This window comes from Deltaproteobacteria bacterium (assembly GCA_016709225.1).
Taxonomy (GTDB): domain Bacteria; phylum Myxococcota_A; class Polyangia; order Nannocystales; family Nannocystaceae; genus Xiheibacterium; species Xiheibacterium phototrophicum.
Genome location: JADJEE010000012.1, coordinates 2581938 through 2697280 on the forward strand (window position 1 = coordinate 2581938; position 115343 = coordinate 2697280).

A 115343-nucleotide genomic window follows, 5' to 3' on the forward strand; every position below is an offset into this window, starting at 1 on the left:
GCGCCGCCGTTCGAGATCATGACCGGCGCGTCGGGGGTCTACTTCGCGGGCTCGAGGGTCGCGCGCTTCGGCATGGACATCACGTTCCACTGCAACCCCGTCTCGCCGATGGGGGCGTTCGCGATCGGCATGGGTGTCGCCGGTGTGATTGCCGGCGCGGCCGGTGCCGCCGCGCAGGCCTCCGCCGGCAACACCGGCGCCGCGATTGCCCAAGGCATCCAGGCCGGCCTCGATGCCGCTGCGATGGCCGTGTCGGCGCTGCGCGGCAAGGATCCCGCCGGCCCGCCCGGCGTCGGCATGTTGATCGGCCCGCCGATGGGCAACGTGGTGGCCGGAGGCCCGCCGATCCCCAACATCGGTGCGCTCGCGCAGGGCAAGATCTACAGCGCACTCGGCCGCGCACTGCGATCGATGCGCGGCCGCCTGCGCCGTCGCTCGCCGCCACCCGACGCGAACGGTCGCTGCGCCGAGGGTGGCGAGCCGGTGCACGTGGTCAGCGGTGCCAACTACAACACGCACCTCGACTTCGCGTCGTTGCTCGGCGGCTTCCGCTGGACCCGCTACACCTCGAGTGCGGACAACGCCGAGCGCGGCGTGCTCGGCTTCGGCTGGCGGCACGTGTTCGAGTCGCGGCTGTCGATCCGGTTGCACCGCGTCACGTTCGTGGGCTACCAGGGCGAGCGCATCGTCTTTCCGCTGCTGCCGCAGACGTCGCGAGCGCGCGACGGCGGCGAGGTCGCGATGCACGGCTATCGCCTGCGACGGCTGTCGGACCTGCGCTTCAGCGTCACGCACCGCCGCTTGGGCACGCTGGAGTTCGAGCGCGACGCGCCTGGCAGCGGCACCGCGCGAATGGTCGCCGTGCGCGGCGGCGAGGCCGAGGTCACCATCGAGTACGACGAGGCCCGTCGACTGCAGCGCATCGTCGAGCGTCGCGGCAGCGAGCTCGCGACCTACGGTGCGCGCTACGACGCTGCCGGTCAGCTCGCGGAGATCTGGGGCGGCCGCTACGGTGAGCCGCAGACGCGACTGGTGCGCTACCACGTCGACGCCAAGGGCGACCTCGTGCGCGCCGAAGATGCCGCAGCCGTCGCCGACGAGTACGTCTACGACGGGGTGCATCGCATGGTGCGGTCGACCGATCGCATCGGCTACGGCTTCGTGTGGTCCTACGACCACGAGGGCCGCTGCAGCGAGACCCAAGGCCACGACGGCCTGTGGTACGCGCGCTTCGAGTACCTGCCCGCCGCGCAGAAGACCGTGATGACGATCCACGACGGGTCGGCGTACACGTTCCACTACGACGAAGACGGCGTGATCACCAAGGTGATCGGCCCCTGTGGCAGCGAGAAGCAGCGGCTGCGCGGCGAGGACGGCCGCGTGCTGGCCGAGATCGACGCCGCCGGGCAGCGCATCGAGTTCGTCTACGACGGCAGCGGTGGCCTGGTCGCGCGGCGCAACCGCTTCGGCCACCAGTTCCCGCCGAGCCTCGACGCGTCGGGTGTGCCGGCGATGGTGCAGCGCGTGCTGCCCAAGGACACCCGCGGGTTCTACTTCGGGGTCGCGATCGCGGCGGGCCCGACCGACCCGGTGGTCGAACGCCGCCGCGATCGTCGCGGCAACGTCGTGTACGAGCGCGAGGCTTCGGGCGCAGAGCGCCGCTGGAGCTTCGACGCCTGCGGCAACGAGATCTCGCGCACCGATCGCGACGGCCGTACCTTCCGCACCAAGGTCGTGCGCTGGGGTCTGACCGGCGCCCGGCTCGATCCGCTGGGCAACGCCGTGCGCTACGAGCACACGCCGCACCAGAAGATCGCCAGCGTGCTCGACGGCGGCGGATCCGAGTCGCGCTACGTCTACGACAGCCACGATCGCGTGGTCGAGGTCCACCGCCACGGCCGCGTGCACACCCGCTACCAGTGGGACCTCGCTCACCGCATGGTCGAGTCGAGCGATGGCGATGGCAACTGGCTGGTGCGCGTGACGCCACACGCCAACGGGCTCACCGGCCGCGTCGATCGCAGCGACGGCAGCTTCGCCGAGTTCGACTACGACCGTCAGGGCCGCGCGACGAAGGCCGACAGCGCCGACCACCTGGTGGATCGCACGTTCACGCCGTTCGACGAGCTCGAGCGTGAGACCTGCGATGGGCGCACGGTGGCCCACGCCTACGGTTGGCGGGGCGAGTACGACACCATCGTCGCCGAGCGCTTCATCAGCGCACGACATCGTCACGGCAACAAGCTGGTGCTCGTCGATCCGTCGGGTCGTCGCCGCACGATCACGCACGAAGCCGACGGCTCGCTGCAGATCGACCACGGCAACGGCACCCTCGAGAGCCAGCAGTACGACGCCAAGGGCCGGATGCTCCACCGCGCAGTGTGGCGTGCAACCACCGGTACCGAGCGCATCTGGTGGGGCGTGCGTCACCAATACACGGCCGAGGGCGATCTGGTCGGCAGCTTCGACACCGTGCGCGGCAGCAGCCGATACACCCTCGACGAGGCGCATCGCTTGATCGCCGCCGAGCAACCCGACGGCACGCTCGGGTACCGCTACGACGCCGCCCACAACCTCGTCGAGCTGCCATCGACGGGCACGCTGCGGCTCGACAGCGGCAATCGCCTGCGCGTCGCTGCGACCGAGCAGTTCGAATACGACGCGCGCGGGCGGCTGTCGGCGCGCATCGGCACCGCGGGCATGCGCATCGACTACCACTACGACGCCGAGGATCAGCTCGTGCGCGTCGACGACGGTGCTGGCGAGCCGTGGACGGCGACCTACGACGGCCTTGGTCGTCGTGTCACCTTCGGTCGCGGCGACCGGCGCACGCGGCTGTGGTGGGACGGCGATCGCATCGCGGCGCGCGAAGGCGCCGACGGCGAGCTGCGGGTGTTCGTCTACGCCGATCGCCAATCGCTGGTGCCGCTCGGCTTCGTCGACTACGACAGCGTCGACGCGTCGCCGGACTCGGGTCGATCGTACGCGGTGTTCTCCGACCAGGTCGGCCTGCCGCAGCACATCGAGGACGAACGCGGCACCGTGGTGTGGTGGGCCGACGGCGCCACGCCCTACGGCGAGGTGTTCGTCCGCCCCGGCAACGCGATCGAGTACGGGCTGCGCTTCCCGGGCCACGTCTACGACCCCGATCTGCGCCTGCACTACAACCGCTTCCGCGACTACGACCCGCGCCTGGGTCGCTACCTGCAGCCCGATCCACTCGGTATCCGCGGCGGCATCAACCTCTACGCGTATCCGGCCAACCCGCTGGTCGCGGTCGACGTGCTGGGCCTGACGACCCACGATCATCCCGAGAACGGGCCGCACCACGGCGAAGATGGCGAGGGGCGGCCGAAGTCGGAGGATCCGAACGAGCATCCCAACGGCGACCCGCCGATGTCGCGCGACGAGGCCTTCGATCGCGCGATCGATGCCGCCGACGCACATCGCAAGGAGGTCATGGACCAGTACAACCGCGGCGAGCTGCCGGGCTTCAACCCCAGCGAAGAAAAGGCGCCCGCCTGTGTGGCAGCGGTCGTCGATCGCCGGCGGCCCGATGTCGATCCGTTCGTCGCGCACAATCAGCCGCGCGACGCCGTCGCCAACCCCGACGACTTCCATCCGATCCTGCGCGACCGCATCCGCGATCAGCAGCAGCGACGCGCCGACGGTCAAGACCACTTCTCGGAGCCGGGTACGCATGCCGAGGTGCTGGCGCTCGACCAGGCGCTCAAGTCACGCGAGGCCGCTGGCATGCCGGTGACCGAGGCCGACCTCGGCGACTTCGTGCAGCTGCCGATGTGGAGCCGCGAGGAGGGCGCTGGGCCGCACATGCGACCGGGCGCGGAGGCACCGTGTTGCGGTCACTGCAATCCGATCACCCGCGGCACGGACAACATGAGTGGCAACGCGCCCCGCATGGAGCGGGTCTCGGTCAACCCCGAGAAGTGGCGACGCGTGCCGAGCTAGAAGGCTTGTGATGGCGCTTTCCCAACGAGCGAGAGACTGGCTGGCGACGCTCAGCCGCGAGACCCCGATGCCGACCGCCGAGGTCGAGCGACGCATCATCGATGCCGGCGGCACACCGCACCCGGTGTGGCTCGCGTTCCAGGACGAGTACGGTGGCTACTTCGAGGAGGTCGGACCCGGCGACTTCGCGATCTGGGGGCTGGCGCGCGCGGCTACGGCCGAGCCGCCGCCGAGCTGGCGCGAACCAAACCAGGTCACGCTGGTCGCGGCGACCAAGTGGCTGCCCGAGGCGATCGTCTGCGCCGAGGTGCATCCGGTGCACGACTATCACCTGTACGCCGACGGCCGCTTCGCCGGTATCGGCGGCACGGTCGACTCGTTCGCGATGAAGCTCGAGCGCGAGGGCCTCATGCGCGAGTTCTACGGCCGTGGCAAGGTGGAGCGGACCCTCATCACGCGCGAGTCGGGAAAGCCCGAGCACCAGCAGCTGCTCGCCGCGATGCAGTACGCACTGGTACCCGAGGCTTCGAACGCGCGGCGGCAGTTCTTCCTCGAGCCGCGGCGCCTGCTCGACCATTGCCCGCACCTGACGCAGCTCGTGCTGTACGAGGTCGATCCCACCGCAGGGCCACCGGTCTGACGGCGCGAGCGGGGGGCGCCCCGCCGTTTCGGTGCGCCGCGGGCAACGGATTGTCGCTGCCGGTGGGCCTGGCGTCCGGCACCGACCTCGCGCAGGATGCGGCCCACATGAAGTCGTCGTTCATCGCGCTCACCCTGTTTGCGTCGCTCGGCCTCTCGGCCTGCAAGAGCGAGCTCGACAACAAGCCCAAGGCGGAGGTCAAGGAGGCGAAGAAGGACGCGAAGCCAGACGCGAAACCAGACGCGAAACCAGACGCGAAGGGCGACGCGAAGGGCGAAGACCCGGACGCGAAGGCGCTCGCGCACGCGTCGACCATTGCGAAGCTCGACAAGGCCGCCAGCAAGGTCCGCTTCGTCGGCGCGAAGGTGACCGATGACCACGAAGGCACGTTCGCCGACTTCGACGGTGCGCTCACGCTCGCCGACGACGGCAAGCCCAGCAAGCTCGAGCTCACCGTCAAGGTCGGCTCACTGCAGACCGAGCCGCCCGACCTCCACAAGCACCTGCTGAGCGCGGACTTCTTCGACGCCGAGAAGTTCCCCGAGAGCACCTTCGTGTCGTCGTCGATCAAGGAGGCTGCGGGCGAAGCTGGCAGCACCCACGAGATCACCGGCGACCTCACGCTGCACGGCAAGACCAACACCATCACCTTCCCCGCCAAGGTCGAGATCACCGATGCGTCGGCGACCGGCAACGCGGAGTTCAAGATCGATCGCAAGCTGTGGGGCATCGAGTACCCCGGCATGAAGGACGACCTGATCAAGGACGAGGTGTTGCTCTCGCTGCAGCTGAGCTTCCCCCGCAAGTGATCGCGACGGCCGAGCGCGCGCCGGGTTCGAACCCGGTCGCGCGTGACGGCAGTCCGATCTAGCTGCGGGGCTTGGGCTCGCCGAGCTCGTCGGCGGGCCGCAGGAGGTTGATCGGCAGCACGAGGTAGCGCCGCCCGGCGGCGTTGGCCGCCGGCAGACGCCCGCCGTCGATGTTCACCTGCACGCTCTGGAACAGCAGCTTGGGTGCGGCTAGCTTGGCGTCGCGTTCGTTGCGGGCGCGGACGAACTCCTCGCGTCCGGTCTTGGCCGACAGCTGTGGGTTGTGATCGCGGCTGGCGGCGACCGTGGTCTCCCAGCGGACCTCGCGACCGTCGGGCGGGTAGTCGTGACCGGGGAACACGCGCAGTGCATCGCCCAGCGCGTAGAGCTTCTGCACCGAGTCGTACATCGCCGCGGCGCTGCCCCCGGGGAAGTCGCAGCGGCCGGTGCCGTAGTCGTCCATGAACAGCAGGTCGCCCGTGAACAATGCGTCGTCGATCTTGTAGGTCACGCAGGCGGGGGTGTGGCCCGGGGTTGCGATGACCTCGATCGCCAGACTGCCGGCCTGGATCACCTCGCCGTCGCGGAAGGTGCGATCGAACTGGCTGCCGTCGGTCGCGAGCTGCTCGAGCGCGAACAGATCCTTGAAGGTCGATTGCACCTTCGTGATGTCGCCGCCGATGCCGACCTTCGCCTCGCAGCGTCGGCGCAACAGCGGGCCACCCGAGAGGTGGTCGGCGTGGGCGTGGGTCTCGAGCGACCAGTGCACGCGCAGCTGGTTCTTCTTCACGAAGTCGACCAGCTGATCGAGGGACTCGGTGAACGTGTACGAACCGACGCTCTCGTAGTCGAGCACGGGATCGATCACCACGGCGTCGTGCGTCTTGGGGTCGAAGACGACGTAGGTGAGCGTGGAGCTGCGGGCGTCGAAGAACGCTTGGACTTGCATGGCGGAACTCCTGTCGAGGACGAGGGGACACCAGAGCAACCGCCGTGCCACGACCCCGCGCTGAAACATCCCATCGATCGACTGGGGCCGTGACGGCGCACACGGCCGGGGAATCGCGGCTGTTGCACGTTTCGTTGCGTCGGCGTTGCCCCGTGTTTCAAGGGCGCTTCAGGGGCGCTGCGGGGCACCGCCGCGGCAGCGATCCCGGCTTGGCACGCACGATGCTCTACCGCCGTCGCATGTTGGTGCTCGGCCTCGTGCTCGCGGTTGCGATCGGTATCGCCCTGGGCCTGTTGGGGGGTGGCGGCTCGATCCTCACCGTGCCGATCCTGCGCTACGTCATGGACATCGAGGCCCATGCGGCGATCGCCGGCTCGCTGTTCGTGGTGGCGGTGACCAGCGCGTTCGCCCTCATCGGTCACGCCCGTGCCGGGCGCGTGCGCTGGCGAACCGGCCTGTTGTTCGGCGCCGCCGGCATGGTCGGCGCGTACGAGGCCGGCAAGGTCGCGCACTACATCCCGGCGCCGGTGCTGCTGCTGGGCTTTGCGCTGATGATGGTCGCGACCGCGGTGGCGATGCTCCGTGGGCGCAAGCAGGTGAGCGCTGCGGTTGGTCGCGACCTACCGGTGGTGAAGGTGCTGCTCGAGGGCCTCGTGGTCGGCGCGGTGACAGGCCTGGTGGGGGCCGGTGGCGGATTCCTCGTGGTGCCCGCGCTGGCGGTGCTCGGCGGCCTACCGATGCCGGTCGCGATCGGCACTTCGCTGCTCGTGATCGCGATGAAGTCGAGCGCGGGCCTCTACGGCTACATGGCCACCACGGCGATCCCGTGGACGCCCGTGTTGTTGGTGACCGCAGCAGCGCTGGTCGGCAGTGTGCTCGGGGTCCGCATTGCCGGGCGCATCGAGGAGAGGCGCCTGCGCGCCGGGTTCGGGTGGTTCGTGCTCGTCATGGCCGTGTTCGTGCTGTGGCAGGAACTGCCCAAGGTGCTGTGATCGAGACTCCGGCGAAGGTGGTAGAACCGAGCGCAGTGGCGCCACGCAAGCCCCGTGAGGTCGATCTCGAGGCGTTGCTCGACGCCGCGCTGGCAACCGCGGCCGGGCCCGCGATCGTACTCGACGCGAGCCTGCGCGTGCGCATGGCGACTGCGTCCGCGGCGACGCTGCTGGGCACCGAGATCCCCCGTGGCATCGCGGCGCCGGCGTTGTTGTGCGGCGACAAGCCCGAGCGTCCGGTGGCCGAGGCGCTCGCCGCCGGCCGACCGGTGCATGCCCTGGTGCCGCGCATCGGCGGCAGCGACGAGGCACTCGTCCGCATCCGCTCGGTGCCGCTCGGCGACGGGCGTCCGATCGGTTGGCTGCTGATGCTGCAGGACGCGGGCGAGATCGGTGGCGATCGAGCGGTCGAGTTCCACGGCATGTGGACCCGCGATGCCGCGATGAAGCAGATGTTCCGGGTGATCGAGCGCGTCGCCGCGAGCGACACCACCGTGCTCGTGCGCGGCGAGACCGGTACCGGCAAGGAGCTGGTCGCGAAGGCGATCCACGCGATGTCCGAGCGCGCGCGCGGCCCACTGCGCGCGATCAACTGCGCCGCGCTGCCGGCCAACCTGCTCGAGAGCGAGCTGTTCGGCCACGCCAAGGGTGCGTTCACCGGAGCGCTCCGCGACACGCCGGGGCACGTCGTGCTCGCCGATGGCGGCACGCTGTTCCTCGACGAGGTCGCCGAGCTGCCGCTCGAGCTGCAGGCCAAGCTGCTGCGCATGCTCGAGACCCACACGGTGATCCCGGTCGGCGCACGCGAACCGATCTCGGTCGACGTGCGCGTCATCTCGGCGACCCACCGCGCGCTGCGCAAGGAGGTCGAGGCCGGGCGCTTCCGGGCCGACCTCATGTACCGCCTGCGCGTGATCCCGGTGTTCCTGCCGCCGCTGCGCGAGCGTCGGGGCGACGTCGAGCTGCTCGTGCAGCGCTTGGTCGACGAGGGCAATCGTCGCGGCCGCCGACGCATCGATCGCATCGCGCCCGCGGCCATGGCCGCGCTCGAGCACTACGACTGGCCCGGCAACGTCCGCGAGCTCCGCAACGTGATGGAGTATGTGTTCGCGATCGGTGACGGCACCGAGCTGGTGCCGAGCGATCTTCCCCCCGAGCTGCTCGAGCCCGAGCGTGGCGAGCTCGCGACGGTGGTCGCATCGCCGGTGGTGCGGCCGCAGGGCGCTGCGCCCGAGCTCACGCCGGAGGCGCGCCGCATCAACGCCGCGCTGAGTCGCACCGGGGGCAATCGCGAGCAAGCCGCGAAGCTGTTGGGGCTCTCCCGCGTGACGCTGTGGCGCCGCATCAAGGCCCTCGGGCTCGAGTCGTAGCCGGTTGGGGTGAGCGTGCTGAACGCTCGGGTGCCACGGCCCCCACGCTGACGCTCGCTGACGCGCAGATCCACGCGCTTGCGCGTGGCACCACCGCTGCAGACTGGCCGATGGCGCGCAGCTACGCTGCGAGCCTCAGGTGACGATGCGAGCCAAGACTCTCGTGGTGGTGGCCCTGGCAGCGTGGGGTCAGATGGCCTGCGGCGGTGCGGGTGGCGGCGGTACGGCGACGGAATCGACGGGCTCGAGCACGGGAGCGACGGCGACCGGCGCCGACGATCTCGGCACCTCGTCAGCGACCGCGGGCGCAACGAGCGAAGCGACGTCGATCGGCGAATCGACATCGATGCCGGCGACCAGTGCGGACTCGTCGAGCACGGGTACCCCGCTCGATGAGCCGGTCGATGGGCTCATCGATGCCATGCCGGCCAACTCGTGGCTGTTGCTGCCGGCCAGTGCGATGGTCGACGCATGCCCCGAGCCGCTCGATCACTACCGCTGCGAGACCGTCATGTCTGCGTGGTCCGGCGCAACCTACGATCATGGTCGCGACCGCATGTTGGTGTTCGGCGGCGGTCACTCCGACTCCTACTACAACAACATCTTCGCCTTCGATCTCGGCCCCATGACCTGGACGCGACTGACGGAGCTCCCTGCGGGCGCCGACGGCCACACCCCGACACCGGCCATGATGGACGGTCGCGCCGAGTCCTGCGGCTACTATCCGTCCGTCGCCGCGCTCACCATCGCTCCCGAGGACATGAACGGTGACTACATCGATGCCAACCTCTGTCACCGCGCGGACATCCTCGCGCAGCTCGACACGCAGCAGCCGCGCTCGTCGCATACCTATGGCAAACCGGTGTACCTACCGACGCAGGACGCGTTCTTCTACCTCGGTGGCGGCTACTTCCCCGGCGCGCAGACGTCGAGCCCGTGGGGATTTCGCTTCGATTTCGCGACCGGCACCTGGTCGGAGTCGGCGGTGCGGCCCGGGTTCATGGGCCGTGGCATGGCCGCCATCGATGCCGCGGGCGACGCCTGGTACGCGACCGACGACGGCGGGCCATTCGTCCGCTATCGCGCCGCCGACGATGCCTGGGACACCTACGGCTCGCTCAACTACGACGTTCGTGGCGTCGGCGACATCGACCGCACTCGCAATCGTTTCTGGCTGCTGCTCGACAACGGCGATCCGACGCTGGTTCGCGGCTTCGAGCTCGACGACATCGCGCACCTGATGAGCAGCGATCCCTATGTCGACGTCGCGACCACCGGCGACGCGCCGACGCCGGGCAACCGGGTGGGCTTCGTCTACGCCGACGGCCTCGATCGGTTCGCGGCCTGGAACGGTGGCGCCGACGTGTATCTGCTCGATCCGTCGACGCAGGTGTGGACGCACCAGACTGGCGGGGGTGACCTGCCGCCGCCGCCGCTGACCAACGGCACCTACGGTCGCTGGCGCTACAGCACCACCCGCGGCGTGTTCGTGCTCGCCAACGACGTCGACAGCGGGGTCTACCTGTACAAGCCGTGACGCGTGCAGGCGGGCGGTGAACGAGCGCCACGTTGCAGCGCTGCTTCATCGTGTTTCAACGGCGTGCGCGCACCGGTGCCGGCGGCCCGCTTCGCCGGCGAAACGCGACTCGGCACGGCTGCTGCACTGAGGGTCCCACGCGAGGGGCAGCACACGGCTTTCCCCCTCGGGAGCGAATCACGTCATGTCACTGTCCACCCAAGGTGCAACGCAGCGCGACCATCTTCATCCCCACGAGCTCGAGCCCTGGCTCTCGCGCGCGCGGGTGATCGACGTGCGCGAGCCGTCCGAGTGGTCCGGCGATCTCGGCCACCTGCCCGAGGCCGAGCTGGTGCCGCTGGCGTCGCTGGCCCACGCCGCGCGGGCGTGGGATCGCAGCGAGACGCTGATCATGGTCTGTCGCTCGGGCGGTCGCTCGGGGGCGGCCCAGCGTCAGCTGCGATCGATGGGCTTCACGGCGGTCATCAACCTGCTGGGGGGCATGCTCGCGGTGAACGACGCGGGCCTGCGGGTGCAGCGGTAGACGGGCGCGCGAGCGCCCAGCCGCTCCAGACCGGGGTCGCGAGTGATCAACCCCGGTCACGCGACAGTCTTCCGGGTCGCGTGCCCATGACCTCGCCCGAACCCATCCTCTGGTCGACGCCGAAGTTCCTCGCCATCGCACTCGTGGTCGAGTTCGTCGCGGTGTTCGTGACCAACGGCCTCTTCAACATGGTGCTGGGCTGGAACGTGCCGTCGTACGCGCTCGGGGTGGTGCCCTCGCTGTTGTTGGTGGCTCTGTTGCCCCGATGGCGCGTCTTCCACGACCGCCTCGCGCGGCGAGGCGGCGGGTCGAACGACCGAGCGCCGCGGTGACGATCGCCGCCGCCGGGCGTCAGAGGAAGGTCTGGTTGGTCTTCATCGTCCAACCCGCCCAGGTCGAGCCGGTGTTGCTGGTTTGAGTGCCCCAGACGCGGAAGTCGAGGCCGAAGGCGAGGGTGAGCACGCTCGCGCCGTCGTTGCTGCACGCCAACCCTGGTGCCGACGAGGACAGGCCGCCGGCGATCGCCTGCCAGTGTGGCTTCCAGGTCGCACCGCCGTCGGTGCTGACGTTGCGCCACTGCGCGCTGTCGGTGCCGCGACCGATGAGGTGCACGACCTTGCCGTTGCTCGAGGCACACGCAGCGAGCGATGAGGTGAAGATGCCCTTGCCGATCGGCTGCCAGTGCGGCTTCCAGGTCTTGCCACCATCGGTCGAGACGTTCCGCCAGCAACGCATGTCGTTGCCGCGACCGAAGACGTGCACGGTCTTGCCGTCGGCGGAGGCAGCAGCGGCGGGTGCCGAGGTGAAGACGCCCTCGCCGATGGGCGACCAATCGACCCAGGTCTTGCCACCATCGCTCGAACGCGTGCGCCACATCTTGTGATCGTTGCCGATGCCGAACAGCCGCAGCTCCTCGCCGGTGCTGTCGATCGTGACCGCGGGGCCGGTGAGGAAGACCCCCGCGCCAATCGGCGTCGAGCCCTGCCAGCTGGTGCCTGCGTCCTTCGAGGTCAGGAACCACATCCGATTGTCGAGGCCGCGTCCGACGACCACCAGGTGCTTGCCATCGCTGGAGCTCGCGGCGGCGATGCCCGAGTTCATCGCCACCGCGCCGAAGTCACCGAGCGACCCCCAGGTCTTGCCGCCGTCCTTCGAGCGCTTGCGGTGCACCTTGCCTTCGTGGGAGCGCGCGAACAGCCACGTCACGCCGCCGCCCTGGGCCACCGCTGGCATCGGGTGCACGCCCTCGATGGGGTTGGGACTGCCGGCGCCGAACAGCGCGTCCCAGTTGCTGTCCATCGATCGCGTGACCTCGAGCATCTTGCCGACCGCCGGGCCCGCGAAGGCCGAGTTGGTGTTGCTCATCGCGGCGGAGCCCATCTTGCGCGGCAGGATCACCGACAACGCGGCGTACGCGGTCCCGATGTCGCCGGTGTGCCAGATCTCGGCCTGCTCCGATCCGGGGTTGGTCGAGGCCCAGCCGCCACGCACGGTGCTCGAGGCTGTCGACACCCGATAGGCCTGCATCGTCCTGCGCGTGGCCTTGGTGAACACCTTGGGATCATCGCGCAGCTGCTCGCGGATGAACTTGCCCATGTCACCCGCCGACATGCACACGGCACCGACCGAGGCACGGCAGTGGAAGTTGAACGCCGGCTTGTGCGTGCGGGGATCGGGCGACATCGTCATCGTCTCCGGGTCCCAACTGTGCTGCCAGGGGCCGTCGAGCGCGCCCGTGCAGGTGACGCCAGTGGCAGCGTGATCCATGCCGAGCGGTGCGAAGAGGTGCTCGCGAAGCAGTTCCTCGTAGGTCTTCGCGGTCTTGTGCTCGAACATCGACGACGCGATGATGCCGCCGCCGCTGTACTCGAAGCCGGTGTTCGGCGGCGCGTACTTCGGAGCGTCCAGCACCGCGTTCTTGACGTAGAGCCGCCGCCGCGCGCGGAGCTTGTTGTTCGTCATGTCGGCCGCGGTGTACTTTTCCCAGTCGTCGACGTTGTCGGCGGCCGGCGTGTACGGCATGCCGGAGGTGTGTGCGATGAGCTGTTCGATCGTCACCGTCTTGTAGAGCACCTGCGACGCCGGATTGTCCCAGATGCTGGCGTAGACGTCGGAGATCTTGCTCGTCCACCCGAGGCCGCCCACGCCGTCTTGGATCAGCTTGCCGATCAGGTTGCCCGTGAAGACCTTGCTGACAGAGCCGAGGTTGAACTTGTCATTCGGTTGCACGACGTTTGCGTCGCCTGCAGCGCCCAGCTTGCGCACGCCCTGCTGTCCGCTGACGATCGCATCACCGCCATCACGCACGAGCACCGCGGCGAGTGCTGGCACGCCGCACTCGCCGATGGTCTCGCGGAGCTTCTGCTCGAGGTACTTACGGGCTTTGACGGTGGGCGAGATGTTCGGCAAGGCCGGACCACTGCCCGGCGGAAGATGGACCGGTGCACCGTGGGCTTCCCCCGAGTGACCGAGCAGCGCAAGGGCGGGGAGTCCCGCAGTGACGACGAGCATCGATCGACGCGTGATACGTGGCATTCGAGACATCCTCCGCACGAGCCCGTGGCATCGAGCTGTTCGGTGGACGGGGTCGCGCCAAGACGTGACAGGCGCACCCGGTCGATTTCCGAGCGACACCGCGCCGGCACCAGGGCGTGGGCCTGGCCACGTGGCCCGCGAACCCGCCGTCGTCGACGACGGTGCTCGCCCGCAGCGTCGAGGCCTCAGCCAGCGCGGAAGCTGGCGATCGCGGACTCGATCTCCGCGTCGGTCAGCAGGCGATCGGTGCGCTTGGCGAGCTCGAAGATGTGCGTGACGAGGCCCTTGTCGGGCTCGATGCCCCGCTGCTGCAGCCAGAACACCACGTTGGACTCGCCGGACATGAAGCCGATCTCGATCGACTGCTGCTTGCCGAACCAGCCCGCGGGTACGCCGGAGTAGATGCGGTCGGCGAGCTCGACGTCGCCCTTCTTGATGGCCTTGATGACGGCGGCCGCGTGCACGCCGGTGGCGGTGCGAAAGGCGTCGTCGCCGACCAGCGGGTACTGCCCCGGGATGGTGACGCCGAGCGCGTCGGCGACCTTGCGGCACCACGGCACCAGGTTGGTGAGGTCGCGATCGCCGAGCTCGCCCATGAGCTTCAAGTTCATGAGGGTCTGATCGAGCGCGGCGTTGCCGACCCGCTCGCCGACCCCGAGCGCGGTGCCGTGCACACGATCGGCACCGGCTGCGATCGCCCGCAGGTTGTTGATCACGCCGAGCCCGCGATCGTTGTGGCCGTGCCAGTCGATGCCGACGTCGCGCGTGCCCATCGACTCGAGCACCAGCCGCGTGAAGCCGACCAGGTCGGTGACGCCCTCGGGCGTGACGTGGCCGACGGTGTCGCACAGGCACAGCCGCGCGACGCCGTGGTCGACCGCCGCGCGGAACAACCGATCGAGCGTCGACGGTGGCGTGCGGGTGGTGTCCTCGGTGACGAAGGTCATCGGCAGACCACGGGCCTGGCACAGCTTCGCGGCCATGATCGTGCGCTCGAGCAGCAGCTCGACGGTCCAGTTCTCGGCGTACAGGCGGATCGGGCTCGAGCCCAGGAACGCGTACACCGTGATGGACTTGCCGGTCTTCTGCGCGATGTCGGCGATCGCGTTGATGTCGTTCTCGTGGGTCCGCGCCGCGCAGGCGTACTCGATGCCGAGCTTCTCGCGCTCGGCGAACTCGACCAGCGCGGTGACATCGGCCACCGCGCGGGGGCCCGCCCCCGGCAAACCCAGATCGACCGCGTCGATGCCCAGGCTCGCGGTCAGGCGCAGGATCTCGCGCTTGTCCTCGATGCTGGGGTCGCGCACGCTCGGTGACTGGATGCCGTCGCGCAGGGTCTCGTCGAAGAACGAGAGATTGCGCGACGACAACGGCGACAGCGGTGACACGCGGTTGCGCGTGTTCCAGTCGTAGACGAGCGTGGATGCGGCGGGTTCGCTGGGGGAGGTGCTCATGGGATCACACGCTCTCGATCACGACCGCGATGCCCTGACCGCCACCGATGCAGGCCGAGCCCACGCCGTAGCGACCCTTGCGGCGACGCAGCTCGTGCACGAGGTGCGCGGTGATGCGGGCGCCCGAGGCCGCCAGCGGATGGCCGAGTGCGATCGCGCCGCCGTCGACGTTGGTGCGCTCGCGGTCGAGGCCGAGCTCCTTCTCGCACGCGAGGTACTGCGGCGCGAAGGCCTCGTTGATCTCGAACAGATCGACGTCCTTCTGCGCGACGCCGGCGCGCTCGAGCGCGCCGCGGATCGCCGGCACCGGGCCGATGCCCATGATGGTCGGATCGACGCCGGTGGTGTGCCACTGGACCACGCGGGCCAGCGGCGTGAGGCCGTGCTTCTTGATCGCGTCTTCGGTCGCCAGCACCAGCGCGGCCGCACCATCGCAGATGCCCGACGCATTGCCGGCCGAGACCACGCCGTCCTTCTTGAAGACCGGCGGCAGCTTGGCCATGCCCTCGAGCGTGGCCTCGGGGCGCGGGTGCTCGTCGGCCTCGAACGACTCGGGGCCCTTGCGACCCTTGATCTCGACCGCAGCAAGTTCGGCGGCGAAGCGACCGGCCGCGTGTGCAGCGGCCCAGGTCTGCTGGCTGCGCAGGCCGTACTCGTCGCACTGCTGCCGTGTGAGGCCGTGCTTCTCCGCGAGGTTCTCGGCGGTGACCGCCATCGCGCAGCCGGCGTAGGGATCGAAGAGCGACGACCACAACGTGTCCTCGAGCTTCGGGTCGGTGCCGAACTTGGTGCCCCAGCGCAGGTTGCGGGCGGCGTACGGCGCCTGGCTCATGTTCTCGGTGCCACCGACGAGCACGATCTCCGCGTCACCGGCGAGCATCTCGTGTGCGCCGCTGACGATGGCCTGGAAGCCCGAGCCGCACAGGCGATTGACGGTCAGCGCCGGCACCGGCACCGGCACGCCGGCCTTGAGGCCGATGTGGCGCGCCATGTAGAGCGCGTCGGCGGAGGTCTGCGAGACGTTGCCGAACACCACGTGGTCGATGGCATCCGCGGGCACGTTGCCAGCGGCGAGCGCAGCCTTGGCCGCGACGACGCCGAGATCGATCGCGGAGACGTCCTTGAGCTTGCCCCCGAAGGTGCCGAAGGGCGTGCGCTTGGCGGAGACGATGAAGATCGGGCGTGAGAGCGTCTTTGCAGGCATGTCGATTCCCTTGGGGAGCGTGGCAAGCGTAGTGCACGACGCCCACGCAGACCCGCTGCAGTCGTGCCGCATCGGCGTGCTGCAACGCGTTGACTTTCCTCACTGCCTCGCCGTGCGTGCGACGAGGCAGCGATGGCGATGCGATCGCGACGACCGCATCGCGCGCTCGCAGCGAGGACTAAAGTGCTGCGGGTGACGTCGAGGTCGCGCGCGTGCGCGTGGGTGGTCGCGACCGCAGCGGCGTCGTGCGCGATGCAGTCGCACGCGCGCGCCAGCGGGCCGGCGCCGGTCGTGCGTCGCTCCGAGCTGCAGCCGCCCGAGCAGGACGCCGACGGCGTGGTGCCCGAGACCCCTCGCAGCGCGCGTGCCCGGTCGCAGACGCCAGCGTTGCATCGCTACCTGACGCGCGAGCTGTCACCGTCGGCGCGCTTCCTCGACCACGGTGTGATTGCGCTGTCGCTGGCCGGCGGCTACCCCCACCGCTATCGGCTCGGCGCCGCGATCGGTCTGCTCGATCACCTCAGCCTCGGCGCCACCGCCCACTGGCTGCCGGGGCAATCGCGGCCGCATGTCTCGGCCCAGGTCGCGCTGGCGTTCTATCGCTGGCGTCACGTCGAGCTCGGCGCGATCTACGATCGCATCGCCTATCCGCCGCCCGAGCGCGATCAGGATCCCAAGACCCCGTCGTACCAGCGCGACGCACACGTGGTCGCCGCCGCGATCGCGTTCTCGCAGCAGTGGGTGTCGGCCGGCGTCGAGGTCGGCATCGCCTACGGTCGCGAGCACGACCCCGGTCGCGAGGACAGCGACGACTCGAGCAACCCCAAGCTCTGGCGCCTGCGACCCGGCGGCGGTGTGTTCGTTCGCGCGGGCACGCGGCGCTGGGGCTTCGTCGCCACCGCGCGGGCACCGTTCTGGATGGCCGAGCTGGCGTTCGATCTGCGCTTCGGCGCGTTCGAGGTGCGCAGCCGCGGCGGGTGGCGCCCCCGCGGCATCGTGCGGGCCGGCGACCGTCGCGTGCCGCTGCGCAGCGGGCCGTAGCCGTCGTCGCTCGCGGCCGCCCGCTCGCACCCGACCGCAATCGGTCAGTCCTCGGGCGTGACCATGCGGTCGTCGCCGACCTCGGACATCGACGGATCGCGGATGAACGCGTTGCTCGACACCCGCACGATGCGGCCGTACTTGCTCAGCATCGCGAGATCGATCGTGTCGGCGTCGGCGACCACCGAGACGATCGGGAAGCGTACGTCCTGACGCGCGTAGTACTGCGTGACGTCGTCGGCATCCAGGCTCGGTAGCGCCAGCCACTGCGCGACGCGGGGATCGGAGGCGTCGTTGCCCCACGCACGCACGCGCTCGGGCACGTAGCGCTCGGGCACGCGCTCGCTGCGGAAGTCGAGCTCGAGGTTGCGGCGGAGCATCGCGAAGTCGTCGGCGTTGGGGCGCGCGCGCACGGCCGCTAGCGCTCCATCGAGCGCCTGCGCGAGGTGATCGGCCGCGCAGCGGTAGCCGAGCCCGATCGCGAGCGGCGACTCCATCGACCACCGCACGCGATACGACGCGTACTCTGGCTCGAGCGCGGGGTCGGTCCGATCGGTCCGCAGCCACGCGATCTGCTCGTGCATGTGGGCCGCCAGGACGTCGTGGCGCGTGCTCGCCGTCCACGGCAGCGCGACGCGGATGCTGACGTCGGTGCGGTGGGGATCGTCGAACAGGAACACCGTCGGCTCGGTGAGCTCGCGGAAGCGCGGCCCCGTGATGGTGCCGCCGCGCCGACCCAGCGCCGGCGGCAGCGCGGCGCGGAACCCCGCGGGATCGGGCCCGACGTAGAGAATGTCGGGGTCGCGCTGCCGCAGCTCGTGCAACGCCCGTGGTAGCTCGCGCTCGCCGCGATGACGCAGGGCGGTGTCGTCGGGCAGCTGCGCGTCGATGCCGTGCTCACCCCGTAGCGCGTGGACGTGGAACATCAGCGCGCGCGCGACCTCGTCGGCCCGCAGATCACCGCGGCGCTGCAGCGTCCAGTCGAGGTGGCTGCGCACGTCGGCCGCGGATGACTCGCGCTCGTACAGCCACTCGCGCAGCACCGGCATCGCGGCCGCGAAGGTGTCGGCGCTGCCGACCACGTCGACGTAGGTCGCGTCGGTGCTGCACTCGACGTCGGGCTCGATGCTGCTGATCGGCATCGCCGACAGGTGCGCGACCATGGCGTCGCAGGCCCACGGATCCTCGCGCGTGCCGACCGGGAACACCCAAGAGGCGCGGAACAGGGGCCCGTCGGCGCGCGTGGTGATGACGCGGCCCTTGCCGTGCGGCGAGCTCTCGAAGTGCGAGCCCTCGACCAGGAATCGCGGCTCCATCGGGGTCGCAGGTGCGTCGATGAGCGACTGCGCGAACGGGCTGTGCTTGCCCAAGGCGGGCTCGTGCGGCAGCGACGGCAGTGCGGGTGGTTCGACGCGCCAGACCTTGCCGGGGTTGCGGTGCACGACGACGTAGCCCTGCGCGAGCAGCCGCTTGGCGGCGGCCACCAGGCGCTCGCGCGCGGGCATCGGGCCCGCGAGCTGCTCGGCCACGTCGTGCCACGGTCGGTGCTGCACGAACGATTCCGAGATCACGTGCACCAGCGCCTGCGTGCTGCGGGCCCAGTGGTTGCGCACGAGCGACGCGCGGGCCATGGCGCGCTCCCATCGCGGCTCCGAGATGGTGTCGTTGGCGATCGCTTGCAGCCCCTCGATCGCGACCCGCTCGGCTTCCTCGGTGGTCTGGCGGGGTCCGGGGAACACACCGATGTTGAACTGCCCGGCGTTGCCGAGGATCGTGCCGCCCCCGAGATCGGCATCGTCGAAGCGCGCGCCGAGCAGGCCGCCGGGCCCCGGCAATGCCTGATCGAGCGCGAGCAGATCGGCGTACTCGGGTGAGCCGTACGGCGGTGCAGCCCAGCCCAGGTGCGCCAGCGGTGGCCCGGCGTCTTCGACCTTGATCACCGTGCGCGGCTGCTGCAGCGGTCGCAACACCGGCGGCGACGCGCGGATCGGAGCCGGCTCCCACGCGCCGAAGTACTGCTCGATCACGGGCAGCGCTTCGTTCGGCGTGATGTCACCGACCAGCACGATCGCGGTGTTGTTGGGGCGATAGTAGTCGGCGTAGAACTGCCGCACCTCGGCCAGCGGGGCCTGGGCGACCTTGGCGATCTCGGCCTCGGGATCCTCGAGCACGCCGGTCGCGGCCGCGATCGCGCGATCGAGCTCGAGGTACGCCCGCGAGCCCTCGGTGCGCCAGCCCAGGAACTCGAGCTGCTCGGAGCAGGCGCCGAGAAAGTTGCGGAAGTTGGGGTGCTGCAGGGTCTCGGCCGCCAGCGCGGCCCACGACGCAAAGCGAGCGCGCGGCACCTGGATCGAGATCTCGGTGCCACCCCCGAGCGTGGTGGTGGGATCGCGACTGCCCAGGGCCATCGACGCGCCCATGTACTCGTCGCCGCCGACCAGCCCCGTGCTCGAGGCCTCGGCGGCCGCGACCGCGCGCAACATCGCGTCGCGTCCGCGTACGTCCTCGACGCGCGGCAGCTTCTCCAGCAGGGTGTGCTGCAGCACCAGCTGAGGCAGCTCGATCGCGGGGTCGAGCACGCCGAGGCGGGGGCCGCCGTGCAGCACCGCCTGCAGCGTGAGCGCGGCGATGCCCCGCTGCTGCGGCCCCTCCTCGGGTGCGCCGGCGCGCACGATCAACGCGGTCGAGACGAACGGCTCGAGCGGGCGGTGCACGACGTAGACGGTCAAGCCGTTGCGCAAGCGGTGCAGCGTGACGCCGGTGGGATCGCCCGGCAGCGGCTCGGCCACGACCGGCGGCAGATCGGAGGCTGCGACGATCTCCGCCCACGCGTCGGGCCCGGCGGCTGGGCTGGGCGTGCTGGTGTCGTCGATTGCGAGCTCGGCCGGCGCCGCGTTCTGCCGCCCGTGCAGCGACGCGTAGCCGCCCGCGCTCGCGACCGCGAGCAGGGCCGCGCTCGCGACCAGCCACCGCGCCGAGCTCCGACCGGGGCGGGTCGCAGCGTCGCGCAGCGCGGTCAGCAGCTCGCGCATCGAATCGAAGCGCTGATCGGGCTCGCGCTCGAGCCCGCGCAGCAGCGTGCGCTCGACGCCCGTCGGCACTTCGCGTCGTCGCGGCAGCGCCTGCGCGGCGGTCTTGCGACGCAGGTTCTCGGTCAGCTCCGTATAGGTCGAGCCCGCGAACGGACGACAGCCGTAGAGCGCCTCGAACAGCGCCACGCAGAACGAGAACTGATCGCTGCGGGCGTCGGGCTCGGCACGCTCGAGCTGCTCCGGGGCCATGTACGCCGGCGTGCCGACGACCGTGCCGGTGCGCGTGATGTCGACGTCCAGCAACGCGCTTGCGGACGACGAGGGCGACGGCATGTCGCGCGTGGTGCCGAGCAGATCGGTGACCGCACGTGCGAGCCCGAAGTCGAGCACGCGCGGCCGGCCGTCGCGGCCCACGAGCACGTTGTCGGGCTTGAAGTCGCGGTGCACGATGCCCTCGGCGTGGGCGGCCACCAGGCCCTCGCCGGCGCGCAGATACATCTCGAGCACTTCGCGCCACGATCGCTTGCCCGAGGCCCGCCACGCCCGCAGGGTCTCGCCGCGCACGAGCTCCATCGCCATGAACACCTGGTCGCGCTCCTGGCCGACCTCGTAGACGTGCACGACGTTGGGGTGCGACAGCCGTGCGGTGGCCTGGGCCTCGCGGAGCAATCGCTGGCGACCGACCGAGCCGGGCATGAGATCCGCTCGCAGGATCTTGATCGCAACCGGCCGATCGAGCTCGTCGTCGTGCGCCGAGTAGACCAGGCCCATGCCGCCGGTGCCGATGCGCTCGATGATGCGATAGCGGCCGACCGCCACCGGCTCCTCGCTCCAACCGAGCAGGTTGCGTCGCGCCCGCGCCAGCAGCACCCGCGACTCGAGTCCGTCGGCGGCCGTGACCTCGACGATCGCCGGGGCATCGGGATCGAACGCGTCCTCGTCGCCGGGCGCCCCGGGATCGTCGGGCTCGGCGCGCCCGCCCAGCTCGGGGAGCGCGACGGTGTCGAGATCGTGGGGCTCGGTCGTCATGCCTGCACCGGGGGCGGGCCGACGCCTTGGCGAATGCCGGCGCCGCTGCGAGCCGATCCCACCCCGTAGTCCCATCAGTTTCCCACAGCCGGGCGGGGTTCCCGGGGCCCGTGCACAGCGGTCCGAAACGTCGTCCCTGCGCCGGTCTGCGCCGGCATCAGCGACAGAGATCGCCGCGGTCGGTCAGACCCGCGCCGTCGATCGTGAACAGCTTGGGCACCGCGGTCGCGGCGGGCGAGGCCGGCGTCGCGGCGGGCGCAGCCGGAGTCGCGGCGGGTTCGCTCGGCGCGGGTGTCTCCGTGGGGGTCGCCGGCGCCTCGTTCTCCCAGCCACCATCGTCGTCGCCCCAGTCGTCACCACCCGCGGTCGCATCGCCGCCGTCGGTGTCGTGGCCGCCCTCGGTCGCGCCACCTTGGGTGGGATCGACACCGCCGCCGCTGCCCTGCGCGAACGCGGGCGCGAGATCGCGGGTCTTGTAGCTGATGACCACGGTGTTCGACTTGCGACCAGCCGGTGCGGTGATGCGAGTGCGGGCGGGCAACACCACGTCGCCGTGGCGCTCGAGCTCCTCGTGGGCGAGCGTCCACAGCAACGGACCGCGCGAACCATCGGCGCCGCGTCGCCACAGCTTGCCACCGACGAAGCGCCACGCGTCGCCCTGCGGTACGAAGTTCAGCTGCTCCACGAAGCGATCGTTGGCGACGACGAGCGCCTCGAAGCCGCCTTCGGCGTCCCAGCGCTGCTCGAGCGTGGTGCGGGGCTCGGCGATCACCGGCGCACCGCCGAGCACCAGCGCGGTCAGATCGTCGCCGTCCAGTGCGACACCCAGCAGGGCCTCGATCGCGCACGCCGACGGCGGCCCGTGGTAGAAGCCGCTCGGGAACGCATCGAGCTTGTAGCGCAGCGCGTAGCCCTGCTCGGTGAACGACAGCGTCACCAGCTCGTTGCCCGAGACCTGCACGCTGCCGCGGAAGCGGGCCGGCGCCTGGGCCACGAACGCGAGGTTGCCCCGCATCACGCGATTGGCCACGACCTTGGCCTCGGGCACCGCGATGGCCTCGAGCTGTCGCGCGGTGCTGGCCAGCAGCAGCGCCTGCGCGGGCGCTTGGCCGGGCGCATAGGGGGCTCGGATGTTGCGATGCCCGCACGAGGCCATCACGAGCACGGCGAGTGCCACGAGCGCGTGTCGCAGCGACGATGGATTCGAGCGGGCAGGGCGACGCACGGGCGGCAACACTACCACTGCCCGAGGCGCCGGCTTCGTCGCCGACGTCGTGCCCGCCGCTTTGCGCGGGCCCTCGCCCCCGGTCGACACGACGTGCACGGCGCGACCCTAGTGCGCGCGCGAGCGATCGCTCGCACGCGCCGGGCCGTGGACGTGCGCACGCACGCCGACCGGGGGCGCTGCGGCAGTGCGTCAAGTTTCCTCGGTCGAAGGGGTCGCGATCCGCAGGGTCGTCTCGCCGTCGACGATGATGTACGGGCGGATGCGATCGTAGGTCTTGCGACCGATGCCCTTGACGCGCATGAGCTGGCTGGCGTGGGAGACCGCCTTCTTCTTCACGAACTCGACGATGCGCGCGGCGGTGGTGGGGCCGATGCCGGGCAACAGCTCGAGCTGCTCGATGCTGGCGGTGTTGACGTTGACCTCGCCCTCGAGCGGCGGTGCGAGCAACGCCGCGGGCACCGGCGTGGGCGCGGCCGCTGCGGTGATCGGCAGACCCAGGCACAGCAGCAGCACGGCGCGTCGGAGGGTGCGGTGGTGGAGACGGTGGATGGCGTTCATGCGGCCGCGCATCAGCACGCGCCGCGCCGCACGAGCACGATCGCCGTGATCTGCGTGTGATCTCGGGCCCGCACGTCACGCCACGCACGGGCGTGGCTCCGGCCATGCGCGGCCATCGGCGGCCGATCGGGCCGCGCATGGCCGAAATGGGCCACAAGACCGGTCGCGCCCCTGGGCATCCGTTGTATCCTCCGCCGGTCCATGTCGCGTCTCGCGCCCGCGGTGCTCGCCCTGCTCGTCCTTGCCGGCTGCAAGGCCAAGATCGGCGATCCCTGCCAGGTCAGCACCAACTGCAGCCTGACCGGCACGCGCATCTGCGATCTGTCCCACCGCATCGACGGCAACGGCAACCCCACGCCCAGCGGCAGCGGCGAGTGCACCGTCGAGTCGTGCGGTGTCGACAACTGCCCGAAGGAAGCCGAGTGCGTGAAGGTCTACGGCAGCGACTTCCTCACGGTCGCCTGCGATCCCGAACGTGAGGATCGCGTGGTCGCGCGACCGCAGTCGTGCGGCGTCGACGAGTGCCCCGACGCCGACACCGACGGTCCCGAGCTGCCCGAGTGCCTGACCGACGACGACGGGCAGTGTGTGTTCGCGCCGCTCGACGAGTGCAACCCCAACGAGGTGTGCCTGCCCGAGGGTCTGTGCGCCGACGAGATCACCGCGCGCACCAGCTGCCGCCGTCGCTGCAAGAAGGACGGCGACTGTCGCAGTGGCTACGAGTGCGTCAGCACCGGCGCCCGCGGCATCTACCCCGCGCCGGATCCCGACCATCCGGGCGACCCCCGCGACGTGAAGATCTGCGTGCCCAAGAGCTTCTGACGTGGCCGCGGACCTCGACGAGCTCCTCGCGAGCGTGCGCGCGCTGCTGCAGGAGCACTCGCAGGAGCCCGAGGCACGGCCCGAGGGCGAGGGCAACTTTCGCTGCGTCGACTGTCAGGGCTGCAACGACTGTCGCTTCTGCAACGGCTGTACGCGCTGCCTCGACTGCACCTACTGCGACGCGTGCGTCGGCTGCACCGGGTGCACGCAGAGCCGCGGCTGCAACGATTGCCAGGGCACCTCGCACAGCCAGTACGCGCGAGCATGCGATCAGTGCTCGTACGTGACGTTGTGCGTGGGCTGTGAGAGCTGCGTGCACTGCTTCGGCTGTGTTGCCATGAGCGGCGCCGAGTTCTGCATCGCCAACGTCAAGTACAGTCGGCGCGAGTACCAGACCAAGGTCGCCGAGCTGCGCGTCGAGCTCGATCGACGCATGGCCGCGGGTTGGCGACCCGAGTGGCTGACCGATGGGGCCGACGACGACGCAGATGACGACGCGTCTGCACCCGAGCACGACGCGCCGCCGGACGACGCGAACCTCGACGACGACGATGACGCGCCCGAGCGCGCCGCTGCTCCGGTGGCCCAGCCGCGATCGGAGCCCGTGCGATCGGAGCCCGTGCGATCGGAGCCCGTGCGATCGGAGCCCGTGCGATCGGAGCCGCGCGCCGCAGGGCCCTCGGTCACGCGCCCGTCCCGGCCGATGCGTGCCGAGGCGCCGGCGGGCCCCACGACCACGGCCAAGCCACCGAGCGTGGTCGCGGCCCGACGACCGCGACGGGGATGATCCACACGCGGTCGACCGCGTCGCGGATCTTGCAGCCCGGACCTGGGCCCGGACCTGCGGTGTGAATCCGTGGTAACGCAGGGCCCATGGAGAGGCTGGCGATCCTCGGTTGCGGCACCATGGGCGAGGCGATCCTCGGCGGCCTGCTGCACGAAGGTGTGTTCACGCGCGAGCACGTGACCGCGACGGTGCGCCGGGCCGAGGCCGCCGCGCGCCTGCACCAGGCCCACGGCATCGGCACCACGCTCGACAACGTGGCGGCCTGCGCCGGCGCCGACGTGGTGCTGGTGAGCGTCAAGCCGCAGTTCATGGCCGAGCTGCTCGACGACGATCGCATGCGTGCGGCGCTCGACAACAAGCTGTTGGTGAGCATCGCAGCTGGCGTGCGACTGCCGAGCATCGACGCCTGGCTGCCCACGACCAAGCTCATCCGCGCGATGCCCAACACGCCGTGCCTGATCAGTCGCGGGATGACGGTGCTCGCCGCGGGCCCGCGCGCCGGCGCCGACGAGCTCGAGCTCGCGCGGCGCATGTTCGCTGCGGTCGGCCGCGTGATCGAGCTCGAGGACAAGCACATGGACGCCGTCACCAGCCTGAACGGCAGCGGCCCCGCGTTCGCGTACGTCATGCTCGAGGCGATGGCCGACGGCGGCGTGATGATGGGCCTGCGCCGCGACGTCGCACTCGAGATCGCGGCGTCGGTGTTCCTCGGCGCGGCGTCGATGGTGCTCGACACCAAGCTGCACCCCGCCGCGCTCAAGGATCAGGTCACCACGCCGGCCGGCAGCACCATCGCGGGGCTGCTGACGATGGAGGACGGACGCATCCGCTCGGTGCTCGCGCGCACGATCCAAGAGGCGACCAAGGTCGCCGCGTCGCTCGGGGCCCCGAAGGGCTCTGCCACCTGAGGTCGTCGCACCCGATCGGCGTCTGCGTGCGCCACTGAACGACGGCGCAGCGCCCGAGGACCGCACGAAACTTGCGAGCCTGCGCGCGCGCACGGGATCATGGGCCGGTCTTGATTCGACTGGTGCGCAGCTTGATCGCGATCGCCGCGATCGGAGCGCTCGTGTGGTGCTCGTTCCACGTGCCCATCGGGCGCCGGACGTTCTCGGAGCACGTCGATCGCATCGGCGCCACGCCCGAGGCCAAGGAGCTCATCGACTCCACGCGCCACGCGGTCACGCCGGCCCTCGAGGACGCCACCGATCGCATGCTCGGCGAGTACGTCGAGGCCGCGACCGCGCCGGTCGATCCGCGCCATGCCCGGCCACCACAGCCGGCCGGTGCGATCACACCGGCGCGCACGGCTGCCGGGCCGCCGCCCCGCGGTCGCCTGCCGTCGCAGTGATATGCTGCGCGCCGGTGTCATGGGTGGCCCTCATCGTGGCGCGGCTGGTGCTCGCGCATGCGACGAGCGAGCCGTCGTCACCGCCCGAGGACCCGCCCACGACCGCCGGTGCGGAGGCGGGCGCCGCGACGGTGGTCCCGAGCGAGGCTGCCGCGCCCGAGGGCCCCACCGACCTCGCCCGCATCCGCGGCCGCATCATGACGCTCGGCGAGCGCTCGCCCGTCTCCGGCGCGCGCATCATCCCCCGCGACGGCCGCGAGCCGGCGACGAGCGGCGACGATGGCTCGTTCACCTTGCCGCTGGGTGCGGGCCAGCACCGCTTGATCATCCGCGCGGCAGGCTACGAGGACTTCGAGGTGACGGTCGAACTCTCGCGCAACCAGGAGCGCGAGTTCGAGTACCGCATGATTCCGACCATCGACGACAAGCGCTATCGCACGATCGTGCGACAGCGCCGCGAGATCGCACTCTCCGCCACGACGCTGCGCGAAGAGGAGATCCGCGCGGTCGCGGGCACCGGCGGCGATCCGCTCCGCGTCGTCAATAGCCTGCCGGGTGTCTCGCAGCTGTCGGGCCTGCTGCCGTACGTGGTCGTGCGCGGCGCGGCGCCGGGCAACACCGGCTACTACCTCGATGGCGCGCGCGTGCCAGTGCTGTTCCACCTCGCGCTGGGGCCGTCGATCTTGCATCCGTACTTCATCGATGCGGTCGACTTCTATCCCTCGGGGGCGCCGGCGCGACTGGGGCGATTCATCAGCGGCATCGTCGAGGCGCGCACCCGGCCGTCGCGGCGCGATCGCGTGCATGGCGACGTCGAGGTGCGGCTCACCGACGCCGGCGGCTTGCTCGAGATCCCGGTCAACCGCGGCTGGCTACCCAACTGCCACGCCAAGCGGCGGCTGGCGTGCAAGCGCGGCCCGGGCAAGGGCGCGCTCACGCTCGCGGGCCGCTACAGCTACACGGGCGCGCTGCTCACCGTGGTGCAGTCGGCGGCGCGCATCCAGTTCTGGGACTACCAGGCGCGCTTCGATCACCGGATCGCGCCCAACGCCGACTTCATCGCGTTCGCCTACGGCAGCTACGACGACGTCGGACAGAAGGCCACCGTCGACCAGAACGGCGTGCGGCAGCCGAAGCGGTCGTTCGTGCGCTACTACTTCCATCGGCTCGACTTCCGCGTGCGCCAGCGGCTGCGCAACGAGGGCAGCGCCACGTATGCCGTGGTGTTCGGGCTCGATCAATCGGGCTTCACTGCCGGCGACACCACGTCGAACAGCTACCGCACCAACGAGTGGCGCATCGCGCCGCGCATCGACGTGCGGGTGCCGATCAACGATCGCGTCGCCATCGGTGTCGGTCTCGATCAGGAGTTCCAGATCTTCCGGCTCGCCAATCAGATCGTCGACACCGATCAGATCAACCTCGAGGACATCTCGCTGCTGTTCAGCGAGCGGACGGTGTCGGCGACCGCGGGCTACATCGAGGCGCTGATCTCCAAGGGCGGCTTCGAGATGCGGCCGGGGCTCCGCCTCGACACGTATCTGCAGGTCGGCAACAGCCCGTACCTACCGAATGCCCGCGGGGTCACGCACGCGGTCGGTGTCGATCCGCGCATCACCTTTCGCGAGAAGGTCGCAAAGCGCTGGACGTTGCGGCAGGCGGTCGGGATGTACCACCAGCCACCGACCTTCCCGATCCCGGTGCCGGCGATCGAGTCGTTCGGCTTCGAGCGCGGCCTGCAGCGCAACGTGCAGGCCTCGTTCGGCTACGAGGTCGAGCTGCTGCCATCGCGCCTGAGCCTGGTGCAGGAGGCCTACGGTGGCTACCTCAGCAACCTGCAGGACTACGACCTCGGCGCGGCCTCCTCGGGTGCGTCGGTCGCAGAGCTCGAGGACATCATCACCAGCGTCGACGGCTGGGCCTACGGGCTCGAGACCATGCTGCGGCTCTCACCCGAGCTGCGCATGTTCGGCTGGGCCGCGTACACGCTCTCGCGCTCCGATCGCGACTATCACGTCGGTGGTCGCGCGCCGTCGAGCTGGGATCAGCGGCACATCGTCAACCTCGTGCTCGGCTATCGCATCAGCCACAAGTGGAACGTCGGCGGTCGCGTGCACTACCACACCGGTCGACCATGGACCGCGCCGGTCGGCAATCAGACCAGCGAAGAAGCGGCCACGCAGAACCGCAACAACGCCCGCATGGCGCCGTTCTTCCAGCTCGACCTGCGGGTCGAACGCAGCTGGCGCTACCCCAGCTGGCAGCTCGACGTCTTCCTCGACATCAACAACGCGACCTACTCCTTCGACACCATCGCGTGCACCGACGGCCGCAGCAACCCGCTGCCGGGGGGCTTTCGCATCGCGCAGCTGGCCTTGGCCGCGCAGACCGACCCCAGTCGCGGCGTCGCGAAGTGTACCGCCCAGGGCCTGCGCTACACGCTGCCGACGTTGGGCGTGCGCGGCCGATTCTGACGCGCGCCCTCGCCTCGCGTTCGCGCGAGCGGAGCGTCAGCGCAGGCCGGCGCCGCGCTGCGTGAGCTCCCACGCCACGAAGGTGCGAAAGCCCGCCAGCTGCATGCCGCCGGTGCCCTCGGCCATGCGCGTGACCGCGGCGGTGAGCTGCGCGTCGGAGAGCCGCTGCTGCCACTGCGGATCGTCGACGCTGAAGACCGCGGCGGCCGCGGGATCCGAGCCGGCACCACCATGCTCGTGGCACGGCGCGCACTGTTGGTGCAGCAGGGTGCCGGCGTCGTCGCGCAACGCGGCGACCTCGTCGTCGCCCAGCGCCGCGATCTGCTGCAGCGCCTGCTCCTGCTGCGACTGCAGTCGTACCAGCCCGAGCGCGAGCACGACCGCGGCGGCGATGGCGGTCATGCCGATCCAGAATCCGGTTTGGAATCCGGTTTGGGTTCCGGTCTGCAAGCGACCGGCGTTGCGACGCGCACGCTCCCGTCGGGCCTCGACCAGGCGTCGGGCCTCGACCTCGGTGGCGCGGTCGACCTCGTCGTCGCCCTCGAGCCAGCGCGACAGCACGCCGTCGGCGAAATCGTCGGGCACGTCGGGCTCGGCCCACGCGCGCAGGTGCTCGCGCTCGTCCGCGCGCAGCTCGTCGTCGTTCAACATTCGCCCTCCTCGCCGAGCACCTCACGCAAGCGCGCGCGTGCCCGAGACAGTCGCGATTTCACGGTGCCGATGTCGATGCCGAGCGCCTCGGCGATGTCGGCGTAGTCGAAGCCATGCAGCTCGCGCAGCAGGAATGCCGCACGAAACGGTGGCGAGAGCGATTCGACGGCCGCCTGCACGCCCTGGCCGACGATCTCGGCGTCGCGGGCGAGGTCGGCATCGGCCGGCCATGCGTCGATGGTGTCGGAGCTGATGGCACCGGGCCGGCGGCGCAGCTCGTTGAGCGCCAGGCGCGTCGCGATCGTCAGCAGCCAGGTCGAGAACTTCGCTCGGCCATCCGAGGTGTAGCGGGGCAGTGCTCGGAAGGCGCGCAAGAAGGTCTCCTGCGCGAGGTCCTCGACGATCTGCGTGCGGCCGCTGGGCAGCAGCACGCCGCGGATCTGCGAGAACACGGCCCGCTCATAGCGACGCACGAGCGCGCGGGCGGCCGATCGATCACCTGCGCACGCGGCCGCGACGGTCGCCGACTCGTCGCGGGGCCACGGGGCCGCAGGTCCGGATCCAGGGTTCGCCATCCGCGGGTGCATCTCACACCCTGGCCGGGGGTGTTGTTCCAGCAACCCACGAGAACGTCGCTGGGGCCCAAGAGGACCACGAATGGCGGCCCATCGGCCACGCAGCGCGAGGGCCGCCCAGCGCCCGTACGAGCGCTCGGCGGCGCGTCAGAACTCTTCGTCCTCGGCCGGCGGCTGCGCGTCCGCCCCCTCGCCCGGCAGCGTCAGGAAGTCGTCCGGCAGCAACCACAAGAGCGGGTCGAACTCCGGCTCGGCCGGGGGCAGCACGGCGGCGGGGTTCTCGGACCACGGCTGTAGCGGCCATGTCGAGGGATCGAACTCGGCGGGGGCCTGTTGCTGCGTGATCAGCTCCTGGGCGCGGAGCTGCTGGGCCTCCTCGAAGGTCGGCAGCTCGACCTCGGTGTCCGGCAGCGCATCTTCGGTGCGGGCGCGCTTGATGGTCTGGAAGAACTCCGCGAGCGCTTCGCGGATCGTCGGCGACTCGCCGAGCTCGGGGCTCACGTCGCCACCCCAGCTGGTGCGCACCTGCACGCGGAGGATCGAAGGATCTTCGATCTGCGACGGGAGCTCGCGGCATGCCTCTTCGAACTGCCGCTCGAGATCGCTGAAGTCGGGCTCGAGCGGCGGGATGCCGACGTGTGGCGCGAAGCGTCGCACGGGGATCTGCACGAAGCCCTGCGACGGCGAGGTCACGTCGGGCGCGGCGAATCCCGAGACACCGCTGGCGCTGCCGTACTGGGCGCACAGCAACACCTCGAGGCTGTCCTGCTCACCGTGACCTTGCTTGTACGGGCCAGCCCCCGATGGCTCGGGCGCGAGCCGCTTGCGGGGATGGGATCGCGCCGCGCCGCCGTCGCCCGAAGGACCTTCGTCGTCGTCGTCGAGGCCACCGCCGGTGGGCGGCGGGCTGCCACCCGACGGCGACGGCGACAGCGTTGGCGCCGGCGCGGCCATGCGCTGCTCGAGCTCCATCACGAACTGCTCGAGCCGATGCTGCAGCCACATGAACGTCAACGGTGCCGACGCGGGCATCGCCGCGAGGTGGGTACCGAGATCGAACTGTCCCGCAGCATGGTTGGGCAGCGGATTCGAAGCGGCGTAGTCGTAGGGAAACACGACCTTGTCGAACTGCCCCGAGAGCGCGAGCTGGAGGATCTGTGCGAGGTCCTCTTCGATCCACTGCTTGTTCGCGTCGATCTCCGCATCCGAGAACGCAAAGCCGACCTGCCCGCTCGGCAGCTTGCAGGTGCGCAGGCCCACCGCGTTGGACTGACCGCGGATCACCGCTTGGCCGCCCATGCCGTAGCGCGCGCCGTTGTCACCGAAGACGAACAACCACCGCTGCACGCCCCACTGTGCAAAACGCCCGGGGTTCCACAGGAGCGCAGGATCCGAGGTGTCCCACAACACCACCGCGCGCGAGGTATCGAAGGGAAGCGACGGCGACGGGGCTTGTGAGAGCGGGGCCGGCTGCTGGGCGTCGGGCGATGGTGGCTCGAGCTGCGAGGCCGGCAGCGCGCCGCCGATGCCGACGAGTGCCTGCCAATGGAACTGGTTCTCGCAGTAGAGATTGACGAAGTCGAGCGGGTCACCACCCCACTGCACGTCGGTCTCCCAGGCAGCGGCGCCGGTCTGCACGAAGATGTGATAGCTCTGCCCGAACATGTGCGAGATGGCACTCAACAGAATGAGGTCGCCCCACGCATCGGGCTTGGCCATCTCGCGCAGGTACGTGTTCCAGTTGGTGCCAGCATAGGCGGCAACCCCGGGGAAGCCGGCGGCGTGCCACTGCAGGAGTTGATCGAGCGCGGTGCCCATCCCTTGCGGCGTCACGATCTCGCCTGCGATCATGGCGCGCAGGTGTGCGATGGCCTTGAGCCGCAGTCCGAGCGCACTGTGCCGTGAGACCCCGAGGTGGTGGAGCTGGCACAGGCTGTAGAGCAGGCAGGCACCGCCGCCGGGATTGTCGACCGCTTGCAATTCGTACGCGCCGAACAACGCACGTGCGGTGGGCTGCGCGGTGATCTCGGGTGGCGGCGCCGGTCGGAACACGCGCGAGCCCTGCAGCTCCATGTCGAGCAGGATCTTCCGCAGCGCCCCCGCCGACAGCGTCGAGGCGGCCTCCGGCAGTGGCGTGGTCTGTTCGTCGCTCGCGAGATCGGGCTGCGCCCGCAGGATCTCCTCGCCGAGGCGGGTCTCGTCGATGCCCTCTCCGATCTGCCGCAGACGCCCGAGGATCTCGGCGAACACGTCGCTTCCGCCCGAGTGTGCCAGCTGCTCGCGGAACGCCTCGAACAGCGGCGTGAAATCGGGTTGCGGCTCGGTGGGGCCCGTGAGCACGAAGTCGGCGAGCACGCCGTCGTGGTCGCTGAGCTCGTGCGCATCGTCGAGCAATTGCTGTGCCTGGGCGCGTGGCGTTGCGGAAGGGGGCGTGTGACGCAAGCTCGCGCCGAGATCGTCGTCGAGCTGATACGAGATGCTCACCAGCGGTGACGGGGGGTGGTAGACCGGCGTCTGCGGTGGCGAGAGATCGGGCGCCCGCGGCTCGCGATGCGGCAGGATCGCGCGCGTGGGGCTCACGATCTGCTGCTGACCGTGGATCAGCCTCGACCCGCGCCAGCCGAGCGTCGAGATCGCGACCAGCTTGTCGTAGGCGGCGTTGTGAAAGAAGAACCGCTTGCCGCCGCCGAGATCGACGAGCTTCGATCGCACCAGGCTGGTGCCGTCGCGGACGATGAGCTGCGGGTCGACGATCAGGCTCGGATCGCCCGTGAGCTCGGCGAGCCACGTGCGGCGCGTGGGCGCGGTGCCGTGCCAGTGCTCGACCGGCTGATCGAGCAGGGGCACGCGTGTGTCGACGTTGGTGTCCGACATGAAGATCGCCAGCCGCTTGCCCGACCGCATCGCCGCGGCATCGCGGGCGAAGCGGGGGAAATCGGTCGCACGGATCTCCGCATTGCCGGCCGACGGCGCCGGTGCGTGCCACGCGACGAACTCGACGTCGACACCCAGCGAGCGCTCGCGCAACGGCACCACGATCGGCGCACGCTTCGAGTACGACGGCAGGAAGTAGGGACGTGCATGGAAGGCGCGACCGTCCGGCAGGGCGTCGCCGGGGCCGTAGAACACGCGCCGGTTGTAGAAGATCCCGTAGGCCTCGTCGGCGGTGAAGAAGCGCGCGCAGAACTGCATCACCGGGCCACGCTCGGTCTTCTTCGCCGCGGCGTACTCGGTGACCTCCTTGCTCAGCAGGCGCAGGATCGGCAGCGGTGGCCACACGCCGTAGTCGAACTGGTCGGGTTCCTCGTCGGAGGCCTGGGCGCAGACCTGCTCGGCGATCTCGAGGAACTCGAGCAGGCCGGGGTAGCTGCCGCTGGCGCGCATCTCTTCGACCTGCGCTTGGTAGCGCTGCATCGCCTGCTCGTAGCGAGCCATGCGGATCTCGTACGCGCTGTTGAGCATCGCCCGCGCGAGCGCTTCGTCGTCGAACTCGTGCCAGTTCGAGGCCTGTCCGACGACGGCGCCGACCCGCGCGACCACCTCGCGGAGGATCTCTCGCACGACGCGGTGCAAGAACGTGGCGCGCACGCGCAGCGCCTGCTGGTCGCGCGTTGCGGCCTGCACGGCCTTCAGCACCGCTGCGATGGCCCGCCACACCTGCGCGTCCGCGTCGTCGGCAGGACACGGACTCGAGAGCAGCGTGGTCGCCCAGCTGTCGATCGCGGCGAGTCGCGGACTCAACCACGCCAGGTACGGCAGCATGATCGCCGGTGGCTTGGAGGTGAGGCCCTTCACCGCCGGCTGCGCGAGCACATGGGCGCGGAAGCTGGTGGGCGGTGCGTCCGCGCACTTCTTGAGCAGCTCGCGGATGTCGTCGGCCGGCAGCCGCGGCCACGGCGACGTGCGCGTGTCCCAGAGCGGCACGGTGCTCCAGTCGGCGACGCCGAGCCGCGCCACGGCCACCGCGTCGTCGCGCAGGGCGAGCACGCGAGCGCCGAGGCCGAAGCTCGGGTTCGTCATCACGTCGTGGTGCGCCGCGACCAATGCCGTGGCGAGCGTGCCGACGGGATCCCCTTCGAGGGCGGTGGTCTCGGCCGCCTTGTCCTTTTCGCCGATCTCCTTTGGGTCGACCTCGGGCTCGTCGTCGTGGGCGAGCGATGCCACCGCCGGCTCCCACGCGATGGTGGTGACGAGTGCGTAGACGAAGCTCGACAGCGTGCGAGCAAAATCCTCGCGCGGCGCACCTTGGCCTCGGAACAGCGGCCCGAAGCGCGTCGTGAACGGCTCGTGGCGGGTCGGCGTGGGTGCCATCGGTGGCTCCGGCCTCGCCGGCTGCTTGCCCGATTTCTTGAGCTCGAGCAGCGCGACCACATCGGCACGGCACTGCCAGATGATCCGCGCGATCGCCTGCTTCACCTCGGGCGGACGCTTGGGTCCGCGGCTGGGCCCGCCGCCCAGGTCTTGGATGTTCCACAACAACGCCCGCAGCGTGGGGTTCTCCGGCGGCGAGACCACCGACTCGCCTAGCCCCACGTGCAGATCGACGACCTGCAGCGAAGGTGACGGCGGCGGGCTCGGCTGCGCGCCGCCGCCGGTGTCGTCGTCGTCGCTCTCGCTCTCGCTCTCGCTACCGTTGGGATGCGGTGCCATCGGTCAGCTCCCGTGCCAGTCCACCAGGGCGTCTGCACTGGTCGCGTCGAGCTCACCGGGCTGCTGCTCGAGCCCCTCGCGCTGGAACGTGGCGAGCACGTCACCCTCGCGCCACAGCGGGTTGTGGCCCTCGCGAAAGCCCAGGTTCCACAGTCGCGCCGCGGCGCCGCTCGGATCGTCGGCGGGGCGCAGTCGACCGACGTTGAGCTCGAACCGCCAACGTCGACCGCCGCCGCGTGGCTCGATCGTCAACAGGCCGCGCGTGACATCGGGGAGCACCGGTGCGTGCAGGCGCCCGGCGCGATCGGTGCGCCCCACCTGGGTCGCGATCGGACGCGACGAGCCTTCGAACGACAAGGCGTACGAGCAGCCCGCCCACGGTCGCGCCTGCGCATCGACGACGCGCAGCGTCATGACCACGGGCAATCCGATGCGGTGCACGACCACCAGGTGTCCCGCCGGCGCGTCGAGCCAGCGCAGCGTTCTGCGCGGCACCTCGAGCTGCATGCCGGGGGTCAGCGCGAACTTCGAGTGGTGCGCACCGAAGCGGGCGGCGTTGTGATCCCACAGCGTCTGCGGCAGCAGCCCGTGGAGATATCCGAGCTTCATCAAGCATTGTCCGGGGGTGACCTTGATCATGTGCGGCGGGGCATCGCGGGGCGTGAACGCCGACCACGACGGCGCGATCGTGCTGACCGCCGCGCTCGCCGACAGCGGCAGCTTGGCCACGAGTTCCCACGCGGCCGCGTCGAGCTCGGCCAGCGTCACGCGGGTCTGTTCACCGGGCGGGACGCCCTCGAAGCGGCAGCGCCCGCGTGCATCCGTGACGTCGCTCTGCAGCCCCTTCGACGGGCTCTCGAGCACCACCGCGAGCCCCGCGAGCGGTCGATCGTCGTCACCGCAGACGATGACCTCGATGGCTTCGAGGGGCTCGCCACCAGCGCAGGGCTGTACGACACTCGATTCGCTCGGCACGTCGTCTCCTCTCGATCCTCGGGTCGTGCGTTCGCGGCTACTATATCAGCGGTGACGCACGACGCAGACGGTCGCGAACCCCTCGTGATCCGTGCCCCACAGATCGTGGCGCTGCTCGAGGCGCGCGATCCAACGCTCGCCGAGTTCGCTGCGCAACTCGCACGCCGCCATCCCGACGGCCTGCACGGTCGAGCGCCCCGGCAGTACGAAGAGGCCCTGCGGACGCTCGCGTCGCGGATGGTCCAACGCTACGGCGTGCTCGACTCCGGCCACCTGCTGCGCCTGTTCGCGATCGCACAGCAGCGCGGATGGGACTTCGACCACGGCGATGCCGGGGCGTGGGTGCGGCAGATCTTGCTCGATCCACGCACGCCGCGCGCGGGCCGTCGCATCGAGCGGCTCGAGGCGGAGCTGCGCGAGCGCGACGCGATCGAGGCCCGCAATCGGGCGATCGATGCGGCGTTGTCCGGTCGGATGCCGCGACGCGGCAGCTGATCAACCGCCCAAGCGAGGTCGCGTCAGCGTGAGCCCGCAGCTGCTGCCCAGCGATGGCGCGGACGGGCCGTACCCCCAGCACGACAGCCCGCCCGCGCCATCGATCTTGCAGCCGAAGTTGGCGACGTACGCGGCGTCGCTCGGGCTCCCGGCGGGCGGCAGGTACGGCGCGCCGGTGTCGAACGGCGCGCCCCAGCAGACCGACTGCGCGCCCGCAAAGCCGCAGGTTCCGACGGCACCCACCACCAGTCGATCGAACTCGATCGTCGTCGCGCGATAGAAGCCGGGCACCACCTCCGCCCAGTCGAAGTCGTTCTGCGCATCGTACAGCTGGCCGTCATCGTTGCTGCCCCAGCAGTAGATGTGGCCATGATCGGTGAGCGCGCAGCTGTGCTGGTCGCCGACCTCGACATCGACGAACTCCTCGTTGGGCAGCAACCAAGCCTCATCGATGATGGCGTGTCCGAAGCTCTGATCGTCGTCGTCGGCGCCCCAGCAGGCGATGCGACCGTCGACCATCAGGCCGCACGAGTGCCACGCGCCGGCGCTGACGTCGACCCAGACATAGTCGTCGTCGAAGGGCGCGGCTGGAGGCGATGACTGACCGCTCGAGTTGTCGCCCCAACACGCGATGCTCCCGTAGCCGGTCGTTGCACAGGTGTGAAACCAGCCAGCGTCGATCTCCGCCGGGCTGTAGCCGGGGTTGAGCGATGCGGTGGCGAACTGGGGCGGTGGCGTTCGCTGTCCGCTCGAGTTGTCGCCCCAACACGCGACCACGCGGCTGCTCATGATCGAGCAGGTGTGCAGCAGCCCCGTGGTGATCGACGTGTAGCGCGGCGGTGGCGTGAGTTGGCCGCGCGGGATGATCCGACTGGTCGCCTGCCCGAAACCATTGTCGCCCCAGCACAGCGCGTCGCCACAGCTGGTGGTCGCACACGCGTGCGTGTAGTGGACGTCGACGTCGAGCGCAGTCGGGGCCGCAGCTGCGTCACGGCTGAGCAACGCGGACGCGAACGGGAGCAAGAGCAGCGAAGCGCGACGTGGGTGATACATGAAGGGCCTCCTGGTCCCATCCGAGCAAGCGGCATGCCCACTGTCGCGACGCGCTGTTGCGTGCGCGCCCGGCCGAGCGCAGCCCGCCTGTCACCGGGGACAGCACATGGGATGCGGGCGGCCGTACGCAGCGCGATCGTGACGTGGACCACGCGAGTGCGCGTCGATGCGAGATCGGCGGTGACACCAATCGACCCCATGGTGTTTCCATGGGCAATGCCCAACGCTCCCGCAGGCGTCCCATCACCGGGACGCGCACTCGCGGCGCTGCTCTGCGCCGCTTCGCTCGCGTGTCAGCACGACGACGGCCACGCCCACGCCGACAGCACCTCGGGCGAGGGCGGCACGAGCAGCGACTCGACCGGATCGATCACGACGGCCTCGACCACCGCGGCCGCCGACTCGAGCAGCGAGGGCGGTAGCGGCCAAACCGACACGTCGTCCGGGGGATCGACCGGCGGATCGAGCACCACCGGCGACACCAACGTGCTCGACGATGCGTCGATCGAGCGCATCCGTGCGGCCGTAGCGGACTCGCTCGGCGACGGCTACGCGACCGGCTACAGCGTCGCGGTCTGGCGCGACGGCGAGGTCATCTACGCCGAGGGCTTCGGAACCAAGGACGCCGCGAGCAATCCGGTGACCACCGACACCGTGTTCCAGATCGGCTCCGACACCAAGAAGATGACCGCGATCGCCCTGTTGCGCGAGGTCGATGCGGGCACGATCGAGCTCGACACCACGGTCGGTGATCTGCTCCCGGGCGTCACGCTGGCGGCGTCGCCCGGCGCCCTCGAGTCGCTGACGGTGCACCAGCTGCTCTCGCATCAGACGGGCCTGTTCGACTACACGCCGTGGAGCGACGCGCCCGACGATGCCGAGCTGCAGGCGCGCGTGGCCGGAGCGTTCGCTGCCGGCGAGTACGCGATGATGCCGGCCGGGATCGCGTGGAGCTACAGCAACCCCAACTTCTCGCTCGCCGGCGCCCTCGTCGAGGTGCTCGGCGATCGCCCGTGGGCGGAGGTCGTCATCGATGACATCGCGACGCCGCTGGGCATGGCGCACACCTACGCCCGCCGCGACGACATGCTCGCGCACGAGACCGATGTCGCGAGCGGCTTCGGGCCGATCCTCGACGCCGATTTCGACACCTTCGATCTGATCGAGATCTACGGCACCGGGGTGTCATCGATCGGTTGGACCACGCCCGAGAACCACGTCGACAACGCATTCACGCGCCCAGCCGGCCTGGTGTGGTCGACCGCGAGCGACATGGCGACGCTGGCCGGCTTCTTCGTGAACGGCGATGACACGGTCTTGTCGGATGCCCTGCGCGAGACCATGTCGACCGGCCAGGTCGGCATGGCCGTCAATGTCGCGCCCGACGAGGTCGGCTACGGCTATGGGCTGATGGCGGCGGGCGGCTTCAGCGGTCCGCAGGGCTATCGTGCGACGCCGCTGCTGCAGCACGGCGGCAACACCCTCGACATGAGCTCGGCGTTCCTGGTGTTGCCCGAGCAGGGCGTCGGGGTCTCGATCCTCTCGAACGGCGCGGGCGAGAGCATGGATCTCGTCGCCGCGGTCGCGCTCGAGGAGGCTGCGGCCGATCGTCTGCCCGAGCCGAGCACGCCGCCGCAGCTGCTCGACCCGCCGGCCGCCGATCTCACCGGCTACGCGGGGGCGTTCAGCGATCTCGCGCTCGGTGACGCCACCATCACCTGGTCGGGCACGGATCTCGAGATCGACGTGCCGTCGTTCGCGATGTTGGGCGCGAGCGTCGATCCGGTGTTGATGCCGATCTATCGCGACGTCTTCTTCATGACGGTCGAGGGCACGCAGTTCGATCTCTCGTTCTACCCGGCGCCCGATGGCACGCCGAACGCCTACGCGGTGAACCGCAGCTTCGTGTTCGGGCGCGCGGCCATGGGCGCGCCGCGACCACCGATGGCGGCACTGCGCCCGCGCGACGGCCTGCAACGGGTGTCCCCGCTGTGGGCGCCCACGCCGTTGCGACTGCGCGAGCTGTGGTGACGTCGCTTCACCTCCGGCGGTGCGGCCACGGGGGTTGGACGCCCCCGGCCGGCACTGCGCTGCGACCTCGGTGCCACGGCCAACGCATCGCCGCGGCACGCGGGCGAGCGCGGCACGGCCGCTGGCGCGTGCCTTGCTGTTGCGCGTCGGTCTCCCATGAACCGAGTGGTCCCACGAACCTTCGCCCACGGGACAGGAACTGTCCTCACTGCAGCGCTGCTTGCGGCTTGTCATGCGCCGGAGAACTCGTGCACCAACGGCGATTGCGAGGCGAGCTCCAGCTCGACCGGTCACGGTGGCAGTGCGGGCACTTCGATGGACGGCAGCGGCGGGAGCACGTCGAACACGCAAGGTACGAGCATGGGCGGTTCCACGGGTGACGATGGCGGCGGCTCGCAGAGCACCAGCGCTGCGGACAGCGCGACCGACGACGACGGCGGGCCCACGCTCGATCTCGGGGGCACCTCCACGGGCCGCGGCTTCTACATGACCGACTTCCCGCTGGCGGAAGACCCGATCAGCGAGGGCGGCGCGTGGACGGCGATCTCGTCGCCGTGGCTGCGCATCCGCACCGGCGACGGTCTCGCGCAGGCCGATGCCTACGTCAGCGGCTACAACGACAACTACGCGCACCTGCAGGGCTTCGGCCCCGACGTCGAGATCACCGCGACGGTCTACGTCGCCGGCCCGCCGCCCTACGGCGAGATCCTCCTGCTCGCGCGCATGGCCGACACCGCCACCGAGAACCGCGGCTACGAATATCTCTACGACGCCGACGGCAGCGTGCAGCTGATGCGCTGGAACGGCGGGTTCGGCGACTTCACACCGATGGGCGGCGAGAGCTTCAACCCCGGGCCATTGCAGGACTTCGATCAGCTGCGGCTGCGCGTGCAGGGCAACACCATCACCGCCTCGCATCGCCGGCCGCCGGACGACTGGGTCGAGGTGGGCCAGAGCGTCGACGACACCTGGGCCGATGGCGAGCCGGGCATGGGCTTCTTCGTGCGCGACGAGGGTCAGACCATCGAGGGCATCGGCCTGCGCGACTACATGGTCGAGGAGATCTGAGCGCCCACGACGACACGATCGACGCGCCGCGGCGCCCGAGTGGTCGCAGCGAAGCCCGCTATGCGCAGTCAGAGTGGGCGGCGTGGGCGACGAACCACGCGATCAACGGTTCTACGACCGTCTCCACCGCACTCGAACCATGGCCGCCCTCGGGCGCGAGCAGCTCGTGTTTGTCGGGCGACTCGGCGATGGCCAGCAGTTCGGCGTAGCTTGCGGGGTCCACGAGCACGTCGTGGGCGCCGTGGACCAGCAACAGCGGCGCTCGCGAGGCCGCGAGGTTGCGAGGGCAGCGCTTCATCACGCGCCGCTGCGCCCACAGGTAGCGCAGACTGAAGTAGCGCACCACCAAGGGGTCCCGCTGCATCGCCAGCGCCTCTGCACGATCGGGTGCGAACGCGATCCGCTGCGGCGCGCGGTTCATGTCGACGCTGAGCGCCGAGCGACGGAAGATCGCGTTGCCGGCGAACACGACGTAGTCGCGGAAGCTCGGGCCCATGCCTTCGGCGTACCGCAGCTTCCACGCCGGGTTGACCAGCACGAGCCCCGCGAGCGTCGGTGGTGCGGCTGCGGCGAGCTCGAGGGCCGTGGCTGCACCTGCGCTGTGGCCGAGCAGGAACACCCGTGCGAACCGTGCACCGAGCAGCGCGAGGAAGCGCTCGTCGTCGTCGCGCAGCAGCGCGGGATCGTCGAGATCCCCGCGCGTGCCGTCGGAGAAACCGCTGCCGCGTGGGTGCATCACGGCGGTCGCGAAGCCTGCGGTGCGCAGTGCAGCGCATAGTCGCGGGTAGGGCGGTTCGGCGCGCACTTCGGGGCCGAGCACGAACCAAACCACGCCGCGCGTGCCGGGGCCTTCGATCGCCGTGTACAGCCGCACGTCGCGCGCGCCCTGTAGGAACACCGACGCCGTCGGAGCGGGCAACGGCGGCGTCATCCTGTGCGGCTGGGGGCGCGGCATGCCTACGACCATGGCGGCTCGTCCGGGTGATGACGCGCGCCACTTCTGCAGCCCACCGATCGCCCGGTCGCCTGACGATCGTGGCGGGCCGCTTGCGAAGCATGCAAGGGGTGACGCGCGTGACCCTCGAGATCGGGTCAAAGATCGGCCAAAGGCGCGTCCGCAGCCCGAATCGTCGGCGCGTGGCCCTGCTACCCTCGCGGTATGAGGCGTGGATCCCTGGTGCTGTGCTTGGTGGCGTGCGGGCCCACCGTCGGCGACGGAGACGGCGGCGTCGCCGATGACGGCAGCAGTAGCGGTGCGGCCCAGACCACCGGCAGCTCGACCGCCGACGCCGGCGACGGTGCCGAGGCGACCTCGGCGATGGGCACGACCGACACCGGCGTGGATGCGACCGGTTCGTCGTCGGGCGACGAGCTCGAGGACCTGCCGCCGGAGGCGGTCGGTGGTTGGCTCTGCACAGGCTGGGAGGATCCGCTGTTCGTGAACGTGATGATCGACGCCGAGATGATCTGGTCGGGCAGTCTGTACGCGCCCGAGATCTCGAGCACCGATGATCCGCTGGGGTGGACCAACTGCGCCGAGCTCTACCAGCACGGCGAGGTGTTTCCGTCGCAGTCGTACTGGGCCGGCGAGCTACCGTATCCCGAGAGCGCGATGCCGGTGCCGTTCGAGCTCCAGTTCGACTACGTGCCGAGCGACGACACCGCGACGGGTGTGTTCTTTCCCGGCGAGCCGCCCGAGGTGAAGGTGCTGTCGTGCATGCGCTGGCTGCCGGATTGAAGTCGCACGCCTACGCGCGGCGCCGCAGCTCGCGGACGCCACGGCCGGTCTTGCGTCGCAGCAACACCCGCAGCGTCAGGCCGTCGCGATAGCCCACCTCCGCGGCGATCTCGTCGAGGCTGGCGTCGCTGGTGCGCAGGCGGTGCAACGCATGGGCGACGCGTAACTCCTGCACGTAGCCGACCGGGGTCTTGCCGAGCGTGCGACGGATCCGTCGCGCGAGCGTACGCGTGCTGGTCCCGATCGCACGCGCCGAGGCCTGTGCATCGAACGGGTGCGCGAGCCGTCGGCGCACCCACTGTTCGAAGCGCGCGACGAGTTCGTCGCTGTGCGAGAGATGATCGGGGATCGCGTACAACGCCTGGGTAGGGCGCGCTTCGACCAGCAGGTAGCGCGAGACCACGTCGGCGAGGCTCGGGCTCACCCCGCGCACGAGCCACAGCGCGAGATCGAGATGTGCGAGCGCGGCCCCTGCGGTGACGATCGCGCCCGACTCGACGAGCATGTGTGACTCGTCGAGCTCGACCGCCGGGAAGCGAGCGCGAAACGTCGGCGCGAGCCACCACGTCGTCGTCGCGCGATGGCCATCCAGCAGCGCCGATGCAGCGAGCACGAAGGTGCCCGTGCATGCCGCGGTGATCCGTGCACCCTGACGCGCGCGCAGCCGCAACCACGCGGTGGCCTCGCGCACGTCGCGTCGCGCGAGCGCAGCCTCGAGGGTCTCCGGCGTCTTGCAACCGAGCGCCGGCACGACCACGACGTCGCAGCGCGAGCGTGGGCTCACCGGCTGGGTCGAGAACCGGAACCCTTGCTGCGTTCGAACCGTCCGCCGCATGCCGATGGTCCGCACGTCGAACGGCGCCGGGCCAGGCGCGGCGAGCTCGTTGGCGATCGCCAAGGTGTCGAGCACGGCCCCGAGTCCCAGGTCGAAGGCCCCGTCCAGGGTCAACACGTCGATCCGCACGATGGCGAGAATGATACCATCATTGTCGATTCTGCCATTGGTCCGGATGACCACGGCGCCGTAGGCTGCCCGGGCGGTCGCGACGATCGCAAGAAAGCGAGAGCTGCCATGGTGAACGTAGGTCTACTGGTGACGTTGAAGGCTCGACCGGGCAAGGAAGCCGACGTGGAGGCGTTCCTGAGGCAGGGCCTCGCGCTGGCGGGTGACGAGCCCAAGACGGTGGTGTGGTTTGCGATCCGGCTCGCGCCCGACACGTTCGGTGTGTTCGACGCGTTCGGCGACGAGAGCGGGCGCGCGGAGCATCTGGCCGGGCCGATCGCGCAGGCGCTGATGGCCAACGCGGAGGTGCTGCTCGCGGAGCCACCACGCATCGAGCGGCTCGACGTGCTGGGCGCCAAGCTTCCGACGTGAAGCGCGGCGTCGATCGCGAGCGAACGCGTCGCTGCGATCAGCGGCCCTTGGCCGGTGTGCGTGGCAGCTTCGGGGCCGGCTTGGTGGGGGTCGTCGATCCCCGCGGTGGGTTCTTCGGGCGCAGCGTGGGCAGCTTGCCGTTCTTCGGCGCCGGGAGCTTGCCGCCACCCGGGAGCTTGCCGCCGCCCGGCAGCTTGCTGACCGGGACGATCTTCTCGGTGGTCTCGCCGACCGAGTACACCACGCAGCGTCGGTCCGAGTCGGGGCATCGGAAGCGCACGTGCATGTGGATCGTGTGACCAGGCTCGTGGCTGATGAACGCGAAGTACTCGTCGGCCGCGGCTGCGCCAACATCGGCCTCGGCCGCGGCGCGTAGCCAGCCCTGCTGCGAGCGGTTCAAGAAGATCGCCACCACCTCGCCGCCGTCGATGAGTGTCTTGACCAGGAACCAGTTGCGCGCACCATCGAAGCCGCTGCGCGCGTCGTCGAGGATGAGGCGGATGTCGATGTCGCGGCCGGCTTGGTGCGACTGATGACCATAGATCGGCCCGCCGCGGCGGGCCGAGATCTCACCGAGCTGGATCGGCGCGCGGCCCGGGAACTTCGCTGCGGAAGCATCGAGCGCGGCGAGCACGGCGACGATCGTCTCGCCGGTGCCGAACGCCCGCGTGCGATCCGGGGCCAGCAACCAGCTGCGGCCCTCCGGGAACGGCACCGCACCGATCAAGCGGCCGTCGTTGGGCGGGCCGACCGACTCACTCCCCGAGATCGAGCCCCGGTGCACGATCACCTTGGTGCCGGTGGGGATGGCCTCGGTGGTCGACAGCGCGGGGTTCAACGCCACGAGCGAGTCGCGGGGCAACGACCACGCACGCACGAGCTCGTCGAGGGTCGAGGGCGTCGCGACCGTCCATGCGATCGCCTCGAGCGAGCGCGGTGGCTCGGGTGTGCCGAGCTCGACCGCGGGCGATGGTGACGTCGGTGGTGCGGCCTCGATCGCGTCGGTTGTCGGCGTCGCTGCGGCGGGATCGACGACGGGCTCGCTCGCGGTCTCCGAGGTCTCCGCGGCCTCGGCCTCGGGCTCGGTCGAGGACCCGCCGTTGCGGACCGAGTGGAGTACGAACGCGACACCACCGGCCACCACGGCGATGAAGAGCGCGGCGGCGATCCACGTGCCGGCCATCCCGCCCCCGCTGGGGGGCCGATGCGGCGGCGGTACGCGGGATGGCGGCCCGCCCGAGCCCCACGCCCACCCCGACGATGCAGAGTTCGAATTCGCACGCGCCATGTCGATGTTCGCGACGAGCGTAGCTTGGACGTCGTCGTTCGACCGGAAACGCGTCCGACATTACAGAGCAATTTTTAAGTATTGCGAATCACCTCAAATCATGGCTGTGATCGCAGCCCGATGTTCGCCAGACGCCGCAAGCCACCCGCCCCCGAGATGAAGGCCCTGGCCGAGCCGATGCCGGCGGCGCCGCCCGAGCCCGAGGCGGCGCCCGAGCCTGTGCCGGAGCCCTGCGCCAACGTCATCAGCGACGACGCGCGCATCAACGGCTCGATCCTCGCGGTGCGCGACCTCGAGATCGCGGGCATCGTGCGCGGCGACATCGAGTGCCACGGTCGGGTGGAGATCCGCGAGGGCGGCGAGGTCCACGGCCACGTCATCGCGCGAGAGCTCGTGATCGCAGGCCTCGTCGAGGGCGATGTCGACGTCGCGGGACGCCTCGGCATCGCCAGCACGGGCCGCCTGCACGGCGACGCATCCGCCCGCACGGTCGCGATCGACGAGGGCGCCGAGGTCACGGGCTCGTGCTCGATGGGGCTCCGCGCTGCGGCGGGGCGGAGCGCCGAGCCGGAGGCGCTGTTCCTACGCAAGATCATGGACGACGACGATGACCCCGTGATGATCGGACGCACCGCGATCGGTGCCTAGCCCCAGCGGCGCGCCACGGCATCACGAAGAACGGCCGCGAGGCTCCCACCCCGCGGCCGTCGCCACCGCGCACGCGCGGCTCAGCCGGCGGGCTTGTCGGCCTTCGCTGGGGTCGCGGCGGGCTTGGTGGTGACCGCCTTGTCGCCCGCCACCGCGGCCTTGCCCGGCTTCGCACCGCCGGTGCCCTGGCCCTCGGGCATGAGCAGGCCTTCGAAGTGCGAGCGGTCGTCGAGGTACTTCTTCGCGGCCTTCTGCACGTTCTCGCTGGTCACGCGCGCGATGCTCTTCTCGAGCTCGTTGATCTTGCGCGGGTCGGTGCCGTAGCGGAAGTGCTCGGACAGCTGCGCCGACCAGAATCGGTTCTCGCGCAGAGAGGTCTCGAGCGTGCGGCGTCGCTTCTCGCGGATCTTCTCGAGGTAGTCCTCGCCGATGCCGTCCTTCTTCAGCGAGGCGACGATGTCGAACACCGCCTGCTGCAGCTTGCCGGCGTTCTCCGGCGCGCAGCCGAAGCCGATGTTGTACGAGTACTCCGGCTTCGGACGCCGGTTGATGCGGCCGTTGCTGAACGCACCGTAGACCCCCGACATGTCCTCGCGCAGGACCTCGCGCAGGCGGATGTCGAGCACGTCGGCGAGGATCTCGATGTCGTCCTCGGCGTCGGGCGTCCAGCGGGTGGCGCCGTGGTACTCGAGCATCACGAAGCTCTTGGGATCGACGCCCTTGTCGATCTCGAACTTCTTCACGCCGCTCGGGTGGCGTGCACCGACGTCCTTCCACCTCTCCTTGCGCTTCTTGGTCGGCAGGCTCGCGAGGTAGGTCTTCACCAGCGGCTCGAGCGTGGCCGGGTCGACGTTGCCGGTGAACAGGAACGTGAAGTCACCGAGGTCGGCGAAGCGGCTCTTGTAGATCTCGAGGGCCGCGTCGTGGTCGACGCGATCGAGCGACTCGAGCGTGGTCGGCATGTGCCGCGGGTGGTTGTTCCAGCGGAACGCCGTGAACTGCTCGAAGAACACCTGCATGGGGTTCAGGTCGCGGTTCTTCACGAACTCCGCGGTGCTGGCCTTCCACGAGGTGAACGCATCCGGGTCCTTGCGCGGCGCGGTGGCCGTGAGGTGGACCAGCTGCAGCAGGGTCTCGAGATCCTGCGGCGATGCGTTGCCACGCATGCCCTCCTCGAGCTCGCCGATGAAGGGGTTCACGTTCACGACCTTGCCTGCCAGCAGGTTGCGGATCGTGACGTTGTCGAGCTCGCCGAGCCCAGAGCGCGAGACGATCGCGGCCGCGTTGGTGGCCGAGTCGTACTGCTTGTTGCTCACCAGCGAGGTGCCACCGGGGCTCATGGCCTCGAACAACACCTCGTCCTTCTTGAAGTCGGTCGGCTTCACGACCACCTTTGCGCCGTTGCCGAGCGTCCACACCGTGACGCCGATCTCCGCGATGGTCTCGGTCTTGGTGATGGTGCCCGGCGTGGGCTTGGTCTTCATCAGCTCGCCCGTTGCCCGGTCCTCGTAGGCAGCGACCTTCTTGCCCACGACCGCATCGGCGACCGCGAGTAGCTCCTTGTCGGTCGGCATCTTGTCGCGCGCGGCACCGCTGGCCATCAGCACGCGATCCTTCTGCGCGGTCCAGTAGGCGGCGCGCTCGTTGACCTCGGCGAGCGTGATACCCGGCACCATCGCCTTGGCGAGCTCGTACTGCTTGGTGCGGCTCGGCATGGCCTCGTTCTCGAGGAAGTGGAACACGGTCTCGAACGCATACGAGCGGCCGTCGACGGTGTCCTTCTCGGTCACGTTGCGCTCGAGTCGACGCAGCGTGCGGGCGCGCTCGCGCTCGAACTCGCTGGCGAGGAAGCCGTGCTGCTTCACGCGCTCGACCTCGACCACGAGGGTCTGCAGCGCGTCCTCGACGTGGCCGGCCTTGGCCCCGGCGGTGAGGTTGAAGGTGTCGACCGCACGGCCCATCGAGCTGGTGTTCGAGAACGCGAACACGAACGGCGCGTCGGCGCGCTGGCGGATCTCGTCGAGGCGCGCCCGCAGCATGCCGTGGAACAGGTCGTCGACGAGGTGCGCGCGGTAGTCCTTCTCGGTGTCGTAGGGCGTCAGCTTGCCCTTGAACGCGAGCGTCACGGTGGTGAAGTTCGCCTCCGGGTCGGTGATCACCGCCGCGCGGGTCTTGTCGAGCAACGGCACCGCCACCGCCGGGCGCGGGCGCTCCTTGCTGGGGTTGGTGAGCTTGCCGAAGCGCGACTCGATTTCCTTCTTCATCGCGGCGGGGTCGACGTCGCCGACCACCACGACCGCCATGAGATCCGGGCGGTACCAGTCCTTGTAGAAGCGCTGCAGCGTGGCCACCGGCGCCTTCTCGAGGATCTCCTTCTCACCGATGGGCTTGCGATCGGCGTACTTGCTGCCCTCGAGGTAGACCGGCCACTGCTTGTCGAAGATGCGCTGGCCGGCGCCGCGGCCCAGTCGCCACTCCTCGATGACCACGCCGCGCTCCTTGTCGACCTCCTTGGCGTCGAACGACAGCGCGCTCGACCAGTCCTCGAGGATGTCGAGGCCCTTGGCCACGAGCTTGGGATCGTCGGTCGGGACCTTGAGCTGGTACACGGTCTCGTCGAACGACGTGAAGGCGTTCAAGTCGGCGCCGAAGTCCATGCCGGCCTTCTCGAGGAAGTCGATCAGCGTGTTCTTCTCGAAGCGCTTGGTGCCGTTGAAGGCCATGTGCTCGACGAAGTGCGCGAGGCCCTTCTGGTCGTCGTCTTCGAGCACGCTGCCGGCGTTGACCGCCAGCCACAGATAGACCCGCTTCTCGGGCTTGCCGTGCTTGCGGATGTAGTAGCGCAGGCCGTTGGCGAGCTCGCCGGTCACGAGGTCGGGGTCGGTCGGCAGGGCCGGTGAGTCGTCGTGCGCGACCGGCTTGCCGTCCGAGGTCGTGACGGTCTGCCCATCCGGTGTGGTGGTGCCGACCTCGGCATGCTTCACACAACCGAACAACAACAACGCGAGGGGAATCGAGATCGTGACACGCATGGGCTTCGTCCGCGCGCCAGACTACGCGCTTTCGCCCGCGAGGACCGCCGGGGACGCGCCGCCTGGCGCACGCACCGGGCGTGAGTTGTCCGCGCTGGGCGGGCGTGCCCGAAACCCACCACGCGTCCACGCGAGCGCCACGCCGGCCGATCGGCCGCTGCCTTGCGGGGGTGCGCGCGCGCGTCTATGCTGCGAACTGCGCTGCCTCCGGCCGCGCGAGGGCAGTCGCACAGGCAATGGCAAAGCACGACGACGACGGCGGTCAGGGACTTTCCGTGGTCAAGGGCGCCTTGATCGGTCTGGGCGCGATCGCGGCGGTTTCACTGGCACTCAAGCTGTTCTGGCCGATGCTCTTCGTCGCGATGGTGGCGGGTGCCGGATACGTTGGCTACCGCGCGTTCGGGAAGACCAAGGAGCTGCAGGCCGGCAAGGACCGCAAGGCGCTGTCCTCGTCGGACTTCGATCGACGGATGCGCGAGCTCGAAGCCGCCGATCGCGAGCTCGACGCCGAGATCCGCAAGCACCGGTGAGCTGCGCATGGCGAACGTGCGGCAGTGGCTCGCGTTCCTGGGTCTGACGGCGGCCAGCGGTTGCTTCGACCCCGAGACCCACGCGCGCGGGCAGGGCGAGACCTCCTCGGGCGATGCGTCGACCACCACCGACGGTGGGCACGAGGGCACCGCCTCGCCCTCGACGTCGACCACACCCTCCACGACCGGTGTCGAGCCCACCGACACCGCGCAGGACAGCAGCAGCGATGGCGGCTGCAGCGGGGTCGACTGCCCGTGCCTCGACGACGCGACCTGCGATCGCGGCCTGGTCTGTCGCGAGGCCGCGTGCGCCGAGGTCGTGTGCGGCGACATGCTGGTCGAGGGCCAGGAGCAGTGCGACGACGGAGCGCGCGTCGATGGTGACGGCTGCGACGCAGACTGCAGCCTGACCGAGCTGATCTGGATCGACACCTCCTATCGCAACACCTGCGTCGGCATCGAGGGCGGCCGCGTGCGTTGTTGGGGGCAGGGCGCGCTGGGGCAGAACGGCTACGCCACCACCGACACGGTCGGCGACGACGAGTACCCCGCGGCGCAGGCCGACCTCATGCTGCCGGGCGCGGCGATCGCAGGCTCGCTGGGCGATTCGCACGCGTGCACGCTGCTCGAGCCAGTGGGCATCCGCTGCTGGGGGGGCAACGGCGGCGCGCAGCTCGGGCTCGGCAACCTCGACGGTGTCGGCGACGACGAATACCCGTCGATGCCGACGCCGATGGCGTTCGACAGCGACCCCGTGCAGATCGCCGCCGGCGGTGCGCACACGTGCGTGCGACTGCAGAGCGGTGACGTGCACTGTTGGGGCTCCGGCTTCGGCGGCGCGCTGGGCTACGGCAATGGCAACACCATCGGCGACGACGAGACCGGTGACAGCACCGAAGCGGTGATGCTCGGCGCAGCGACGGTCTGGGTCAGCACGGGCGTCTCGCACACCTGCGCGGTGCTCGACGACGGTGACGTGCGGTGCTGGGGCGGCAACGGCGGCGGGCAATGTGGCTTCGGCGTGCTCGACACGATCGGCGACGACGAGCAGCCGGTCGCCGTCGCGGCGCTTTCGTTCGACGAAGACGCGCTCGAGGTCTCGGCCGGCTACGCCCTCACGTGCGCACGGTTCGACGGCGGCGACGTGCGGTGCTGGGGCGGCAACGCCAGCGGCGAGCTCGGGCAGGGCAACCTCGTGGTGGTCGGCGACGACGAACCCGCGACCGATCTCCCGCCGATCCTGCTCGGCGCTGCGGCGACCCACGTGAGCGTCGGTGACAACCACGCGTGCGCGCAGCTCGAGGGTGGCGTGGTGCGGTGCTGGGGTGCGAACTACGACGGCCAGCTCGGCCTCGCGAACACCATGAACGTCGGCGATGACGAGGTGCCCTCGACGGTCGCGGCGGTCGACCTCGGCACCGCGAGCGTGACGGCGCTCGATGCCGGGGGCAACCACACCTGCGCGATCCTCGAGCGACATCGCCTCAAGTGCTGGGGTCGCAACGCCGACGGCCAGCTCGGCCTCGGGCACATCGACAACATCGGGGACGACGAGACCCCTGCGATGGCGCCGGATGTGCCAGTGCTGGTCGCGCCCCGCTGACCGGGCGTACGCCGCCCCGAAAACCTGAGCGGCCACCCCGCACACGGGTCTCGATCCCGCCGCGGCGCCCACCCTGCGGGAGGCCTCCGGCGGGCCCAGCCGCGCTCCAAACGCGAGTTTACAAATCTGAGCGATCGCTCAGATTTGAGTCCCATGCAGGTCACCGTCGCCAGCACGCAGCGCGAGCCCCCCCGAATGAACCGTCGACATCCGCTCGGGGTCTGGTCGCAGCTGCGCGAGGATCCGCTGCGGTTCCTGACCGACGCCGGCCATCGTCACGGTGACGTCGTGGCGTTCCGCGTGGGTCCGGTGCAGGCGATGTTGTTGCGTCACCCCGACGCGATCAAGCACGTGTTGGTCGACAACAATCACAACTACGACAAGCGCACGCGTGGCTACGACGTGCTGCGTCAGTTCCTCGGCAATGGTCTGCTGACGAGCGACGGCGACTTCTGGCGTCGCCAGCGTCGCATCGCCCAGCCCGCGTTCCATCGTCGTCGCATCGCGGGCTTCGCCGAGACCATGATCACCGACACGCTCGAGATGCTCGAGCACTGGCAGGACGCCGCCACGCTCGGTCGCTCGATCGACATGGCCCACGAGATGATGGCGCTGACCCTGCGCATCGTCGGCAAGACCCTGCTGTCGACCGACGTGGCCGATCGCGCCGACCAGGTCGGCAACGCGGTCACGGTGCTGAACGAGTGGGCCGACCGCGCGCTCGACAGCCTGCTGCCGATCGGCTTCCCCACGCTCGCGACCATGCGGGCACGCGAGTCGTCACGACGGCTCGATCGCGTGATCAACGACATCATCGCGCGACGACGCGCCGGAGAGCAGGCCGAGGATCTGTTGGGCATGTTGATGGAGGCGCGCGACGCCGAGACCGGCGAGGGCATGACCGACCGGCAGCTGCGCGACGAGGTCACCACGATGTTCCTCGCCGGCCACGAGACCACCGCCAATGCGCTCGCGTGGACCTTCTACGTGCTGTCGACCCACCCCGAGGTCGAGCGTCGCGTGCGGACCGAGCTCGACGAGGTGCTGGGTGGCCGGCCGCCGACGCTCGACGATCTGCCGTCGTTGCCGTTCCTCCTGCAGGTGTTGAAGGAGTCGATGCGGCTGTATCCCCCGGCCTGGATCATCGATCGACACGCGATCGGCGAGGACGAGGTGCTCGGCTACCGCGTTCGCAAGGACACGCTCGTGCTCATCTCGCCCTATGTGACGCACCGGCACCCCGCCTTCTGGCCCAACCCCGAGGGCTTCGACCCCGAGCGGTTCACGGCCGAGCGGGAGGAGGCGCGACCCCGCTACGCCTACTTCCCGTTCGGCGGCGGTCCCCGTCAGTGCATCGGCAACGGCTTCGCGATGATGGAGGCGCAGCTCATCGTGGCCTGCGTGCTCCAGCGATTCCGGCCGTGGTTGGTGCCGGGACACCCGGTGCGCCCAGAGCCGCTCATCACGCTGCGGCCACGCTTCGGCCTGCGGATGGGTCTGCAGGCGGTGCGGGGGCGCGCGCCCACGGGCGACCGGTGACGGGGCTGCGTCGAGAACGCGCACGCGAGCTCCCGGCCGGCGCGTTTCGGCGCCGGTAGAAAATCTCGAGATCGGGCGTCATGCAGAAGGCCGATGCGAGAAAGACCATGCAGCCTCGAAGTATGCGTCGGGTAGTTTCCTGCTTGGCTTGGGGGTTGGCGTGCGCGTGCGCAGTGCCCGGGTGCTTTCGGCCGGACGACGCGCTGCGCGGTCAGCCGTGCACCTCGGACCGCTCGTGTGGTGGGCTCGCTTGCGAGTTCGGCGTGTGCGGCGGACCGACCCGCTGCACCGCGGGCGCCGGGGTCGGGGACTACTGCTTCGTGCTGCAGGAGGCCAGCTTCGACGCGGGTCCGGCCCCCGCGACGCTGACGGTCGCGCTGGTCGACGGCGATGCCCGACCCGATCTCGTGATCGGCGGAGCGGACGGCTCGCTCACGCTGCTGCGCAACGACGGCGCTGGCGGCTTCGCGGCGCCGCGAACGTCGAGCTCGCTCGGCGCCGAGGTCCGCGACCTCACCGTGGGTCGCGTCGACGGCAGCGGCTGGGCGGACATCGTCGCGACGACCTCGACCGGCGGCGTGTGGCTGGTGCGAACCGGCCCGGGCGACGACGGTGCCGGGGTGTTCGAGGTGCCGGTGTCGATCGCCGAGGGCCTCGACGAGCCCCTGCGTCCGCAGATCGGCGCGTTCGTCGACGACCCCGCCGGCCGGGCCGATGTCGCCGTGCTCGTGCGCGGTGGCATCGACGTGCGCGAGCAGGTCGACCCGCAGACCTTCTCGAAGCCGAACCAGGACACCTTCGTGGCGAGGCCGACCGACATCCGCGCGTTCGGCCAGACCATGGACATCGTCTACGTCGGCTCCCACGACGCCGCCGAGCTCGAGACCCTCGCGCGCAATCCCAACGGCGCGTTCACGCCACGCATGCCGATCCCGACCGGCGCGCCCGCGCAGCGCTTCCTGATCGAAGACCTCACCGACGACAAGTACGCCGACGTGCTGGCGGCCGGCAGCGACGGGGCGCTGTGGTTGTCGCGCGGCAAGAGCATCCAGCTCGACAAGGCCGCCAAGCCGGTCGCGGTCTACGACCTCGGGTGGTCGCCGTCGTTGCTCGCCTCGGGCGCGCTGGACGACGACGTCGATCGCGAGATCATCGTCGCTGGTGGGCCGCGGGCCGACCTCGCGGACATCTACCTGTTCGACAACGACGGCGACGGAGGGCTCGTCTACGGCGGTGCGCTCGGGCTCGGCGACGCGATCGCCTCGGCGTCGGCGGATCTCGACGGCGACGGCGTGACCGAGCTCGTCGCCATCGACGGTGCCGACGCGCGCGTCCGCGTCGCGCGGCGCACGGTCGCGCCGCCGACCCACGGGGGCGAGACCACCGGCAGCGTCGAGACCACCGGCGTCGTGAGCACCACGCAGGGTGCCACCTCGTCGCAGGAGTCGACCGCGGGCACCCTGCCGCCGCCGCCGACCACCGGCGTCGACACCGAAGGCCAGGAGTGCTGGTTCTTGCTGGCCGAGCGCTGCCTGTTGCCGGCGTCGGTGCTCGCAGGTCTGCCGGTCGGCGGCGAGCTGCTCGTTGAAGATCTCTCGGGCGACGGCGCCGCCGATCTCGTCGTCGCGCTCGAGGGCGGGTTCGTCGGCTACAACGGCATCCCGGCCGCGTTCCCGCTCTCGTTCGATGCGATGTCGTCCTTCGGTGACGCGGTGATGACCGGTGTTCCCGCGGCGCTGGCCATCCGCTACGGCAGCGAGATCCAGGAGGGCGCTCCCGAGGGCCCCTCCTCGAACCGCCTGCTCATCGGCCACGCCGGCGGCGTGCTGCAGTGGCAGGACGGCAGCGTGACCTCGCGGGCGGCCGCCGGCGTCACCGCGTTGACCACCGGCTACCTCTACTACGGGCTCGATGCGTTCGCCTCGATGCCGGTGGCGTACCTCGACGACGCGGGCTTGAGCGTCGTCGACGAACTCGGGCAGGGCGTCGCCGACACCGTCGCGCTCGAAGGTCGTGCGCTCGCGTACGCGTACGAATCCACCACGACCCTGTTCGTCGCCACCGACCAGGGCGTGCAGCGCTTCGCGATCGAAGGCCCCGGCAGCGGTCTCGAACCGCTCGAGTCGCTGAACGTTGGGGTGCCCATCGTCGACCTCGCCGCGGATCCATGGTCGGGCATCCTCGCGTACACCGACGGCACGACGTTGTTCGCCTCGCTCTACGGGCAGGAGCTGCCCGTATTCGGCGGGTTCACCGGCGGCAGCGAGATCCTGTTCGGCGACATCGACGGTGATTTCCTCCGCGAGGTGTTCGTCCGCACAGAGCAGGGTGGCGGCGTCTCCGTCATCTACGTCTTTCGACTCGACGAGAACCTGGAGGCGCTGAACCTCAGCGATCAGCTGATCGTCGCGAGCGATTGGCAGGTGGTGCTGGTGCCGGCGCAGCAGTACGAGCCCGGTCGCCCCGACGACCTCTTGGTGTATCTGCCCGACCCCGAGGCGCCGGGTTTTGCGGTCGTCGTATCGATGGTGGCGATCTGAGGCCGATGATGCTCACGACCGTACTCAGCCTCGCGTTGATCTTCGCCCCCGTCGCCCCCGTCGAGGGCGTCGACACTCCCGTGGAGGATCCGATGACCTCCGCGCAGGCGCTCTACCAGGCGGGCGTGGCCAGCTACGAGACCTTCGACTACCAGGAGGCGATCGAGAAGTGGACGGATGCATACGCGCTGCTGCCGCAGACCCCGGAGACCGCGGCGACGCGGAACTCGTTGGTCTACAACATCGCGCGCGCGCAGGAGAAGGCGTTCGCACAGGATCACGACGTCGCGCGGCTGCGGCGGGCGATCGCATTGCTCGAGCGCTACCATGCGGACGCCGAGGCCTCCGGTGTCGCGGACGCCACCGAGCTCGCCGATGTCCGTACGCGGATCGCCGAGCTCGAGGCGGCGGTCGACGCGGCGCAGGCCGAGCGCGAACCGGTCCGGCCCCCACCGACGCCGGGCGCCGACGGCGAGCGATCGCGACGGGGGCGAGCTTCGATTGCGACCGGCTCCGTGCTGATGGTGCTCGGCGTGGGCGCGGTGGTCGGTGGTGTGGTCGCGGGCACGCGGATGTCGAGTTCGGCGCGCCGCACACTGCCTGGCCTCGATCAGCTTGGCGACGAGCAAGCCCGCGCCGACGCCTTGGCGAGGGGGCACCGCGGTGACGTCGTCACGATCGCGAGCGCCGTCGCCGGCGGAGTCGTCGCCCTGAGCGGCACCGTGTTGTTGGCGATCGGCGCCAAGCGACGCGGTCGTCCTTCGAGCCGAAGTGCCTTCACCCCGATGCCCGCCACCCGCGGCGCCGCCTTGACTTGGACGCTTGCCTTCTAGAGGAACCCATGAGCATCGCCACCGAGAACGTTCGCAAGCTACCCAAGCAGGCCCGCGCTCAGGCCACCGTCGAGGCGATTCTCACCGCCACCGCCGAGGTACTCACGGAGCACGGCTATGAGGGCGCGACGACCAATGCCATCGCGCGGCGGGCCGGTGTGAGCATCGGCTCGCTGTACCAGTACTTCCCGCACAAGGAGGCGCTGGTCACCGCGTTGTGTGACCGTCACATGCAGGAGATGACGGCGCTCGTGGTCGGCGAGGTCGCTGCGCTGCGCGGGCTGCCGCTGGCCCACGCGATTCGAGCGCTGATCCGCACGCTGCTGCGCGCACACAACGTCGCGCCGCGACTGCATCGTGTGCTCATCGAGCAGGTGCCGCGCATCGCCGGGTTCGATCGCATCGCGCAGGTCGATCGGATGATCGTCGAGCTCATCCGCCGCGAACTCGAGCGTCGCGACGAGGCGTTGCGCCCCGCGGATCTCGAGCTCGCCGGCTTCATCCTCGTGCACAGCGTGCAGGCAATCACCCACGCCGCGATCCTCGATCGCCCAGACGCGCTCGACGACGATGCGCTGTGCGAGGAGACCGCGGCGTTGGTGCTGCGCTACCTGCTGGCCGATCCGCAGCCGCAGCCGGTCTAGCGGCAGTCGGACGACTACGCCAGCGTGGTGTGCAGCATCTCTGCGAACGCCTGGCAGGCATCGACGGTGGTGAAGACGCCGACCACGTGGTGATGATCGACGACCACGGCCGAGCCGTACTTGTGCCGGGCCATCTCCTTCACGACCTCGTCGAGCGGAGCGTCGGGTGGCACCCGGTAGACGTCTTCGGTCATCGCCTCGGAGACGAGTACCTTGGCCGGGTCGACGTCCTTCAGCGTCTCCACGAGGTGGAGATCGCCGTCGGAGAGCACGCCGACCAGGGTCTCGGCGCGCAGCACCGGGAGGTGCCGGATCCGGAACTTGCGCATCACCTCGTGGGCGTGGGCCATCGTCTGGTCGGCGCCGATCGTATGCGGCGACGTGGTCATGAACTTGCGAACCTCGGGGATGGCGCGGTGCTTGGACATCGGAGTGGGCCCCACGAGTGCAGCGGTCATGCCACACCAGAACTGCCGCAATGGCCGCCCTACGACGCGACGGAGCGCGCAGGAGCGCGCAGGGTTTTCCGCGCTTCGCAGCTTCTGCGCGTCCGCGGCGCGTCGACTTCACGGCCGCTTTACCGGCTCGCGTCGACCGATCGGAGTCACTCGCTCGTCGATGTGCATGGAGCCGGCGTGCTCCGGAGGAGCGAAGCAGAACCCATGCGCATCGATGTCGAGACCTTCCTGACGCTGACCGTGCTGATGGGCACTGGCGTTGCGGTCGGCGTCGGTGTGATGACCGCCCGCGTGAACGTCGACGATGTGTCGGCGGCCGCGAGCGACGAGCCGGCCGCGGCGCCGACCGACGATGCCCCCGTCGACGAAGCGTCGCCGCCCGCCGTGGTGACGCCGGCGCCCACGGTGACGCCGGTGGTGCCGGCGGGCCCTCCCCTCGAGCCGCCGATCATCCCGGATCCCGAGTACGACAGCCCCGACGGCGCCCACGCGGTGCCGGGCCCCGACGTCGAAGGCTAGTGGGCGACACGAGGAGGCGACGTACCCCAGGGGCGTCGACGCACCCGCGAGCGGTCGCTTCGCGGGTGCGCTCGCATCAACGCCGGTGCATGCACAAGGCGGTGTAGACCGGCCGGATCGCTGGATCGGTCGCGCCCTCGCCGACCACCTCGGTGCTCGGCAGATCGAGCGTCCGACCCTCGAGCACCATGCGCTTCGACGAGCCGCCGTCGAGGTTGAGCACGCGCTCGCAGCCGAGCGCGAGCAGCAGCGCGCCGGCGCCCGCGAGCGTCATGCCCAGGGCCCGCTCGAAGTTGCGGCCGTCGACGGCCGCGAAGATCAGCGACGCCGCTCGCGTGCCCACCACCATGCGCGGGAGCAGGTTCTGATCGCCGGTCTCGTCCTGCGAGAAGGTCACCGGCGGTGCCGTGCCCCAGAAGTCCTCGCGGCGCAGCTCCGTCAGGACGGCGGGATGGCCGGCGTCGCCGAGCATCGGCCCGCCGGCCATCGCGGTCGCCACCGCGACCGATCGCGGGGGCAATGTGCACGAGACGCGATCACCGATGCGCACGTCGACGTCGCCGATGGGGATCACCGCGCCGTTGAGCGGAACCTGCGGGGCGATGCCGACGGCGACCACGTGGTCGCCGACGATGGCCATGCAGCGGCGCGCCGGACCGACCTCGGCGTGCGCGCGGTTGACCGCGCCCTCGACCCGCAGCTGCCAGCCACGGTGCCCCTGCAGGACGCAGCCGTCGAGACCGACACGCTCGATCGCGACCCCACCGTCGCGATCGATCACGAGTGCGCCACGGGCGAACACCGGGGGCGCCGCGACCACGCCATCGCGCACCAACAAGCCCACCGGATCGTGACGACGCGACGGCGGCGCGATGTCGGGTTCGGAGTAGAGGAAGAACCCGCCGGAGGTCGCTGCCACGGCACCTTCGCCGGCGACCGTCTGCGCGAACGACTCGCCGGCGTCCACGCGTGTGCGGCAGTCCAGCGCGCGGACCTCGATGCGGCGTGGATCGACCTGCAGCAGGTTCACGTGCGTCGGACCCTCGGCGAAGCGGCCGTCGAGCACCGCGTGGTGCAGGCCCGGAACCACCCCGCGCCACTGCAGCGCCGCGAGGGCGTTCGCATACGACGGCGAGCACGCGTCGGCGTCGTGGTGGGCGAGCCGACAGCCGTGGCTGTAGTAGTAGTCCGCGAGCGCGCGCACCCGCGACGCGTGGGGTCGCGTCGCGCGGAGAATGCCCGCCAAGCGCATGCGCAAGCCCACGCGCAGCACCCGAGCGGGGGCGCTCGGGCGGGCGTCGAGGAAACCGTCGACCGCGCGTAGGCGTCGGGTGAACAGCTCGGCCTGCGCCCGATCGACGTCGAGCGAGAGATCCTCGATCAACTGCGCCGGCTCGATCGGCGCGCACGCACGCTCGAGCGCTTCGAAGCTCCCGGGTGAGGCCGGCTCGGGCGGCGCCGGTGGACCACCGCGGGGGAACGGCGCTGCGAAGGCGCGCAGGACAGCCGCGGTCTCGACTCCCGCGATGGTGGCGATGTGCGCGACGCAGCAGTCGATCCAGCTCGCGCTCACGGATGGGCCTCGAGCCACGCCTCGATGCCGTCGACGTCGCTGGCATCCACGGGCTTGCGGGTCTTCACGGTCGCGAGCGCGGTGCGAGCCAGCTCCCTGGCGCGCTCGCGATCACGGTGCGTCGGCGAATCCCACAGCGCACGGGCGAGGGCGAACTGCGATTGGCCGAGCGCGCTCGCGTCGCCGACTTTGCCAGTGAGGATCGCGATCGCATGCTCGGCGTGGGGGATGGCGTCGTCGGGGCGAAGGGCGGCGAGCAGGACATCGGCGAGCAGGCGCTCGCTGAGGCCGACCTTGAAGTGCTCTGGGCCCAACGCGGCCAGGCGCACGTCGAGTGCCTCCTGGGCGAACTCGATCGCCTCGCTCGCGCGCTGGAGCGCGAGCAGCTCGGCGGCGAGGCCACCGCTGTAGAACGCCACCTGCGGGTGACGCTTGCCCAGGCTCGCGAGCACGACCTCGCGGGCCTGTCGGAATCCCGCGGCGGCCGCGTCGTGCCGCCCGTCCTCGGCGTCACACAGCGCCAGGTTGCCGAGCGCGCTGGCGTACTCGGAGTCACCGTCGCCGAAGGCGAGGCGGGCGATCGCCAGCTCGCGCTGCGCGTGGACGCGGGCCTCGTCGATGCGTCCGAGCTCGCGCAGCGCCCCCGCGATATTGTGGTGCGACGCCGCATTGCTGGGATGATCCACGCCGAGCGCGGCCTCGCGGATCGCCAGCCCGCGTCGCATCGGCGTGAGCGCGGCCTCGAGATCGCCGGACTCTGCCAACAGTGCACCGAGGTTGTCGTTCGCGGCGGCGGCATTGGGGTGCAGCTCGCCATACTCGCGCTCGATCAATGTCCGCGCGCGCTCGAAGGCCTCGCGCGCGGGTTCCATGCGATCCTGCGCGGCCAACACCTCGCCCAAGGTGCCGAGCGGCAACCCGAGGCTGGCATGGTCGGCGCCGAAGCTCTCCTCGCGGAGCTTCACCGACGCACGCGCGTGTACCTCGGCGGTCTCGAGCTCACCGTGCTGCAGGTAGGCGACAGCGATCGTCCGCTCGAGCTCGGCCGCGAGCTCTGGATCGCCGCCCATGCGCTCGAGCGCGCCCTTGCCGTGGGCGTACCAGCGATCGGCTTCGATGAGCGGGCGGCTCGCCTGCGTGCTCACCCATAGCAGGCCGATCGACGCCCGCACGACCACCTCCGCATCCCCGCTGGCGAGCGAGGCCGAGAGCGCCTCGTGGTAGCTGCGCTCGGCGGATTCCGTCTCGCCGCCGAGATCGTACGCGACTGCCACCAGGTGCCGGGCGAAGGCCTCGCCGCGGGCATAGCCGGCCGACTTCGTGCGCTCGATCAGCGCGGTGGCCTCGGTGCGCGCGGCCGCCAGCGCAGAGGCATCGATCAGCACCTTGGCCCGTGCCAGGGCCGCGTCGAGCGAGCGTCGCGTCTCGGGATCGATGGTCGCATCGACCGAGCCCTCTCGCGCCATCAGCCGCTCGAGGTCGCCGCACACGTCGAGTGCGGGCAGGTTGTCGGCGGCATCGATGGCGCGCTCGAGGGTGGCGGCATCGCCGGACGCCAGCAGCTCGCCCAGCGCGGCGAGTGCGTCGCGACGCCGCTCGAGGCAGGTCATCTGCAGCGCCAACACGGCCTGCGGTCGCGCGCCCTCGACCTCGTCGCGGCAGGCCTGGGTCTGCATCGCGAGCCACTGCTCGGCGTAGGGATCGAGCTTGCGCGCGACGTGGTCGTAGCCATCCGTGGCCCACGCGGCCCCGGCGGCTTCGAACCGCCGACGCACGGCGTCGCGACGGCCGTCGTCCCACACGTCGTCGAGCTTGTCGCGGACATCCTGGCAGTACGCGGCCGCGCGGGGCTGCTCGTGCTGCTGGTAGGCGAGCGTCGCGGCGCCGACGACGATTGCGGGCACGCCGACGATCGCCGCCTGTCGCCATCGTCGCCACGGATCGTGGGCGAGCGACTGCAGCAGCGCGTCCATCGAGGGGTATCGTTCCTCGCGGCGAACCGCGAGACCGCGCAAGAGGGCGCGCCGCAACCATCGCGGCACGGCGGCCTTCACCGATGGCGGTCGCACCGCGCCGTCGGACACGTTGGCGATGAGCTCGGAGAGCACCCGGCCGGCGAAGGGGCGCTCGCCATAGAGGCCCTCATAGGCGGCGATGCAGAAGCTGAACTGATCGGCCAAGGCGTCGCTACGCTCGCCGGCGAGCTGCTCCGGTGCCATGTACGCCGGCGTGCCGACCAGCGCGCCGGTCTGCGTGAGTGCAATCCCGAGCACCTTCTGGCTGCTGTTGCCGCCGACGGTCGCGAACGCGTCGGTGCGACCCGCGGCCGGCCGGGCCAGGCCGAAGTCGGTGACCAGCACGCGGCCGTCCTTGCCGATGAGCACGTTGTCGGGCTTGAAGTCGCGGTGCACCAGGCCTGCCGCGTGCGCGGCCGCGAGTCCGCGGCCGGCGGCCAATACCACCGTCATCACCTCTCGCCACGTCCGTGGCCGCTCGCGCAGCCAGCCCGAGAGCGTGGTGCCGTCGATGAACTCCATCGCGACGAACACCTGCCCGTCGATGGTACCGACGTCGTGCACGGTGATGACGTTGGCGTGGGAGAGCTTCGCCATCGCCTGCGCCTCGCGCAGCAGTCGCGCGCGTTGATCGGCGAGCTCCTTCGGGCCCGATCCGCCGGGCGCGCTGCGCATGAGCTTGATCGCGACCTTGCGATCGAGCTCGGGATCGTAGGCCGCGAACACGACGCCCATGCCGCCCGCGCCCACGCGCGACAGCACCACGTAGCGGCCGAGCTTCGAGCCCTCGTGCAGCCCGGCGACGAACACGTCGTCCTTGCGGGTCTTGCCGGCCGTGCCGGTCATGGGCGAGGTCTCGACCAAGGTCTCGCCGCCGCCGAAGGTGCCGGCGTCGGCATCGACTGGGAGCTGGAAGATGCGTGCGAGCTCGCCGACCACCTGCAGGCACGCGGCGCAGCCGTCGAGGTGGCGCTCGATCACGACGCGGAGCTCGTCGTCGACCTCGCCGCGCACGAAGTCCACCACGACGTTCTCCTCGGGGCACTCCATGCGCGACGATCGACCCTGCCACGGACGACCTCGCGGGGGAAGGCGTGCGGCGGGCGGCGCGGCTCGCCGCCGTCGCAACGGCTCCAGCACCCTGGTTCGCGCGCGCTAGGAGCCGTCGCCGGTGAGGACGAGCTCCGGTGCGTCGCTGATCGCCGGGTAGTTGCCCAGCTGGAACACGGTGACGAAGTCGGGCACCTCGTCGAGCAGGCACGCACCCTCGTCGTCGAGTCGATAGACCGGCTCGGTCCAGCGGCCGACGACGTTCTGTTGTCCGATGACGGGGCGACCGCCGCAGGCTTCCTCGCCGACGAGCGTGATGCGCACGAGATCGCCTTCCGGCGCCTCGGCGGTGTCGTACAGCGGGATCGCGCTGCATTCCGGATCGCCCCAGTGCTCGAGGCGGTTGGGGTAGGCCAGCGGCAGCGGCATGCAACGGCGTCGGCCGTCGGTCGCGATGAGCGGCGTGCAGACCTGCTCGATCGCGGTGTCGTACCAGCGGTTCTGATCGCGGGTGCCGTCGCCGCGGGCCAGCACGATGGTCTCGCCGTCGCCGGCGAGTCCCAGCCGACGCAAGCGGCCGGACGCGTCGGCGAGGGTGACTTCGAGGGTCAGCACCTCGGGCTCGCTGGTCGGCGCGCCGAGCTCGTAGTACGCGAAGCCGTCCTGCACGGAGGCCGGGGCCTCGATGCACGCATCGCCGTCGACGATGTGAATCGTCTGCTCCCACGGCGCGCCGATCGTGTGCCAACCGTCGGTGCCGTAGATGAGCGCCGTCGAGGGCTGCGCGCAGGTACCGTCCTGCGGCAGCGCGAACAGCGGGGTCGTGCAGGTCGCGTCGGCGAAGCCATACGGCGCGGCCGAGACGACGCCGCAGGCCTGCGTGCCGGCACCGGCCTCGAACGTGAGCGTGCCCTGGCACGGCGTGTCGTACCGTGGGTCGATCACGCGGTCGCGTTGGAAGGCCCCGTCGGTGCTGACCAGCGCCCGGATCTCGATCGAGCCGCGCTGCTCGATCACCACGGTGGCGGCGACGAAGGTGGTGTCGTCGATCGGCGTGAGGGCGTGGCGCTGCTGGAAGTTCGAGCCGGTACCGTTGCAGATGTCGGCATGATCATTGTGGTGGCGGATGTCGCCGCTGCCGATGGGGGCACCGCGCAGGTACGCCTGCGCACGGGCACCGTCGGCGCAGCTCGCCGCATCGATGATGGGGCCACGCACGTAGTTCGGCACCGTCGAGCAGTACGGCGTACCCACGATCGGCGTGCTGCAGGCCTCGTCGTCGAACCCGACGTACACCTGATCCTCCTCCGCGGGCAGGCAGCGGTAGTCGCCGACGCTGTCCCTGGCGAACTCGCAGTCGATGCCGAGCTCGCTGTCGTACCAGCGCACCAGCTGGACGACGCCATCGGCGGTACGGTCGACGATCGGCTGCAGCCGCGTGCCCGCGCCGTAGGGGCCTTCGCCGGGGATCTCGACCGGTGGCGCGCCGGTCGAGTCCGCTGCCGAGGTGCTGCTCGAGTCGCCGCCGCCACTCGACGCGTCGGTGCTCGAGCTCGCGTCGCCGTGTTGGATGACGTCGCGCCCGCAGGCGAGGGCGAGCAGCGAGGGGATCGCGAGGACGAGCGTACGCGTGCGCTTCATGATCGGACAGCCCGCGAAGGCGGTCGAGGTTTCCTGTCGAGCCGCACGCGCACGCCGAGCATCCCACCGATCCGCACGCGATCGCGTGACCACAGCTCGGTGTCGCCGCGGACATGCGATCGCGCGCGTCCACTGATGCCCCCGAAGGCCGACAGCGCCAGCTCCACGCGCGTGCCCAACGACAGCGCGAGCGTCAGCGGTAGCACGGCGGTGGGATCGACCCGGATCCCGCGATCACCCACGACGCGATAGCCGTGGACGAGCACACCACCGGCGATCGCCAGCTCGAACCGGAACCGTCGCGCGAGGGCTCGCCCCCAGCCCACGCCGGTGGTGAGCATGGTGTCCGCGATCGCGAGGCGAGCTCCGCCGGTGGGCGCGACCTCGGCGCGCAGTGTCAGCCACACGCCGGTGGGCGCGTGGCGGGCATCGCCATGGAGCAGCACCACCGGCTCGGCCGCGCGTAGGCGGCCCTCGACGCCGAGCCCGAGGCCGAGGGCCCCAGACCAGCGTGGCGCCGGCGACGACGGTCGCGCGTGGCGGGCCGGGGTCACCGCAGTCGGCGCGGGCGGCCCGATCGGCGTCGGCGGTGGCGTGCTTGCGACCGGCGTCGTGATCGCGGGCGGCGACGATGGATCCGCTGCGGCCCCGTGCGCCGCGAGCCTCGCGGCGAGCGATCCATTCGACAGTGGCTCGGGCACGCCGTCGTCGCACGCACCGTCGGCATCGACCACCGCGAGCGAGGTGTGGCCACCGTCGTCGCCGACGCACACGCGGCGAGATGCGTCCTCGCCCGCGGGCGTGACCACCCACCCCGACTCGACGATCGCAGCGACCGCCGCGGTCGCGTGCGGCTCTGCGCCGGGCAACAGCTCGACGACGACCGCGTGATCGGTCGACGCGGTGAGCACCGGGTCGGGCTCACCGCGCAGCGCTTCGAGCTCCGCGAGCAGATCGATGGTCGCGTGGATGACCGACAGCCGCAGCAGCGCGCCGCGACCCGTGACGTCGCGTGCGTGCAGCTGCCGGCCGTGCACGACCTCGACGTGCACGATCTCGCCGCCGCCGGTCAGGCGCACGACCACCGCCGCGTGGCCGCCGACCGCGTGGCCCGACTCGAGCAGTCGTGTCATCAGCTCGCCGTGGAGCTGCTCGGTCTGCGCCTGCGGGAGCGCCAATGCACCGACGTCGACCGCGATGGTGGCGGGGCGTGCGAGCAGGATCGCGGCGGCGAGGCGCAGCATCAGGGCGCACCGCAGCCGGCGTCATCCATCTGCGCGGTGATCGACGCCGCGTGGTCGCCCGCGCCGAAGCGCGCGAGGTGCCCCCGCCAGTAGGCGCACACGGCATCGGGCCGGTCGGTTCGAGCGCGCAACGTGCCCTCCTCGAACGACAGCACGGCGGCTGCGGCCTCGTCGGTGCCGGTGCTGCGGCGAAGCGCCACCAACACCTCGATGGCGTCGCGGTAGCGCCCGCTGCGACGCAGGCTCGCAACGCGCTCGAGCCCCTCGTCGAGCGCGACGCCGGGTTCGGGCTTGCCGCTGCGCCGCGGTGGGGTGGAGGGCACCACCGCGTCGGCGCGGACGTGCGTGCCGTCCCAGCCGAGCCGTTGTCCCGCGGCGATCGGATGGGTCTTGCCCGCGAGATCCACAAACGCGATCGCGCCTTCGATGAGATCGACATGGCCGCCGGTCTCGTCGGCGGTCACGACGAAGCGCGTGCCGATCACCTCGATTGCACCGGCGGTGACCTCGATCCGCACGCGCGGGGCCCCGGCAGCAATCTTCTCGACGTGGAAGAGCGCGGTGCCCGAGTGCAGGCGCACGCCGTGCTCGGCCGGTTCGAGCCGTGCGCCGCGCCAGACCTCGAGCTCGAGCGCGGGCGCATCCAGGCGCAGCCGACAGTCGCCCTGCACCGACAGCGTCTGCGTGCCCGTGATCGCGCAGCCGGCCGTGGCCTCGAGGCGATCGTCCCAGCGTCGGATCGGTGCGTCGGCGATCGCGGGCGCAACCACCTTCGGCGGTGGGATCGCCGGCGCATCGGCGGGGCTCGCCACGATCAGCTCGGAGCTCGGCGACACCGATCCGCGACCGACCACGAACGCCAGCACCACCGCGGCGGTGGCGAGCACGAGCACCGCACCGAGCGATCGTCGGGCGCCGCGCGCCTCGACGCTCGCCGAGATGCGCTCTGGCAGGTGGCTCGGCAGTGGCACCGTGCCCAGCGCCTCGTCGAGAGCTCGCAGCCGCTCGCGCTGGGTGTCATCCATGATCCCGCTCCGGGTCTTGCAGGTGGGACACGGCCGCCTCGGCACGCTGCAGCAGCTTGCACACGTAGCTCTTACCGTAGCCCAGCACCGCGGCGATCTCGGGCTGCGACATGCCGTCGACGTGGCGCATCCAGAAGCACAGCCGCTGCGCGTCGGGCAGGCGGTTCACGGCATCGAACAGCTCGCCGAGCTCGCCATGAACCACGCGCGCGCGCTCGGGATCCTCGGCGCTGCGCGGCGGCGTCGCCAACATCCACCGCAGCCATGGCGAGTCGAGCCAACGCTCGCGACGCAGGCGATTGAGGCATCGGCTGGTGGTCGCGCGCACGATCCAGCCACGTGGACTCTCCATCTGCGCGATGCGTTCGGCGTGGCGATGGACCTCGAGGAAGACGTCGTGCACGAGGTCCTCGGCCCACTGGCGATCGCCGCGGCCGTACCGCAGCGCGAGCTTGAACGACAGCGCGGCGTGTTCGCGGTAGAGCCCTGCCACGATCGCTTCGTGGCTGGCCGGGGGGGCCTGCGCGTCGGCGGCTCTGCGGGTCTGGCTCACGACGTACATGCGGATCCGAGCGCGGTCCGCTGTCCAGCCAACGAGGACCGCCCGAGTTTCCTTCACCCCGGAGAAAAAAGCCGAACCGGCGGCGAGCCGCGCCGTGGCAGCCCAGGAAACGTAGCGGCACGAACCGACCGGCGGCGCCAGACCCCCTACGCTGGCGCTCGACGATGCACTGGCCTGCTCCGCAGTCGATGGACCCCCGCAATGCGCGCAACACGGCTGGGGGCCCGCGACACCCGCGATGGCTCCGCCTCGGCGTGCTCGGGATGCTGCTCGGTTGTGGCAGCGACCCAGCCGATGGCCCGACCCCGCGGCTCGGCGAAGCCTGCGAGCAGGACAAGACCACCCGCTGCGGCATCGATGGCGGCACCGATGCCGAGCTCGACACCGTGCTGTCGTGCGAGAACGGCAAGTGGACGCAGGCAGTGGCCTGCGGTGACGGCGAGCACTGTGCCGAGGACCCCTCGCGCGACGCGGTGTCGTGCACCGACATCAACGATCTGCACGTCTACGCGCTGCTGCACGGCCCGTGCGAGGTCGCGGGCGCGCAGGCGTGTTCGTACGATCGCGACTTCTCGCTGCTGTGCGAGGGCGGCGAGTGGCAGCTCGAGACCAACTGCAGCACCAACGTGCAGGCCTGCTCGCTGGTCGATGCGGGCGACGATCCCAGCTGCAGCGACGACGACGGCTGCATCGTCTGCCGCTGACGCGGGTGCACCGTCAGCGCGCCGCGAGCCATGCGTCGATGCGCGCGAGCTCGTGGTCGTAGCGGCCGCCGATGCTGCGATAGCTCGCGGCGGCTTCGCGGGCGAGCGCGAGCGCCCGCGGGCGATCGTCGGCGACCACGGCCTGGGCGAGCCCGAAGCGAGCGGCGGCGACGATGGTCGCGTCGCAGCTGCGACGCTCGCAGCCCGCGACGACCTCCTCGAGCGCCGCGGCGGCCTCGCCGACGTGGCCCTGGGCCAGCAGATCGAGACCAACGTTGGTGCGCGGGTAGCTGGCATACGGGTGCTCGGGATCGAGGTCACGCCAGATCGCCAACGCTTCGCGGTGAACGGTCAGCGCCTCGTCGACGCGCCCGTGGTCGCGGTAGACCTCGCCGAGGTTGTTGAGGCTGAGCGCGAGATCGGGGTGTCGCGCGCCCAGCCGCGCGCGCTTGAGTTCGATCGAGGCCTCCAACGCCGCCTCGGCCTCCGCCAGGCGACCGAGCCGGAAGCGCACCGGGCCGAGGTTGGTCAGCGCGGTCGCATACGACGGGTGTCGCTCGCCCACCGAGTCGCGCAGCAGCTCGCTGGCGCGCAGCAGGTAGGTCTCGGCGACCGCATAGCGGCCCTGGTCGTAGGCGGCACTGCCGAGGTTGATGAGCACGGCCGCGACCGTGGGGTGGCCGGCGCCCAGCAGCTCGACGAGCACGTCGACGCCGCGTGCGATCGCAGTCTCCGACTCGAGCAGCCGGTTCTGCCGCGCGTAGACGTTGCCGAGGTTGTTGTATGCGCTCGCGAGCTCCTGGCGTTCGCCGGAGTCGCGCGTGTCGGCGAGCATGTCGACCACGCCGAGGTAGGTGCGCTCGGCGTCGGCGTACGCGCCCGCACGGAACTGCACCGCGCCGAGGTTGTTGTGCAGCAACGCCAGCTCGCGGGCCGTGGGTGAGACCCGCTGCGTCGTGGCCCACGCGTGGCGCGACCACGCTTCGGCATCGTCGACGCGCGCGAGGTGGTAGCCGACCAGGCCGACCAGACGCGTCATGGCCGCGAGCGCGGTGCGGTCCTCGCCGTGGGCGATCGCCAACCACGCCGCGTCGCCGAGCGCTTGCTCTGCCGCGGCGTGCTCGCCCAGCATCTCGAGCACGCTGCCCTGCGCGAGCGTGGCCTCGGCGATGAGCGGCGCGAAGCCGGTCGCGCGGGCGCGCGCCTGCAGATCACCCGCGAGCGCCAGGCCATCGTCGAAGCGTCGGGCATCGCGGAGCGCGTCGACCGTGGCCAGCTCGTGGCGCAGCGCGTCGACCTGCTCGCGCAGGGTCGGATCGGCCGGCATCGCCGGCTCGCCCGCGGCGCGCTCGGCATCGAGGCAGTCGTCGAAGCGGGGCAGCCCGAAGGCGACGCTGCGGGCGCGCTCGATCGAACGCGCGTCGAGGTCTCCGAGCACCGATACGACCGCTGCGAGCGCGGCCTCGCGCTGGGCGACGCACGCCTGCATCGCGTCGGCCTGCGCGTCCGTGGCCAGGCAGGTCTGCCGTGCCGCCGCCACGCCGGCCGCTCGATGGGCGTCGAGCTCGCGCGCGACCAGCTCGAAGCTCTGTGCGGCATAGCCGACACCGGTGGCGTGCATGGCTCGCTCGACGCGATCGCGGGCATCATCGTCCCAGATCGCGCGTACGCGATCGCCGGCGCGGGCACAGGGTTCGTCGGTTGCCGCACCTGCGCGTTGCATCGCGACCATGGCGACGCTCGCGAGGGCCACCGCCGCCAGCACGCGGCGCCGCGCGGCCGTGCCCACCAGCGCCTGGATCAGCGCGTCCATGTCGGCGAAGCGCGCGGCCGGATCGATCGCGAGCCCCCGCGCGAGTGCCCTGCGCACGCGGCCGGGCACGCGGTCACGCACGGGGCTGCCGGTCCGTGCGACGCTCAGGCGTCGCGACGGATCGCGATCGTCGAAGCGCGGCCGCGTGCCGAACAGCGCCTCGTGCAGCGCGACGCAGTAGCCGTACTGATCGGAGCGCGCGTCGGCGGGCAGCCGACGCAGCTGCTCGGGGGCCACGTACGCGCGCGTCCCGACCAGCAGGCCGGTCGCCGTCAGCGGTGTCTCGAGCAGCGACCGCTCGGCGACCGGCTGCGGCATGCTCTCGAGGTCGCCGCGACCCAGCGCGAGCCCGAAGTCGACCACGCGCGCGACACCGTCCTCGCCGATCAGCACGTTCTCGGGCTTGAAGTCGCGGTGCACGATGCCGGCGCGGTGGGCCGCTGCGAGGCCACGACCGGCCTGCACGAACATCGCGAGCACCTCGGCGGCGCTGCGTCGGCGCTCGCGCAGCCACGCGCCCAGCGTGCGACCGGGCACCAGCTGCATCGCGATGAAGGTCCGGCCATCGTCGCTACCGACGTCGAAGATCGGCACCACGTACGGGTGGGACAGTCGCGCGAGCGCCTGGGCCTCGCGGGCCAGGCGAGGGCCCGCGTTGAGCGAGCGCGAGCCGGGGTGCAGCAGCTTGAGTGCGACCACGCGATCGAGCTCGCCGTCGTAGGCGCTCAGTACCACCCCCATGCCGCCGGCGCCGATGCGTTCGAGCACCACGTAGCGGCCGACGCGGGCCGGCAGCTCGCCCGCGCGTGGCGAGTGGTGGTCGTCGCCTTCGGTCGCCGTCAGCGACCCGGTGTCCTCGTCCAGCAGCCGCGCGGATGACGACGACAAGGGCCGGGTTCGACAAGCGCGTGCCCGGGCACATTCATGCGGGTCGTCGCGGCTGCCGACGCCCCCGCCGAAAGGCCGCATGGCGCCGCCCTTGCGGCGATCGACCGCGCGGCTCCGGTGCATCGACACGTGGCGCAGCAGGGTGCCCACGACCGATCGGTGGCCGGTCGCGGGCGGCCCGCCCGGGCGAGGATTGAATCCCGCGCGTCGCCTGGGCTACCTTTGTTTCCGTGGCAGAAGGCGAAGGCCTCGTGTCCGAGTTCCTCGCCGCCGCACCCGCGAGCGCGCGACCGGCATTCGAAGCCGTGGAGGATCTCGGCGAGCGACTCCAGGCGATCCTCGGCGAGGCGAAGGCGGCCCTGGGGTCGATCACGTCGAGTGACGCAGGCTTCGCCGCCCACCTCGGCCACCTGGTGCCGGCCGACGGCAACCCCGATCTGCTCGATCGCCTGCGCGCCGCCGATCTGTACCTCGCGTACGGCTGCGCGTCGGGTGAGACGGTCGCACTCGAGGCGTTCGAGACCGAGTTCGGCCGCGACATCGATCTCGCGATCGCGCGCTCGGGCAACGTGAACCTCGGCAAGGACGAGTTCCGCCAGCTGGTCCGCAACAAGCTGTTCGTGGCGACGCCAGGCCGTCGCCCGAAGATCGCCGACTACGCCGGGCGCGGCGATCTGCGCAGTTGGGTGCGCGTCACGGCGCTGCGCATGATCGTCGACCTGGTCCGGCACCACGCCGGCGACCGCGAGGTCTCGCTCGAGGCGGAGGCGCTCGGCGCGATCCCGGCGCCCGGCGACGATCCCGAGCTCGACTACATCCAGCGGGTCTACAAGACCGAGTTCAAGGAGGCGCTCACCACCGCCTTCGGTCGGCTGACCGCGCGCGAGCGCAACCTCCTGCGCCACCAGGTGCTGCACGGACTCAACATCGACCAGGTCGGCGCGCTGTACCACGTGCACCGCACGACCGCGTTTCGGTGGATCGAGAAGGCTCGGCGCTCGTTGCTGCAGCACGCCCGCGACGCGCTCAAGCAGCGCCTGCTCGTCGCCAGCGGCGAGTTCATGAGCATCATGCGGGTGGTGCAGGGCGATCTCGAGGTCAGCGTGCGACGGCTGCTGGTCTCGGACATCGAGGTCGAGCCGCCCGAGTGATCGCGGACGTCACGTTAGTGCCAGGGGGTACACGTGGCACCGCAACGCTCGCTGAGCTGGCGGTACCACGCGATCGTCTCGGCGGTGCGCGTGCCGAGGACCTTGGTGCCCCACACGATGCAGAACACCGCCTGCGTGCCCGCGTGGGTCTTGGTCCGCTGCGAGTCCTTCACCGCGTTGGCGCAGGGGCCATCGGCGTCGTAGAGGCACGGTAGCCCCGCCAGCGCGATTTCCTGGCCCGAGGCGTTGAAGACGTAGCTGGCGCCCGCCGGCGCCAGTGCGACGTGCATCGGCGTGCGCGCGCGATCGAGATCGATCACGCTGATCGGCAGCCCGCTGTGGAGCGACACCACGTTGCACAGATCGACCGCGAGGTTGATCGACGACAGCGTGCCGGCCTCGGCCGCGCCCACCAGGTACTCCGCCGCGGGCTTGCCGCGGCCCGAGGGCTTGTAGCCGCCGAAGCGCAGCAGCTTGCGGACGGCCTCCCGCACGCCGGCGTCGGCGGGCGCGAACGGGAGCACGTCGCTCGCGAGCGAGGCGCTCGGCGCTAACCACTGCACCAACCACGCCGGGCTCGCGGGCAGCGGCGAGGACCATCGTGCGACGAAGCCACCGGCGTCGAGCGCTGCATCGCGCGGATCCACGAGTGCACACGTCAGCGGATCGTCGGTGGGTTCGGCGGGGCTCGTCACGCCTGCGATCGATAGCATGCCGGCCGCTTCCGCGGCCGCGCCAGATCGGTCATCATCGCGACGTGTCGTCCTCCGATCTTCGCCGCCGGGTCGGCGAGTGGGGCGCTACCGTGCGAGCGGTGGTCGGTCTCGCGGTCGGCGTACTGCTGGGGTTCGCGTGCGACGACGCCGGCTTTCGCTGCAGCGACGACGATGCCTGCGTGCGCGACGGCAGCGACGGCACCTGCGAGCCGACCGGCTTCTGCAGCTTCCCCGATGCCGCGTGCGCCTCGGGGCGGCGCTACGGCGAGCGGGTCGGCTCCGGGCTCGCCCGCGAGTGCGTCGTGCCCGAAGGCACCACCGGAGATCCGGACACCACCGACAGCGGCACGTTGCCCGGCGTCGAGCACTATGGTCCGTGCACGGTCGCCAGCGACTGCGAAGATCCGGACGCCGTGTGCGTCACCAACGGCGTCTCGCACATGTGCGCGCCGAGCTGTGCCGCGCCGGCGTTGCCCTCGGCCGAGTGTCCGGCGCGCGTCGACGGCGAGACCGCGTCGGTCGGCTGCCTCTACACCGACGACACCATGACCACGTTGCGCTGCTTCGTCAGCTGCGCCGAGGACGGGGACTGTCCCGCCGGCATGTCCTGCGCGCAGCCAGTCTGCACGTGGCCCGACCCCGGCTGAACGCCGGCGACACGCGCGAGCCGAGGCGCCGTGGACGTCGCCGGCCGCCGCGAGGCCGTGGGGATCGGCCGCCGGCCTGTTTCGTGCCGATGCGCCGATGCGCCGATGCCCCGATGCCCCGATACGCCGGTGCGCGTGATCGCGAGGCGAATCGTGCGTGGACGCGCACGCCGATCCTGCGGCAAGATGCGCGCGTCGAAGCGGCGGCGCGCGGCAACTTCGGGCGCTAGACCCCTTCGCGGAGCACGCCATGAGCCAAACGAACCTCGATTCCTTCGGTGCACGCCAGACCCTCGTCGTCGGCGACGCGCGCTACGAGTACTACGCACTCGATGCACTCGCACAGGCCGGCATCGGCCACGTGCATCGCCTGCCGTTCTCGCTCAAGGTGTTGGTCGAGAATCTGCTGCGCCACGAAGACGGTGTCGCCGTGACGGCCGCCGACGTCGAGGCCGCGGCGGGCTGGGATCCCAAGGCCGAGCCCAACTTCGAGATCGGCTTCCACCCGGCGCGCGTGCTCCTGCAGGACTTCACCGGCGTGCCGGTGGTCGTCGATCTCGCGGCGATGCGCCAGGCGATCCAGGGCATGGGCGGCGATGCGCAGCGCATCAACCCGCTGGCGCCCGTCGATCTCGTGATCGACCACTCCGTGCAGGTGGATCACTTCGGCAGCAAGGACGCGCTCACGCTCAACATGCAGCTCGAGTACCAGCGCAACCGCGAGCGCTACGCGTTCCTGCGCTGGGGGCAAGCTGCGCTGTCGAACTTCCGCGCGGTGCCGCCGGGCACCGGCATCTGCCACCAGGTGAACCTCGAGTACCTCGCGCGGACGGTGTGGACCAAGCAACACGGCGACGTCACGCAGGCGTTCCCGGACACCGTGGTCGGTACCGACTCGCACACCACGATGGTCAACGGCCTCGCGGTGCTCGGCTGGGGCGTCGGCGGCATCGAGGCCGAGGCCGCGATGCTGGGCCAGCCGATGTCGATGCTGATCCCGCAGGTGGTCGGCTTCAAGCTGCACGGCACGCTGCCCGACGGCGCGACCGCGACCGACCTCGTGCTCACCGTCACGCAGATGCTTCGCAAGCACGGCGTGGTCAACAAGTTCGTCGAGTTCTATGGCCCCGGCCTGTCGGCGCTGTCGCTCACCGATCGCGCGACGATCGCCAACATGGCGCCCGAGTACGGCGCGACCTGTGGCTTCTTCCCGATCGATGACGAGACCCTCGCGTACCTGCGCTTCACCAACCGCCCCGAGGCGACCGTGGCGCTGGTCGAGGCCTACGCGAAGGCGCAGGGCCTGTTCCGCACCGACGCCACGCCCGACCCGGTGTTCAGCTCGTCGATCGAGCTCGACCTCGCGACCGTCGAGTCGTCGCTGGCAGGTCCCAAGCGGCCGCAGGACCGCGTCGCGCTGCCCAACGTGAAGGCGAACTTCCTCGATGCGCTCACCAAGGAGCGCCACGGCGACGCCGCGATCGAGGTCAAGGACGGCACCAGCTACGAGCTCAGCAACGGCGCCGTGGTGATCGCCGCGATCACCAGCTGCACCAACACCAGCAACCCCAGCGTGCTCATCGCTGCGGGCCTGCTCGCGCGCAACGCCGTGCGGGCCGGGCTCGCACGCAAGCCGTGGGTCAAGACCTCGCTGGCGCCGGGCTCCAAGGTCGTGACCGAGTACCTCGAGAAATCCGGGCTCATGCGCGACCTCGAGGCGCTCGGCTTCGACCTGGTCGGCTACGGCTGCACCACCTGCATCGGCAACTCGGGTCCGCTGCCCAACGCGGTGTCGCAGGCCATCACCGACGGCAACCTCGTGGTCGCGGCGGTGCTCTCGGGCAACCGCAACTTCGAAGGTCGCGTGCACGCACAGGTGCGCGCGAACTACCTCGCGTCGCCGCCGCTGGTGGTCGCGCACGCGCTCTCGGGCCACCTCGGCGTCGATCTCAGCCGCGACCCGATCGGCAACGGCAAGGACGGGCAGCCGGTCTACCTCAAGGACATCTGGCCCAGCGCTGCCGAGATCCGCGACACCGTGCGCGCGGTGATCGGTCGCGAGATGTACGCCGAGCAGTACGCCGACGTGTTCGCCGGTGACGCCTCGTGGCGCGCGCTCGACGTGCCCACCGGCCAGCTGTTCGCGTGGGAGGCCGACTCGACCTACGTGCGGCACCCGCCGTACTTCGTGGGCATGAAGGCCAAGCCGGACCCGCTCACCGACATCGTCGGTGCGCGCGTGCTGGCCAAGCTGGGCGACTCGATCACGACCGATCACATCTCGCCCGCGGGCAACATCTCCAAGAACTCACCGGCCGCGAAGTACCTCGTCACCCACGGCGTGCAGCCGGTGGACTTCAACAGCTACGGTGCCCGTCGCGGCAACCACGAGGTCATGATCCGTGGCACCTTCGCGAACATCCGCCTCAAGAACGCGCTGGTGCCGGGCGTCGAGGGCGGCGTCACGCGCCACCTGCCCGATGGTGCGCAGATGAGCATCTTCGAGGCCGCCGAGAAGTACCAGGCCGAGGGCGTGCCGACGGTGGTGCTTGCAGGCGCCGAGTACGGCACCGGAAGCTCGCGCGACTGGGCCGCCAAGGGCACGATGTTGCTGGGCGTGAAGGCCGTCATCGCGAAGAGCTTCGAGCGCATCCATCGCAGCAACCTGGTCGGCATGGGCGTGTTGCCACTGTGCTTCCTCGATGGTCAGGACGCCGACACCCTGGGCCTCGGCGGCGAGGAGGTGTTCGAGATCCACGGTGTCGCGGCCGGGCTCACGCCGAAGAAGACCCTGAAGGTCACCGCCACCGCCGCCGACGGCAGCGTGAAGGCGTTCGACGTGGTCTGCCGCGTCGACACGCCCAACGAGGTCGAGTACGTCAAGCACGGCGGCATCCTGCAGTTCGTGCTGCGCGGCATGGCGCAGGGCTGACCCTGCAGGCGACGACGGCCGGCGTGGTGCGAATCACGGCCGGCCGTTCGTGCGTCGGACGATCGCGTCAGCCGGCGGGGTTCGGATTGATCTTGCCGGTGCCGGTGCCGCCCAGGTACGCGTAGCTGTCCCAGTCGTCGTAGCCGACGATGATCACGCCGAACGGCGTGTCGTGACCGTCGAGCACGTGCACACCGTCGGGGATCGGGATGCGGCCGACCTCGTAGCCGCTGGTGCCGATCGGTGCGAACGCTGCGTCTGCCACCGGCACGCCGTCGATGTCGAGCGTCGCACCTGCGGCCCGCGTGATCACGGCGATGTCGTTGATCCACGTGCCGGGGACCAGCACCACGTAGCGCGGCAGGAACTGTTGCACTGGGCTCAGCTGCACCGCGGCCGGGTCACCGGTCGCCGAGTACGGCGGCGGCAGGTTCTCCGAGCCGATCATGTAGCCGAGCACGTTGATGGGTTTGTCGGCGGTGACGTGGAAGTCACCCTCGTCGCCGGGCGGCCCACTCACGTAGAACTCGCGCACCTCGCCGGCGTTGATGACGAAGGAGTTGGCGGGGATGCCGGTGAGCGCCGGCGAGGCCTCGATCTGCACCGTGGTGCCGGCCTCGGAGGCGTAGATCTGCCACAGCGTGGCTTCGGGCGCGGCGGCGTTGCGCACCGGCATGCGCGAGGCCACGAACTCGGTGCCCCACTGCCGCAGGCCCGCGAGCTGCTCCTCGAGGTGATCGCAGCAGCACACCGAGGCGGGGATGAGCGCGCACTCTTGGCCGGCGAAGACCGCGATGGGATGTTCGTCGTTGCTCTGGATGCGCGTGCCGGTCATCGAGGTGCCGAGGCTGGCGACCGCGACGTTGAGCACGTCGCCGTCCTGCATCGCCACCATGAACGGCGCGCCAGGGGCCCCCGCGGGTACGCTGCCGCCGGCGGCGGTCGCCACCGAGGGCGTGACCGTCACCGTGGTGCCGTCGCCGGTCGCGATGATGGTCGCGTAGCTGTGCTGGAAGCCACCGGAGTTGTCGACCATCGAGGTCCACGCCGTCACCTGGTTGAGCGTGTCGAGCGACGGCACCGGGAACAGCATCGACGCATCGGAGATGTACGAGACCGAGCCGTCGACCGGGTTGAACTGGTACGCGATGATCGGCGTGTCCGAGACCACGCGATACGAGCCGCTCGCGAACAGCTGGGTGTCGTCGGCGTGGCGATCGGGCAGCGGGAAGGTGTGCAGCCCCAGCGCAGGCACGACCTCGGGCCCGGCGACGGTGGTCCAGGCACCGTTTTGTCGCAGCTCGATGCTGACGGTTGCGGGCGCGTCGAGCTGCACGTTGCCGACCGCAACGGCGAACTGGCTGCCCTCGACGCCGTCGTGCGAGTCCATGTCGACGGCGTAGAAGAGGCAGCCGACGGTGCTCACGCCGGCTTGGGCTTCGTCGCACGTCGCGGGGATGATGGGTGGTGCCGGGCCACCGGCATCGTTGCTCGGCACCCCGCCGATGTCGAAGCGCACGTCGTCGTCGTCACCGCCGCTGCCGTCGGAGCCGACGCTGCCGCCCTGCGACGCGCTCGCATCGGCGCCGCTGGGCCCGTTGCCGGTACCGCCGAGCGTCGAGCCGATCGAGACCCCGCCATCGGCACCGCTGCAGCGTCCGCGGGCGCACGATTCGTCGCCGCAGCTCGCCGCACCCCAGGTCGCGGCGCACAGCCAGGCGGCGCCGATGATTTCGTTGGCTCGTCGCGAGATCGTCAAGCGCAGTCCCCCTCGTCGCTCTTGGTGAGCGATCCGTCTGGCCGTCCGCGCGGGCCGAATGCGTGCGCGAGCTGACCCCCCATCGAAAATGTTACCTGGGATGTTCCCCCAGGCGGATCGAAGTTCCGCCGCGGGTCCGCGGGCGCTCGCGGCGAGGGCGACGAAGGTGCGACGGGCCCCGCGGTCGATCGTGCGCAGGTCGTTGCGCGGTCCGGCCTGGCGCCGTCGTCGCCCGCCGCCCCTACGGGTTTCGCCGGCAATAGCCCCGCTGACGCTGCGGTTCGCCCCCGACCCGAGGGGACGGGCTGCGCGATGTTCGTGCGGTGCGTCGAACCCCTGGGTCGCGAGGGAGCGATGGGAACGCACAGCCGCTGGATGACCGTGATGCGATCGAACATCAACGCCCGCATCGATCGCATGGAGGACCCGACCAAGATGCTCGATCAGCTGGTGCTCGACATGCGCGGGCAACTGGTCGAGGCCAAGAAGGCGGTCTGCATCGCGATCGCCGACGAGCGCAAGCTCGCGCGGATGGCCGAGCAGCACACCAGCGAGGTGCGGGTGTGGGAGAACCGGGCGATGCTGGCGCTGCGCGCAGGGGCCGAGGAGCTGGCCCGGGCGGCGCTGGTGCGCAAGCGCGAGCAGGAGGAGCTCGCGAACACCTACGCTGCACAGTGGCAGGAGCAGAAGCGATCGGTCGACGCGCTGCGTACCGCGCTCGCGGGGCTCGAGGCGCGCATCGCCGAAGCCGCGCGGCAGCGCACCGTGCTGCAGGCCCGCGTCGCGCGGGCGCAGGCGCAGCGCACCATCGCCGCCACGTTGTCGAACATCGAGGGGGTCTCGGCGTGGAGCACCGTCGAGCGTCTCGAGGCCAAGGTCGAGCAGATCGAGGCCGATGCCGAGGCGATGTGTGAGCTCGAGTGGAGCGGCGATGCTTCGCTCGAGGCGCAGTTCCGTGCGCTCGCGGCCGGCAACGTCGACGACGAGCTGGCCGCGCTCAAGCGCAAGATGGCGCTGGCCGAGCCTGCCGCACCCAAGGCGCTGCCCGGGCGTCGCTAGCAGCCCCAGCGGGGCCGAGCACGTCGATCGTCACCGCTGCTAGGACCTCGACACAGGGATAGTGATGGGTCAGAACGCCGTCATGGCCGCGACTCCGCAAGGCGCCGTGCCGCCGGAATACCGGGCGTATTTCAAGGTGCGGCAACGCAGCGAGGCGCGGTCAGGGCGGTGTTATGGCCCTTCACTATCCCTGTGTCGAGGTACTAGGACAGCCGCAGCAGCTCGTTCCAGCTGCGGCCGTCGACGTCGATGCGGCCGTCGGGCGCGGCGAGGTAGCGCTTCTGGAATTCGAGGATCGCGGCGATGGTCTTCTTGCCGCACTCGCCGTCGATCGGACCGGGATCGAAGCCGGCGTCGGCGAGCAGGTTCTGTACGATCTCGACGTCGGCGGGCCGGTTCTTGCCGCGGCGTCCGACCGACGCGGTCAGCACGTAGCGCGGCGTGTCGGGGACCAGCCACAGCATCACCTTCTTCGCGCGGTTGAAGTAGCCGTGGTGTCGGCACTTGGTGCCGTTCCACAGATCGAAGTGGCCGGTCGCGTCGGTCCAGCCGTCGACCTCGAAGCCGATCACGCCCTGCTGCCCGAGGAACTCGGGCGGGACCTCGCCGCCGGTGCCGTCGGGGTACTCGTGCTCGAGATCCGGTGCGCCGTACTTGCGGTAGAGGTAGCGCGAGAACTCGCGCACGCGCAGCGCGTATTGCTTGCCGTCACCGCCGCGAATCGTGAGGATCTCGTCGGTCGAGCTCTTCGGGATGTCGTTGCCCGAGTAGTTGAAGCACCGCGAGACCCGCAGCACGCACGTGTTGGTGATCGTCTCCGACTCGGCCGCACCACCGATGGTGTGCTTGGCCGCCTCGGCGCCCTCGCCGGGGTTCGGGTAGGCGTCCCACATCTTGTCGAAGGCGATCAGCTTGGCGGGCATGGCGACCGCATCGTACCCTGGCGCCGACGCTGTGACGGGAGCGACCGACGGCGAGCTGCTCGAGGCCTGGGGTCGCGGTGACCGATCGGCCGGCGAAGCCTTGTTCGCGCGGCACTTCGAGTCGGTCGTGCGGTTCTTCCAGAACAAGCTCGACCGCGATCACGACGACCTCATCCAGCAGACCTTCCTCGGCTGCCTCGAGAGCCGCGCGCAGTTCCGGGGGGAGGGCAGCTTCCGTGCGTTCCTGTTCGGGGTCGCCCACAACGTGCTGGGCAAGCACCTGCGGCAGCGCTACCGCGATCCCGAAGCCCTCGACTTCGCCCACGTGTCGTTCGCGGAGCTCGGGGCCAGCCCGAGTCTGGTGATCACCGCCGACCAACAGCAGCAGCTGATGCTGACCGCGCTGCGCCGCATCCCCATCGATCACCAGGTCGCGCTCGAGCTGCACTACTGGGAGGACATGACGGCCGCCGAGATCGCCGCCACGCTGGGGCAGCCACTCGGGACCTGCAAGACCCGGTTGCGTCGCGCCAAGCAGCTGCTGGCCGCGGAGCTCTCCGACCTGCTCGCCGGGGCCCAGGGCGCCGAAGCGACCGCGTCGCGGCTCGACACCTGGGCCGCGGGGATTCGCCGCCAGATCGACCGCGTGTAGGCCCGCCGAAGCGTCTCCAGACGAAAATCGAACCCCACCGCAATCCCCCAGGGGAGCTCGCGGTACGTCCGCGCCGTCGTTCATGTCGTCACCGCCGCAAGCCCTGCCGCCCGCCCGTCCGCCTTCGATCGCCCCGCTCGAGCTCGAGCGCCTGCGCGGCTCGGTGCGGGCGGGCCTCTTTGCCGAGCCCGCCAAGCCGCCGCGGTTGGGCCGCTACTCGCTGCTGCGTTGCATCGGTCACGGCGGCATGGGCGTGGTGTATGCGGCCCACGACGAGGAGCTCGATCGCGAGGTCGCGATCAAGCTGTTGCGCACCGAGATCGCGCGCGGCGACGACCAACGCCTCGCGCAGGAGGCCCGCGCGCTGGCGAGGCTCTCGCACCCCAACGTGGTGGCGATCTACGACGTCGGCGTGCACGACCAGCAGCGCTTCATCGCGATGGAGCTCGTCGCGGGCCTCGATCTGCGACGGTGGTTGGCCGCGCCCCGTCCGCTGCGCGAGGTCTTGCGGGTGTTCGCGGCCGCCGGCCACGGGCTCGCGGCGGCGCACGCCGTCGGACTCGTGCACCGCGACTTCAAGCCCGACAACGTGTTGGTTGGTGACGATGGTCGCCCGCGCGTGCTCGACTTCGGGCTCGCCCGCCCGCCCGAGCGCGCCGACACGGCGACACCCGGCAAGCCGCCGGTGCTGCCGACCGGCATCGATCCGTTCGCGACCACGTTCACGTCGACCGGCATGCTGCTCGGGACGCCGGCCTACATGGCGCCGGAGCAGTATCTCGGCGATCCCGCCGATGCGCGCAGCGACCAGTTCTCCTTCGCGGTGTCGCTGTTTCATGCCGTCTACGGCGAGCGGCCGTTCGCCGGCGAGAACCCCCACGAGCTCGCGCTGTCGATCGTCCGTGGTCGCGTGCAGCCGATCACGCCGCGCTACCCGGTGCCGCCGTGGCTGGAGCAGCTGCTCGCGCGCTCGCTGCGAGTCGACCCCGCGCAGCGCTTCGGCACCATGGCCGAGGTCGTCGAGCTCATCGAGCGTGGCATCGAGCACACGCCGGGGCTCGACGCCCTCCCGACCCGACCGGTGGCGGCACCCGGGCATGCCGCCTCGGTGATCCTGCACGACAGCGACGTCGGCTCCGACGCGCTCGCGCAGCTTCACGCCCTGGTCTCGCGCGTGCCCGCGGCGCGCGAGCCGGCCGCGGTCTCGCCCGCCGGCGCGGCTGCGCTCGCGCTACCACCGGAGGTCCCACGCGACGGCGTGATCACCTCGCTCTCGGTCCGGCGCCACATCAGCGGTGAGATCACGGCGGGCGCGCGCGAACGCATCGCCCGCGAGCTCGCGCGCCTCGAGGGGCGTCGCGGCAAGCTCGCGCTGCTCGGTCGCGGCTTCACGTGGTCCAACCGCGCGCTCGAGGTCCACGTCGACGTCGATGCGACCGGCACACGGGTGCTGGTGTGGCGCAAGCTTGCGCGCTCGATTCGCAAGCGTCGCGTGTTGTGGACCGTGCTCGGGGTCATCGCCGGTGGCATGGGCATCGCGGTCGCGGACGGCATCGGCCTGCTGAACGGCGGGCTCGAGCCTCTCATCGTGTTCGGCCTGCTCGGGACCGGCGGTGCGGTGGGCATGACCCACGCCCAACAGCGTCACACGGCGGCGCTACCGGCCGAGCGCGCCGAGCTGGAGTTCATCGCCGACCGCATCGCGGTGCTCGCGGCCAGTCGCGACTAGGCTGTGTCCGGTTTCCCATCAAGCCCCGAAGATGCGTAGATAGCGGTGGATGAAGGCAAGCCGGACCATCCCGCCGAAGTTGATGGCGGTCTTCTCGAAGCGGGTCACCACGCGTCGCGACTCCTTGAGCCAGCCGATGAGGCACTCGACGATGCTGCGGCGCCTGTAGAGGCGCTTGTTGAAGGCGACCGGGCGCAGCGCTCGAGTCTCGTTGTGCTTCGTGGGGATCACCGGTGTGATCCCCAGGGCGAGGAGATACCTATCGATCCACTCCGCGCGGTAGCCCTTGTCGCCTGCGAGTGCCAACGGCCACTCCATGACGACACCTCGATCATCATGCAGTGCTTCGTCAGCACCTTGAAGGACCGGCGCGAGCATCGGTCCGTCGTGGGCTTGTCCGGCGCTGAGCTCGAAGTGGAGTGGGTGGCCCTCAACGTCACACAGGATGTGGATCTTCGTGCCCCAGCCCCCGCGGGAGCGCCCCAGAGCGTGATCCGCTGGCTCCTGCGGATCGGATCTTTTTCCCCCCGCCGCTGCTGCAGCGCGCAGCTCGAATCGATGTCCCGTCGATGCACCACAACTCGGAGGGGTCCGCGTCGTGCGGGACGGCGATGCTCCGCAATCGCCGAAGTACGCGGTCGAACGTCTCGTCCTTCGTCCACTTGTCGAAGAAGTCCCAGGCGGTCGACCATGGGCCGAAGCACTCCGGTAGGTCTCGCCACGGAGCCCCAGTTCGCAACACCCAGAAGATCGCGTCGAGCATGAGACGACGATCCCGCGGCCGCCGACCGGTCTTGAAGTTGTTCGTCGGGAACAGGTCCCCGATCAGCTCCCACTGCGCGTCGGTAAGGCGGTGGCGAGGCATGCCCGTCGTGGTCATGCCCCCCTTGGATCACGGATCCCCGATCCGCCCAAGAATTTGACGGTTTCGGGGAAACCGGACACAGCCTAGTACCTCGACACAGCGATAGTGATGGGTCAGAACGCCGTCATGGCCGCGACTCCGCAAGGCGCCGTGCCGCCGGAATACCGGGCGTATTTCAAGGTGCGGCAACGCAGCGAGGCGCGGTCAGGGCGGTGTTATGGCCCGTCACTATCGCTGTGTCGAGGTACTAGTGCCCTCAGCCGCGCGGCTCGGGCATGCAGACCCCGCCGCCGGCACCGATCTGTGCCTGTGTGCGGAAGGTGTTGAGCGTGTCCCAGTTCTTCGGCTGCACCGTTGGGATCGTGCCGTCCTCGCGCACGTTGGTCACGTGGTACGCGTGCTGGTTCCAGATGCGGCGCGCGGGGATCCAGCGGTCTTCGATGTCGCGGATCACCTGCACGGGCGGCGCCGCGCCACCGTTCGACGCGACCACGATCTCCGCCGAGCCGTCGTTGTCGACGTCGACGACGATCGGGTTCTCCCACTGCGTCCAGCTCGAGCGCGGCGTGGTCAGCAACGGCGTGCCGCTGTCGTCGAAGATGAAGAGGGTGGTCTCGTCGGCGTACATCGCTTCGGCCGCGGCATCGCCGAGGAAGTCGAACGCAGTGCCAGCGGCGTAGCCCGAGCCATCGGAGACCGCGGCGGTCCAATTGGCCACGAGGTTGGTCTCGAGCACGCTGTAGGTGTTCGACGATCCGACGGCGATCTCGGGCGCACCGTCGCCGTCCATGTCATGCACCGCAGCCGGCCGCCACTGTGCGAGGTTGCTGGCGGCGTTGCTCACACTCGCGACACCGTTGGCGTCGACGATGGTGATCCCCGAGCTGCTCACGAACATCACCTCGGGGCTGCCGTCTTGATCGAGATCGGCGACGTGGGGGTGGCCCTGCGTGTCGAAGCCCGACCACATCACCGCGCCATCGTCCTGGTAGGCGGCGCCGCCCATGATGACCTCGAGATCGCCGTCGTCGTCGAGGTCGGCGGCGGTGTTGAGGTAGCTGGCCCCGCCGGTCCACAGGCGGTGACCGGTGTGATCGTAGACCCCGCCAGCAAAGATGATCTCGACGTCGCCGTCGGCGTCGAGGTCGGCCAGCGAGATGGCGAACGACGACGTCTGCGTGCCATCCGGGCTCTGCCACAGCAGCGATCCATCGGCGTGGAACGCGAGCAGGAAGCCGCCGCCGCCGAAGTCACCCGGGGTGGCGGCGACGATCTCGGCGATGCCGTCGCCGTCGAGGTCACCGAGCGCGGGGTAGAGGATCGGCTGCACCGGCGTCTCGATGCGCAGGTGCTCGGTGCCGGTGGCACCGTCGAGCAGGTAGAGGTGCCCACCACCGCCGAAGGTGTTGGTCGAGGCGATCACGACCACGTCGGGGATGTCGCAGAGATCGATCTCGCCGTCGCCGTTGTCATCGGTGAGGTTGGCGACGACCGGCGTGCCGAGCACGTCGAGCTCGCCGTTGTTGCCGGGCCAGGCCCACTGCACGTCGGGCTCGAAGCTGTCGGGCGGTGCGACGTCGACGCAGGGCTGTGCGGCGTCGATGTCGTCGCCGACCTTGCACGATGGCACGACCGTGCCGGTGTCACTGCCGCCACTGTCGTCGACGGCGCCGACGTCGAAGATCGGCCCATGGGTGGTGCCGGTGGCGTCGTGGCCATCGCTCGTCGACGCGGTCGCGGCGGCGGTGGTGGTACCGGTCGAGCTCGAGTCGGGCGAGCTGCTCGAGATCGAGGTCTCGCCGGCGGTGATCGACGTGCCACCGCCGGTGCCCGCCGCAGTATCGCTGCATCCCAGCCCCGCGATTGCCCACGCCGCGCCGATGCTTCGTGCGCTGCAGGCGAGGCGCGTCGGGCCGAGCGATCGAGCATCCATGCCACGAAATCTATCACGCGACGCGGTCGGCGGTCGCACCTCGAGCTCGACGATGTGCCGCCACCGCGGCCCGCGGTTGCACAGCGCCGACGACCCGCGTCACTCCACGTCGGCGCAGGCGACGTGCAGCGGTCCGCCGATGTCGGCGGCGGCGGTGCAGTCGATCCCACCCCCACCGGCGCTCGTGCTGCCCGACCCGATGCCGTCGGTGTCGCCGTCGGTGTCGCCGCCGCCCGATGTACCTCCGCCTTCGCTCCCGTCGGTCTCCACCACGCCCGTCAGGTCGCCGTCGTTGTCGCCAGTCGATCCACCCGCACCGGAAGTGAAGCTGTCGCCCGAGGTGAAGCTGTCGCCCGAGGTGAAGCTGTCGCCCGAGGTGAAGCTGTCGCCCGAGGTGAAGCTGTCGCCCGAAGTGAAGCTGTCGCCCGAGGTGAAGCTGTCGCCCGAGGTAGAGCCGTCGCCCGAAGTAGAGCCGTCGTCGCCGGTGGAGCCGTCGTCGCCCCCGCTGCTGGTGCCGCCGCCGCCGGGATTGCAGACCGACGCGATCTTCGCGTCGAGCCAGGCGCTGCCCTTCTTCGAGAGGATGTTGGTGGCGGCGCCCAGCACCGCGGCGTCGGGTGACGCGCCATGGACGATGCCGACCAGCTTCTTGTCGAACATCACCGGCCCGCCACTGTCACCCTCGGCGATCTGGTTGCCGCCGCTGGCGATCAACACGTAGTGGTCGTAGTCCTTGTCGTCGTCGTCGGGGATGATGCCGATGACCCCGTTCTCGCCCTTGCGATGGGCGCTCTTGCCGTTCTCGGTGGTGCCGTTGCCATACACGAGGACGTCCTGCGCCGGCTTCGGGGCCTTGGTGCCGCGCGTCAGCGTGTCGCCCGGAAGCGCGGTCTCCAGCCGGATCACCGCGAGATCGCGTGACTCGCTGGTGCCGAGCACCTCGACTGCGGCGATCTTCGACACCGTCTCGCCCTCGGCCGGCGTGGCCTTGCCGTCGGCGTCGTTGTTGGTCTTGTCCGGGTGCCAGATCTCGCCGGTCTTCTTGAACTGCGCCTGTCCGAAGTGCTCGACACAGTGACCGGCCGTGATCACGCACTTGTCGGAGATGAGGGCGCCGGTGCACAGACCGAAGGAGGTGCCGCCGTCGACCGGCTTGCTCATCCGGATCTGCACCGCGCCGTTGCGGGTGGTGACCTCGGTGCCCTTGTGAAGCCGGAACGACTCGGACTCGCCGAGGTCGGCGCAAGCGGTGGCGAGCAGGAGGAGCGCGGGGAGCAGGGTGCTGCGATGCTGACGCATGCATGTCCCATTGCCGCGGGCATGCGGGTCGATCATCGAAGGCGGTGCAGAATCGCGAACTTCGTCAGCGGGCGACGGGGTCGGCGCCCAGGATCTGCGCCAGCGCAGCCTTCGCGGCCCGCAGCCGTCCGCGGACGGTGCCCTCGGGCACGCCGAGTGCCCGTGCCAGCTCGGAGCCCGACAGCTCGCCCCAGTAGAACAACTGCAGCAAGAGCTGCTGCTCGAGTGGGAGCTGTCGCAGTGCGGCGACCAGGCGCCGGGTCTGCTCGTCGTGGGCGAACACCTGCGACGGCGACGGCTCGAGGTTGTCGAGCGTCACCGCGTCGAAATCCAGCGGCTCACCGCGGCGCGCGTGCGTGCGCCAGTACACCAGCACCAGGTTGCGTGCGATCCCCAGCGCATACGCGCGAAAGCTCGAGGTCAGCACCAGCTGCTCGTGATTGCGCACGCACGCGATCCACAGCTCCTGCAGCAGGTCGTCGGCGGCGTTCGGCGCACTCGCGCCGAGGAACCGCAGCAACACCGCCTGGTGACGCTCGATGAGGGTTCGCGCGGCGGCCTCGTCACCACCCTGCCAACGCCGCAAGAGCTCGACGTCTTCGTGCATGCTGGGGGTGTCGCCGGCCGCCGAACGGGCCGCGCTATGGCGCGACCTTGGTGACGGTGAAGTGGGTCATCCCGCCGCTCGATGGCGTGGAGGCGATCCAGATCGCGTCGCTGGCGTCGATGGCGATGCGGGGGTTGTAGCCGACGTTGTCGAGCTGCGTGGTCCACAGCGCGACGTTGCCGTCGGGGGTCAGCTTGCGGATGATGTTGTTGGCGCTCGCGGCGTCGTGGAACTGCAGCACCACCGCGCCGGTCGAGTCGATCGCCGCCTGCACATTGCTGTCGGCACCGGTGGCGTACTGCCAGGCTTGGTTGAAGCCCGAGTCGAGCCGGTAGACGGTGTAGGCCGGGTAGTTCATGACGCCGAGGATGCTGCCGTTGCTCGGATCGACGGCCATCTGTTCGAAGCGCTCGACGCCCGCGAAGGTGTAGCTCCCGGCGGTGTTGCCGACCGCGGTGTAGCGCGCGACGTAGGCCGAGTAGGTGTTGTTGGGGATGTACCGACGCGTGCCGATGATGACGACCGAGTCGCTGGCACCGCGGGCAGCGCCGTAGAACGAGTAGTCGTAGCTGGCGTTGTCGGGCGGGTTGACCGACCAGGTCGGCGCATCGCCGAGCGTCGGACTGCCGCTGGGGAACAACGACACGATGTCGTACTCGACGGCGGCATAGCTGCCGTCGTCGGCCGCGTCCATGCCGTACTGTCCGGTGTTGCGGGTCTCGCAGATCTCGGTCAGGTCACCCATCGCGCTGACGCGGTAGTTGCAGCCGTACGTCGCGAGGATCCAATCGTCGTCGACGAGGATCGACTCGCGGATCGGCGTGTTCGGCAGCAGCAGGTCGTCGAATGCCTGCACCAACGTCGCGTCCGGGGCCAGCTCGACCAGGCCGACGGTGTCGTCGTCGCAGTAGCCGGTGGCGCCCACCAGCACGTTGCCGTTGTCGCGGAACAGCGGCTTGGTCACGAACGAACCGTCGCAGAACGATCCCACGCCGTAGTCGTAGAAGCCCTGCACCGAGCCCGAGACCGTGCAGTCGATGTTGCAGCCGGCACCGTTTTGGTTGTTGGTGCCGTTGTCGCAGCCCTCGTTCGCCATCTGCACGATCGCGTCGCCACAGTGGGGACCGAGGTCGCTGCAGTCGGTGGCGCAGCCGCCGTAGCCGTCGTCGTTGGTGCCGTCGTCGCAGAGCTCGCTGCCGTTGACCTCGCCGTCGCCGCAGTGCGGCGCGAGCGAGCCACAGCCGGGCATGCACCCGCCGTAGGCACCGTCGTTCACACCGTCGTCGCAGACCTCGACACCGTCGATGCTGCCGTCGCCACACTCGGCGGCATCGGTCGTGCTGCCGGTGTCGGGCCCTGCGGTGGTGGTCGGCGCGGTGGTGTTGGAATCCTGCGTCGTGGAGGTCAGGCTCGTCGCGGTGCCCGTCTGCGTCGAGCCCTCGCTCGAGCTGCCGTCGAGGCTCGTGATCTCCGTCGGGTCGACGTTCTCGGGATCGAATGGACACGCCGTCAGCAGCGCCACGCTCACGAAGGCAGGGACCGTTCTAGCCATGCCTCGATGCTCGCAGATCGACGATGTCGTACACAAGAGCGCCCGCCCCCTCGGGCAGCGTTCCCTCAGGCAACACCGACGAAGGCGGGCTCGCGTGGCGCCGTTTTCGAGCGCGGGCGCCGGCTTAATTTCCGGCGCGCCCCGTGCGACTCACTCGACGGTGTGGCAGCCGCCGCAGCCGAAGCCCTGACCGGTGGCGGGGTCGAACGGCGGCTCGGCCATCGCCTTGGCCATCGCGGGCGCGACCTTGCCCATGAACTCCATCAGCTCGGGCTTCTCCTTGACCAGCTGCTCGTAGCCGCCGTCGGAGAGCTTGATCTTCGGCAGGCCGTCCTTGGGATGGTGGGCGTGGTTGACGTGGCAGGTCGCGCAGTCGAACTTGGCGTAGCGCGTCGCATCGTACTCGCGGAACAACGCACCGAGCTCGGGCATGACCACGTCGGTCATGCGCTTCATCTTTCCGTCCTTGTCGAGCTCGTGGAACGGCTTGTTCGGATCGTGGGGGGTGGCGGCGGCGGTGTCGTCCGCCTTGGGCGTCTCGCTCGGCGGGGTCGGGTTGCTCGCGGGGCGATTGCAGGCCGAGAGGCCTGCGGTGGCGAACAGCAGGATCGAGAGGGATCGAAGCAGCATGGCGCGGGAGTCTGGCGCGCACGCGATCGACACCGCAAGGTTTCGACCGGCGACGCGCCGTTGTCGCTCGCGCAACAGTCCCGCGTGCGAGGGCTCACTCGTCGTCGCTGCGTCGATGCGCGTGCACGTCCGCCTGCCAGCTCGAGAAGGGCGCCCGCACCCCACGCGGGCCAACGACGACATGCTCCGCAATTGCATCCTGTGTCTCGCGCTGTGCAGCACCATGGCCTGCGACGACGAACCGGCCGAAACCGCGAAGGTCGCCAGCGCTGCGACCACGCCCACGACGAAGCCGGCCGCCCCGACCGAGGCCGAGCCGACACCGGCGATCGCGGCCACGGCCGAGCCTGCCGCCGTCGCGGCAGCGGGCGCGGCCGAGCCCGACGCACCCGCGAAGGGCGCGGCGCCGGTGGTGCTCGCGACGTTCCCGGCGCTGCCGAGCGACGCCGTCCTGCTCCCGCTCGAGCTCGTCGGCGCCCGCATGCGTGCGCCCAAGGGTGCGAAGGCGGGTCGCAGCATCAACGGCTGGCAGGAGGTCACCGCACCCGGCTTCGCGATGGTCGTGCGCGAGTCCTACGACGACATCGCGGCGGCGAAGGCGTCGATCGCACCGACCAAGCTCGCGGTCGACGAGCCCGGCACCATCGTCTACGAAGCCAAGCGCGGCTTCGGCTTCGCGCAGATCGTCGACGCCAAGGGCCCGCCCGAGCAAGATGGTGAGGCCGATCGACGCTACGAGTGTCGCGCGGGCGAGGCCATGGACTGGGCCCGCGGCCAACCCGACGAGCTCTACCCGCGCGCGCAGGTCGACCTCATGGTGACCTACTGCCGGTCCCTGCAGCCGGCGGGGTAGCCATCGCGACGCACCGGCATCGATCGCTGCCGGTGGTTCCGCGACGCCCTGCGCTCGTGCATCAGCCGCGTCAGCGCGTGACTGGCTGCGGCATGATTGCAACCACGCGCAGCGGTGCGCCGGAGGCGTGGGCGACCTTCATGGGCAACGCCAGCACGACCGCGCCGCGGACCGGCAGCTGATCGAGGCGTGCGACGTTCTCGAAGGTCGGCAGCCCGGCGTCCGCGAACGCGCGGTGGGTCTTGAAGTCCTTCGAGGGCCCGTGATCGACGCTCGCGGTGTCGATGCCGACCGCACCGACCTGCCGCGAGATCAGCAGGTTCGCCGCAGACTCCGCGATGCCGGGGAAGTGCAGCTTGTCGGTGGCGCCCGGCCGCGTGTCGCCGAGGTAGCGCAGCCGATCGGGCCAGCGCGTGTCCCAGCCGGTACGCACCAGCACGATGGTGCCGGGATCGATGCGTCCGTTGTTGCGCTCGAAGGCCTCGACGTCGGCGCGCTCGAGCTGTGCGTCGCGATCGGCGGCGGCCTTGCCGGAGATGTCGATCACCACCGTCGGCCCCATCAAGCGCGACAGCGGCAGCGTGTCGACACCGTCCTTGCCCTGCGCGAAGTGACGCGGCGCGTCGAGGTGTGTGCCGGCGTGCTCCGGCGTCGAGATGCGGTTCGATTCGTAGTAGAAGCCCGCGTCGGTGCGGCCGTGCTCGATCTGCTGCAGCGTGAAGCCGCGCGACTCCGAGGGCCACACCACGGTGTCCTCGGCGAACGCGTGGGTGAGATCGACCAGCACTGCGCCGTCGGGGATGATCTCGGACACCTTCACGCCCGGGCGCACGAAGTCGGCGGCGACCAGCTGCCGGTGCCAGTAGGCCTGCGTGTAGCCGATGCGATCGGTGTGGACGATCGCGTCGTCGAGTCGCTCGTAGCGTCGATGCCCGCAGGCGCACGCGAGCATCACCAGCAGCGGCAGTGTTCGTCGCATCGTGGTCAGGATAGCGGAAATCGCGTGGGCGTGACGGCGCAGTGAGTGGCGCTACTGCTGCGGCGATGCCCGCAGGCGTTCCCGTGGGGACCGCGGCGCGGATGACAGGTTGTCACAGTGATGACGCTACGTAGTTTGTCCGCGGACACGATGGCATGCGACAAGAAGTTCGTGACGCTCCCGCAATGCTCCTCGAAGTGGCTCGGCATCTGTTCGTGGCTCGTGCTGGTCGGCGCGTGCGGCAGCGACGGCGACGCGATGGCCGAGGGGTCTTCGGGCGGTAGCACCAGCGCCGCGAGTGGCGACAGCAGCGCGACGACGGCCACCACCACGGCGTCGACCACTGCGTCGACCACGGCGAGCAGCACCACCGCCGCCGACAGCAGCGGTGGCGCGAGCTCGAGCGATGGCGGCGAATCGAGCTCGACCGGCGGCGTGCCCGAGGGCGCCACGCAGGAGAACCTGCGCGTGGCGTTCTTCGGCGACCACGGACTCGGCCCCGACTCGGTGGCCTCGCTGCAGCTGGTGCTCGCGGAGGATGCCGACTTCCTGGTCATCCTCGGCGACTACGACTACGACGACAACCCCACTGCGTGGCACGAGCAGCTCGACGAGGGCCTCGGCACCGACTTCCCGGTGTTCGCGGTCGCCGGCAACCACGATGAGGCCGAGTGGGATGGCTACCGTCAGGTGCTGATGGATCGACTCACGCCGATCGCCGGCGCCGACTGTGAGGGTGAGATCGGCATCCAGATGGGCTGCAAGTACCGCGGGCTCGACATGGTGCTGTCGGGCGTGGGCACCATGGATCCGCCCGGCGACGTCAGCCACGAGGACTTCATCACCAGCGAGCTCGCGAGCAGCGACGCGATCTGGAAGGTCTGCGGCTGGCACAAGAACCAGCACGACATGCAGACCGGCGACAAGGGCAACGAGGTCGGCTGGGGCGCATACCAGGCGTGCCAGGCCGCGGGGGCCATCATCGCGACCGGCCACGAGCATTCGTACGAGCGCACGTACACCCTCACGGATCTCGGCAACCACGACGGTGGTCACGGCGCGATCGGTGAACCCGAGGTCATGCAGGTCGGGCCGGGCAGCACCTATGTGTTCGTGTCGGGCCTGGGTGGCGTCGGCATCCGCGACTTCGATCCGGTTCATGCCGACGACACCTGGTGGGCGACCGTCTTCACCAGCGACTACTACGTCGACAACGGCGACGAGGTGCCCGAGTTCACGGTGGAGATCGGCGTCACGTTCATCGACTTCTACGTCGACGGCGACCCGTACAAGGCGCGCGGGTACTTCAAGACCCTCGCGGGCGACGTGATCGACGAGTACGAGATCCACGCCGCGCACTGATCGCGGCGCGGGGGCCGACCTCGCGGATTCGGCCGGCGCACGACGTGATCACGTGCGCTGGACCACGTCGATTTCACGTTCGCGGTCGACCACGGGCGAAACGACGCCGGGCGTGTCGCATTCGGCTCGCCGACGTCGCAGTAGCAAGCGATGCCCCGAAGCTCCCCTTGGGTCGACGCCCGTCGGCTGCTCCCCGCGATGCTGGCGCTGGCGACCGCATGCCACCGCGGCCACGGTGATCCTGCAGCGGCCGACGGCGACGGTGATGGCACCGCGTCCGGCTCGGAGGCCGGCTCCGGTGCCGACGACGGTGGTGACGACGACGATGCGCCGCCGGTCGCGAGCTCGGCGGCGGTACGACGATTGTCGATCGCGGAGCTCGGCAACAGCTACCGTGACGTGCTCGGCGTGGTGCCGACCACGCTCGACGATCTGCCACCCGACAGCCTCGGCGAGACCTTCGATCGCATCGTCAATGCGCAGACCGTGAGCGCGGCCCACCTCGAGGGCTTCGCCGCCGTCGCGCGCGAGGCCGCGACGATGTTGGTCGCCAGCAAGACCCTCGACGACCGCGTGCCCGAATGCGCCGACGCGATCTTGCCGCCGTTGGCTCCGCCGCAGCTGGCGGAGATCCCCGGCACCGGGCTCGCGGCCGGCCCGGACTGGGCGCTGCAACCCACCGACGTGCCCGACGCACTGTTCCTGCAGTACGCGACCGAGGCCACGCTGTCGTACGGGCACCTGTTCCCGGCGCCCGGCACCTACGTGGTCGGACTGAACATCGACGTCGTCGACGGCGCGGGCTCCGAGCTGCGCGTGATGTTCAACGGCGCGCCGGTGCAGACCTTCACGTCCTACGACGGTGCGCCCTACGAGGTCACCATCGTGGTCGATGCCGAGGGCACCGGCGTGGTCGACTACGAGCTCGACGGCACTGGCAACTTCAGCCTGCTCGTGCGCGGGATGACCGTCGATGGCCCCGCCGATCCCGCATCGAGCGAGAGCGCAGCGCGTCGCGCCTGCATCACCGCGGTGGTCGACCGCCTCGCACCGCTGGCGTTCCGCCGACCGCTCGCGCCCGAGCGACGCGAGCAGCTGGTCGCGCTCGTCGACGCCGCCGAGGGTGACTGGGGCGAGGCGCTGAAGATGGTGTTCGAGGCCATCTTCGCCAACCCCTCGTTCCTCTACCTGGTCGAGGTCGGCACCGAGGAGCCCGATCAGCCGGGTCTGTTCGCCCTCGATGCGTGGGAGCGAGCGTCGCGGCTCAGCTATGCGCTGTGTGAGTCGTCGCCCGACGCCGAGCTGCGGGCCGCCGCAGCCGCCGATGCGTTGTCGGACGCCGAGCTCGAGGCCCACGTGGTGCGGCTGCTGGATTCGCCGTGCGGCGAGGCCACGGTGCAGCGCTTCGTCGCGCAGCTGCTGTGGTTGAATCGACTCGGTGACCTCGATCGCGACCCCACGCTGTTCGCCGACTGGAACGACGACGTCGCCGCGGGCATGGCGAGCGAGACCCAGCGCTTCGTCCGCGAGCTGGTGTTCGCGCAGAAGGCCGACCTCCGCACGCTCTTCTCGGCGGACTACTCGTGGCCCGATCCCCGCAGCGCGTTCCTCTACGGTCTCGCGACGCCGAGCACCACCGAGCAGACCACGCTGCCACCCGAGCGCGCCGGCATTCTCACGCAGCCCTCGGTGTTGGCGGTGACATCGACCTTCGACACCACGACACCCGTGCGCCGCGGGGTCTTCGTGCTCGAGCAGGTCCTGTGTCAGGAGCTGCCGCCACCGCCACCGGGCCAGATGATCTCACCACCGCCGCCCGATCCCAGCGCGACCACACGCGAGCGCTGGGAGCAGCACTCTGCCGATCCGACCTGCGCCAGCTGTCACAAGCTGATCGATCCGATCGGCTTCACCTTCGAGGAGTTCGACGCGATCGGTCGCCATCGCACCTCGGAGAACGGCAAGCCCGTCGATCCCACCGGCGGTGCGCCGGCGATCGGCGTCGAAGACGGCACGGTCGCCGGCGCCGCCGAGCTCGCGCGGTTGGTCGCCGAGTCGCCCGAGGCCGTGGCCTGCTTCTCGAAGCAGTGGCTGCGCTTCTCCCTGGGTCGCCTCGAGACCGAGGCCGACGCCGACAGCCTCGCGACCGTCGAAGCCGCGCTCGCCGAAGGCAGCATCCACGACGCATTGGTGTCGATCACCGCGACCTCGGCGTTCACCCACAGGCAGCAGCAGCCATGACCCGCATGCGTTCGCACCTCCCCGTCAGTCCCGCGCGTCGTCGATTCCTGCGCTCGATCGCCGCCGTCGGTGCCTCGGCCGGACTCACCGGTCTGTTCGGCAAGCTCGCCCGCGGGGCCGGCGAGCCACCGCCGCTGCGCTTCTTCTTCATGTTCACGGGCAACGGTCACCTCACCGAGCACATCGTGCCCACCAACCCGAGCGTGACCGACTTCGACCTGCGCGGCGCGATGACACCGCTCGAGCTGCACCGCGCCGACCTGCTGTTGGTGCACGGCGTCGCGGGACCCGGCAGCCATCACCAGGGCACCAGCGAGGCGCTCACGGGGCGCCCGAGCGCCGGCATCGAAGCCGGTGCGACGGGCGGCCCGAGCCTCGATCAGCTGCTCGCCGAGCGCTTCCGTGCCGGCTCGGCGCTGCCGAGCCTGGAGCTCGGGGTCGCGCCGGAGAACTCGCTCGAGGATCAGATCACCTTCTCGGCGAGCGGGTTGCCGGTGCCGGCGATCGGCTCGCCGGCAGGCGCGTTCAATCGCCTCTTCGGCCTCGCCAACGAGGATCCACAGCAGGCCGAGGCCCGCCGCGCACGCAAGCGCAGCGTGCTCGATGTGATCGCCAACGACCTCACCGCGCTGCAGGGCCAGCTCGACACCGAGGCCCGCGTGCTGCTCGACGAGCACCTCACGCTGGTGCGTGCGCAGGAGCAGGATCTCGAGCAGCCCTACACGCCGGTCTCGTGTGACCTCGGCAGCGCACCGGCGGGCGACGGCCTGGTGGCGACCTTTGCCGGACAGCTCGCGAACGTGGTGCAGGCATTCCGCTGCGACATCACCCGCGTCGCGACCCTGCGCGTGGGTGGCTACGGCGGCATCGAGTCTGGGATGTACGACGAGATCGGTGTGAACAACGGCCACCACAACGCCGCGCACGTCGGCCCCGCCGACGATCTGCTCGGCATCAATCGCTTCCACGCGCAGCAATTCGCCGACCTCATCGGCCTGCTGGCGGCGATCCCCGAGGGCGACGGCCGCGTGCTCGACAACACCGTCTTGGTGTGGGGCATGGAGCTCGGCATCGGCGACTACACCCACGGCCGCGAGGACATGCCGTTCGTGATCGCGGGTGGGAAGAACGCGGGGCTTGGCCTCGGTCGCTACCTGAAGCTGTCGGGGCCGAGCTACCAGGACATGCTGTTCACGCTCGCCCGCGTGATGGGGCTCGACGATCTGACCTCGTTCGGCGACGGCGGCACCGGGCTGATCGAGTCGCTCTACGCGTGAGGCGAGCCGCGGCCGGCCCGCGACCCGCGACGCGCTCGCCCGCGCGGCATCGCGTCGCTGGGCGGTTCACCGCCGCGCAGCGGCACTAGTACCTCGACACAGCGATAGTGACGGGCCATGACACCGCCCTGACCGCGCCTCGCTGCGTTGCCGCACCTTGAAATACGCCCGGTATTCCGGCGGCACGGCGCCTTGCGGAGTCGCGGCCATGACGGCGTTCTGACCCATCACTATCGCTGTGTCGAGGTACTCGGCGCCCGCCACAGCCGCACGACGCGATCGTACCCACCCGACGCGATCGTGCGTCCGTCGGGCGAGAACGCGACGGTGGTCGCGACCGAGGCGTGCGCGCCCACGGTGATGAGGAAGGCGCCATCGTCGGCGTCGTGCAGGCGGATGCGGTAGTCGCGATTCGCAACCGCAATGCGGGTGCCGTCGCCCGAGACGGCGAGACCGGTGATCTCGCGGCCGAAGGTCGGTGAGCTCCAGCGCACCACGGCGCCATCGAGGGCGACGCGGGTCAGGGTGCCGTCGCCGTGGCCGAGCACGAGCTCGTGATCGTCGATGGCCGCCAGCGCGGTGACGTCGGCGAAGTCGCCCACGCGGGTCGCCGCGTGCTCGGGGTCCCGCAGTCGCGCGAGGCCCCGTGGACCGCCGACGACGATCGCGTCACCGATCACGCACGACGCGACCAGCGGACCGACCTCGGCGTCGCGGCGACCGAGCGCGGTGCCGTCGACCAGCCACCACGCGACGGTGCCGTCGCTGCCGACACTCACGAAGCGACGGCCCTCGGGATCGACGAACGCGAGCGCCTCGACGCTGGCGCCGTGGGCACTGCGGGCGATGGGGTGCAGGTCGACGCCGTCGCGCACGAGCACCACGCCGTCGCGGTCGGCCGTGACGACATGACGGCCGTCGGGCGCCACCGCGATCGCGTCGGTCGTGACGGCATGATCGTGCAACATGACGACGGTGGAGTCGGCATCGTCGGTCGCCGACCACGCACGCACGGCGGCCTTCTCGAAGCTGCCCCACTGCGCGCCGATGCTGGCGATCACGCGGGCACCGTCGCGGTCGAACGCGATCGCCTGGACCTTCTCACCGCTGCCACGCAGCTCGCGATCGATGGCGGGCTCCTCGAGGGACCACAGCCGAACCGTGCCGTCGAGCGAGGCCGAGGCGAGCCAGCGATCGTGTGGACCCACGACCAGGGCCTCGACGCCGAAATCGTGCCCCCGCAGATGATCGATCGCGACGCCGGCCTCGGGGCGCCAGCGGGTGATCGCGGCGTCGCGTCCCGCCGACAGGATCGTGGCGTCGGCGAGCGCGACGAGATCGACCAGCCCGTCGGGTTCGGACTCGAAGGTCCGCACCGCGGTGCGATCGTCGCGATCGAAGGCGCGGATGCGGTCGTCCCAGCCGCCGAGAAAGATCGAACGACCGTCCACGAGGATGGCCTCGACGCCCTCGTCGCCGTCGAAGCTACGAAGCTGCGCGCCGGTGCGCAGATCGACCTCGTCGACGCCCCACGAGGTCCAGGTGCCGAACACGCGGGTGTCGGCGAGGACGAGGTTGGCGAGCCCGCGGGCGAGCTCGACCCGCGCGATGCGGTGACCGTCTTGCACGTCGAGGCGCTCGAGCCCCCGGTCACGCCGTGTCACCACCAGCTCACGCCCATCCTCGCGCAGCGCGAGGCCGTCGACCGCGGGCCCGGCCGCGATGGGTGCGAGCACCTGGCCCGCGGCCACGGTCAGTCGATGGATGCGGCCGCCGTCGCTGCCGGCGTAGACGATGTCGTGCATCGGGTCGAGCGCGAGCGCGGTGATCTCGTCGTCGATCGCAGTGCGCCAGCGAGGCGCGAACGTCGGCACACGCCCGGAATCCGGCACCGCCTCGAGGCCGTGGACCACGCCGTCCTCGGTGGCTGCGACCAACCATCCACGATCGACCGCGCCGACCAGCCAGCGCACGGGTGCGCCCAGCGGCACCACGCCGACGCTGCGGTCGATCGCGGACCACAGGCGATGCCACTCCCATCCGCGCAACGCGACCGCGCACGCGCCGAGCTCGACCTTGGCCCGCGCGATGTCGCCGGCCGCGAGTGCCCGCTCGGCGCCCGCGATGTGATGGCGATAGTCCGCGCGTGTGGTGTCGACCGCCACCGACGCGGATGCGAGCGGCGGCCCAGGGTCGAGCGCCGTCGGCTGCGACGGCGGCTCGCGTGCGCGTTGTAGCCCCCAGCCCGCGCCGATCGCCAACGCGGTCGCGCCCACCCACGGCAGCGCGCGACGGTGTCGCCAGGCGGCGCTGCGCAATCGATGGCCCAGCACGGAGCTGCGTGCGAGCACCGGCTCGCCGGCGAGTGCCCGCCGCAGGTCGGCGGCGAGCGCCGCGGCATCGGGGTAGCGGCCGAGAGGATCCTTCGCGAGCGCCTTCTGGATCACGGCATCGAGCGCGCGCCAGCGCGTGCGTGTGCGCGTGGGCGGCTCGGGCACATGGGTGCGCACCAGCTCTGCGATGCGCGCGGCGTTGGTGCGCGTCACGGGATAGGGCAGGCGACCCGCGACCAGCTCGTAGGCGACGACGCCCAACGCGTGCACGTCGCTGGCGGCGGTCGGGCCCGGGCCTTCGGCGTCGAACTGCTCGGGGCTCATGTACTGCAGCGTGCCGAGCAGATCGCCGAGCTGCGTCGCGTAGCCGCCGGTGGCGTCGGGATCGTCGAGCCATCGCGCGATGCCGAAGTCGATCAGCTTTGGCGCACCGCTGCTGCCGACCAGGATGTTGCTGGGCTTGATGTCGCGGTGGACGATGCCGTGGGCGTGGGCCTGCGCGACCGCATCGCAGATCTGCGCGAGCAGCTGCACCCGCGCCCGCAGGTCGAGCGCCGCGTCGTCGGCCCAGCGCGTCACGCTCTTGGCGTCGGGGATGAACTCGAGCGCGAGGTACGGGATCGGCCCCAGATCGCCGTCGTAGGTCCCGGCCTCGTAGATCTCGGCGATGCCGGGGTGCTGCAGCCGCCCGAGGATCTCGGCCTCGCGTTCGAAGCGACGCCGGACGTTGGCGGTGGTCGGGCCGGCGCGCAGCAGCTTCAGCGCGACCTTGCGCCGTGGTCGATCCTGCTCGGCGACGTAGACCGTGCCCATGCCGCCGATGCCGATGCGACTGCCGACCGTGTAGCGACCGATGCGTCGTCCGGCCAAGCGGTGCTCGTCGTCGTCTTGGGCGCGCACGGCCGCGGGTGGATCGAGGAAGCCGTCGGCACGGGCGTCGGCGGCGAGCAGCGCCTCGACCTCGGCGGCGAGCGTGGGATCGTCGGCGGTCCGCGCGGCCAACAGCACCTCGCGCTCGGGCCCGTCGAGCTCGACGAGCTCGAGGAAGAGCGCGCGACCAGCGGGCGTCAACGCCGTCAAACCGTGCGCCCCGTCGTCGCGGCCGACATCGCCTCGAGCAGGTAGGCGCGCGCGAGTCGGAAGCTGCGATCGACGGTGCGCCGCGAGATGTTCCACAGGCTCGCGATCTCGTCGTGGTTCAAGCCGCCGAAGAAGCGCAGCTCGACGATCTGGGCCGCGAGCTCGTCGATCTTCGCGAGCTGATCGAGCGCGGCGTCGAGCGCCAACAGGTCCACCAGTTCACCATAGGCGTCGGCGATCGCGAGCGCGCCGCCCTCGACCACCGCGACGTCGGTGCTGGCGACCTGGCCGGCGCCCCGCTTCGCGCGCCCGCGTCCGCGGGCGTGATCGGTGAGGATGCAGCGCATCGCCCGCGCGGCGGCGGCCATGAACTGCCCGCGGTGCTGCAGGTCGTCGGCCCCGAGCTTGAGCCACGCCTCGTGGACCAGCGCGGTGGTCTGCAGCGTGTGCTCGGCCCGCTCGCGCCGCATGAGCCCGTGGGCGACCGCGCGCAGCTCGGCGTACAGCGTGGCCCACGACTCGCCGCTCTCGACCACCGGGATCGCGGCCATGTTGGGGACTTCGCGCGTCATCGCGTCGCGATCATCGTCGGCGATCGCGTGGCCGCGGTCGAGGGGGCGGCGTAGACGCCGTGCCGGCCGCACCGCGTCGCGTCGCGTCGGCGGCGTGCCAGAACGCCGACGCCCGAGCCCCATGCCCCAAGGTGCTACAGGCAGTCGTCGATGGCGGTCGGGCAGTCGACGATGCCGTTCACGACGTGGTCGCCGAAGCACGCGATCGTCGGGTCTTTGCCCGAGACGCAGCTGGCGTAGAACGCGTCACGCTCGCTTGTGCCGCAGACCGATCCGTACTGTTGGTAGCAGACGCACAGCGCTTCGGCGCTGAGCCAGCAGGCGTCGTCGGTCGGCTCGGAGCAAGCACAGCTCTGTGCTGTCATCGCGTCGCACGTGCCGGCGCCGTAGGCCATCGGGGCGCATTCGTCTTCGCAATCCGACTCGACCCACGAGCCATCGACACAGGTCCGCAGCGTCGAGCCGCCGGCTTCGCACTGCGGCGGGTCGGCGTTGCACGGCTCCGGGCCGGTGGAGCTGGAGCTCTCGGATGCCCCCGAGCTGCTCGAGTCGCCTGCGGTGCCCGTGGTCGTGTCGTCGACCACGGTGGTCGAGGAGGATCCCTCGGACAGCTCGACGCAGAGATCGGAGAGACACTGCAGGCCCTGCAGACAGGCGCCCTCGGGCGTGCACGCGCAGCCCTCGTAGCCGGGGTAGCACGGCGCGTCGCCAGTGCTCGCGGGCACGTCGGGCCCGGTCGAGGCCGGGCCCGTGGTCTCGACGACGCCGGTGCTGTCCGTGGAAGCACCGACCAGCGAGGCCGGACCTCCACAGCCGACGCAGAGGCAGACCCAGATGACCCACGAGAGCTTGTCCATGGCGTGGTGGTGATCGGTCGCGGCATTTCGATCCCATCCATTTGACGAGTGGCCGGCGCAGTGGCCAGCTGTGTGGCGGGCCCGGGGTGACGACCGTGGACACCGGCGCGTGGATCCGCTCCAATCGCCTCGGTACGCGCATGCTCGCGATCAGGCCAGAGCAGCTCTCGGTGTTCGAGGACGCGGTGCGGCCGACCCTCGTCGCCGAGGCGACCCAGCGTCTCGCCGTCCGGCACGGCCGCTACTTCGCCGCGCTCGGCCCCGCAGTGGTGCGGGCAGTGGTCGAGCACGGCATGCGCCGGGCCGAGCAACTCGGCGCCGGCACCGAGTGGGGCATCGACGCGGTCACCGAGTTGGTGTTGATCCTCGGTGCGGGCTTCGACCGCGATCCACTGCTGCCGTGGGTCGGCGAATTCTTCGCCTCGGCCCCAAGCGGCCCCGCTGCAGGCGAGCTGCCGCTGCTGTCGGGCCTCGTGTCGCGCTACGTCGAAGAGACCGCCGGGCCGCACGGCGTCGCGATGCGCCTGGCGTTGCAGCGGCTCGCCAGCTTCGAGTGGGGCGCCTGGTCGGTGCCACCCATGCAGCGCCGTGGCGACGCGATCGGCCCCGTGCTCGCGGCGCTCTACCCCGAGAAGGTCAGCGCGCTCGACAGGCGGGGGCTGCTCGGAACCTTGCTGCGCGCCGGCGAGGCGACCGCGACGCGGCACGGCCTCACCGACGATCGCGGCAGCCTCCTGTGCGTGGTGCTCACGCTCGTGCTCGGCGCTCACTTCGACGACGACCCGCAGTTTCCGTGGGCGCGGGGCTTCACCACCACCGCCGCGCTGCTCGACGACGCGTACGGGTTCTTGCAGCGCGTGGTCGCAGCGGTGGAGGCGTAGCGATGGGCTGCATGGGCGGCGGCAACCAAGCGCCTTCGGCCAACGGCACCGACCCGGGGTGGTTCCGGTTGATCCCCGCGGATGCGACGGTCGAGGTCGTGGTGCCCGACACCATCGAGCGCGACGTCATGGAGACCGCGGTCCACCAACGCGTGATCACGTCGTGCCAGGGCCGACGCAACGAGACCTTCGACTTCGACGGGGTCGGCGCGTGGGTCTCGTTCTTCGGCTTCTCGCACATCGATCAGCCCGAGCTCGTGAAGCAAACCATCCGATTCCGTCGGCGCGTCGACGCGGCCTGGCGACACCGCGATCCGGTCGACCTCGCGACCTTCGTCGCGGCCTCGCATGCCGCCACCGTGCTGGTGGTGGTCGACATGGACGGCAACGACCTGCTGGGTCGGCAGCAGGGCACGCAGACCATCCGCCAGAACATGATCGACGTCATCCGACTCGCGCAAGCGCACGACGTCGCGATCTATGAGGTCTACTGCGCCGGCCACCGCACCCACCAGAGCCTCATCGACGCGATGACGCAGCGCGACGTCGGCGGCGCCTATCCCCACCATCGCGTGTTCGAGAAGCCCGGCACCGGCGGCGCCTGCACGGCGCAGTGCCTGGAGCTGCTCACCGGTACGCAGTTCACGACCGTGCTCGGCGGCTTCACGCATGCAATCGTGATGGGTTTCGACGGCTCGATCTGTGCCGGCAAGTCGGTGTTCGGCGGCTGGATCACCGACCGCGCGATGGCCCTCGACGACGCCACCGAAGTGCTCACCTTTCGCGAGTCCTACGAGCGGGGCCTGCTCGATCACGGCCTCCAGGTCATCACGTCGTGGAAGGTCTGCATCTGCGGTGGCGCCGGCAGTCCGATGTCGTCGGCGTATCTTCGCTATCGCTAGGCCGTGCGCAGGCGACCATGATCCGCGGGGCCCGATTGAACGACATTCCCGCCTTCGTCGAGCTCGCGCGAGCGATGCACGCGAGCTCCGTCTATCGCGACTTCGTCTTCAGCGAGCAACACCTCGCGGGCTACCTGGCGATGGCCCTCGACGCGCCCTCGCGCTACTGCATCCTCGTGGCCGAGCACGGCGATCGCTTGGTGGGCTTCCTGGCCGGCTACCTCGAGTCCTTCGTGTTCGGCCCCGAGACCATCGCGTACGACACCGCGTTCTTCGTCGCGCCGGACCACCGCGGTACCACCACCGCCAAGCGCTTGATTGAGGCATTCCGGGCGTGGGCCATCGACCGCGGTGCACGGGAGATCGGCCTCGGCATCTCGACGGGGCTCGACGACGATCGCGTGGGTCGGTTGTACGAGCGGCTGGGGTGGTCGCGCAGCGGCGTGATCTACAAGCAGCGGATCGATCACGGGTGAGATCACCGACGCCGTCGTTCACGCGCTCGCGCGGTGCGGCCACCTGCGGTCACATCGGCGCGGGCCGTGACTCGACCGCGGTGCAGATGTCATCCCTCGCCTCGCTGCTCCCGCTGCTGCCGTTGTTGTTCGTCCAGCTCGCTTCGGCTGCGCCCGCCCCATCGGCGCCGTCGGTGGCGCCCAGGTCGCATGTCGGCCGCGCGTTGCCGACGCAGAAGCCGAAGGTCGGCGTGCGGCTGCGGATGGCCCTCAAGATGGTGCTGCCCAACGATGCCGCCGAGGTGGGCGCATCGGTGCCGCCGAGCGTCAGCGACCTCGTCGCGCTCGGCAACAGCGAGGACGAGATCTACTACAACATCGCCGCGCTGCCTCAGGGCACGGGTGCGGCGCAGATCAAGACGATACGGCCCAGTGGTTCGCCGGACGTGTGGGAGATGGGCTACGCGTCGCTGATCAAGCAGCATCGCGTGCTGTTCGAGGGTGAGCTCAGCGCCGATGATCGGGCCTATTTCGCGGTCGCGATCGGCGAGCAGGACAACGCCCAGGCCGGCGCGATCTCGTTCATGCTCGGCGACATCGCCGGCTTCATCGGCAGCCTCGACACACCGACGGGCGTCTCCGCGCCGTCGTCGTTCGGACCGGCGGCGAAGGCCACCGTCGAACGCATCCGCGACAAGGGCGACGACGTGATCGGCATGTTCGTGGTCACGGTCGGCGGCGGACGCAAGCTGTCGGTCGACGGCTCCGCCAACACCAAGGTGAAGATCCTCGAGTCCAGCAGCACCGAGGTGCTCGCCGAGCTGAGCGGCGGCGGTGCGCGCTACCACGTGCGCCTGTGGGTCGAGGGGCTCGATACGCCGCGGCCTGCCACGCGCAAGGTCGTCGGCAAGACCTCGGACAAGTGCAGCGAGCAAGATCTCTGGGTGGTCGGCAGTGGCGGGCAAGTGCTGCTGCACAAGGGCGACACCAAGGAGATCGTCCGTGGCCCCGGACGGTTCACCTGGTACTGCGACGGTACCGAGGAGTCGGCGGTTGCCGATTCCGGTACCGACGTGATCTCCGCGCGGCGAGCGAGCACCGGTCGCAACATCGACTGGATCTTCCTGCGCGAAGACCCGGCGACGCCGGACTTCACCGACTGACGAAGTTCGCCACGTCGACGCCGGCGGGGCCTCACCGACCGAACGACCTCGGAAGGCCGATGCTCGCCTTGACGACCCCCATGCGCGCTGCTACGTTGCGTGCCGCCATGACGACTCTATTGCAGACCCGGCGGTGCCTCAGGTATCGCCGTGCGCGTCCGCGCTGAGGCGTCATCGTTCCATCCGAACCGATTGCGCCCCGGTCGTGTGGGCATCGCTCGAACGGGCCCGAAACCGCCCGTGCGAGGCTGTGTACGCATGCGGGGTGGACCTCCGCGGACGCGAGAGACGAGCCACAACCGGTGATCCGGCGCGAATGCGTCGCCGGATCGAAGACGTCTTCGTCCTGCATCGCGCATGGGGAGCGCGCGATGCATCGGCTCCGCATTCCCGCGCCATGACCACCACACGAGCCACCCTCCACACATTGCGCAACATCGGCATCTCCGCCCATGTCGATGCCGGCAAGACCACGCTCACCGAGCGGATTCTCTTCTACTGCGGTCGCATCCACCGCATCGGCGAGGTCCACGACAAGCTCGGCAAGGGCGCGACGATGGACAGCACCAAGGCCGAGAAGGCCCACGGTATCACCATCAAGTCGGCAGCGACCCGCGTGACGTGGCGAGAGCACGCCATCACGATCATCGACACCCCTGGCCATGCCGACTTCACCATCGAGGTCGAGCGTGCGCTGCGGGTGCTCGACGGCGCGGTGTTCGTGTTCTCGGCCGTCGAAGGCGTGCAGGCGCAGTCGATCGCCGTCGATCGACAGATGCGTCGGCACGGCGTGCCCCGCATCGCGTTCATCAACAAGATGGATCGCGTCGGTGCGCGCCCGGAGGCGGTGGTCCGCGACATCTGCGAGCAGCTCGGCGCCATGGCGGTGCCGGTGCAGCTGCCGCTCGGCGTCGAGGCGTCGTTCGACGGCGTCATCGATCTCGTCGAGCTGCAGGCGATCCGCTGTCGTGGCGAACACGGCGAGCGGGTCGAGCTCGCGGAGATCCCCAGCGAGCTCGTGGCAGCGGCAACCGCCGCGCGCGAGCGGCTCATCGACGTGGTCTCGCGCCACGACGATGCGCTATGCGAGGCCGCGCTCGGCGACACGCCGATCTCGACCTCGTTGCTGCGGGCGGCGATCCGTCGCGCGACCTTGGCCCACCTCATCGTGCCGGTGCTGTTCGGCTCGGCGTTTCGCAACCAGGGCGTGCAACCCCTGCTCGACGCGGTCGTGGACTATCTCCCCGACCCCGGCGAGGTGCGAAACCTGGCGAGCTCGCCGGGGCCGCAGGGCCCCGTCGACATCGAGCTGATCGCGAACGACGACCTCCCGGTCTGCGCGTTCGTGTTCAAGCTCGACGAGACTCGCTTCGGCACCCTCGGCTACGTGCGTGTCTACCAGGGCACGCTCACCCGCGGCGGCGCGCTGTGGTGTCCTCGGACCCGCACGCGCATCCGCGTCGGCCGACTGCTGCGATTGCACCCCGACGATCCCACCGCGATCGACTCGGCCCAGGCCGGCGAGATCGTGGGGTTGTTCGGGGCCGGGTGCGAATCCGGCGACACCCTGTGCGGGTTCGATCCGCGCACGGGCCAGCCGCTCGCGCTCGCGGTCGCCAGCTTCGAGGTGCCCGAGCCGATCGTGTCGCGCACCATCGAGCCCAAGCGTGACGCCGATCTCGATGCACTCGACAAGGCCCTTGCCCGCTTCTCGCGCGAAGATCCCTCCTTGGTGGTGGGACGCGACGCGACGTCCGGGCAGACACTCATCTCGGGCACGGGGATCCTCCAGCTCGAGATCTACGCCGAGCGTCTCGCCGACGAGCACGAGCTCGAGGTTCGCCTGGGTGCACCCCAGGTGGCCTATCGAGAGACCGTCACTGCACCGGTCGAGTTCGACCACCTCCATCGCAAGCAGAGCGGTGGCGGCAGCGGGCAGTACGCGGGCGTGCGCGGGTTCCTGCGACCCTCGGGCGAACTCGACACCCCGCTGCGCATGCTCGACAGCACGCGCAGCGGCAGCATCCCGCGACCGTTTCTGCACGCGTGCGAGCAGGGCGTGCGCGAGGCGCTGCAGAGCGGCCCGCTCGTGGGCGCGCCGGTCATGGGTGTGGAGGTCGAGCTCGTCGACGGCAAGACCCACCCGGTCGACTCGAGCGATCTCGCGTTCCAGCTGGCGGCGCGAGATGCCGTGCGGGCAGCGCTGCGCGATGCCTCGCCCCGGCTGCTCGAGCCCGTCATGCGCGTCGAGGTCGATGGACCGCGCGCAGCGTTCGGGGCCATGGGTGGCAGCCTGCTCCGGCGTCGCGGCCAGGTGATCGCGACGCAGGACAACGGCGAGCGCGCGAGCCTCGTCGCGCTGGTGCCGTTGGCGGAGATGTTCGACTACGCGGCAGACCTGGCCGGAATCACCGGCGGTCGCGCTGCGCATGCGATGACCATGCACGGGTACGCCGAGGTGCCCGAGCAGGTCGCGAACGCGATCATGGCCCGCATGCAGGCGTGAGCGCGGAGAATGGCCGCAGGGCGGCTCGGCCACGCATTCACGTGCGCCGAGCCGCTCGCGCGGATTCTTGCGTGCGCCGGGATCTGCGTGGCGAACGGCGAACGCGTCGGCTGAGTCGAGCGCCGGAGGCCGTTAGGATGCGTTCACGAACACGGTCCAGTCGAGCCTGCCGCGGCGAATCTTTATTGCGATGTGCTTGTTCCCGGCCGCTGCCATCAAACCACCGTAGGCGTCAAAGAGATCGAGAGGTGTGTTGATCGCGTATGTCGAACCGATTTGCTGCCCATTCGTGGGATTAAAGCGCCACATGCTCAGGATACGGTCGTTGTTCCGGAACCCCAGAGTATAGTAGAGGTCGCCCACCCCGAGCCCGCTAAATCGACTGTTCGTCGCGCTGCTGCCCCAGATGTAGCGCCCATGCGAGCAGAACATACTCGCGGGTGCATCCTTGATGACCTCGGCCTGCGCGACTGGAATCCATGCTGTAATCTTGCGCAACGACGTGTTGGTGGTATGCTCAGCTTGCGCGACGGCCTGATCGTAGGCACTGCACGATGTGCTCGCACAACTGTCGGTGCTGCACGCTATGACCGTCTGGTCGATGGGATCCCGCTGAACGGCCGGACCGGGGAGGCCCGACTCGAAGTCGAACATGCACTCATCGAATGCCTCGGACAGATCTGGGCCACCCACTCCTGAAGACCATGTGCCACCATAAATGTAGCAAGTCGGCGCCTGTGCGCTCCAGTGATTTCCAGCGGCATCCACGACGCTCAGCGGACCAAAGCCACCGGCTAAATCGATTTCGCAGGCGCTCTGGCATCGCTCCAAGATTTCAGCGACGATCGGGTCCGCTGCATTCTGATAGTCGTAGCCCTCACCGGCCCAGGTTCCACATTGGCCCGGAATACTAAGCCCAACGTGAATCCCATCTGACGTGGCGTCTGGGCCGACACATCCAAGAAGCGGGGCTTCCTCCCCCGGCCCCGGAATCGGGAACGTCGTGCAGATGCTTCCGTTGTCATCCCGGCAGTACGTCATTTCCGCCAACCCGAAGCAGTCGAACTGAGCCATGCTAGGATCGCAGAGCTGTCCGCCGCTCGACCCGGAGTCAGCATTGGAATCCGTGCCTCCTGACGAGTCGGCGCCAGTCTGAGAAGATCCGCCGCCACCGCTAATCATTTCGGTGTCGTAGTTGTCAATCGGCGGAGGGCCAGGTAAGTCACCTTCGATTGCACATCCGCACACGACGCCCACAAAGCCGACCTCAATCGATCTATGAGTGGCGGCTGTGCATGCTCGACGCCGAAGGTAATTGCAGCGGGCCGCAAACTTTGCGAGTTTTGCGGATGCTGAATACGCAATGCGCGTCGCGTCTCCGACGCGCACCACGTGTCGCGCATCGCGAGGCACATTTCCCAGGTGGTTCAGCTCGTTTGACTGGGATGACCGAACTGAACTAGGTTCGCCGGTGTAGATGTAGAATGGTTGCTTCATGCGTTCTTCCGTTGCCTTCGTTCACATCCGATTGCGCGGCGGCGCTACCTGTTTCGACGCTCGCGCCGCTTCATTCTTGTGTTGCACTGTTCGAGGCTATTGTTGCCAAAATCCACCTGACTCGAGCTGACTCCGTAATTCGCAAACGACTCCAGCAAGAACTGTGACATTATGTTGTTCGGTTCGGAAGAGTGATCCAGCCAAAGCAGGTGCCCTAATTCATGCGCAAGGACTTTCGGCTCCGGTATCTTGGTCGCCACGAGCGACGGGCAGTAGGGAATCGAACTGGGCAGCGCAACGCCGCGGTCAAAGTGGACGCGATAGCCTCCTTCATCGACACGTATCTCGTCTACCACATATATCGGCACATGGTCCGTAGGTGTCGCCAATGCGGTCGTGTATGGTCGGTATCCGGGAAGGTGTTCGGCGGCTTCCAGTTGGCGAAAAATCGGGCGCATCGAGTAGACGTCCACGTCGCAACCGTCGTAGTCGAACGCGTCGACGCCGCTGCCGGACCAGAACTCAATCGCCTCGGTGAGCGCGCTCTCGTACGGGGAACATTGCGTTTCATCATGCACATGAAGTCGCAGGCGGTAGGGTTGATCGTAGCTACACCCGACTGCGAGCATTAGCACCCAGGACACGCAGACCAAAGCGGAGGGAACCGCAGTGCCACTGCTTCGAGTCTGCAATGCCTGACGTTCGGTGCGCGCCGAGTCCGGGCGCGACTCAAGGCAGCGCATGCGCATGTCAGTCCCAGGCACGCACTTCCTGCTAGCAGGAAGTGCGATGAGGGTCAATCGGAGAACTCAAGCGGGGACTCCGGCGTCAACGGCGCCGTGCAACTTGGCGGCGCTCGGGTGCCGAATGGGCGCCATTGCCGCGCCGCACGATTGGTGGCCAGATTGCCAATCTTAGGTGGTCCCACCCAGCGCGGACCTCGGCGCGATGGACAAGCGAGGAACACGCGGGCACGATCAGCAGATGCGATGGGCTGGCTCGGTGCTCGCGTTCGTGGCCGCTTGCCAGAGCGGCACGATCGAGTCGCCGACGACAAGCCTCACCGCAGATGGGGGCAGTAGCCCGGATTCGGGCGGGGCGTCGTCATCAGCTGGTGGAGTTCTCGAGTTCGGTTGTGATGTCTATGCGCAAGACTGCCCCGATGGATTGAAGTGCCTTCCAGCGAAGTACGGGGCTTCGCCGGGGCTCATCGAGGATGGCATAGAGTCGTGGTGCGCCGGAGTCAGCCCCGCGGCGGTGGGTCTCAGAGAGCCGTGCTTCGTCGATCCATCCGCATACAAAGAGCCCGGCGCCTTGATGGACGATTGCCCGCTTGGAGCATTGTGCTGGGGAGTCGAAGGCGAGCCGGGGGATCTTCACGGGCGGTGCGAATCGCTCTGCTCCGGCAGCGCCGAAATCCCCGGATGTCCTGGCGAACCGTTCTGTCCCAGTCAGGGTGGATTGAACGACCTGGTCTGCGTGTCTGAGTGCGAACCATTCGCACAGGACTGTGCATTCGAGACCGACAGCTGTATTCGACTGAGTGACAAGTGGGCGTGCTGGCCGCGCCGCGTGAGGAGTCGCGGCGATTTCCAGTACCCATGCATCTGGCAGAACGACTGCCAGGCCACATTCGCATGCATCGAACTGGACATGGCGGGCACGTGCTACGACAACAGCCTAGGCGGCTGCTGCGTGCCGATGTGTGCGCTCGACGATCCCCAGGCCGATGCCGCGTGTGCCGAGGTCGATCCCGCCAGTACCTGCAAGTCCTGGGAGCTCGCGCCCGACACGGGCGTCGGCATCTGCGTGCCGTGATCGCGCTCGCCGCGCAGCAACGACGCAAGCGCGGGCGGCGATCGACACGGGATCGGCCCCTGCACGCCATGGCACATTGACAGCAGCCGTGTTGGGCTGCAGGCTGGTTTGGTATGCAGTTGGTACAGTTGGATGGGATTCGGCGCTCGTTGATGTTGGCGCTGGGGTTGGGGGCGGTCGCGTGTGGCACGACGCCCGGTGGCAGCGACGCCGAGACGAGCGGCGGGAGCGGTTCGGCGAGCGGCAGCGGCTCGGAGTCGACGACGTTGCCGCCCTCGTGGCCCGACGCGCCGTGGTGCGGCGTGCCGGCGCCGAGCGATGCTCCGCTGCCGCCGACCTGCGACAACCCGGTGCCGTACATGCAAGACGGGCCCGACGGTCCGGTGCCCAGCGGCGTGGTGGGGTGCGACGGCGGATGGGCGCACCGCGAGAGCGCCGTGCAGTGTCAGTACCCCGAGACGCTGACGGGGTCGTGCTCGCTGGGCGGCGACACCGACAGCGCGGGCAATGCCACGCAGTGCTCGAGCGACGACGAGTGCACCGAGTCGCCCCACGGCTACTGCAACACGGAGTTCTTCGACGGGGGCTGCAGCTGCAGCTACGGCTGCGAGAGCGACGCGGACTGCGGTGAGGATCAGGCGTGCATCTGTGCCGGCAACCAGTCGCAGTGCGTACCGGCGTACTGTCACACGGACGCCGACTGCGGCGATTACCTGTGCCAGTACTACGGTGGCGTGCTCGCCTGCCAAGGCGCGTTCGACACCTGCCGCGATGGCAGCACCTGCGCCGGTGATTGTCCGGCGTGCGGGTACTCGCCGACCGACTGTGCGTGGGCATGTCAGCCCGACGGCGGCACGTGCACCGTGGGTCGTCCGTTCATCGTCGACGGCCATGCAACCACGGCGTCGCCGTGCGAGCGCGGCGACTGGTCGGCCCGCGGCGGCGTGGTCGAGGTCGCTGCGCTCACGCACGCCCAGCGCGACGCGATCGCGCGCCACTGGCAGGCCGTCGGCCTCGCCGAGCACGCGAGCGTGCCCGCGTTCGCACGCTTCGCGCTGCAGCAGGCGGCGCTCGGAGCCCCGGCAGATCTCATGCAATCGTGCGCGGCCGCGATGGCCGACGAGATCGAGCATGCCAAGCTCGCGTTCGAGCTGGCGGCCCGCTACGGCGGTGTGTCGGTGGGCCCCGGACCGCTGGTCGAGGCGGCTGCCAGCGCGATCGCCTTCGACCTGCGCACGGTCACCGAGCTGGTGGTGATCGAGGCCTGCATCGGCGAGACGGTCGCAGCCATCGAGGCCGCCCATGCCGCGGCGCGCAGCGTCGATGGCCACGTGCGCGCGACCCTCGAGCGCATCGCCGCCGACGAGCTGCGCCACGCCGAGCTGGGCTGGCGCTTCGTCGCGTGGGCGCTGCCGCAGCTCGGCGCCACCGACCGCGCGGCACTGCGGCAGGTCTTCGCACGCGCGATGGCATCGCGACCGTCGAGCGCGACCGCAGCCGACGAGGCCGCGCTGGCGGCCCACGGTGTGATCGGTCCGCAGACCGCGGCGATGCTGCGGGAGCAGGCGTTGCGCGGCGTGATTCGCCCGCTCGCGGCCACGCTGCTGCCGGCGCGCGCCCCCGGTGACGCCGACGCAACGCGGGCCACCGCCGCGTTCGCGTGAGCGGACACGGTCAGCCCCAGGTGGCGCGCCAGCGGCCGCCCGTGGGGCTGCGCTCGACCAGCTCGATCGTGGCTACGATCGCGCTGCGATCGAGCACCGCACGCAGTCCCTCGGTCAGCGCGCCGAGGGACAGCGGGCAGTAGACGTTGGGCGGAGTCTCCAGCAACACGTCGGCGCCCGCGGCATCCACAGCGCTCGCGGTCAAGCTCGAGCCGCGGTGGAACTGCGACCAGCGTTGTGACACCGACGCGACCATTCGCGCCGGACTGACGAAGCGCATCATGAACGAGTACAGCTTGCTCGACCACAGCTTGCGCTGACTCGCGAAGCAATGCGCGAAGTAGCTGGCGTCGTCGACGAAGTGCTCGTCGTACTGCGCGAGCAGGACCGCGTGGCTGTGCACCTCGGGGATCCAGTCGGTGACGGGGCGCGGGTGCTCGATCAGCTCGACGAGCTCGGCCGGCAACACCGACGGGGTCAGCGGCAGCGTATCGAGCAGCCCACGGTAGAGCGACGCCTTCGCGCGACACTCGGGGTAGCTGTCGATGCCCTCGGGCAGGCGCCCGAGGTAGCCGGCAAGCGCAGGGCCCACCTGCAATGGGTACGGCCGTGGGGCGCGGTTGTCCATGCCGAGCGCGGTGCCGGGCACCGCCGAGAGTGGCCCACCCACGGCCGGTCGCGAGCCAAGGCCGCGCGGTGTCGCGCGCCCCCACGGGCCGTGAGCTGCACGCGGGCTCACCATGCGAACGCGTCTCGGCCGTGATCCGATCGACCCCTTCGTGACTCGGTCGCGTCGAACCATGCGTGACAACGTCCTCGATTCCGCCGCCGTCGATTCCCCTCCACCCGCGGCGCGCGTCCGTCCACGCTCGCGCCGTCCGAGCCTGGGCCTGATGGCCGCGGGCACGCTGCTGCTTTCGTCCTGCTTCGAGCCACCTGCGTCGGCGCTCGCGGTGGAGATCGTCCCGACAGGCACCGCCGTCAACATGATGAACGCACCGCTCGCGACGCCGCCGGTCGCGGCGGCGATGCAGGCCGCCGGCGGCAAGGGGGCCGCGATCAAAGGGGGCTACGTCCTGACCCACGAGCACCCGACCAACGGCATGGCGTTCGGCGGCAACTATGCCTTCGCCGGCGGCCCCGGCAACTACAAGAACGGCGTCATGGAGAAGGGCTACGACACCGCGTGCGACGGCTGCAAGGCCGGCAAGAAGTGCGACCACGCGGAGGTCAAGGGCAGCTTCACCGCCGCCGTCGGTGCTCTGGGCTCCGACATGGGCGACCACGCGGCCTTCATGGGCCCGAGGCACGACAGCTTCTCGCATCTGCGCTACAGCACCGATTGGATCAAGCAGGCGTATCGGCCCAGCGAAGCCGACCTGCAGGACACCTCGCTCAAGATCATGGTCGCGTTCGCGGTCGAGAGCGAAGCGATGTGCGAGCAGCTGTACTACGCCAACGAGGGCAACGGTGGCCCGGGCGGCAACGGCTATGCCTGCAGCCACGGCGACACCGTCAAGTCGATGGATCGCCAGATCGCGTCGCTGAAGGCGTGGGCCAAGGCCAATGCGTCGTGGATGGAGATCGCCCTCACCGCTGCCGACGCGCGTCGCATCGTCAACGCCGGCAAGCTCGCGGTGGTGCTCGGCGTCGAGTCGGACTACGCGTTCGGGGCCGAGGACCGCACCTTCGATCCGGTCGAGCGGCTCGATCACTACTACGACCTCGGCGTGCGGACCTTCTACATCGCCCACAAGATCAATAGTCGCCTGGCCGGCGCGGACATCTATCGCTCGTCGGGCGAGACCGGCGGCAAGATCATCCGCGCCACGCAGGCGATGGCGGGCTGTTTCTACGTCGACGACGCCGTCGCTGGCTTCCCCTTGAAGAACAACAGCGGCCACAAGTTCTGCGACAACACCTGCGGCAAGGGTGGCTTCAAGGGCGGCAAGATCACCGATGCCTGCGTGATGAAGTACAGCGAGCTGTCGGAGACCAACTACCTCGACTATTTCCTCGGCCACGGTGGCGGGTGGTTCAACGGCTTCAAGGTCTATCCCAAGCCGCCGGGTTTCTCGGGCTCGGCGGGTAGCCGCGACGATCACGGTGTCGAGCGCAACAACCTCGGCCTGTCCCACGACGGCGAGCGTGTCGTGCGTGAGGCGATGTTGCGCGGCATGATCGTCAACATCGACCACACCTCGAGCCGTACGCGCCTCGACATCGATCGCATCTCGAAGGACTTCGGGGTCTATCCGATGAACGCGCTGCACAACAACCCCAACGCGATGCTGGTGGCGAACAACCACGGCGAGGCCAAGACCCCCGGCCCCAACGAGTACGACTTCGACGACGGCGAGCTGCAGCTGGTCAAGCGCAGCGGCGGCTTCTTCGGCGTGCGCGTGGGGCCGCTCGACTCCAAGGAGTACAAGGCTTCGGGCGTGACCGAGAACTGTCCGACCACTGCGACCGAGACCGCGAAGATCCTCGCGTACCTCATCGATCAGGGCCTGACCGTCGGCTACTCGCTCGACTACGCCACGGTGACCGAGGGCGTGCACTCACGAACGCTGGCCAACTGCGGTCGCCAGCTGGGCGGCAAGGACTTCCTGCACAAGTACGGCAACCAGATCGCCGAGGGCCTCACCCACGTCGGCATGATGAAGTTCTGGCACAAGGAGCTCGAGGCGGTCGGGCTGGCCGAGAAGTACATGAAGAAGCTCGAGAACGACGGCCCCGAGGCCTTCGTGCAGATGTGGGAGCGCTCCGAGGCGAAGTCGAAGAGCGGCAAGCAGATCCCGCGGCAGACCTTCGGCTCGAACGTGCCGTCGGATCTGAAGAACCACGGCCAGGCCTGCACCTCCGACAAGCAGTGCAAGAGCGACCGGTGCGCATGGGGCATGTGCGCCGACAAGGACGAATGCCGCGACAACGGTGATTGTGGCGCGAGCGAGTACTGTGGCGATCCGATCAGCGGCAAGGCGACCTGCAAGGCGCTCAAGAAGCAGGGCGAGGGCTGCACCAAGGCCTCACAGTGCGCCACCGACCGCTGCTCCTTCGGCAAGTGTGCCGCGGCCGACGAGTGCAACTCGAACAGCGAGTGCGGCAACGGCCGCTACTGCGGCAACCCGGTCGCTGGCAAGCAGACGTGCAAGGACAAGCACGACAAGGGGCACACCTGCACGAACAAGGATCAGTGCAAGTCGAACCAGTGCAGCTGGGGCTTCTGCAAGTGACGCGCACCATCGCGGGCCCACTCGCCATTCGGGGCGACGTGGGTCCGCGAGGTGATATGCGCGCTGCCGCGGTGCGGCCTCAGGCGAACAGGCCGGGGATGTGCCCCGAGACGTCGCCGAGATCCGAGAACACGCCGACCGCCCGCATCGCCGAGATGAGCACGTTGGCGGTGTGGTTGGCGTTGGCGGGTGCGACGATGTGCTGGCCCTGCACGAGGCCACCAGCGCCGCCGGCCACGAACCAGCACATGTTGTCGGTCGAGTGCACCGACCACGCGGCGCCGCTCTCGTAGCCGTAACCGCCGCCGGCCTCCATCATGTAGACCATCGCGACGTTGTCGAGCAGCGTGCCGGCACCCTCGGGGGTGTCGCGCATCTTGGCGACCAGGTACGCGAACTTGTCCATGTGCCAGGCGATGACGTCGTTGTACTGCACGGTCTGGCCGCCATGGCTCATGTCGTGCATCGCGTACTGATGGCCGGTGATCGGCGCGACGTTCATGAACGACTGGATCATCGTGTGCATGAAGGTACCGACGCGGGTCAGATCGCACACGAAGGCCATGTGCAGCAGGTCGGTGAGGACCTTGATGCGGGTCTCTTCGCCGCTGTAGCCGGCGTTGACGTCGTAGGCGTTCGGGTCGTCGCCGGTGAACGCACCGCCGAGTGCCGGGTCGTCGCCGGGATCTTCGACCATCATGCACGCGCCCATCGGGTCGGGCGGCAGCGCGTCGAGCAGCTCCTCGATGTGGCGAATCGCGTCGTAGTGCTGCTCGAGCCGCGCACGGTCGTGGCTGCCGAGCCGATCGAGCATGCCGCTCATGCGGCGATCGACGAGGTCGAGCACGCTCTTGCGCTTCTGCAGCTCGAAGGCCTTCTTCGCGGCCTCGACCGGGTCATCCGGCACGAAGCCGAGGAACAGCGTGTCGTAGGCCTGTCGCGGGCTCGCGACGGGGTAGAGCGCCTGCGGCTGGCCCTGGTCGTCGAGTCGCCACGACATCAGGTCGCGGTAGTAGGGGCCTACGCCGGAGTTGTAGAGCAACGCCTGCGCGCGATACTGCAGCGACTTGAAGGTGGTGTCGCCGGCGATGACGTCGGCGACGATTTGATCCGAGCTCCAGTTGGTCACGCGATAGTCGTGTGACTCGAGCGGCATCGGCATGAGGTTGGCCGTGCCGGTGAAGATCGGATTGGTGTGGGCGTGGAAGTTGATGCCGCGGCCGCCCGCGGGGATCGGCATGCCGAACGCGGGCTGGCACGGGATCGACAATCCCGAGACCACGGTGATCTGATCCTTGACGTTGCCGTAGTCGGCGAACGGCGCGATGCCGGCCCCCAGGGGATAGTCGGCGCCGGTGGCCGCCGGGATGACGTTGTTGGCCTGCGGGCCGGAGTCGCAGCCCCGCGCGAGGCCGCCGAAGAGCAGCGCGTAGCGCAGCGGCAGGCCGCCGCCGTGGGCGAGCGCTTCGCCGTGATCGTCGAGCATCGCGTCGAGCAGCGGCAGGCCGACCATGGTGCCGCCCAGGCCGCGCAGGAAGGTGCGTCGTGGCAGTCGTACGGTGCGCATCTTCAGCCCTCCTCCTCGCGGCGATAGCCGAAGGATGGGTTGGTCACGATCGCCATCAGCAGCTCGTCGAAGCGGTGATCGCCGGCGACGAAGTCTTCGTTGAGTTGCTGCACGAACGGCATGTCCTCGGCATCGAGCTCGCGCCCGAGCGCGAAGCGGTAGGCCTGTTGGGTGACGCAGCCGTCGAGCAGCGCGTTGTCGATGAGCAGCTGCGAGAGCTCGGCGGGGCCGTTGAAGGCGCCGACATCGGCGATCTCGCCCTCGCCGTCGATCTCGCAGGCCTCGTTGTCGATGTCGTGGGTGCGAAACTGGCCCGCGCGATCGTATTGCTCGAGCCCGAAGCCGAGCGGGTCCATCTGCGAGTGGCAACCGGCGCAGCTCTCGACCGCGTGCACGAGGTAGCGGTCCTTCTTGCACTCCGCGACCCCCGGATCGGGGCCGTTGTCGGCCATCACGTTGGGTGGTGGCGGCGGGATATCCTGGCACATCAGCTGCTCGCGGATGTACTTGCCGCGCTTGGTCGGGCTGGTGTCGCCGACGTTGGCTGCGACCGAGAGGAACGCGCCGTGCGAGAGGATCCCC

Annotated in this window: 89 protein-coding genes (2 of these 89 cut by a window edge); 46 read left to right on the forward strand and 43 right to left on the reverse strand. The window is 70.1% G+C overall.

Features of this window, described 5'->3' with window-relative positions:
- The 3 genes from IPH07_35665 to IPH07_35675 all read left to right on the forward strand — a co-directional run.
- Positions 1-3969 carry the 3' portion of a hypothetical protein gene (locus IPH07_35665; GenBank protein MBK6922780.1) on the forward strand. 492 nt of this gene lie to the left of the window's left edge, so the window shows 3969 of its 4461 coding nt (coding positions 493-4461); the start codon falls outside the window, past its left edge; the stop codon is at positions 3967-3969.
- 10 nt (positions 3970-3979) lie between these two features.
- The gene (locus IPH07_35670) at positions 3980-4609 is read left to right on the forward strand and encodes a hypothetical protein (protein ID MBK6922781.1); all 630 of its coding nucleotides are present in this window, start codon (positions 3980-3982) and stop codon (positions 4607-4609) included.
- A gap of 107 nt (positions 4610-4716) precedes the next feature.
- Complete coding sequence (locus IPH07_35675; protein MBK6922782.1) at positions 4717-5418, forward strand: YceI family protein; 702 nt, start codon at positions 4717-4719, stop codon at positions 5416-5418.
- 58 nt (positions 5419-5476) lie between these two features.
- Here IPH07_35675 and IPH07_35680 read toward each other — a convergent pair whose 3' ends face one another.
- Complete coding sequence (locus tag IPH07_35680) at positions 5477-6367, reverse strand: MBL fold metallo-hydrolase (GenBank protein ID MBK6922783.1); 891 nt, start codon at positions 6365-6367, stop codon at positions 5477-5479.
- A gap of 239 nt (positions 6368-6606) precedes the next feature.
- Here IPH07_35680 and IPH07_35685 point away from each other — a divergent pair, with 239 nt between their 5' ends.
- The 5 genes from IPH07_35685 (at position 6607) to IPH07_35705 (ending at position 11121) form a co-directional block, all read left to right on the forward strand.
- A complete protein-coding gene (locus IPH07_35685; protein MBK6922784.1) occupies positions 6607-7359 on the forward strand; it encodes a sulfite exporter TauE/SafE family protein in 753 nt (250 codons plus the stop codon).
- Between the two features lie 143 nt (positions 7360-7502).
- Positions 7503-8729: a sigma 54-interacting transcriptional regulator gene (locus IPH07_35690; GenBank protein ID MBK6922785.1), complete on the forward strand. Its 1227-nt coding sequence runs from the start codon at positions 7503-7505 to the stop codon at positions 8727-8729.
- 145 nt (positions 8730-8874) lie between these two features.
- Complete coding sequence (locus IPH07_35695; GenBank protein ID MBK6922786.1) at positions 8875-10266, forward strand: hypothetical protein; 1392 nt, start codon at positions 8875-8877, stop codon at positions 10264-10266.
- 184 nt (positions 10267-10450) lie between these two features.
- Positions 10451-10789: a rhodanese-like domain-containing protein gene (locus tag IPH07_35700; protein MBK6922787.1), complete on the forward strand. Its 339-nt coding sequence runs from the start codon at positions 10451-10453 to the stop codon at positions 10787-10789.
- 86 nt (positions 10790-10875) lie between these two features.
- Positions 10876-11121 (forward strand): hypothetical protein, encoded by a 246-nt coding sequence (locus IPH07_35705; GenBank protein MBK6922788.1) that lies wholly within the window; start codon positions 10876-10878, stop codon positions 11119-11121.
- 19 nt (positions 11122-11140) lie between these two features.
- Here IPH07_35705 and IPH07_35710 read toward each other — a convergent pair whose 3' ends face one another.
- The 3 genes from IPH07_35710 to IPH07_35720 all read right to left on the reverse strand — a co-directional run bounded on the left by IPH07_35710 (position 11141) and on the right by IPH07_35720 (position 15982).
- On the reverse strand, positions 11141-13300 hold the full coding sequence (locus IPH07_35710) for a serine hydrolase (protein MBK6922789.1): 2160 nt from the start codon (positions 13298-13300) through the stop codon (positions 11141-11143).
- A 209-nt stretch (positions 13301-13509) separates the two neighbouring features.
- Complete coding sequence (locus IPH07_35715) at positions 13510-14778, reverse strand: 2-isopropylmalate synthase (GenBank protein MBK6922790.1); 1269 nt, start codon at positions 14776-14778, stop codon at positions 13510-13512.
- A 4-nt stretch (positions 14779-14782) separates the two neighbouring features.
- On the reverse strand, positions 14783-15982 hold the full coding sequence (locus IPH07_35720; GenBank protein MBK6922791.1) for an acetyl-CoA C-acetyltransferase: 1200 nt from the start codon (positions 15980-15982) through the stop codon (positions 14783-14785).
- Between the two features lie 132 nt (positions 15983-16114).
- On the opposite strand from IPH07_35720, the gene IPH07_35725 reads away from it, so the two are divergent.
- A complete protein-coding gene (locus tag IPH07_35725) occupies positions 16115-17023 on the forward strand; it encodes a hypothetical protein (GenBank protein MBK6922792.1) in 909 nt (302 codons plus the stop codon).
- Between the two features lie 44 nt (positions 17024-17067).
- Here IPH07_35725 and IPH07_35730 read toward each other — a convergent pair whose 3' ends face one another.
- The 3 genes from IPH07_35730 to IPH07_35740 form a co-directional block, all read right to left on the reverse strand.
- The gene (locus IPH07_35730) at positions 17068-21084 is read right to left on the reverse strand and encodes a protein kinase (GenBank protein ID MBK6922793.1); all 4017 of its coding nucleotides are present in this window, start codon (positions 21082-21084) and stop codon (positions 17068-17070) included.
- A 157-nt stretch (positions 21085-21241) separates the two neighbouring features.
- Positions 21242-22309: a hypothetical protein gene (locus tag IPH07_35735; protein ID MBK6922794.1), complete on the reverse strand. Its 1068-nt coding sequence runs from the start codon at positions 22307-22309 to the stop codon at positions 21242-21244.
- A 192-nt stretch (positions 22310-22501) separates the two neighbouring features.
- Entirely contained in the window at positions 22502-22870 is a 369-nt protein-coding gene (locus tag IPH07_35740; protein MBK6922795.1) for a helix-hairpin-helix domain-containing protein, read from the reverse strand.
- Positions 22871-23071: 201 nt separating this feature from the next.
- Between IPH07_35740 and IPH07_35745 the strand changes: the two genes are divergently transcribed.
- From IPH07_35745 to IPH07_35765, 5 genes are all read left to right on the forward strand, one after another.
- Positions 23072-23692 (forward strand): hypothetical protein, encoded by a 621-nt coding sequence (locus IPH07_35745; protein ID MBK6922796.1) that lies wholly within the window; start codon positions 23072-23074, stop codon positions 23690-23692.
- A gap of 1 nt (position 23693) precedes the next feature.
- Positions 23694-24479, forward strand: coding sequence for a hypothetical protein (locus IPH07_35750; protein MBK6922797.1), 786 nt, complete (start codon positions 23694-23696; stop codon positions 24477-24479).
- Between the two features lie 86 nt (positions 24480-24565).
- On the forward strand, positions 24566-25387 hold the full coding sequence (gene proC / locus IPH07_35755) for a pyrroline-5-carboxylate reductase (protein MBK6922798.1): 822 nt from the start codon (positions 24566-24568) through the stop codon (positions 25385-25387).
- A 110-nt stretch (positions 25388-25497) separates the two neighbouring features.
- On the forward strand, positions 25498-25830 hold the full coding sequence (locus tag IPH07_35760) for a hypothetical protein (GenBank protein ID MBK6922799.1): 333 nt from the start codon (positions 25498-25500) through the stop codon (positions 25828-25830).
- Between the two features lie 14 nt (positions 25831-25844).
- Positions 25845-28304, forward strand: coding sequence for a TonB-dependent receptor (locus IPH07_35765; GenBank protein MBK6922800.1), 2460 nt, complete (start codon positions 25845-25847; stop codon positions 28302-28304).
- 36 nt (positions 28305-28340) lie between these two features.
- Here the strand turns inward: IPH07_35765 and IPH07_35770 are convergent, their stop codons facing one another.
- The 4 genes from IPH07_35770 to IPH07_35785 all read right to left on the reverse strand — a co-directional run bounded on the left by IPH07_35770 (position 28341) and on the right by IPH07_35785 (position 35155).
- The gene (locus IPH07_35770) at positions 28341-28955 is read right to left on the reverse strand and encodes a hypothetical protein (protein ID MBK6922801.1); all 615 of its coding nucleotides are present in this window, start codon (positions 28953-28955) and stop codon (positions 28341-28343) included.
- Positions 28949-29530, reverse strand: coding sequence for a sigma-70 family RNA polymerase sigma factor (locus IPH07_35775; protein MBK6922802.1), 582 nt, complete (start codon positions 29528-29530; stop codon positions 28949-28951). Before IPH07_35775 ends, IPH07_35770 begins: the two co-directional genes overlap by 7 nt.
- A gap of 147 nt (positions 29531-29677) precedes the next feature.
- A complete protein-coding gene (locus IPH07_35780) occupies positions 29678-34180 on the reverse strand; it encodes a hypothetical protein (GenBank protein ID MBK6922803.1) in 4503 nt (1500 codons plus the stop codon).
- 3 nt (positions 34181-34183) lie between these two features.
- Positions 34184-35155: a carboxypeptidase regulatory-like domain-containing protein gene (locus tag IPH07_35785; GenBank protein MBK6922804.1), complete on the reverse strand. Its 972-nt coding sequence runs from the start codon at positions 35153-35155 to the stop codon at positions 34184-34186.
- Positions 35156-35206: 51 nt separating this feature from the next.
- Between IPH07_35785 and IPH07_35790 the strand changes: the two genes are divergently transcribed.
- Positions 35207-35650, forward strand: a complete 444-nt coding sequence (locus IPH07_35790; protein ID MBK6922805.1) for a hypothetical protein — start codon at positions 35207-35209, stop codon at positions 35648-35650.
- On the opposite strand, the gene IPH07_35795 is transcribed toward IPH07_35790, so the two are convergent.
- Positions 35651-36703 (reverse strand): hypothetical protein, encoded by a 1053-nt coding sequence (locus IPH07_35795; GenBank protein MBK6922806.1) that lies wholly within the window; start codon positions 36701-36703, stop codon positions 35651-35653.
- Positions 36704-36996: 293 nt separating this feature from the next.
- Positions 36997-37218, reverse strand: coding sequence for a hypothetical protein (locus IPH07_35800; GenBank protein ID MBK6922807.1), 222 nt, complete (start codon positions 37216-37218; stop codon positions 36997-36999).
- Between IPH07_35800 and IPH07_35805 the strand changes: the two genes are divergently transcribed.
- Complete coding sequence (locus IPH07_35805; protein MBK6922808.1) at positions 37190-38734, forward strand: beta-lactamase family protein; 1545 nt, start codon at positions 37190-37192, stop codon at positions 38732-38734. The genes IPH07_35800 and IPH07_35805 overlap by 29 nt on opposite strands.
- Positions 38735-39094: 360 nt before the next feature.
- On the forward strand, positions 39095-39802 hold the full coding sequence (locus IPH07_35810; GenBank protein MBK6922809.1) for a hypothetical protein: 708 nt from the start codon (positions 39095-39097) through the stop codon (positions 39800-39802).
- A 58-nt stretch (positions 39803-39860) separates the two neighbouring features.
- Here IPH07_35810 and IPH07_35815 read toward each other — a convergent pair whose 3' ends face one another.
- Positions 39861-40721, reverse strand: a complete 861-nt coding sequence (locus tag IPH07_35815) for an alpha/beta fold hydrolase (GenBank protein MBK6922810.1) — start codon at positions 40719-40721, stop codon at positions 39861-39863.
- A 240-nt stretch (positions 40722-40961) separates the two neighbouring features.
- Here IPH07_35815 and IPH07_35820 point away from each other — a divergent pair, with 240 nt between their 5' ends.
- On the forward strand, positions 40962-41540 hold the full coding sequence (locus IPH07_35820; protein ID MBK6922811.1) for a hypothetical protein: 579 nt from the start codon (positions 40962-40964) through the stop codon (positions 41538-41540).
- Positions 41541-41550: 10 nt separating this feature from the next.
- On the opposite strand, the gene IPH07_35825 is transcribed toward IPH07_35820, so the two are convergent.
- Positions 41551-42504 carry a helix-turn-helix domain-containing protein gene (locus tag IPH07_35825; GenBank protein ID MBK6922812.1) on the reverse strand — a complete coding sequence of 318 codons (954 nt, stop codon included), beginning with the start codon at positions 42502-42504 and terminating at the stop codon, positions 41551-41553.
- A 108-nt stretch (positions 42505-42612) separates the two neighbouring features.
- Between IPH07_35825 and IPH07_35830 the strand changes: the two genes are divergently transcribed.
- Entirely contained in the window at positions 42613-42915 is a 303-nt protein-coding gene (locus tag IPH07_35830) for an antibiotic biosynthesis monooxygenase (GenBank protein MBK6922813.1), read from the forward strand.
- Between the two features lie 37 nt (positions 42916-42952).
- Here the strand turns inward: IPH07_35830 and IPH07_35835 are convergent, their stop codons facing one another.
- Complete coding sequence (locus IPH07_35835; protein ID MBK6922814.1) at positions 42953-44098, reverse strand: penicillin-insensitive murein endopeptidase; 1146 nt, start codon at positions 44096-44098, stop codon at positions 42953-42955.
- A 225-nt stretch (positions 44099-44323) separates the two neighbouring features.
- Between IPH07_35835 and IPH07_35840 the strand changes: the two genes are divergently transcribed.
- Positions 44324-44851, forward strand: coding sequence for a polymer-forming cytoskeletal protein (locus tag IPH07_35840; protein ID MBK6922815.1), 528 nt, complete (start codon positions 44324-44326; stop codon positions 44849-44851).
- An 80-nt stretch (positions 44852-44931) separates the two neighbouring features.
- On the opposite strand, the gene IPH07_35845 is transcribed toward IPH07_35840, so the two are convergent.
- Positions 44932-47883, reverse strand: a complete 2952-nt coding sequence (locus tag IPH07_35845) for an insulinase family protein (protein MBK6922816.1) — start codon at positions 47881-47883, stop codon at positions 44932-44934.
- A gap of 170 nt (positions 47884-48053) precedes the next feature.
- Here IPH07_35845 and IPH07_35850 point away from each other — a divergent pair, with 170 nt between their 5' ends.
- From IPH07_35850 to IPH07_35875, 6 genes are all read left to right on the forward strand, one after another.
- Positions 48054-48413 (forward strand): hypothetical protein, encoded by a 360-nt coding sequence (locus tag IPH07_35850; protein MBK6922817.1) that lies wholly within the window; start codon positions 48054-48056, stop codon positions 48411-48413.
- A gap of 7 nt (positions 48414-48420) precedes the next feature.
- The gene (locus IPH07_35855; protein MBK6922818.1) at positions 48421-50016 is read left to right on the forward strand and encodes a hypothetical protein; all 1596 of its coding nucleotides are present in this window, start codon (positions 48421-48423) and stop codon (positions 50014-50016) included.
- A 153-nt stretch (positions 50017-50169) separates the two neighbouring features.
- Positions 50170-51555 carry a cytochrome P450 gene (locus IPH07_35860; protein MBK6922819.1) on the forward strand — a complete coding sequence of 462 codons (1386 nt, stop codon included), beginning with the start codon at positions 50170-50172 and terminating at the stop codon, positions 51553-51555.
- 80 nt (positions 51556-51635) lie between these two features.
- Positions 51636-54095 carry a VCBS repeat-containing protein gene (locus IPH07_35865; GenBank protein MBK6922820.1) on the forward strand — a complete coding sequence of 820 codons (2460 nt, stop codon included), beginning with the start codon at positions 51636-51638 and terminating at the stop codon, positions 54093-54095.
- Between the two features lie 5 nt (positions 54096-54100).
- Positions 54101-54928, forward strand: coding sequence for a hypothetical protein (locus tag IPH07_35870; protein MBK6922821.1), 828 nt, complete (start codon positions 54101-54103; stop codon positions 54926-54928).
- An 8-nt stretch (positions 54929-54936) separates the two neighbouring features.
- Complete coding sequence (locus IPH07_35875) at positions 54937-55572, forward strand: TetR family transcriptional regulator (GenBank protein ID MBK6922822.1); 636 nt, start codon at positions 54937-54939, stop codon at positions 55570-55572.
- A gap of 14 nt (positions 55573-55586) precedes the next feature.
- On the opposite strand, the gene IPH07_35880 is transcribed toward IPH07_35875, so the two are convergent.
- Positions 55587-55961 (reverse strand): CBS domain-containing protein, encoded by a 375-nt coding sequence (locus IPH07_35880; protein ID MBK6922823.1) that lies wholly within the window; start codon positions 55959-55961, stop codon positions 55587-55589.
- A gap of 273 nt (positions 55962-56234) precedes the next feature.
- Between IPH07_35880 and IPH07_35885 the strand changes: the two genes are divergently transcribed.
- On the forward strand, positions 56235-56549 hold the full coding sequence (locus IPH07_35885; protein ID MBK6922824.1) for a hypothetical protein: 315 nt from the start codon (positions 56235-56237) through the stop codon (positions 56547-56549).
- Positions 56550-56625: 76 nt separating this feature from the next.
- On the opposite strand, the gene IPH07_35890 is transcribed toward IPH07_35885, so the two are convergent.
- From IPH07_35890 to IPH07_35915, 6 genes are all read right to left on the reverse strand, one after another.
- On the reverse strand, positions 56626-58122 hold the full coding sequence (locus tag IPH07_35890; protein ID MBK6922825.1) for a phosphodiester glycosidase family protein: 1497 nt from the start codon (positions 58120-58122) through the stop codon (positions 56626-56628).
- Complete coding sequence (locus tag IPH07_35895; protein ID MBK6922826.1) at positions 58119-61187, reverse strand: tetratricopeptide repeat protein; 3069 nt, start codon at positions 61185-61187, stop codon at positions 58119-58121. The genes IPH07_35890 and IPH07_35895 overlap by 4 nt, the downstream gene beginning before the upstream one ends.
- A 105-nt stretch (positions 61188-61292) precedes the next feature.
- A complete protein-coding gene (locus IPH07_35900; protein ID MBK6922827.1) occupies positions 61293-62828 on the reverse strand; it encodes a hypothetical protein in 1536 nt (511 codons plus the stop codon).
- Positions 62825-64072 (reverse strand): hypothetical protein, encoded by a 1248-nt coding sequence (locus tag IPH07_35905; GenBank protein MBK6922828.1) that lies wholly within the window; start codon positions 64070-64072, stop codon positions 62825-62827. The genes IPH07_35900 and IPH07_35905 overlap by 4 nt, the downstream gene beginning before the upstream one ends.
- Positions 64072-65097 carry a FecR domain-containing protein gene (locus IPH07_35910; GenBank protein MBK6922829.1) on the reverse strand — a complete coding sequence of 342 codons (1026 nt, stop codon included), beginning with the start codon at positions 65095-65097 and terminating at the stop codon, positions 64072-64074. The genes IPH07_35905 and IPH07_35910 overlap by 1 nt, the downstream gene beginning before the upstream one ends.
- A complete protein-coding gene (locus IPH07_35915) occupies positions 65090-65659 on the reverse strand; it encodes a sigma-70 family RNA polymerase sigma factor (GenBank protein ID MBK6922830.1) in 570 nt (189 codons plus the stop codon). The genes IPH07_35910 and IPH07_35915 overlap by 8 nt, the downstream gene beginning before the upstream one ends.
- Before the next feature lie 164 nt (positions 65660-65823).
- On the opposite strand from IPH07_35915, the gene IPH07_35920 reads away from it, so the two are divergent.
- The gene (locus IPH07_35920) at positions 65824-66363 is read left to right on the forward strand and encodes a hypothetical protein (GenBank protein ID MBK6922831.1); all 540 of its coding nucleotides are present in this window, start codon (positions 65824-65826) and stop codon (positions 66361-66363) included.
- Between the two features lie 13 nt (positions 66364-66376).
- On the opposite strand, the gene IPH07_35925 is transcribed toward IPH07_35920, so the two are convergent.
- A complete protein-coding gene (locus IPH07_35925) occupies positions 66377-69064 on the reverse strand; it encodes a serine/threonine protein kinase (GenBank protein MBK6922832.1) in 2688 nt (895 codons plus the stop codon).
- Positions 69065-69294: 230 nt separating this feature from the next.
- On the opposite strand from IPH07_35925, the gene IPH07_35930 reads away from it, so the two are divergent.
- Complete coding sequence (locus tag IPH07_35930) at positions 69295-70215, forward strand: sigma-70 family RNA polymerase sigma factor (protein MBK6922833.1); 921 nt, start codon at positions 69295-69297, stop codon at positions 70213-70215.
- A gap of 14 nt (positions 70216-70229) precedes the next feature.
- Here IPH07_35930 and IPH07_35935 read toward each other — a convergent pair whose 3' ends face one another.
- Complete coding sequence (locus IPH07_35935; protein MBK6922834.1) at positions 70230-70928, reverse strand: hypothetical protein; 699 nt, start codon at positions 70926-70928, stop codon at positions 70230-70232.
- Positions 70929-70972: 44 nt separating this feature from the next.
- Between IPH07_35935 and IPH07_35940 the strand changes: the two genes are divergently transcribed.
- Both IPH07_35940 and acnA read left to right on the forward strand, forming a co-directional pair.
- Complete coding sequence (locus tag IPH07_35940) at positions 70973-71578, forward strand: hypothetical protein (protein MBK6922835.1); 606 nt, start codon at positions 70973-70975, stop codon at positions 71576-71578.
- 250 nt (positions 71579-71828) lie between these two features.
- Positions 71829-74510, forward strand: a complete 2682-nt coding sequence (gene acnA, locus IPH07_35945; protein ID MBK6922836.1) for an aconitate hydratase AcnA — start codon at positions 71829-71831, stop codon at positions 74508-74510.
- Between the two features lie 67 nt (positions 74511-74577).
- On the opposite strand, the gene IPH07_35950 is transcribed toward acnA, so the two are convergent.
- Complete coding sequence (locus IPH07_35950) at positions 74578-76269, reverse strand: IgGFc-binding protein (GenBank protein MBK6922837.1); 1692 nt, start codon at positions 76267-76269, stop codon at positions 74578-74580.
- A 354-nt stretch (positions 76270-76623) separates the two neighbouring features.
- Here IPH07_35950 and IPH07_35955 point away from each other — a divergent pair, with 354 nt between their 5' ends.
- Entirely contained in the window at positions 76624-77328 is a 705-nt protein-coding gene (locus IPH07_35955) for a PspA/IM30 family protein (GenBank protein ID MBK6922838.1), read from the forward strand.
- Positions 77329-77531: 203 nt separating this feature from the next.
- Here the strand turns inward: IPH07_35955 and IPH07_35960 are convergent, their stop codons facing one another.
- The gene (locus tag IPH07_35960) at positions 77532-78251 is read right to left on the reverse strand and encodes a peptidoglycan-binding protein (GenBank protein ID MBK6922839.1); all 720 of its coding nucleotides are present in this window, start codon (positions 78249-78251) and stop codon (positions 77532-77534) included.
- Here IPH07_35960 and IPH07_35965 point away from each other — a divergent pair.
- Both IPH07_35965 and IPH07_35970 read left to right on the forward strand, forming a co-directional pair.
- Positions 78250-78903, forward strand: coding sequence for a sigma-70 family RNA polymerase sigma factor (locus tag IPH07_35965; GenBank protein ID MBK6922840.1), 654 nt, complete (start codon positions 78250-78252; stop codon positions 78901-78903). The two genes, IPH07_35960 and IPH07_35965, sit on opposite strands and share 2 nt — an antisense overlap.
- Before the next feature lie 82 nt (positions 78904-78985).
- A complete protein-coding gene (locus tag IPH07_35970; protein ID MBK6922841.1) occupies positions 78986-80632 on the forward strand; it encodes a serine/threonine protein kinase in 1647 nt (548 codons plus the stop codon).
- Between the two features lie 18 nt (positions 80633-80650).
- Here the strand turns inward: IPH07_35970 and IPH07_35975 are convergent, their stop codons facing one another.
- The 6 genes from IPH07_35975 to IPH07_36000 all read right to left on the reverse strand — a co-directional run bounded on the left by IPH07_35975 (position 80651) and on the right by IPH07_36000 (position 87518).
- Positions 80651-81406: an IS5 family transposase gene (locus IPH07_35975; GenBank protein ID MBK6922842.1), complete on the reverse strand. Its 756-nt coding sequence runs from the start codon at positions 81404-81406 to the stop codon at positions 80651-80653.
- A 347-nt stretch (positions 81407-81753) separates the two neighbouring features.
- On the reverse strand, positions 81754-83430 hold the full coding sequence (locus IPH07_35980) for a VCBS repeat-containing protein (protein MBK6922843.1): 1677 nt from the start codon (positions 83428-83430) through the stop codon (positions 81754-81756).
- Positions 83431-83529: 99 nt separating this feature from the next.
- Positions 83530-84729: a trypsin-like serine protease gene (locus IPH07_35985; GenBank protein ID MBK6922844.1), complete on the reverse strand. Its 1200-nt coding sequence runs from the start codon at positions 84727-84729 to the stop codon at positions 83530-83532.
- A gap of 64 nt (positions 84730-84793) precedes the next feature.
- Complete coding sequence (locus IPH07_35990) at positions 84794-85336, reverse strand: sigma-70 family RNA polymerase sigma factor (GenBank protein MBK6922845.1); 543 nt, start codon at positions 85334-85336, stop codon at positions 84794-84796.
- A gap of 34 nt (positions 85337-85370) precedes the next feature.
- Positions 85371-86888, reverse strand: coding sequence for a hypothetical protein (locus IPH07_35995; GenBank protein MBK6922846.1), 1518 nt, complete (start codon positions 86886-86888; stop codon positions 85371-85373).
- A 150-nt stretch (positions 86889-87038) separates the two neighbouring features.
- Positions 87039-87518: a hypothetical protein gene (locus tag IPH07_36000; GenBank protein ID MBK6922847.1), complete on the reverse strand. Its 480-nt coding sequence runs from the start codon at positions 87516-87518 to the stop codon at positions 87039-87041.
- Between the two features lie 181 nt (positions 87519-87699).
- Here IPH07_36000 and IPH07_36005 point away from each other — a divergent pair, with 181 nt between their 5' ends.
- Positions 87700-88371, forward strand: a complete 672-nt coding sequence (locus IPH07_36005; protein ID MBK6922848.1) for a hypothetical protein — start codon at positions 87700-87702, stop codon at positions 88369-88371.
- A 70-nt stretch (positions 88372-88441) separates the two neighbouring features.
- On the opposite strand, the gene IPH07_36010 is transcribed toward IPH07_36005, so the two are convergent.
- A complete protein-coding gene (locus IPH07_36010) occupies positions 88442-89350 on the reverse strand; it encodes a cyclase family protein (protein MBK6922849.1) in 909 nt (302 codons plus the stop codon).
- A gap of 120 nt (positions 89351-89470) precedes the next feature.
- Between IPH07_36010 and IPH07_36015 the strand changes: the two genes are divergently transcribed.
- From IPH07_36015 to IPH07_36025, 3 genes are all read left to right on the forward strand, one after another.
- Positions 89471-90712, forward strand: a complete 1242-nt coding sequence (locus tag IPH07_36015) for a metallophosphoesterase (protein MBK6922850.1) — start codon at positions 89471-89473, stop codon at positions 90710-90712.
- Positions 90713-90862: 150 nt separating this feature from the next.
- The gene (locus IPH07_36020; GenBank protein MBK6922851.1) at positions 90863-92953 is read left to right on the forward strand and encodes a DUF1588 domain-containing protein; all 2091 of its coding nucleotides are present in this window, start codon (positions 90863-90865) and stop codon (positions 92951-92953) included.
- Entirely contained in the window at positions 92950-94230 is a 1281-nt protein-coding gene (locus tag IPH07_36025) for a DUF1552 domain-containing protein (GenBank protein ID MBK6922852.1), read from the forward strand. The genes IPH07_36020 and IPH07_36025 overlap by 4 nt, the downstream gene beginning before the upstream one ends.
- 230 nt (positions 94231-94460) lie before the next feature.
- On the opposite strand, the gene IPH07_36030 is transcribed toward IPH07_36025, so the two are convergent.
- The 3 genes from IPH07_36030 to IPH07_36040 all read right to left on the reverse strand — a co-directional run bounded on the left by IPH07_36030 (position 94461) and on the right by IPH07_36040 (position 99072).
- Positions 94461-97634, reverse strand: a complete 3174-nt coding sequence (locus tag IPH07_36030; GenBank protein MBK6922853.1) for a protein kinase — start codon at positions 97632-97634, stop codon at positions 94461-94463.
- 5 nt (positions 97635-97639) lie between these two features.
- The gene (locus tag IPH07_36035) at positions 97640-98194 is read right to left on the reverse strand and encodes an RNA polymerase subunit sigma-70 (protein MBK6922854.1); all 555 of its coding nucleotides are present in this window, start codon (positions 98192-98194) and stop codon (positions 97640-97642) included.
- Between the two features lie 155 nt (positions 98195-98349).
- Entirely contained in the window at positions 98350-99072 is a 723-nt protein-coding gene (locus tag IPH07_36040) for a hypothetical protein (protein ID MBK6922855.1), read from the reverse strand.
- A gap of 86 nt (positions 99073-99158) precedes the next feature.
- On the opposite strand from IPH07_36040, the gene IPH07_36045 reads away from it, so the two are divergent.
- The 5 genes from IPH07_36045 (at position 99159) to fusA (ending at position 104979) form a co-directional block, all read left to right on the forward strand.
- Complete coding sequence (locus IPH07_36045) at positions 99159-99953, forward strand: hypothetical protein (protein MBK6922856.1); 795 nt, start codon at positions 99159-99161, stop codon at positions 99951-99953.
- A gap of 2 nt (positions 99954-99955) precedes the next feature.
- Positions 99956-100855, forward strand: coding sequence for a hypothetical protein (locus tag IPH07_36050; GenBank protein ID MBK6922857.1), 900 nt, complete (start codon positions 99956-99958; stop codon positions 100853-100855).
- A gap of 35 nt (positions 100856-100890) precedes the next feature.
- The gene (locus IPH07_36055) at positions 100891-101331 is read left to right on the forward strand and encodes a GNAT family N-acetyltransferase (protein MBK6922858.1); all 441 of its coding nucleotides are present in this window, start codon (positions 100891-100893) and stop codon (positions 101329-101331) included.
- Positions 101328-102473 (forward strand): hypothetical protein, encoded by a 1146-nt coding sequence (locus IPH07_36060; protein ID MBK6922859.1) that lies wholly within the window; start codon positions 101328-101330, stop codon positions 102471-102473. The genes IPH07_36055 and IPH07_36060 overlap by 4 nt, the downstream gene beginning before the upstream one ends.
- Positions 102474-102870: 397 nt before the next feature.
- Positions 102871-104979, forward strand: coding sequence for an elongation factor G (gene fusA, locus IPH07_36065; GenBank protein ID MBK6922860.1), 2109 nt, complete (start codon positions 102871-102873; stop codon positions 104977-104979).
- 132 nt (positions 104980-105111) lie between these two features.
- Here fusA and IPH07_36070 read toward each other — a convergent pair whose 3' ends face one another.
- Together IPH07_36070 and IPH07_36075 are read right to left on the reverse strand one after the other, a co-directional pair.
- The gene (locus tag IPH07_36070) at positions 105112-106053 is read right to left on the reverse strand and encodes a hypothetical protein (protein ID MBK6922861.1); all 942 of its coding nucleotides are present in this window, start codon (positions 106051-106053) and stop codon (positions 105112-105114) included.
- A gap of 467 nt (positions 106054-106520) precedes the next feature.
- Entirely contained in the window at positions 106521-107225 is a 705-nt protein-coding gene (locus IPH07_36075; GenBank protein MBK6922862.1) for a matrixin family metalloprotease, read from the reverse strand.
- A gap of 904 nt (positions 107226-108129) precedes the next feature.
- On the opposite strand from IPH07_36075, the gene IPH07_36080 reads away from it, so the two are divergent.
- Both IPH07_36080 and IPH07_36085 read left to right on the forward strand, forming a co-directional pair.
- Positions 108130-108294, forward strand: a complete 165-nt coding sequence (locus tag IPH07_36080) for a hypothetical protein (GenBank protein ID MBK6922863.1) — start codon at positions 108130-108132, stop codon at positions 108292-108294.
- Positions 108295-108422: 128 nt separating this feature from the next.
- Complete coding sequence (locus tag IPH07_36085) at positions 108423-109958, forward strand: ferritin-like domain-containing protein (GenBank protein ID MBK6922864.1); 1536 nt, start codon at positions 108423-108425, stop codon at positions 109956-109958.
- Positions 109959-109968: 10 nt separating this feature from the next.
- Here the strand turns inward: IPH07_36085 and IPH07_36090 are convergent, their stop codons facing one another.
- Positions 109969-110628: a hypothetical protein gene (locus IPH07_36090; GenBank protein ID MBK6922865.1), complete on the reverse strand. Its 660-nt coding sequence runs from the start codon at positions 110626-110628 to the stop codon at positions 109969-109971.
- A gap of 223 nt (positions 110629-110851) precedes the next feature.
- On the opposite strand from IPH07_36090, the gene IPH07_36095 reads away from it, so the two are divergent.
- On the forward strand, positions 110852-113194 hold the full coding sequence (locus IPH07_36095) for a membrane dipeptidase (GenBank protein MBK6922866.1): 2343 nt from the start codon (positions 110852-110854) through the stop codon (positions 113192-113194).
- A gap of 79 nt (positions 113195-113273) precedes the next feature.
- Here IPH07_36095 and IPH07_36100 read toward each other — a convergent pair whose 3' ends face one another.
- Positions 113274-114761, reverse strand: a complete 1488-nt coding sequence (locus IPH07_36100) for a DUF1552 domain-containing protein (protein MBK6922867.1) — start codon at positions 114759-114761, stop codon at positions 113274-113276.
- Positions 114762-114763: 2 nt separating this feature from the next.
- Positions 114764-115343: the end of a DUF1588 domain-containing protein gene (locus tag IPH07_36105; GenBank protein MBK6922868.1), read on the reverse strand. Its footprint extends 1097 nt past the window's final position; only the last 580 of its 1677 coding nucleotides appear in the window; the start codon falls outside the window, past its right edge; the stop codon is at positions 114764-114766.

Excerpts from the sequence above, each read along its gene's own strand:
- IPH07_36050 (MBK6922857.1), top strand. The coding sequence starts at position 99,956 with ATGGGCTGCATGGGCGGCGGCAACCAAGCGCCTTCGGCCAACGGCACC.
- IPH07_35870 (MBK6922821.1), top strand. The coding sequence starts at position 54,101 with ATGATGCTCACGACCGTACTCAGCCTCGCGTTGATCTTCGCCCCCGTC.
- IPH07_35965 (MBK6922840.1), top strand. The coding sequence starts at position 78,250 with ATGGCGACCGCATCGTACCCTGGCGCCGACGCTGTGACGGGAGCGACC.
- IPH07_35685 (MBK6922784.1), top strand. The coding sequence starts at position 6,607 with ATGTTGGTGCTCGGCCTCGTGCTCGCGGTTGCGATCGGTATCGCCCTG.
- IPH07_35855 (MBK6922818.1), top strand. The coding sequence starts at position 48,421 with ATGGCGAACGTGCGGCAGTGGCTCGCGTTCCTGGGTCTGACGGCGGCC.
- fusA (MBK6922860.1), top strand. The coding sequence starts at position 102,871 with ATGACCACCACACGAGCCACCCTCCACACATTGCGCAACATCGGCATC.
- IPH07_35780 (MBK6922803.1), bottom strand. The coding sequence starts at position 34,180 with ATGGCACCGCATCCCAACGGTAGCGAGAGCGAGAGCGAGAGCGACGAC.
- IPH07_35935 (MBK6922834.1), bottom strand. The coding sequence starts at position 70,928 with ATGCTATCGATCGCAGGCGTGACGAGCCCCGCCGAACCCACCGACGAT.
- proC (MBK6922798.1), top strand. The coding sequence starts at position 24,566 with ATGGAGAGGCTGGCGATCCTCGGTTGCGGCACCATGGGCGAGGCGATC.
- IPH07_35690 (MBK6922785.1), top strand. The coding sequence starts at position 7,503 with ATGGCGACTGCGTCCGCGGCGACGCTGCTGGGCACCGAGATCCCCCGT.
- IPH07_36070 (MBK6922861.1), bottom strand. The coding sequence starts at position 106,053 with ATGGCTCAGTTCGACTGCTTCGGGTTGGCGGAAATGACGTACTGCCGG.
- IPH07_35900 (MBK6922827.1), bottom strand. The coding sequence starts at position 62,828 with ATGAAGCGCACGCGTACGCTCGTCCTCGCGATCCCCTCGCTGCTCGCC.
- IPH07_35990 (MBK6922845.1), bottom strand. The coding sequence starts at position 85,336 with ATGCACGAAGACGTCGAGCTCTTGCGGCGTTGGCAGGGTGGTGACGAG.
- IPH07_35970 (MBK6922841.1), top strand. The coding sequence starts at position 78,986 with ATGTCGTCACCGCCGCAAGCCCTGCCGCCCGCCCGTCCGCCTTCGATC.
- IPH07_35800 (MBK6922807.1), bottom strand. The coding sequence starts at position 37,218 with ATGCGCTCGATCGACGCATCGTCGAGCACGTTGGTGTCGCCGGTGGTG.
- IPH07_35960 (MBK6922839.1), bottom strand. The coding sequence starts at position 78,251 with ATGCCCGCCAAGCTGATCGCCTTCGACAAGATGTGGGACGCCTACCCG.
- IPH07_35845 (MBK6922816.1), bottom strand. The coding sequence starts at position 47,883 with ATGCGTGTCACGATCTCGATTCCCCTCGCGTTGTTGTTGTTCGGTTGT.
- IPH07_35920 (MBK6922831.1), top strand. The coding sequence starts at position 65,824 with ATGCACTGGCCTGCTCCGCAGTCGATGGACCCCCGCAATGCGCGCAAC.
- IPH07_35860 (MBK6922819.1), top strand. The coding sequence starts at position 50,170 with ATGCAGGTCACCGTCGCCAGCACGCAGCGCGAGCCCCCCCGAATGAAC.
- IPH07_36000 (MBK6922847.1), bottom strand. The coding sequence starts at position 87,518 with ATGCTGCTTCGATCCCTCTCGATCCTGCTGTTCGCCACCGCAGGCCTC.
- IPH07_35910 (MBK6922829.1), bottom strand. The coding sequence starts at position 65,097 with ATGGATGACACCCAGCGCGAGCGGCTGCGAGCTCTCGACGAGGCGCTG.
- IPH07_35985 (MBK6922844.1), bottom strand. The coding sequence starts at position 84,729 with ATGCGTCAGCATCGCAGCACCCTGCTCCCCGCGCTCCTCCTGCTCGCC.
- IPH07_36040 (MBK6922855.1), bottom strand. The coding sequence starts at position 99,072 with ATGGACAAGCTCTCGTGGGTCATCTGGGTCTGCCTCTGCGTCGGCTGT.
- IPH07_35770 (MBK6922801.1), bottom strand. The coding sequence starts at position 28,955 with ATGTTGAACGACGACGAGCTGCGCGCGGACGAGCGCGAGCACCTGCGC.
- IPH07_35895 (MBK6922826.1), bottom strand. The coding sequence starts at position 61,187 with ATGGAGTGCCCCGAGGAGAACGTCGTGGTGGACTTCGTGCGCGGCGAG.
- IPH07_35740 (MBK6922795.1), bottom strand. The coding sequence starts at position 22,870 with ATGAACGCCATCCACCGTCTCCACCACCGCACCCTCCGACGCGCCGTG.
- acnA (MBK6922836.1), top strand. The coding sequence starts at position 71,829 with ATGAGCCAAACGAACCTCGATTCCTTCGGTGCACGCCAGACCCTCGTC.
- IPH07_35775 (MBK6922802.1), bottom strand. The coding sequence starts at position 29,530 with ATGGCGAACCCTGGATCCGGACCTGCGGCCCCGTGGCCCCGCGACGAG.
- IPH07_36005 (MBK6922848.1), top strand. The coding sequence starts at position 87,700 with ATGCTCCGCAATTGCATCCTGTGTCTCGCGCTGTGCAGCACCATGGCC.
- IPH07_35725 (MBK6922792.1), top strand. The coding sequence starts at position 16,115 with ATGGCGATGCGATCGCGACGACCGCATCGCGCGCTCGCAGCGAGGACT.
- IPH07_35695 (MBK6922786.1), top strand. The coding sequence starts at position 8,875 with ATGCGAGCCAAGACTCTCGTGGTGGTGGCCCTGGCAGCGTGGGGTCAG.
- IPH07_35980 (MBK6922843.1), bottom strand. The coding sequence starts at position 83,430 with ATGGATGCTCGATCGCTCGGCCCGACGCGCCTCGCCTGCAGCGCACGA.
- IPH07_36020 (MBK6922851.1), top strand. The coding sequence starts at position 90,863 with ATGCCCCGAAGCTCCCCTTGGGTCGACGCCCGTCGGCTGCTCCCCGCG.
- IPH07_35840 (MBK6922815.1), top strand. The coding sequence starts at position 44,324 with ATGTTCGCCAGACGCCGCAAGCCACCCGCCCCCGAGATGAAGGCCCTG.
- IPH07_35675 (MBK6922782.1), top strand. The coding sequence starts at position 4,717 with ATGAAGTCGTCGTTCATCGCGCTCACCCTGTTTGCGTCGCTCGGCCTC.
- IPH07_35905 (MBK6922828.1), bottom strand. The coding sequence starts at position 64,072 with ATGCTGCGCCTCGCCGCCGCGATCCTGCTCGCACGCCCCGCCACCATC.
- IPH07_35915 (MBK6922830.1), bottom strand. The coding sequence starts at position 65,659 with ATGTACGTCGTGAGCCAGACCCGCAGAGCCGCCGACGCGCAGGCCCCC.
- IPH07_35705 (MBK6922788.1), top strand. The coding sequence starts at position 10,876 with ATGACCTCGCCCGAACCCATCCTCTGGTCGACGCCGAAGTTCCTCGCC.
- IPH07_36015 (MBK6922850.1), top strand. The coding sequence starts at position 89,471 with ATGACGCTACGTAGTTTGTCCGCGGACACGATGGCATGCGACAAGAAG.
- IPH07_35710 (MBK6922789.1), bottom strand. The coding sequence starts at position 13,300 with ATGCTCGTCGTCACTGCGGGACTCCCCGCCCTTGCGCTGCTCGGTCAC.
- IPH07_36095 (MBK6922866.1), top strand. The coding sequence starts at position 110,852 with ATGGCCGCGGGCACGCTGCTGCTTTCGTCCTGCTTCGAGCCACCTGCG.
- IPH07_36100 (MBK6922867.1), bottom strand. The coding sequence starts at position 114,761 with ATGCGCACCGTACGACTGCCACGACGCACCTTCCTGCGCGGCCTGGGC.
- IPH07_35795 (MBK6922806.1), bottom strand. The coding sequence starts at position 36,703 with ATGTATCACCCACGTCGCGCTTCGCTGCTCTTGCTCCCGTTCGCGTCC.
- IPH07_36035 (MBK6922854.1), bottom strand. The coding sequence starts at position 98,194 with ATGGCCGCGATCCCGGTGGTCGAGAGCGGCGAGTCGTGGGCCACGCTG.
- IPH07_35810 (MBK6922809.1), top strand. The coding sequence starts at position 39,095 with ATGGGCGGTTCCACGGGTGACGATGGCGGCGGCTCGCAGAGCACCAGC.
- IPH07_36080 (MBK6922863.1), top strand. The coding sequence starts at position 108,130 with ATGGCGGGCACGTGCTACGACAACAGCCTAGGCGGCTGCTGCGTGCCG.
- IPH07_35995 (MBK6922846.1), bottom strand. The coding sequence starts at position 86,888 with ATGGCTAGAACGGTCCCTGCCTTCGTGAGCGTGGCGCTGCTGACGGCG.
- IPH07_35880 (MBK6922823.1), bottom strand. The coding sequence starts at position 55,961 with ATGACCACGTCGCCGCATACGATCGGCGCCGACCAGACGATGGCCCAC.
- IPH07_35835 (MBK6922814.1), bottom strand. The coding sequence starts at position 44,098 with ATGGCCGGCACGTGGATCGCCGCCGCGCTCTTCATCGCCGTGGTGGCC.
- IPH07_35885 (MBK6922824.1), top strand. The coding sequence starts at position 56,235 with ATGCGCATCGATGTCGAGACCTTCCTGACGCTGACCGTGCTGATGGGC.
- IPH07_35875 (MBK6922822.1), top strand. The coding sequence starts at position 54,937 with ATGAGCATCGCCACCGAGAACGTTCGCAAGCTACCCAAGCAGGCCCGC.
- IPH07_35670 (MBK6922781.1), top strand. The coding sequence starts at position 3,980 with ATGGCGCTTTCCCAACGAGCGAGAGACTGGCTGGCGACGCTCAGCCGC.
- IPH07_35730 (MBK6922793.1), bottom strand. The coding sequence starts at position 21,084 with ATGACGACCGAGCCCCACGATCTCGACACCGTCGCGCTCCCCGAGCTG.
- IPH07_36025 (MBK6922852.1), top strand. The coding sequence starts at position 92,950 with ATGACCCGCATGCGTTCGCACCTCCCCGTCAGTCCCGCGCGTCGTCGA.
- IPH07_35745 (MBK6922796.1), top strand. The coding sequence starts at position 23,072 with ATGTCGCGTCTCGCGCCCGCGGTGCTCGCCCTGCTCGTCCTTGCCGGC.
- IPH07_35720 (MBK6922791.1), bottom strand. The coding sequence starts at position 15,982 with ATGCCTGCAAAGACGCTCTCACGCCCGATCTTCATCGTCTCCGCCAAG.
- IPH07_35700 (MBK6922787.1), top strand. The coding sequence starts at position 10,451 with ATGTCACTGTCCACCCAAGGTGCAACGCAGCGCGACCATCTTCATCCC.
- IPH07_35680 (MBK6922783.1), bottom strand. The coding sequence starts at position 6,367 with ATGCAAGTCCAAGCGTTCTTCGACGCCCGCAGCTCCACGCTCACCTAC.
- IPH07_35830 (MBK6922813.1), top strand. The coding sequence starts at position 42,613 with ATGGTGAACGTAGGTCTACTGGTGACGTTGAAGGCTCGACCGGGCAAG.
- IPH07_36075 (MBK6922862.1), bottom strand. The coding sequence starts at position 107,225 with ATGCGCATGCGCTGCCTTGAGTCGCGCCCGGACTCGGCGCGCACCGAA.
- IPH07_36010 (MBK6922849.1), bottom strand. The coding sequence starts at position 89,350 with ATGCGACGAACACTGCCGCTGCTGGTGATGCTCGCGTGCGCCTGCGGG.
- IPH07_35820 (MBK6922811.1), top strand. The coding sequence starts at position 40,962 with ATGAGGCGTGGATCCCTGGTGCTGTGCTTGGTGGCGTGCGGGCCCACC.
- IPH07_35715 (MBK6922790.1), bottom strand. The coding sequence starts at position 14,778 with ATGAGCACCTCCCCCAGCGAACCCGCCGCATCCACGCTCGTCTACGAC.
- IPH07_35955 (MBK6922838.1), top strand. The coding sequence starts at position 76,624 with ATGGGAACGCACAGCCGCTGGATGACCGTGATGCGATCGAACATCAAC.
- IPH07_35865 (MBK6922820.1), top strand. The coding sequence starts at position 51,636 with ATGCAGAAGGCCGATGCGAGAAAGACCATGCAGCCTCGAAGTATGCGT.